Below are 115,343 nucleotides of genomic sequence, written 5' to 3'. Positions count from 1 at the left end.
GATGGCTGTTCTCTTGCCAAAACCTTTCTCGCTTACTACGAGTATGGTTCTGCTGGTATCTTCCTTATTTACACAGATCATGCCAATCACTTCATCTTTCTCATCTTCTACCTCAATACCTGCTACTCCGATGGCACCTCTTCCGGTAGCCCTTACTTTCTCTTCTTCAAAACGAATGGCCCTTCCGCTCTTCACTGCCAGCATAATTTCCGATTTACCATCGGTCATACGTGCTTCCAGTAATTCATCGCCTTCAATAATAGTAATGGCATTTACACCATTGGCCCTTGGGCGGCTGAAATCTTCCAGGGATGTTTTCTTGATGATTCCTTTCTTGGTACAAAGTACAATATAATGTTGCTGTACAAAATCTTTATCGGCCAGGTTCTTCACATCAATAATGGCTTTCACCTTATCATCACCGGGTAATTGTATCAGGTTCTGTATGGCCCTTCCCTTACTTTGTTTTTCACCTTCCGGTATTTCGTATACACGCATCCAGTAACAACGCCCTTTTTCGGTAAAGAACATCATGGTATCATGTGTAGAAGCTACAAAGAGGTGTTCCACATAATCTTCGTCTCTTGTTTTGGAACCTACAGCACCTCTTCCGCCTCTTCGCTGCTGGCGGTATTCTGTTGCTGAAGTACGTTTGATATAACCTAAGTGAGAAATGGTGATGACCACATCTTCTTCTTCAATCAGGTCTTCAATACGCATTTCATCTGCCAGGTATTGTATTTCACTTTTACGTGCATCGCCGAACAGTTCTTTTACTTCGAGCAGTTCTGAACGAATGAGTGCATAACGCAGTTCTTCGCTGGCCAATAAAGCTTTCAGGTCTTTGATGGTATTGATCAGGCCATTGAATTCTTCAATGATCTTATCACGCTCCATTCCTGTTAAACGTTGTAAACGCAGTTCCAGGATGGCTTTGGCCTGTGCCTCTGATAAACCTTCGACCTGTGTATACAATTCATTGGTAAGATCGCTGAACAGTTCCTGTTTGAGTAACCATTTGCCTTCTTTACTTTTCTGTATCAGGCTTTCTTTGGCTTCATCGGGTGTTCTGCTGGCACGGATGAGTCTGATTACTTCATCGAGGTGATCCAGTGCTTTTAAGTAGCCTTCTAAAATATGGGCCCGTTCTTCTGCTTTTCTGAGTTCAAATTTTGCGCGGCGAATCACCACTTCCATCCTGAAATCAATAAACTCCACGATCAGGTCGCGAAGGTTCATGATTTTTGGCTTACCCTTGGTCAGTGCCACATTATTGATACCATAACTGGTTTGCAATTCTGTGTATTTGTACAACTGGTTAATCACCACCTGTGCCACTGCATCACGTTTCAGGTCGAGAACAATACGGGTACCTTCACGTTTATTACTTTCATTGTTTACATGGGCAATGCCTTCAATGGTTTTATCTACCACGAGCTGACCAATACGGTCTGTTAACTGATCCCTGTTTACCTGGTAAGGTACTTCGGTAATCACAATCTGCTCACGTCCGCTGGCTTTGGTATCAACATGACATTTACCTCTTACCACTACTCTTCCGCGACCGGTTAATAATGCCTGTTTTACCCCTTCCATGCCATAGATAACACCTCCGGTAGGGAAATCGGGTGCTTTTACATAGGCAATCAGTTCTTCGCCGGTAATTTCTTTATTGTCGATATAGGCCACACATCCGTCTACCACTTCACTCAGGTTATGGGGCATCATATTGGTGGCCATACCTACGGCAATACCTGATGAGCCATTGATGAGCAATTGTGGGATACGGGATGGGAGTACCGTGGGTTCTTTGAGTGAGTCATCGAAATTGAGCTGAAAGTCTACTGTTTCTTTCTCAATATCATCCAGCATGGCTTCTGCTACTTTCTGTAAACGGGCTTCCGTATAACGCATGGCAGCGGGTGGATCTCCATCCTGGTTACCAAAGTTACCCTGGCCATCTACCAGTGTATAGCGCATCGTCCAGTCCTGCGCCATACGAACAAGGGTATCATAAATGGATGAATCACCATGCGGGTGGTATTTACCCATTACTTCCCCAACAATACGGGCCGATTTTTTATACGGTTTATTGCTGTTATTGCCCAGTTCATTCATGGCATACAGCACCCTGCGGTGTACAGGTTTAAAACCATCTCGTGCATCGGGTAAAGCTCGTCCAACGATTACCGACATCGAATAATCGATGTAAGCCGTTTTCATTTGTTCCTCGATATTGACCTGTATAATCCGATCGTTATCGCTAGTTTGTTCCGGTAACAGATTTTCTTCCATATTCGCTGATCTCGTACTGATTTTTTGAGTTCTTTCCGGCAGGTATAATGATCAAAATTTGCCGGTTGGCGAAGATAGTTTTTTTACGGGTGAAAAGGGGGTTAAAATGCTTGTTTTTTAAGGGGTTTTATCCACAAAACTGCATAAAAAAAGAACCCCGGAATCTATTGCTTTTTTGGCATTCGATCCGGGGCCGCTTCTATACCTAAAACGGTCTGTTTACAGTACTTTTCTTATATCGGAGCTACCACTTTTACTGGTTTTTGTTTCGGGGGGAGCACCTTTATAATGAATATCGCTTCCGCCACTGGCATGCGCATCAATCGACTTACTCACATTTACGTTTACGTCGCTTCCGCCAGACGAATGAACCTGACAGGTTTCACTGCTTAATTCATACGCATCTACATCACTTCCACCCGATGCATTGATCTTTAAATTGGTGGCCTTTCCTTTTAAGTCAGCATCGCTGCCACCACTGGCACTAATAGACAGGAGATTACAGGAGAAATTGCCTTTCAGGTCGGAACCTCCTGAAATATGCACTTTTAGCTCATTGGCCTTGATCATATCCTCACAAAACACATCTGAACCACCTGATGCATGCAGTTTATCCAGTGTTTTAACAGATACATAGGCTTTCAGTTTTTTATTACCCCAATTGTTTCCCCAGCTCCAGTTATTATTTTCTTTTTCATAGTAAATCTTCAACACACCATCTTCCACTTCCGTAATAATTTTATCCCTGTACTCCTCTTTTTCTGCACTAACAGCCACGGCTTCTTCGGCAGACTGGGTGAGGTAGAGGTCAATTCCATGCGATACCTGTATGGCATGGAAATTTTTCAGGTTTCTTTTCTGCGCATTGGCATCCCGGATGGTCTTTTGCGACCAGGCCTGTCCGCAGAGCAGGGAACAAGCCATCAATAAAGTGAATAGTTTTTTCATGCTGGTTTTTTCTTTTAAACGTAGATGACCGGGGAATGTTACAGTTGGGGGGAAAGTCCGAAAGACGGGGAGTCCGAAAGACCGGAAGACAGTTTGCTTCAACCATATCTACTTTCGGACTTTCCGACTTCCGGACTTCCCTGACTTTCTTTAGCTTGCGCCCATGTTAACTACCCAACATTTGCTGGTTTTTGGTGCAGGGAAATCTGCTACGGTATTGATTGATTACCTGAAAAAAATAGTAGCTGAGAAGCAATGGAAACTTACTGTAGCAGACGGTCATCTGGAGACGGTGCAGCAAAAATTAGGCAATGCTCCGGGTACAGCAGCGGTACAACTGGATATTCTGGATGCTGAAAAAAGAACGGCCCTTATAAAGCAATCTGATGTGGTCATTTCTTTAATGCCACCTTCACTGCACCTGCCCATTGCAGCAGATTGTCTCTCACTCGGAAAACATTTACTCACTGCCTCCTATGTGGATCCGAAAATCAGTGCCATGGCTGATGCCATTAAGGAAAAAGGCATTTTGTTTTTGTGTGAAATGGGATTGGATCCGGGTATCGATCATATGAGTGCCATGCAACTGATTCACCGGATTAAAAATGCAGGTGGACATATTCAATCCTTTCATTCTCATTGTGGTGGTCTGGTGGCACCCGAGAGTGACGATAATCCCTGGCATTATAAAATAAGCTGGAACCCGAGAAATGTAGTTTTGGCGGGTAAAGCCGGAGCTGTTTATCGGGAGAATGGAGCCGAGAAAAAAATTACGTATAGCCATTTATTTCAACAGGGTACAACAGTAGCTATTCCTTCATTGGGGTTGCTCTCCTATTACGCCAACCGCGACTCTTTGAGTTATATTGATGTATATGATTTACCCGATACAAAAGATTTTCTCAGAACCACAGTCAGACATCCTGATTTTTGTAAAGGATGGGCAGCGATTGTTGCCTTGCAATTAACGGATGAAACGGTGGTATATGATACGGATGGATTAACGGTACATGATTTTCTGCTGCAACATATACAGCATCATCAGCTTCAAGATTCTTTTAATGAACTGATGAATGATCAACTGATCCATACACAGTTTACCTTTCTGGGTTTGTTTAGCGATACACTTATCAATAAGGGACGATGCAGCGCCGCCGATATCCTGCAATGGCGGATGGAACAAAGCTGGGTATTAAAAAAAGAGGATAAGGATATGATTGTGATGTTGCATGAAATTACCTATTCTCAAAACGGGCAACAGCATGAAATAAAAAGCAGCCTGGTCGTAAAAGGCGAAGACCATCTTCGAACTGCTATGGCTAAAACGGTTGGCTTACCATTGGCGATGGCTGCGGTATTAATTGCCGAAGGGAAATTAAAAGAAAGAGGTCTCCATATTCCCATCATCCCTTCTATTTATGAACCTGTTCTGGCTATTTTAGGAAAAGAAGGAATTATTTTTCATGAAGGTTGATTTTTTGATCTTTGATTTTTTGAAGTATGATTGATCAACCCAAATCAAAAAATCAAAGATCAAAAAATCAAAAATCACTTCTTCCCCTTTTGACTTTTCACTTTTCCCTTTTCACTTTTCTCCTCCCCCAATACCCACTCATAATCCAATTGTCTTTTTTCAAGATTAGCCGCTATTACTTTGATGGTTACTTTATCGCCCATGCGGAATGTTCTGCCGCTTCTGCTGCCTACTAAACTGTAATCGCTTTCAACCAGTCTGAAATCATCGTAATCCGATAAACTCACCAGGCTTACGAGTCCTTCGCATTTATGCGCCACTGTTTCTACCCAAAAACCAAAACTGGAAACGCCGCTTACCACTCCTTCAAACATTTCACCGAGGTAATCGCGCATATATTCTACCTGTTTGTATTTATTGCCTGCTCTTTCACATTCCATCGCGGCTCGTTCCCTATCGCTGCTGTGTTTACATTTCTCTTCCATTTTTTTATCGATTGCAGGCTTTCCCTGTAAAACCGATTCGAGTACCCGGTGTACCAGCACATCAGGATACCTTCTGATGGGTGAAGTAAAATGACAATAATGTTCAAAAGCCAGACCATAGTGCCCAATATTTTCTGTCGTGTATACAGCTTTGGCCATGGTGCGTATACCTAATTGTTCCAGCACATGCTGCTCCGGTTTTCCCCTTACGGCTTCGAGCATACTGTTAAAACTGCGCGCGATGGATTCGGGTGAACCCAGGTCGAATTTGTGGCCATATTTTTTTGCAAAATCCATGAATGGTGCCAGTTTTTCTGCATCCGGCTGGTCGTGTACGCGGTATGGAAATGGAATGCCTTTTTTGTTGATCTGAATTTTAGCAATATTCTCGGCTACTGTTCTGTTGGCTAATAACATGAACTCTTCAATCAACTGGTGTGCTTCTTTGCTTTCTTTTACTACGATGCCAATTGGCTTTCCTTTTTCATCGAGTTTAAAGCGTACTTCCTGTGAAGAAAAATTAATGGCGCCTTTGCTGAAGCGTTTTTTGCGCATTCGTTGCGCAAGGTCATTCAGGAGGAGAATTTCATCTGCATATTTACCTTCTTTCTTTTCTATCACTTCCTGCACATCTTCATAGGTATAGCGATGATTTGAGTGAATGGCTGTTCTGCCCAGCCAGTATTGTTTAATCTCACCCTTTGTATTCATCTGGAAAATGGCGGAGAAGGTAAACTTATCTTCATGTGGACGTAAGGAACAAAGTTCATTGGAGATGCGTTCGGGTAACATGGGGTTTACACGATCGGGCAGGTACACAGAAGTTGCCCTTTTATAGGCTTCTTCGTCCAGTTCTGTATCGGGCTCAACATAATAACTTACATCTGCAATATGCACGCCAATCTCATATATACCATTGGAGAGTAAACGGATAGACAAGGCGTCGTCAAAATCTTTGGCATCAACCGGGTCGATGGTAAAGGTGAGGATATCGCGGCAGTCTTTTCTTTTTTTCAATTCTTCCTGATCGAGCACATCGGGTAACCGTTCTGCTTCTTCGAGCACATCTTCCGAAAAGAAAAGCGGGAACCCTGCCTGTGCCAGTAATTCTTTCATGGCTGCATCGTTCTCGTCTTCGGGTTGCATGATGTTTATAATTTCACCCACTGGTTTTTTATCATCCTTGTCCCATTTAACGAGTCGGGCTACTACCCTGTCTTTGTGTTTGGCTCCATTTAGTGATGACAATGGAATAAACAGATCGGGCATGGGTTTATCGGTATCGGGTACAAAAAAAGCGAAATTGGTAGAGAGTTGTACATAGCCGATGAATTCTGTTTGTCGTCTTGTAACCACTTCTGTAATCTTGCCTTCTTTTTTTCCGGTTCTTCCATTTTCTTTCACCACTTTTACACGAACAATATCGCCATTGAGTGCATTCATAAAATCGCCCGGACGTACCAGTACATCACCGGTTCCGTTATCAATCACCACATATCCCATACCTGAACGGGTTACTTCAAGTTTGCCTTTCAGTACCTGTACCTGTGAGGATTTATTTTTCTGTTTTTGCTTTTGTTTTTGTTTGGATGGTTTTTTGCTCATGTCATTGACTTGAAGCTAAAGTTCCTGATAAAATCAGTAACCATGGTATTAAATTGTTCACCTTCTCCGAACAAAAATTCGTGACGGATGGGCAATACATACATGGGCAGGTTAGCCAGTTCATCACGAAATTTCATGAGTCTGACCGCATCTTTCTCAGTAGTGAGTATGATTTTATCTTTAGCGTGTATCTGATTAAATTTTTCGCGGATTTCATTCAGGTCATCGATGGAAAAAATATGATGATCCGAATAATCCTGCTGGTAATAAGTATGTGTTGTTTCGTGCAGGTAATCTTTCAGGGGTTTAGGGTTGGCAATACCACATACCAGTAATACTTCATCGCGTGGCGTGAGCATCCATTCATCGTCGTAATTGAAAATATGGTAAGGTACTCCGTATGCAATACGGGTAAAAAATACCTGCTGGTCGGCCCTCGGCTTCAGGCTGCGTATAATTTGTTGTTTTTTTTCATTGCCCAGGTCTTGCGGACATTTTGTTACGATAATAACGGATGCCCTTTTAGCCGATGCTTTTTCATCGCGCAGGTCGCCGGTGGGCAGGTAAAAATCCTGTACATAAATATTGCTGTATTCTGTAAGGAGGATATTAAACCCTGCATTGATAGACCTGTGTTGGAAGGCATCATCCAGTATAATGGCCTGCAGATCGGGAATATCCTGTAATAATTGTGGAATAGCCACCAGTCTTTCTTCCCCCACGGCAACAGGCACCATTGGAAATTTCATGTGAAATAACATGGGCTCATCGCCTATTTCAAGCGCAGTGGTATTAACATTGGCCAATGCATAACCTTTGGTTTTTCTTTTATAACCCCTGCTTAATGTACCCACTTTGAACTGCGGGTTGAGCAGGTGCAGGAGGTATTCTACCATGGGCGATTTACCTGTACCCCCAACAGCCAGGTTACCCACACAAATAAGCGGGAAATTAAAACTGGCCGATTTTAAATAATGCTTATCAAACATCCAGTTCCTGATGCGGATTACCAGTGCATAGATAAATGCAACAGGTAAAAGCAACACACGAAATGATTTGAGAAAAAGGGTATTAAAATTCATAGATATCCTTCGGTGTGATACAGTAGTTCAAAGGTACATCAAATTCGTGGGTGTCTGTGATGGCAGCAACAGGTTCAAAATAGCTGAATCCTATTTTAACAGTATCAGGTCTGCATTGCGGAAGAAAACGATCATAAAATCCCTTTCCATACCCAACCCTATACCCTTTTTCATCACAGATAAGCATGGGTACAAAAACAAGATCAATCTGAACAGGATCGAGTACCGGTTCGTACAGGGGTTCTTCTATACCCCATTCATTTTTTTGAAATATAGTAGCTGCGTTTACGAGATGAGCCGTTATGGTATGTTGCTGTAAATCGCTTACGGGGTAAGCAAATTGTACCTGAGGGATAAAATGTTCAAGATAGGCTTCAAAAAGTGAGATATTCGGTTCTCCGTTTTGCTCCATCGGCGCATAACTCAATACTGTTTGCCAGTAACCCAGGGGCAAACGCTGAAACTGAATCAGCATCAGGTCATCCATCACCAACCTGTCCCTTGCGGAAAACTGTTGCCGTTCAGCTTTTAATTGTTGTCTTAACTCCTGTTTGGTCATATCACCCTGCTATCATTTTTTGTAATGATTCCCTTAACCGATCCGCATATACGCGAATCGTTTCAGGATCTTTCCTTTCAAGATACGCAATTGTTCCAAGTGAAGGATAACCCGTCCATTCCACGATTTCTTTTTCATAGTCGAGGTACTGGTCATTGAATATCCATCCGCTTATATTGAGTCGGGCCTGCTGGCAATAAGCGGCAGTGAGTCTGGAATGGTTGATACTGCCCAGGTAGTTCCTGCTTACTAAAATTACACGCGCCTCAATGGCTTTGGCGAGATCGGCTACTGTTTCTTTTTTATTCAATGGCACCAGTAAACCGCCGGCTCCTTCTACCACCAATGGTTTATGGCCGATACTGTCTACAATATTTTTACAATCTTTCTTTAGTTTCAACAAGTCAATCTCCACTCCTTCTTTCTCAGCAGCTATATGTGGTGATGCGGGCATCGAGAGACAATATGATTCTTTATGAATAACCGTATCGGGATTACTGATTAATGAAGCCACTGTCTGAGCATCGGTACCTGTTTCATAACCGGCCTGTACCGGTTTCCAATAATCGGCCCCCAATGCTTCTGTTACAATGGCGGCAACCAGTGTTTTACCGATATCGGTACCTATTCCGGTGATGAGGATTGGGTGGGGCATGATGTGAATGGTGAATCGGGAATGGTGAATGGTGAATGGGAAACGTTTTATTCACCATTCACCATTGACCATTGACCATTCACCTCGCATTATTCGTTTATAAAAAAAGAAAATAAGGTTGTTCCATAATTTCGTTGAAAGCTGAACCCTTCAAATTTTTCATAGTTATTTCTTGGGGTATGTTCCAATACAAAAAAGCCGGCTTTGCGGATCATTTTCTTCGCTACTATGATTTTGGGAATTTCATCGATGGGGCCCAATGCATAAGGAGGACCGGCAAAGATAAAATCAAAATCTTCGGTACAGGTATTCAGGTAAGCAAATACATCCATCTTCAGAATCTTATGGTTTTGCATACCCAGCATTTCAGCATTCTTTTTTATAAAGCCATGCATAACGGTATCTTTTTCCACAATAGTAAGATCGGCTGCACCTCTTGATGCCAGTTCATAACTGATACATCCTGTTCCCCCAAAAAGGTCTAGTGTTTTGCTGTTCTCAAAATTCATCCTGTTCTGGAGAATATTGAATAGTCCCTCTTTGGCTATATCAGTGGTTGGCCTTGTATGTGGCATATTGGCTGGCGGACTCACCCTCCTGCCTCCCCATTTTCCTGAAATAATCCTCATGCTACCGTATTAAAAAATGGGGTGAATGTATGTGGATGGTATTCTTCCAGCATACCCGGTAATAATGATTCTTCGGGTAGATTATGAAAATGTCTGTTGGTAAATAATTGTTGGAGCCTTCTATGCAGATCGCCATGTGGTTCAATAAAGCCACTCATTTCTATTTGCGTTTCTGCTGGTGTAATACCATGTTCTTTTAACATCGATAAAAGATAAAAACAGACATCTTCTGTTGTTTTAAATGCGAAAGTCTGAATCATCTGTAGTTGCTGATTTATCATGAGCACTGCAATGAATGAGTATGGGTATACCTGTACTTTGAGAAAATTAACCGGCAAATCGGTTCTTGCAGTTAGACGTTTTATAATACTGGTATAAAGATGTTGTGCCTGGAACAAATGAAAATGACGTACTGCCTGGTCTATAATGCTGGTTTTTACCCGGTATATCATGATGATGCCTAATGGATCAGCAAGTTTATCATGTTTAATTTCATACTTAGGTGAATCACCATAAATGAGGGTAAGATAATCTGATGCAGCAGCACTGCTCAATTTCTCCATAGGAACCAATAGCACTTCCTGAAAATTGTACAAAATATCAACGCTGCCTGTGTATTTATTTAATATCTGTGAATTGCTTTTTATTTCAAAAAAAACATCGCTCCAGTCATTGATATCATTCTCCAACTCAAAAAATTCAAATGCCAGTGATTGGTCTTTATCGGTAATGGAACAGGCAACATACAGCGAACCTATTTCCACACGAAGCTTACGCCCCTGTTCCTGGAGCAGTGGTGTGGGTGGATAGAATGCCATTGTTTTTCTTGCCATTGGGTCGATATTGTTTGCAATGATATAAAAAAAGCCACTGAGTTGCACAAGAGTTTAAGTAGTAGATTTGCGCCCGTTGATGGCAGCCAATAGTTCAAATATCAATTTACAAGTTTCTATTACCAACAGGCAGATATTAAGTATTGCCCTGCCTATTACCGCTTCCATTGTAGTGCCACAGATTAATTTCATTACGAATAATATTTTTCTGGGTGGACTTGGTCAGAAAGAACTGGGGGTGGCGGGTATTACTGGTGTTTACTACCTGATTTTTGCGGTGATTGGTCATGGACTGAACAATGGCTTACAGGCGCTTATTTCGCGAAGAGCAGGTGAAAACCGGGTGGATCAGATCGGTAACCTTTTTTCACAGGGTATCAGGATTTCGCTGGTTTTTGCCATAGTGGGTATTTTACTTACCTGGTTCCTGGCCCCTGTTTTATTTCGTTTTGCCCTGCACGATACAGAAAGGGTAAATATGGCCGTAGATTTTTTAAATATCCGGATACTGGGTCTGCCCTTTTTATATGTGTACCAGATGCGTAATGCCTTACTGGTAGGCACCAACCAAAGCCGATACCTGATTATAGGTACTGCGGTAGAAGCCATCGCCAATGTTTATTTTGATTATGGAATGATTTATGGCAAACTGGGCATGCCTAAACTCGGTTTTAATGGTGCAGCCTATGCATCCATTATTGCAGAATTTGCCGGTCTGGTTGTTATTTTTCTGGTGATACATATACAGGGCATCGGCAAAAGACTTGAACTGTTCAGGAATATTGGATATGACTGGAAGAATATTAAACTGATATTACGCATCTCCTCCCCTGTTATTTTGCAACTGGCCATCAGTATCATCAGCTGGGAATTTTTTTATATCCTGATTGAGCACCATGGCGAGCAGGACCTCGCCGTATCGAATACCATGCGGAATATTTTTGGTTTTTTTGGTTGTTTTACCTGGGCTTTTGGCGCCACTACCAATAGTATGGTGAGTAATATAATTGGTCAGGGGTTACAACACCGTGTTACAGAACTGGTAAATAAAATTATGACCTGGAGTGTTGGATTTGCGATATTGGTTTGTTTGTTACTGAACCTGTTTCCTCATGCATTTTTATCGGTGTATGGACAAGGGGATGCATTTATTGAAGCGGCCATACCGGTTATGCGTATCGTTTCGCTGGCGCTGGTACTGATGTCTGTTTCTGTGATCTGGCTGAACGCAGTTACCGGAACCGGTAATACACAGGTTAACCTCTATAGTGAGTTCGCTGCTATTTTTCTTTACTGTATCTATGTTTATATTGTTCTCGAAAAACTGCAATTACCTATTGAATGGGGCTGGGCCAGTGAAGGAATTTACTGGATTACTCTTTTAGTTCCCTCATTTTGGTATATGAAAAGCGGAAGATGGAAAACTTATAAAATGTAAAGAGCGGATTTCTTTATTTTTAATCATCCTTCTTCATTTTAACAGCCTTTTTTATCAGCTTTGTTAAACTAAGTTGAAGCCACGCAGCTATTTTATTCACTCATTTATCTATGCAAAAAACTATATGATGAAAACAACACTCCTGATTGGTGGTATGCTTATGTCAACTATTACATTTGCTCAGTTTAGTAAAGGCGATCATTTAGTAAGTGGTAGTTTTGGATTAAACTCAAGTGCTTACAAAGCTACTACGGGCAGTCCGGCAGACAGATCAAAAGGGTCTGGAATTTTACTGAGTATTGCCGGCTCAACATTTAGCTCAAACCTGGTACGAAATACTGTTAGCTTTTATGTTTCACATAATGTTTCAAAAACCAATCTGAATAATCCTTCCAATGCCTATGTAAGTACAGGGCTGAATTACGGATTAGCTTTCAGCCGTGCGAAATTATTACCCCTTGCCAAATCTTTGTACCTCAATTTTCCGTTTAATCTGAGTACGGGATTTACTTCTTCTTCTGTTGAACAATCTGGAGCAACGATAGAAAACCGATCGAAAGGATTTACGGTATCCGCAGGAGTTAGCGCAGGATTATTATATCAACTCAATAAACGTTGGGTATTAACTTTATCCTTACCTGATTTGGCCAGTGTGGGATATAGTACCACCAAGTTTGATGGTTATGTGAATGGGGTATTGCAGAATCCCTCTTTTCGTTCCAATTCATTCAATCTTACTTCAGGAATCGGCGCAAGAGCATTGGGAGATTTATCGGTAGGTTTCGGCTACATTATTCCAAGAAAAAAATAACTTACTCTCTGTGTAAACTCCTTCCCTCTCGTTCTCTGCGGTGAAGTTACATTGACCATTCACCGCAGAGAACGAGAGACAACAGAGATTTCGCGGGGTATTTTTAAGCTCCCTTTAGTTTGTTCACAAGGTCTATGTATTGCTGCATGGCATCTTCTTTACTCACCCCCTTTAACTTCTCCCATGCTTCATGTTTAAATTTGGCTACAAAATCGAACATATTTTCCGGTGCAGCACCGGTATTGTCACCTTCTGTTGCCTGTTTATAAAGCGAGTATAGTTTCAGTAAAGTTTCATTATCGGGTTTCTCTGTTAATGTTTTGCTGTTGGCAACAGCTGTGGTAAATATTTCCTGTAATGACATGGTTTTATTTTTATTGAAGGCTCCAACGGAGTTTCATTCGCTATTAAAGATATTTCGTTTCTTGATTCCTTCTTTTTATAAATCGAAAAATCAAAGGTCTCCAAAGGAGTTCTACGAACACCCAATCAAAGATTACAACATCGACTCTAACAATTTAGCCCCCTCTGCTTTCAGTGCAATATCATCTCCTGTACGCGTGGGTAATTTCACGAGCTTATTCAACACTTCTATGGCTTTGGCAGGCTGACGGCTTTCCTTGTATGCTTTTGCCAGATCAAGATAATTGGCTACAAAATAAGGATCCAGTGTTCTGCATTTCTCCATGTATTGAATGGCTTTATCCAGATCGCTGGGAGGTAGTCCGCCGTACAATAATTTCACGGCTGCTTTCTTTAATCCCGATAAAGTGACCATTTCATAATGCCATTTACCCATGGTATAATTGGCGCGGGCATGATCGGGGTTTATTGATAAAGCTTTATCGGAATAGTGTTTGATGTCTTTTACATAAGCCACAATCTGTTTGTTTTCCGTTTCCACATCCGTCATTTTACCCGATGCCATAGCCATGGCATAAGGTGCATCAGCCTGATTACTGTCGGCCTGCCAGGCTCTTTTTGCATACGCAAGTGCGGTTTCATAATACAGCCGTTTGCTGTTTTTATCGTTCAGTTTTCCACCGATGGAGGCGCTTAGTTCTGCAGAACGTACCAGTGCTTTGAGGTGGGTTGGTTCCAGGGCCAGCACCTGTTTGTATTTTTCCAGCGCCTCATTGTCTTTCTGTACCCTTTCCAGGTTACTGGCTTCTTTAAGGAGAATATTGATATCCTGAGCAGAAGACAGGTTATGGCAAAACAAAAAACAAACAAAGAGACTGTATTGCAAGATTCTTTTCATGACTATAGGTCTTTTCGGTTCAGGGAAATTGATACGCCGGTAGCACCTGTAAATTGTGCAATCGGAGGATGCATTTTCCGGATAGAAATATGTACCTCTTCAGACAGAGAAAATTGTGCCAGAATATCCATGGCCATATTTGAGACCACTGTTTCCAGTAATGGAGTGGCTATCGCCATATGTTTTTTTACCAGTTCGTAGAGGGTAACATAGTTGATGGTTTCTTCTATCTGTTCTATGGGTAAAGAGGCAGGCTGGTACTGAACAGTAAGGTCAATGAGGAAATCATTCCCCAACACTTTCTCTTCCGCATACAACCCATGGTATGCGTGTATTTGTAACTGATGGAGATGAACTGAAAGCATGGGGAAAATATGAAATAAGGAATAAGAAATAAGGAATGAGAAAGTAAGGAGAAATATTATAATGAAAAAACGCCTATCACCACTTCCAGATTCCTCTGTTCCTTATTCGATATTTCTCTGTTTCGCTGTTTCTCAAGCCAGTCCTTTCGAAGTAAGGTAGCGTTCTGCATCGAGTGCGGCCATACAGCCACTGCCGGCGGCGGTTACGGCCTGGCGGTAGTTTTTATCCTGTACATCGCCTGCTGCAAATACGCCTTCTACATTGGTTTTAGTAGTACCGGGTACCGTTTTTATATAGCCTGTTTCATCCATATCAATCCAACCTTTGAAAATATCGCTGTTGGGCTGGTGACCAATGGCTACAAAGAAACCGCTGATGGGTATTTCCTGTGTTTCATTGGTCTGGTTGTTTTTTATACGTACCGCTTCTACTTTTTTCTCACCCAGTATTTCATCTGTATCGGTATTCCAGTACACTTTTATATTGGGTGCATTCATTACGCGATCCTGCATTACTTTACTGGCGCGCATCTGATCGCGGCGGATGAACATGTGTACGTTTGTACAGAGTTTTGATAAATACAAGGCTTCTTCAGCAGCCGTATCTCCTGCTCCTACGATGGCCACTTCTTTTCCTTTAAAGAAAAAGCCATCGCAAACGGCGCAGGCACTTACGCCAAAACCATTCAAACGCTGCTCGCTTTCCAGTCCCAGCCATTTGGCTGATGCACCGGTACTGATGATCACTGAATCGGCTTCAATCCATTTTTCTTCATCAATTTCCACACGATAGGGTTGTTTGCTGAAATCTACTTTGGTAGCCAATCCATACCTGATATCTGCGCCCATACGGGCCGCCTGTTTTTCAAAATGCACCATCATTTCAGGACCCTGAATTCCTTCCGGATAACCGGGGTAATTTTCTACCTCTGTGGTGATGGTGAGCTGACCTCCGGGTTGGATACCCTGGTATAAAACTGGTTTCATATTTGCACGGGCAGCATAAATGGCTGCGGTATAACCAGCCGGACCCGAACCGATAATCAATACATGTACTTTTTCTGTTGCTTCACTTGCCATACTTGTTGTTTTACTATTTAGACGAACAAATTTATATAACCCTTGCAGTTAATACTTTTCCGTTTTACACAATAAGGGTTTATTTGGGGATAATCAGGCTGCGGTACTGTGCGGCATAACCACAAAACGCACCCAATGCTCCATTGCTGATATTACCAATGACTTTACCCGGTGATGAAAAGGGGTTTCCGATGGATTGAAAATTGAATTCCCAGGTGCGCCAGAAATCATAAGTAGGCTTTGTAATATTACAGAGTTTTACTGTGGCCGTGTCTCCTCTTTTAAAAAAGCCATATTCTTCAAATTCAATTTCTTCATTCCTGTTTACGCCTTTATCAATCTGTATCTCATAGGTTTTACCATCAATTATATTATCATCAAACACGCTGTTTCCGCCAGGCAGAAAAGGCTGGTTATTTACACTGGTAAAATACCGGATATAATTACCCAGGCCCGGTGGGTCGGTTACACGACCCATTAAAACCACTTTGGTCGTATCCTCATTATTTGGTGCTTTTTTCCACCAGAGTGAGTCCATGGTTTTGGTGAGCAGGGGTATTTCTGTTTCGCTGGTGTACAGTTTCCCGTCTACTGTAATCGTGAGTTTGTATTTTCTGCCCTGTTGCCCAAACAGTTGTTGCGGATATAACGGGTCGTTACTATAATAAAAGATGCGGTTACCATTGGCTCCCCGCAGTTCAAATTCTTTCATCGGATAAACAGTATTACCTTCCTGTATGCTTACTGTAGCATTGTGTACAAAAGAATTGGCCAGTTCTGCAGAATCGATGCTGGAGAAAAAATTAAGAGAGCGGCTCAACAGAATAAAGGGTGGACGATTGTTTTCTATTTCAGCATCCACCACTAATTTAGGTGCAGAAGCGGTGGGAACTATTGAAATATCTCTTTCACAGGCTGTCAATAAAATAATGATCATCAAAAATCCTGTCCATCGTTTCATGGTGCAAATTTATCCCAAATTGGGTGATCAAAATGTTATAAAAAAGCCCCCCGGTTTTACGGGAGGCTTTTGTGAGTTTTGGGTTGAATTAACCGAGGTACGCTTTCAGTGCGTTGCTGTAACGCGCTTTCTGTAAACGTTTGATGGCCCTTTCTTTGATCTGGCGGATACGTTCTTTGGTAAGATCGTATTTCATGCCAATCTGCTCAATGGTTACTCCATTTTCACCGTCGAGACCAAAATACGCATTTACGATTTCGGCTTCACGTGGGCTGAGTGATTTGAGTACGCGGCGAATTTCTTCACGCAGTGAATCTTTCATCACATCATCATCGGTATCATCGCTACCTTCCAACAGGTCGCCCATGGCCACGTCTTCTGCTTCGTGCACAGGTGCATCGAGTGAAGTGTGACGGGTGTTGCTCTGGAAAATGTTGTTGATCTCGGTTTCGCTCATTTCCAGGATTTCAGCCAGCTCTTCTGTTGAAGGCTCGCGCTCATGTTCCTGTTCAAAAGCCATATAGGCTTTATTAGCTTTGTTATAAGTGCCAATTTTGTTTTGAGGCAGGCGGACTAATCTGCCCTGCTCTGCCAACGCTTGTAAGATAGACTGGCGAATCCACCATACGGCGTATGAGATGAACTTAAAACCCTTGGTTTCATCGAAACGCTGGGCTGCTTTTATCAAACCGAGGTTACCCTCGTTGATCAGATCGCTAAGAGATAGGCCCTGGTGTTGGTACTGCTTAGCAACAGATACCACGAAACGTAAGTTGGCCTGCACCAGTTTGTCGAGTGCTCGCTGATCACCCATTTTGATTCTTTGAGCCAGTGTTGTTTCCTCTTCAGGTGTGATCATCGGAATTTTAGAGATCTCCTGTAAGTACTTCTCAACGGCCTGAGAATCGCGATTGGTAATCTGTGTTGCAATTTTGAGCTGCCTCATGTTGTGCTGTTATCTATTTATATAAACGAATATTAGACCCTGAATGTTGCATAAAAGCTGTCAACTGTTTCGTTAAAATTTAGCAGCAAACCGGCTTTCAGAAGCGTGCAAAAGTACGACTCAGCCTCGGAATATGCCAGTTTTTGTGGAAAAACTTACATAAATGGGCAAAATTTCCTGCACTTTAACTGATTCTACCCTCTGCAATCGATTGATCAACAGCCTCTTCTGTTTTATGCTCTTCTCTTAACCTTCTCAGTTTGCGGCCATAGGCTATTTTGGTAAACAGCACAAAAAGCACCGGTACCACAAAAATGGCCAGTGTGGTGGCTGCCAGCATACCCCCAAATACTGTCCACCCAATCGTTTTCCTCGACTCCGCCGCCGCCCCGCTTGCAAATACCAGGGGCAGCACCCCAAGAATAAAGGCAAAAGAAGTCATGATAATGGGTCTCAAACGCAGTTCTACGGCCTGTAAAGTAGCTTGCACCACTTCTACCCCTTTATCAACCCTTTCTTTGGCAAATTCCACAATGAGGATGGCATTTTTGGCCGCCAGCCCTATCAGTGTTATCAAACCTATCTGGGCATAAATATTATTACTGATAGATGGCAGGAAAGTGAGCGTCAGTATCGACCCGAAAGCGCCAATGGGTACAGCAAACAATACTGAGAATGGAATGGACCAGCTTTCGTAGAGCGCCGCGAGGAAAAGAAACACAAATACAATTGAAATAGCAAAAATATAAGTGCTGCTTCCGCCGGCTTTTATCTCTTCGCGACTCATACCGGTAAACTCATATCCATAACCGGCAGGTAATTCTTTCTCCGCTACCTGTTTGATGGCTTCAATTGCTTGTCCGCTGCTGAAACCGGGTTTGGGCGTGCCGTTGATGTCTACAGATCTGTATAAATTGAAATGGGTAATCAAAGCAGGGTTCTCGATAACCGTTGTTGTAACCAATGAGGAAACAGGTATCATACTACCCTGACTGTTGCGTACATAGTAATTAGATAATTGTGCAACGGATGACCTGAAATTACTATCTGCCTGTGCCACTACCCTGAAGTTGCGGCCATATAAATTAAAATCATTCACATAAGTGCTACCCAATAAGGTTGAGATGGTTGTATAGACTTCTGCAATGGAGACTCCTAATTTTTTTGCTTTTTCCTTATCAACATCGACCCTGTACCCGGGGGTTTTGGTGGAGAAAAAAGTATAGGCTGATCCGATCTCGGGTCTTTGATTCAACGCACCTATAAATTTCCGCGCCACAGCTTCAAATTGCTGAATACTATCGGTACTGGTAGTCTGCTGTAACACAAAACTAAATCCGGATGTTTGTCCCAGACCCGGAATAGCAGGTGGTGAAATGGGCAATATCCTGGCTTCTTTAATATCTGCTACTTTTTTCTGGATGGATGCTATTACGCCTTGTACCTGTAATTCTTTTGATTTACGCTGATCCCAGGGTTTGAGACTGATAAATATGGTGCCCGTATTTGATTTGTTAGAAAAACTGATGAAATTCAATCCTGCCAGTCCGCCTGCTACTTTTACCGCGGGTATCGATACAATACGCGCCTGTAGTTCTTTCATCATGGCAATATTCCTGGTGGTGGATGTACCTTCGGGCATTTCATACGTTACAAATAAACGGCCCTCATCTTCGGTGGGTATAAAACCTGATGGTTTGTTTTTGAACAGCAGGTACAAGCCCGCAAATAAACAAACCATCATCACCAATACATAGGGTGTTGCTTTGATCCATTTGCCTACACTTCTTCCATAACCTCTGGTAACCCGTTCAAAACCTTTATTAAAACTGATAAAGAAACGTTCTAACCAGTTTTTCTTTGCATCTGCCTCTTTAGAGGGTTTTAACATGATACTGCAAAGTGCCGGAGTTAGCGAAAGTGCTACGAATGCAGAAATTAAAACCGATACCGCAATGGTAATGGCAAACTGCTGGTATAATCTTCCTACGATGCCGGGAATAAATCCAACAGGAATAAATACAGCCGCCAATATCAATGCAATAGCAATAACAGGACCTGAAATTTCTTTCATGGCTTTTTTAGTGGCTTCTTTCGGCGACATTTTCCCATGATCAATATTGTGCTGAACTGCTTCCACTACTACAATGGCATCATCTACCACAATACCGATTGCGAGTACAAAAGCAAACAGCGTAAGCGTGTTGATGGTAAACCCAAATGGGATAAAGAAAATAAAAGTACCAATCAATGAAACGGGAATAGCCAACACAGGAATCAATGTGGCGCGCCAGTTCTGAAGAAACAGAAAGACCACAAATACCACTAACAGCAATGCTTCCATCAATGTATCCAGTACTTCACTGATCGATACTTTTACTACCGATGCAGTCTCGAGCGGCATCAGGTAATCGATATCTTTGGGAAATGTTTTCCGCATGTTTTCCAATGCAGCTACCACTCCATTATAAGTATCGAGTGCATTGGCACCCGGTGCCTGATAAATCAAAATAAAGGCACAGGGTTTACCATTAACGAATGCATTGGTGGCATAATCAAATTTTCCCAATTCAACACGTGCCACATCTTTCAGGTAGACTATACTACCGCTGGCGGGTTGTGTGCGGACTATTATTTTTTCAAACTGTTCCTTGGTATTGATCCGGCTGTTGGTGAGTACACTGTATTCAAATACCTGTACGCCGGGTTGTGGATTACCCCCCACGGTTCCCGCAGCAATCTGTAGGTTCTGTTCTGTGAGTGCAGCATTAATATCGGCCGGGGTAAGTGATAGTGCGGCGAGTTTCTGAGGGTCGAGCCAGATACGCATACCAAAATCATCGGCACGCGCTACAATATCTCCCACACCTTTTACACGAAGCAACGCATCTTTCAAATAAATATTGGCATAGTTACCCAGGAACAATGCATCATGCGTGCCATTGGGCGAATACAGGGCCAGCGCAATCATGATACTCGGATTTCTTTTCCTGGTGGTTAAACCAAGTCGTTTTACTGCATCCGGTAAACTGGGTTCTGCCACAGCCACCCGGTTCTGTACATCAAGCGTAGCCAGGTCAATATTGGTACCTACTTCAAAAGAAACAGTAATACTGCTTTGCCCACTTCCAGTACTGTTACTGTTGATGAATGTCATACCCGGTGTTCCATTCACCTGCGATTCAATAGCCGTTGTTGTGGTTTGCTCTACTGTTTGTGCATCGGCACCAAAATAGTTACCGCTGATGGCAAAAGTAGGTGGTGTAATATCCGGGTACTGGGCCACGGGTAATGTACTGAGTGAGATAAGTCCCACCAATACAATCACAATCGAAACCACGATGGCAGTAACCGGTCTTTTTATAAATATATCTGCAATCATTCTTTCTGTTTTAAGGGATGCTTTTATTGTTTGGCGGGTATGGTAACTTTTGCTCCTTCGCGCAGGCTTTGTACACCTTCTACAGCAATCTTCTCTCCTGCTGTGAGACCTTCTGTAACAATAATATTTTTGCCAATCTGTTTACTGAGTTTCAATTTTCGCTGGTTCACCGTACTGCTGTCGGTTACCACATACACAAAGAACTCACCCAGTTGCTCGGTAATGGCTTTATATGGAATGATGACAGCAGTTTTATTTTGTTTATTCAATACCCTTACAAGTGTGGTCATACCCGGTTTCAACATATCTTTTGCATTGTTAAAACTTAGCCTGGTTTTGATGGTACCTGTCTGCGGATTTACCGCCCTGTCGATCAGGCTTATTTTCCCTGTATACGGATAGATCTCATTTCCAAAAGCAAGGGTGAATGTTGAATCGGTCTGCTTTTGTTGTTGTAATTGTGTAAAGCGATACAGGTCCTGCTGGTTCACTTCGAAATCAACAGCAATCGGATCGTTGGTGGAGATGGTATTTAAAATGGTTTGTCCAGCCACAACAGCCGTTCCTTCTTTCACTTGTGAAATACCGATGGTTCCTGAAAAAGGCGCATAGATGGTAGCAAAATTCACGCTGCTTTTTACACTGTTCAATGCCGCTCTGGCTGCTTCTACCTGTTTTTTGGCTGCGGCCAGTGCTGCATCTGCATAATCAACCTGCTGTTTGGCAATGGCGTCATTTTTATCCAGTTCATGATAACGGTCTGCATCTTTCTGGGCCTTTAAAAGATTGGTTTCCTGTACCTGTAAATTGGCCTGTGCCTGTTGGTAATTGGCATTATACACCTGTGCATCGATCGCATATAATTTCTGCCCTTTCTGCACGCGATCTCCATCCCTGAAAAAAACACCTGTAATATAACCGCTTACCTGTGCCCTGAGATCGGTTTGGTTTAAAGCTACTACCGTACCCGGATATTCATCATGGTAAACCGCAGTTGTTTCTTCCACTGTATCAACCGTTATAGCTACAGCAGGCGGCGCAGTTGGCTGTGTAACAGTGGGCTGATTGGTACAGGCTGTTACCAAGAGCAGTGCAGGTATGAGAATGCAGTATGATTTGTAATTGGAAAACATAGTATGTAATTAAATGAAATGAATTAATAGTTGATTTGTCCCAATGCCCGTTTTACATCTACTTTGCTGGCGAGTACCAGATAGAGTGCATTGTAATAATTGATTTGGGAAGTCCTTAAATCGGTTTCTGCTGTAATTACTTCGAGATAAGTTTTTACACCGGCTTTATACTGCAGGTCAATGATCGTGTACACTTCTCTGGCCAGATCGAGGTTTTCTTTCAGTGCCAGGTAATTGCTGTAGCTGCTTTTATAGGCGGCCAATGCCTGAGCATATTGCGTATTCACTGTTTGTTTAAACTGCAGTATATCGAGTGCATTTCTTTTGATCTGCCAGTTCACCTGGTCAATATTGGCTTTTCGTTTTCCACCCTGCACAATCGGAAAAGAAAGAGTAAGTGCGGCAAAAGAGTTGGGGAAATTATTACTGTACAATTTTCCAAACTGGTTATTCTGGTAATTGAGGTTATAGGCCCCGTTCAGGTTTACCTGTGGCAGAAATGCCCATTTCTCATATTGCAGACTCGCATTTAATAATTTCTGTTGTGTTTGTAGAAACCCAAACTCAGGTCTTTTGGTTATATCGGGTTGCTGAATGGTATCAAGAATTATTTCTCTTTCCAGCAACAGGCTATCGTAACTGATATTTAATGCAGTACTGTCAGGGTAACCCATCAGGTTTTTCAGGTAGCTCATTTTAGCATCAAGTACCGATTGATTAGCGGCCCTTGTAGCTTTGGTGTTGTTTAGTAAAATAGTGGCTCTTTTATAATCGGTTTTATCGGCAATACCTGCTTTATATTGGTTTGTAGCCACTTTCAGGCTGTTCTGTATACGGATGATATTTTCATCTGCTACTTTTATCTGTTGCAAAGTAGCCAGTACATCATAAAAAGCTTTTGATACACCGGTTACTACTTCCACTTTATTGATGCCTGTATTTTGCCGGGCCTGTGTTCTTACATCTTCTTTGCTCCTGTTGGCCAGTAATACATCGCGGTTGAAAATATGCTGCGATAAGGTAAACTGTGCGTTTGATGTATTATTTACGCCCAGACGAATAGGATTACCACCGATAATATTGGTAGGTACCTGAAAATTGTGCTGGAGGCTGTAATTAAAATTCAATTGCGGATACCAGGCAGAGAGTTTATTACGCAGGGTTGTTTCCACGATCTGTTCATCAATAACAGACTGTTTCAATACAGGCTGGTGCTTTAGCGCATATTGAATAACCTGATCGAGAGAGGCATTATGTAAGGAGCTGCTGTCGGGATCAGACTGTGCAGCACAGAAAAAGCTCAACAACATACAGGCATGTAATAAGTATATCCTGTAAGAGGAACGGATTGATAACATCATAATTTTTTCTTTTCGCTTTCTGGAATGGCTATACGCAACCGGCAGTTATATCAGCAGCACAAGGAGTTCAACAGTATACAAAAGATAGTAATTTGTACAATGAGGCTGTAAAGTTAAACAGGAAAAAATCACAGTTGCAACATTATTTTGTCATTTATGTTATAATTTGGATGAACGGGCAATCATTTTTAGCCCACACTTTTGAAGACCTTATATTTGAAACCTTATGATTGATTTTCGGAGCGACACTGTTACAAGACCTACCCCGGGTATGTTAGAAGCCATGTTTTCGGCACCTGTTGGTGATGATGTTTTTAGCGAAGACCCAACGGTTAACCAACTGGAAAAATTATCTGCTTCGCTTTTTGGTAAAGAAGCTGCACTGTTTTGTCCAAGCGGTACCATGACCAACCAGATTGCCATTAAATGCCATACCCAACCCGGTGATGAAGTGATCTGCGATCACCTCTCGCATGTGTACCAGTATGAAGGTGGTGGTATTGCTTTTAATTCAGGTTGTTCTGTTCGCCTCCTGCATGGCGATCGTGGGAGAATAACTGCGGAGCAGGTTTTGTCAGCCATCAACCCGGATGATGTTCACAAACCAGTAAGTACATTGGTATCACTGGAAAATACGGCTAACAGAGGTGGTGGCAGTTGTTATCATTTCAGTGATATTGAATCTATTAAAGAAGTTTGCTTAAAAAATAATTTGAAACTCCACCTCGACGGTGCGCGTTTATTCAATGCCCTGGTGGCAAAAAATGAAACCTGTAAGCAATATGGAGAAGTGTTTGATACCATTTCCATTTGTTTAAGCAAGGGTTTGGGCGCGCCGGTGGGAAGTGTATTGATTGGTCCGGGAGATTTTATCCGAAAAGCAAGGCGTTACCGTAAGGTATTTGGTGGTGGTATGCGACAGGCGGGATTTATTGCTGCAGCAGGTTTATATGCATTGGAGCACCAGGTAGCCAGATTGAAAGAAGACCATGAGCACGCGCAAATACTGGCCGATGCACTAAAAGAAAAAGATTTTGTGGGAGAAATCCTCCCTGTTGAAACCAATATCATTATTTTTGAGGTCAAGGGACGCTTTACAGCCCCCGATCTGGTTACCATTCTCCAACGATCCAATATTCTTGCCATAGCCATATCTCCTATCCAGATCAGGCTGGTGGTGCATTTGGATATTACTCCTGCCAAAATTCAGGACACCCTAAATGTTTTGAAAGCCCTTTAGAACGGTTGTAGTAGAAGCCAGGATTAAATGAAATAAAAAGAGCAAGCAAGCACATGTTACCGAAGATTAACCCTACGAATACCCAGGCATGGTTCCTGTTACAGAAACATTATGAGGAAGAAATGAACCGCCGGCATATGCGGGATCTGTTTGCCGCAGAACCTGACCGGTTTAAAAAATTCTCCATCCGCTTAGGTGATATTCTGTTTGACTATTCTAAAAATATCATCAACCAGAAAACCCTGCAGCTCTTATTACAGTTAGCAGAAGACTGTAAATTAAAAGAAGCCATTCATGAAATGTTTGCAGGTATTAAAATCAACGAAACAGAACAACGTTCTGTATTACATACAGCCCTGCGTAATTTTTCTGATACCCCGATCCTGGTAGATGGCAAAGACATTATGCCCCATGTGCAGCGTGTGCAGGCACATATGAAAGCATTTTGTGAAGAAGTACATTCCGGAAAACACAAAGGATACACCGGGAAAAAAATCCGCTTTATCGTCAATATTGGTATTGGTGGCAGCGATCTTGGTCCCGTAATGGTTACCGAAGCCCTCAGACCTTTCTGGAAAAAAGGGATCGACACTTTTTTTGTGAGCAATATTGATGGTACACATATCAGTGAGGTATTAAAGCTGGTTCGGCCGGAGGAAACTTTATTCCTGGTTGCATCCAAAACCTTTACCACACAGGAAACCATGACCAATGCCCATACGGCCCGTGAATGGTTTCTTGAAAAAGCAGTGGATGAAAAACATATTGCCAAACATTTTGTGGCACTCAGTACCAACGAAAAAGAAGTAACGGCATTTGGTATTGATAAGAAAAATATGTTTGAATTCTGGGATTGGGTGGGCGGTCGTTATTCGTTGTGGAGTGCTATTGGCTTGTCGATTGCCTTAACCATTGGCTACGATCATTTTGAACAATTATTAAAGGGAGCATCTGCTTCGGATGAACATTTCAGGAAAGAAAAATTTGATAAGAATATTCCTGTACTGATGGCATTGCTTGGTATCTGGTACACCAACTTTTTTGGTGCACAAAGCGAAGCCATTCTTCCCTACGACCAATACCTGCACCGTTTTGCAGCTTATTTTCAGCAAGGAAATATGGAGAGTAATGGTAAAAGCATCGACAGAAGCGGAAACCCTGTGAATTACAGTACCGGCCCTGTTATATGGGGTGAGCCGGGTACAAACGGGCAACATGCTTTTTACCAGTTATTACACCAGGGTACCCCATTGGTACCCAGCGATTTTATTGCACCCGCTATCAGTCATAACCCCATCGGCGACCATCACCAGAAATTATTGTCTAATTTCTTTGCACAAACAGAAGCGCTGATGAATGGCAAGTCGGAGAATGAAGTGAAAATTGAACTGATGAAGGAAGATAAAAGTCAGGAGGATATTAAGAAGCTATCGCCCTTTAAAATATTTGATGGTAATAAACCAACCAATTCTATCCTGGTTAAAGAAATCAATCCCTTTAACCTGGGAAAACTCATTGCTTTGTATGAGCATAAAATATTTGTACAGGGTGTTATCTGGAATATATTCAGTTTTGATCAGTGGGGTGTTGAACTGGGTAAACAATTAGCCAATCGGGTATTACCTGAATTGTCTTCTGAAGCCGATATCAGTTCACACGACAGTTCTACCAACGGATTGATCAATGCCTATAAACAATTCAGAAAAGGATAAGATGGAAGGGATTATTGTGCGACATATTGAACCCCGTGATAATGCGGCAATGGCCCTGATTATCAGAAATGCACTTTCAGAATTTGGTGCCAATAAACCGGGTACTGTTTATTACGACGATAGTACCGATCATTTGTATGAATTATTCCTCGCAGCGCCACTGAGTGAATATTTTGTAGCAGAAAAAGACGGTGTTTTAATTGGCGGAGCAGGTATTTACCCTACCGACGCTTTGCCTGCAGGTACTTGTGAACTGGTAAAAATGTACCTCTCTCCTGCTGCCCGTGGTTTAGGACTTGGAAGGTCTATGATTAACAGGTGTATGGAAGCTGCGAAAGCAAAAGGCTTTCAGCAGATTTACCTCGAAACCATGCCTGAGTTAAAGAAGGCAGTCAGTGTCTATGAAAAATTTGGCTTTACCTATCTCCCCGGCCCCATGGGCAACAGCGGGCATAATGGATGTGATATCTGGATGATTAGAAAATTATAAAGAAGGAATAAGAAATCAGAAAGTGAAGACAGGATACATACTTTCTGATTTCCTATTTCATGTTCCTTATTACTTATTAAAAAAGCCGGTCAAAAGACCGGCTTTTACAGTTGGTTTTGGTTGTTACCATTTGTCTACTTCTTCTGAAGCAGTGGTTGATGCAGCAGCAGCATCGGTTATTGGAGTTGGCGCAACAGCTACCGGAGCAGCAATTACTTCTTCTTCTACCGTTTCGGTTTCAGTTTCAGCGGCAGCTACAAAGCTGTCGGTCTGACCTTCACCACCCTCTGCATCATCGTATTCATGGTTGAATGCGTCGAAATCGAAATCGGGCATTAAATCTGTCTTCACATAATCAATCGCTTCTCCCAATGCCTTGATAAACTTATTAAAATCTTCTTTGTACAGGAAAATTTTGTGTCTGTCGTAGCCATTGTTATCAAAACGCTTACGGCTCTCTGTAATAGTGAGGTAATAATCATTACCACGAGTAGCTCTTACATCAAAAAAATAGGTTCTTCTTTTCCCAGCCCTGATTCGCTTGCTGTAAACACTTTCCATTTTCTTGTCGTTGTTCTCGTACGCCACAGTTGTTGTTTTTTGGTTTTCTGATTTTATGCCTGACAAATATAGGGATGTTTCGGAATTACCAAAATTTTCTGAAAACTAAATGAAAGAAGGGAGTATCAGGCTACAAGCTGCAAGGCACAAGACTTTGGCAGGTTATGATATTTAGAGGTATTCCTCAGATTTTTAAAAACGTTGAATAATAAAGGAATCCTTTGTTTATTGGTCGGTCAGTAGCTGTTCTTTCTGAGCGTCTTCCTTTATATCTGTTAACTGAAGTCTGTACAGTTCTGCATAATACCCATTCTTTATCATCAGTTCATCATGGGTACCTGTTTCACTTAGTTTACCATTATCGAGTACAATAATCTTATCGAATTTGAAGCTGGAAAAAATTCGGTGTGTAATGATGATGGCTGTTTTATCGTGCAGGAACCGATAAAGATTACTGATGATTTCGAATTCAGTTTTGGCATCCACTGCACTCAAACAGTCGTCGAACACTATGATCTCCGGGTTTTTAATGAGGGCCCTTGCAATCGATATCCTTTGTTTTTGTCCGCCACTTAAAGTAACACCCCTCTCACCTATCATCGTGTCGTAGCCTTTGCTGAATTTAAGTATTTCCTTGTGAACACTTGCAAAACCGGCAGCTTCTTCCACCATAGCTGTTGTGGCGGGCTCTGGTAATCCAAAGCCAATATTGTCTTTTACACTATCGCTGAACAGGAATACATCCTGCTGTACATAACTGATCTGCGATCTTAGTATATGTAAGGGCATTTGCTGTATGGGCATTCCGCCGATTGCTATAGTACCATCGGTAGGATTATAGAAACGAAGCAGTAATTGCGCCAATGTACTTTTCCCGCTTCCTGTTTTTCCCAATACCAATACCTTCTCTCCTTTCCGGATAGTTAAATCAAGATCGCGGATGGCCTGTATGCCTGTATGCGGGTAGGTAAAGGAAACTTTATTAAAGACGATATCTCCGCTCACTTTTTCTTCCTTAATCCCCTCTTCGTCTCTGATAACAGGTTGAGTCTGTAAAAACTCATTCAGCCTTTTCTGTGAAGCGGCAGCACGTTGAATCATACTGGCTGTCCAGCCAATGGCACTCACAGGAAAAGTGAGCATGTTAATATAAATCACAAATTCAACCACCAAACCCACCCTTGTAGGGTCTGCTAAGGCTTGCATACCCCCTACAAAAATGGTAACCAGTGTACTCAGTCCAATCATGAGTGCCATGCTGGGAAAGTAAATAGCTTCCACTTTGGCCAAACTAATAGCATTTTTCTTATAGGATTCGCTATTTTTCTCAAAAAAGCCCATCATTGCCTTCTCCTGTACAAAAGATTTGATCACCCTGATACCGGAATATGATTCCTGGGCATTGGTGGTAAGGTTGGAGAGTAAAGCCTGTATTCGCTCGCTTTTTCTGTTGATAATACTATTCACCCAGTAAATAGTAATGGCCAATATGGGCAGAGGAGCCAATACATATAAAGTAAGCATGGCATCTTTCCGTAACATATTAACCACACAAAAACCAATCAGACTGATGAGGTTAATGAGGTACATGACTGCGGGTCCGGTATACATTCTTACACGGCTTACATCTTCTGTCATCCTGCTCATCAGATCGCCGGTACTATGTGTTTTATAAAAACCGGTATCGAGTAACTGATAATGATTAAAAATTTCATTTTTCTGATCGTATTCAATATGCCTGCTCATGACGATAATGGTCTGTCGCATAAAAAACATAAGAATACCTCTCAGAACGGCTAATACTAATATGGTGATGCTGCAAACAGCTACCAGCCAGGTAAAACTGAATTGTGCATGACTTACCCATTGTATAAATGCGGTAACCAGTCCGTCATTAACCGGTCTGCCACTGGCTGCTTTTGCACCCGGTAGTTGTTGCTGTACAGCGTTCACCACATAGCCAGTGATCTGCGGGGCCAGTACGGCAATATAGTTGGAGAGTAATACAAAAAAAATACCCAGGAAGAACCGATGCCTGTATTTCCAGAAATATTTATTGACTGAGGAAAGTTGCTTCACTAATATGGCCGATTTAGCCACGAAATTAAAGCCCTGTTTCCATGTATCGCCCGATTTGTTATAAATGGATGTTAGCGCTATCATAAAACGCAAAAGATAAAGACTGCTTATTGGGGAATAGTTACCTTTTATCCAAACAGCATTCATGTAATATTTACATAGCTCACTTACATTTGCGGCATGTTAACCAAGGAAGAAGAAGCTTTTATTCAGTTCTGGGAAAAAAACAGTGTACAGCAAAAGCACAGTACCCGACCCTTTATGATCGGTTTATCGGCCGGTTTTGTACTGGGCATCAGTCTGATTGCCGTGGTTTTTTCAGGCTGGTATGAAAGGGCCAATATGGTGGCCAATTCCAGACTCAGTTCTGTGGTCTTTTTACTGGCCATACTGGGTATTTCCTTTTTTATGGCTTTTATGTACCGTAAGTTTCGCTGGGAAACCAATGAACAGCGTTACCGGGAATTGCTGGCCAGAAAAAAATCACATGAAAAAAATAACAGATAAGCAGCCCCACGGGCTAAAAAATGGTCTAATACGCAAACAGATGAATTTATCCATGAAATGAGCCAAGACAAATGTTGAAATAATGAACAATATTTATCGGCGAATTCCATGTGGCCAAAATCAATGAAAATAAACACATGAAAAGAACCTTGTTATTAGTGAGTGTTGTAGTTTCTTCCCTTTTCCTTTCCTGTGGCAAACAGGAATCAGGTTGTCAGCCCAAAACTCCGGCATCGGAGAAAGTTGATATGATAGCGTATTGTACGGCTAATGGTATTAATTATACGGAACACTCCAGTGGTATTCTCTACCAGATTATCACCCAGGGTTCTGGCATGACTCCAACAGTGAATAATACAGTATCTACTGTTTATACAGGTAAATTATTAAATGGTACAACTTTCGATGCTACAGCCAACCCCATCAGTTTTTCGCTTGGTGGCGTAATTGAAGGCTGGAAGATTGGCATCCCCCTGATCCAGAAAGGTGGTCGTATATTAATGGTCATCCCGTCTGCTTTGGCATATAGCTGTACGGGATCGGGTTCCATCCCGCCCAATAGCCCCTTGTTTTTTGATGTAACACTGACAGATGTTAAATAAACCGGTTCCGTATCAATGCCGGGGCTTTTTTATAACATCTGTGCATAAGACAGGGTAAACAGGCTATTACAACTTGCGCCAAAGCTTGTCTGACAAGTGTTTACCCCTTTTTTCAATCCCCAAAAGCCAAACTTGGCGGAACTGGTAAATTTCATTACCATTCCCCTATCTTTGCCGCTCTAAAATTTTTTGTAAACCCTTACTAATATGCAACTGAAAGGTTTAGTGCGATTTTTTGCGATTGCCCTGATTTTAATCTGCCTCTACCAGTTATCTTTTACCTGGTTTGTTCGCAGCCATGAGAAAGCCATGGATGAAAAGGCCCAGGCCTGGATCTTACGCTTCCCTAAACCGGAAGAGAAATATCCAGGTAACAAAGAACTCCAGGCCATTTATGCCGATAGTCTTGCCGAAGTAAAGAAAGACCGTCTACAGCGTTTACTGGATAGTACCAAGGAAACCAAACTGGCTTTTGGATTAACTACTTACCGCAGCGCTAAAGAAAAAGAGCTGATGCTGGGTCTTGACCTGCAGGGCGGTATGAGTGTAACCATGGAAGTAGGACTCGATGGTCTGATCAAATCACTGGCCAATTATAGTAAGGATGCTGTATTCAACAAAGCACTTGAAGCTGCCGTGGCCCGTAAAGCCAACAGTGGTGCCGATCTGATTACACTTTTCCGTGAAGAATACAAGAAACTGAATCCATCCGGTAACCTGGCTCCATTCTTTGCCACCCGTAGTGGCGGTAAAGTAAAGTTTGATGCCTCCGATGATGCAGTAGGTAATTACCTGAAAGAACAGGCTACTGCTGCTTTCAACAATACTTTCCGTATTCTCCGTACACGTATCGACCGTTTTGGTGTTGCTTCTCCTACCATCAACCCTGATCCTGCCAAAGGCATTATCAATATTGAACTGGCAGGTGTAAACGATAAAGAACGCGTAAGATCTTATTTGCAGTCAACCGCCAACCTCCAGTTCTTTGAAGTGTATACTTTCGAGAGCCGCGATTTACAGGAAGGATTGGTAGCTGCCGACAAAGCTGTTCAGGATTACCTGAATGGTACACAGCCAACAGATACAAGTGCTGCTGCAGCTTCAGTAACTACTGCTGCAACAGATGCAACAGATACTACTAAAACAGCGACTCTTTCAGGTATCAATAAAAGCGGTACCACAGCGGCTAAAACCACTGTTCCGAAAGACAGTCTGAACCAGAATCCGATTGCACGACTGATTCAGTTTTCACAGCCTTATGCCGATCAGGCTTCAGGAAGAACCATCTTCCCTGCTGCACTGGGTTATATACAATCTAAAGACACTGGTACTTTAAACGATTACCTGAAACTTGATTTTGTAAAAGCTAAATTCCCTTCTAACCTCGCATTCATGTATGGCAAAACAGAATCTTCTGATGCCAGTATGAAAGAGATACTTGCTTTTTATGCCATCAAGACCCTCGATAATGGTCAGGCTGAACTGGAAGGTGATCATATTTCAAGTGCTTCACAGGATTTTGATGAGCGTGGTCGTATTGCCATCAAAATGAATATGGATAAAGTAGGTAGCAATATCTGGGCTAAGATGACCACCCGTAATGTGGGCAAACCCATTGCTATTGTACTGGATAATTTTGTGTATTCCGCTCCCAATGTAAACGATCCGATTACAACCGGTAATTCACAAATCAGCGGTAGCTATACCCTCAAAGAAGCACAGGATCTTTCTGAGATTCTTGAAAGCGGTAAACTGCCTGCTCCTGCCAAGATTGTACAGGAACAGCAGGTAGGTCCTACCCTGGGTAGTGAGTCTGTAAAAGGCGGTGCTTTATCATTTGGTATTTCATTCCTTGTCATATTCATCCTGATGCTGGTATACTTCAATACCGGTGGTTGGGTGGCCAATATTGCCCTTATCCTTAACCTGTTGTTCACCATCGGTATCCTGAGTGCATTAGGTTTTACTTTAACTGCACCCGGTATTGCCGGTCTGGTATTAACGATTGGTATGGCGGTAGATACCAACGTAATCATCTTTGAACGTATCAAGGAAGAGCTCACAAAAGGTAAAGGCTACCAGGCAGCCGTGAATGATGGATATAAGCGTTCATTGGCACCTGTACTGGATGGTCACATCACGACCTTGCTTACAGCCATTATCCTGGCCTATTTTGGTCTTGGCCCTGTATTAGGTTTTGCTACCACACAGATCATTGGTATTTTATTATCATTGTTCTGCGGTATCCTTGTATCTCGTCTGATTACCGACTGGTACACCAATAAAAACCGTCACTTCGATTACTTTACGGATCTTTCTAAGAAAATATTCCAGAAAGCTGCATTCAGATTTATTGAATACAGAAAAGTGGCTTATGTAATTTCTGCCATCATTTTTTTACTGGGTATCTCTACTTTCTTTAACGGATTTGATCAGGGTGTTGAATTCTCAGGTGGTCGCAGTTATACCATCAAGTTCGACAAACCGGTAAATGTAGAAGAAGTACGTGACCAGCTGAAAGTAACATTTGGCGAATCTCCGATCATCAAAACCGTAAACAGCAATAGCCAGTTAAATATTACCACTTCATATAAAATTAAAGAAACAGGTAATACGGTTGATGCAGAAGTAGAGCAGAAATTGTTTTCGGGTTTACAGAAACAATTACCTGCCGGACTTTCTTTCCGTGATTTTGAAACCAAATACAAACAGAGTTCACAAACGGTATTGCCCACGATCTCTGATGACCTGAAAGCGGGTGCTACGAAAGCTACCATCCTTGCAGTGCTGGTGATCTGTTTATATATCTTCATCCGTTTCCGCGACTGGAGATATTCACTGGGTACGATTTTCTCGCTGATGCACGACGTTTTTGTAACCTTGATCGTGTTTAGCTATGCCCGTAATTTTGTTCCGTTCCCGCTTGAAATTGACCAGCACTTTATTGCTGCGATACTTACGGTAATTGGTTTCTCCATGAACGATACGGTGATTGTGTATGACCGTATTCGTGAAGACAGTACATTGCTCAGAGGTCAAAGCAATAGTTTCATTATCAATAAAGCGATCAATGAAACATTGAGCCGTACCATCATGACATCAGTAACCGTATTCCTCACCTTATTGATCCTCTTCTTTTTTGGCGGTGAAGTAACAAGAGGTTTTGCTTTTGCAATGTTAATTGGTGTATTCACCGGTTCTTACTCATCGATCTTTGTAGCTGCACCCATCCTGGTAGATTTTGCAAAAAATAAACCATTGGGGAAATCAGCTGACGATAAAAAATAAATAGTCACAATCCGACATAAAAAAACTCCTGAATTTATTCAGGAGTTTTTTTTATGCAAAAGTTTAAAAAATTAAACGGCAAAAGAAGTACCGCAACCACAGGTTTTACTGGCATTGGGATTACTAAATGTAAAACCCCTGCTATTGAGTCCGCCCTGCCAGTCTACTTCCATTCCGTAGAGGTATAATTGGTGACTCTTGTTCATGATACAGGGTATTCCTTCAATATTAAAACGTTCATCTTCTTCTGTTGGCTGATCAAACCCTAAAATATAGGTCATACCGCTGCAGCCACCGCCTTTAACACCTACACGGAGCAACTGCGACTGATCGAATCCTTCTTCAGCCATCAGTCTGCGGATTTCATTGATGGCCCCTTCTGTTAAACTCACGGGGGTACTGGTAATTGTACTCATACATCTGTTTTATCCATACAAATCTACGAATGATTTGAATATTGACTCTTTACCCGGGTTTCGATACCCGGAAAACAACTGCACCCTATTTTTTCTGCCTGAAAATTAATACGACTCTGTTATATGAATCAATGGCGTCATCTCTCTCTCTGCCGGGTTTGCTGGCAATATGACTTGTTTCATAAAACTTAAGCTCCCATCCCAATTGATAAAAATAATTAATGGCTCTGATTGGGGTTAATAATTGTACAAAATTTCCCGAACTATCAACAAGTTGATCATGGTATACATTATCTACCTCAATTTTAAAGTTTAAATAAAAGCTTGCACCATAGATGCCCCCTCTTGCTTCATCGTAGGATACTATTATATGGTTGTAAGTGGATAATTTGCCTATAGACATAGGTATTTTTGACTTTTCCTGGCCATAAGAACTGCTTATCAAACAGCATCCGTATAAAAAGATTTGTAAAAGATATTTCATGGTATTTTTTCGAAATAGCTGCAAACTTTCAACCAAAACAATCGGTTTGATTAACTGGCTGGTTAAATACTTGTTAAACACAGCAGTATATCCTGGGGTATGAGAAAGTATTTCTGCATTACATTTGTCAAAATATAGTTTAATGTTAGATACAACGATGTTGTTAACAGTGGTTATTGGTTTGATGATTGCGGGATTTGCAGGCTATCTTTTCTACCTGCAAAGAAAAAACCAGCGGGAAGAAAACCAGGATCAAAAGGGTTCTGTACAACTCAGGTTACAGGCTTATGAGCGACTTGCCCTGCTCACCGACCGTATTGCTTTACCCAACCTGATCAGCCGTTTAGGGAATCCGGATGTATCGGCCAGTGAAATGCAATTTTTACTGAGCAAGCACATTAAAGATGAGTTTGACTATAATATTTCACAGCAGATTTATGTTTCACCTGAAGTATGGAACGCCATCCGTAACCTGAAAGAACACAATTTGTCAATTATACACCAGGTAGGTTCAACTGTTTCCAGTCTGGCCCCTGCTTCCACCCTCAATCGCGCCATACTGGAATACCTTATGCAGGATCCTAAATCGGGCCTCCATGAAATAGTGAGTGAAGCATTAAGTTATGAAGCTAAAAAAATATTGTAATGAATGAGTGGTTAGTAGTGAGTAGTCAGTAGTGAGCAGTGAGTAATAAAAACTCACTATTCACTATTCACTGCTCACTACTCACTGCTATAAATTTCCTTGCCATGAAAAAAATAACCACCGACAGCGGAATAGAAATAAAACAGGTATATCATCCTTCCGATTATACTGTTTCATCTACAGAGAACCCCGGAGAATTTCCTTATACAAGGGGTGTACAGCCAGATATGTATCGGGGCAAATTATGGACGATGAGACAGTATGCCGGTTTCTCTACGGCAGAAGAAAGTAATAAACGGTATCATTATTTATTGTCGCAGGGGGTAATGGGTTTGAGTGTGGCATTTGACCTGCCCACACAAATTGGTTACGATAGTGATCATGCTTTGGCGGAAGGTGAAGTAGGAAAAGTAGGCGTTGCTATTGACAGCCTGGAAGACATGGAAACCCTGTTTAAGGGTATTCAGTTAGAACAGGTAAGTACATCGATGACCATCAATGCAACTGGTTTTATTTTGCTGGCTTTTTATGTGGCTTTGGCCAAAAAGCAGGGTGCTGATCTGAAAAAAATCAGTGGCACCATTCAGAATGATATTTTAAAAGAGTATGCTGCAAGGGGTACTTATATCTATCCCCCAAAACCTTCGATGCGGATTATTACTGATATTTTTGAATGGTGCAGTAAAGAACTACCCAAATGGAATACGATTTCTATTTCGGGTTATCATATCCGTGAAGCGGGCAGTACAGCGGTTCAGGAAATTGCATTTACACTCAGTAATGGCAAAGCCTATGTAAAGGCCGCCATGGAAAAGGGACTTGATATTAATGTATTCGGTAAGCGACTTTCTTTTTTCTTCAATGCACATAATAACCTGTTTGAAGAAGTGGCCAAGTTTCGTGCAGCCCGTCGAATGTGGGCGCAGATGATGAAGGAACTGGGTGCTACTGATGAAAAAGCCATGATGTTGCGCTTTCATACACAAACTGGTGGTGCTACACTAACCGCTCAGCAACCCCTGAATAATATTTGTCGTGTTACCATTCAAACATTATCCGCTGTATTGGGTGGCACACAAAGTCTGCATACAAACGGATACGATGAAGCATTAAGTCTGCCTACAGAAGAAGCCGCACGTATTGCATTGAGAACACAACAGATTGTGGCATTTGAAAGTGGTGTACCCGATACGGTGGATCCGCTGGCAGGAAGTTATTTTATTGAGAACCTGACCAATGAAGTAGAACAAAAAGCATTGCAACTGGTACAAAAAATAGATGCCATGGGTGGCAGTGTAAGTGCCATTGAAGAAGGATTTATGCAGGATGAAATTGCCAGAAGTGCTTATGAATACCAGCGTAATATTGAAAGTGGCGAAAAAATTATTGTAGGTGTTAACAAATTTCAGGTAACTGAACCCAATACTACACCTGTATTTAAAATTGATGACAGCATACGACAGATACAGTCAGATAAACTGAAAGTACTCAAGGAAAAAAGGAACAAGGAACAAGTAGATACCGCTCTTGCGGCCATCAGTAAAGCAGCAACTACAGGAGAGAACCTGATGCCCTTGGTGATTGATGCCGTTGAGCAATATGCTACATTAGGAGAAATTGCAGATACTTTAAGGGAAGTGTTTGGAGAATATCAATAGCCATAAGATGTATAGTATAGAACTTGTCAGTACCCCGGTACAGCTTCAGCAAATAGCAAAGCTCTCTTCTGTTAATTTACGATCAGTGGTTAATGAAGAGACAAAACTTGACCAGGGTTTTCTCACCTGGGAATATACACCTGAGTTATTGGAAGCAATGCATGCATTTGCGCCAAGTATAATTGCAATGTATAAGAATGAAGTTGTTGGTTATGCACTTGTTGCCACCCATGCCATGTCGGAAGTACATAAAGAGATGAAAGTGATGCTTGATAACCTTTCGGCGCTCTCCTATCTCGGTCGCCCGATAAATGATTACCGGTATTACATGATGGGACAAATCTGCATCGCCAAAGAACACCGGGGTAAGGGTTTATTTGAAAAATTATACCAGCATCACAGAAGCAGCTACGGTCGTCAATACGATATTCTCCTGACAGAAGTCTCCACATCCAATCACCGTTCTATGCGGGCACATGAAAAAGCAGGTTTCAAAACCATACATACATATCATGATCATATGGATGAATGGAATGTAGTGGTTTGGGATTGGAGATAATTTGGAAATGAAGACAGGAGCTTTTGCTACGCAAAAGAGTGTGCTGATATTTTAAGATTAACTAGTAAATATCAACTCTTTCCATTTCCAAATTTCCAAATTAGCACATTTTCAAATTATCCGAAGACCACAATCAGCGCATAAATGACTCCTGGCAGCCAGAACAAGAGTGTAAGCAGCAGGCTGAGCCAGAATTTACCGTTTATTTCGCCCTGATGAAGTGCTACAGCCAGTGGAGGTAGTATTACACAGAGAATTCCTAATAATACCTGATTGGTACTTACATCGCCGCCGGCTTTTTTGGTGGCTTTGTATTCGCGAAGCATTTTCTTTACTTCTTTCATTTTCGCTTTGCGTTCTGTGCGGGTAAGACTTTTAAATTCACGTAACGCATCTTCCACAATTACATCGTTCAATACAACAGGCGTAACAATGGTGGTTGACGTCTGACCTGAACTAAGATCAGTAACCACGCTGGCCTGAGTTGCGAAGGAAATAGAGACAGCCATCAGGAGGTTTATGATTTTTTTCATATGCAGTTTGGATTTAGTATTGAATATAAGCCTTTTTCTTTACATGATTAAAGGTCATTAAGTCTGTGTATATTGCTGTTACCAAAATATTAATTGATCACCTTAACCTTAAGGATTACATGAGAACCATTTTATTCAGTGCAACATTAGCTATCAGCAGCTTAGCAACAGCACAGGATCTTCCTGTTGCCTACCCTCAACTTGTAAAAGATATCACACCCAAACTGGTTGAATGGCGCAGACATTTTCACCAAAATCCTGAGCTGTCTAACCGCGAATTCAAAACGGGTGCCTATATCGCAGACTATTTAAGGTCTATTGGTTACGAAGTAAAAGCCAATGTGGCCAAAACAGGTGTTGTAGCCATCTTGAAAGGTGGCAAACCAGGCCCTGTGGTGGCATTACGCGCCGATATTGATGCTTTACCTGTTACTGAACGGGTGAATATTCCTTTTGCCTCTAAAGTTACAACTGACTTTAATGGTCAAAAAGTAGGTGTAATGCATGCCTGTGGACACGATTCGCATACATCGATCCTTATGGGTACGGCAACTATACTGAAGAAAATGCAGCAGGATGTACCGGGTACTGTTGTTTTCCTTTTTCAACCGGCAGAAGAAGGAGCACCTAATAATGAAGAAGGCGGTGCCTCAATGATGGTGAAAGAAGGTGTATTGGATAATCCCAAAGTAGAAGCTGTGTTTGGGTTACACATTAATTCAACTATTCCTGTTGGTGAAATTCAATATAAAACCGGTGCCTTTATGGCTTCCTCAGATTGGTTTAAAATTGTAGTAAAAGGTCAGGGCGGTCACGGCTCTAAACCCTGGAAAGCAATTGATCCTATTGCATCAGCTTCACAAATTATTGAGGGGTTACAGCATATTGTAAGCAGACAAATGGAATTAACCAAAGCACCGGTAGTAATTACAGTTGGTGCCATTCAGGCCGGCGTAAGAAATAATATTATTCCTGAAACCTGTGAAATGCTGGGAACCATCAGAACCTTAGACAGTAAAATGCAGAAAGAAGTACATGAGAGAATTCGTAATACAGCAAAACATATTGCAGCAAGTAACGGAACTGAAGCGGAAGTAACGATTGATACCAAAACACTGGTTACTTATAATGATCCTGAACTGGTGAAACTTACATTACCCTTTCTGGAAAAAGCAGCCGGTAAAGGGAAAGTAGTGGTACGCGACTGGGATACAGGCGCTGAAGATTTCTCTTTTTACGGTGAAAAAGCACCTTCCTTTTTCTTTTATCTTGGCGGGATGCCCAAAAATCAGGATGTAAACAAAGCACCTCAACACCACACAGCTGATTTTTATATCGATGAAAGCGGATTTGATTTAGGTGTGAAAGCTTTTTGTCAGCTCGTGTTTGATTATGCAAAAGCTAAGAAATAACTTCTGTGAAACTCGGTATAACTCTGTGGTTTAAAAAGTCGTAAGAATTAAACCACAGAGTTACACAGTGTTTTGCACAGAGTAGCACGGAGTTTTTTTAAATATCGAATGCTAAACGATTTCTACAAAGTGTAAGGATATTATTGATAAACCCTTGCCCCAAATAACAAGCTCCCGATCCTCACCATCGTACTCCCCTCTTCGATGGCTATTTTATAATCACCACTCATACCCATACTCAGGATGGCTGATGGTTGATGGCTGATAGCCGATTCATTAAGAAGATCACGAAGTATTTTGAACTCACCCCTTACTTTGCTTTCATCATCACTGAAAGAAGCCATTCCCATTAAACCACAAACCTTCACATTCGGAAATGAATCAAGTTGCGCCATGGCATCCTTCAATTCATTTTCATCCATACCGAACTTGGTTTCTTCGCTGGCAATATGTATTTGTAACAGACAATTGATAACCCTATTGTGCCTGGCAGCCTGTTTATCTATTTCTTTTAGGAGTTTAAAACTGTCAACCCCATGTATCAGGTGTACAAAGGGAGCAATATATTTCACTTTATTGGTTTGCAGGTGACCAATAAAATGCCAATCTATATCAGCAGGAAGCAAAGCCTGTTTATCAACAAGCTCCTGCACATAGTTTTCTCCAAACGCTCTCTGTCCTAATGCGTATAAGGCCTCAATATCTGCTACTGGTTTTGTTTTGCTAACAGCCACGAGTGTTACCTGCTTAGCTCTAAGCTCCAGGTTTATCTGTTCATACATTTCACGATTGATACCCATCTGGAAAATTTAAAGCGAAATTACATGCTATCGCTGAGTTGTGGTAAGGTATTCAAGTAAGAGCAAATTATTATAGGCCGGACAGAAATAATAAAACTTGCCAAGTCCGGCTGCACCAACTATTTTCTTCCATCCATCTGGGAGCATAGAAGCCATATTCGCAATAAAAAAGGAAAAAGATTCATCTTCAATCAAGTCCTGCAAAGAACCAGTTTCTTTTGGTGCTATTTCCGGTGGCTGTATCCCCCATTTCAGTAAAGCAGTTGACAAAATAACCTGCTCCATAAACGAATCTGATGAACGGAATAACTGCAATGCATCATCAACAAGTTTGGTTTTAAGTGCTTCGAGGGCTGGTATTTTTTTTACAGCCATCAGTCTGGATATATGATACAGAATAATGGATGGCTTACTGTAATGCGGAGATATATAGGCGGCATCTGTTAAATGTCTGTTTGCCTGAATAGATTTTACGATGAGCTCAAGGCTGGCAGAATCGGCGTTGGTCCAATCCAGTTGATACCGTTGTACCATCAGCAATACATTGCTTAATACAGACACATCAAAATCAACCGGCATCTTCACACCAAACCAGGTAGAATAAGCACCTATTTTCCTGTATTCAGGATAGGTATTGGTAATAGGATTTTGGGCATTGTTTGTATAGCCCTGCATAAGCTTATGCACATTCTTAACCACAGTATCTTCTGCAGCCATCGCCAGCAGCATGATTGCCGTATCGTCCATATCGTCGGGTAATGACTGACTTTTATTAAACCAGTTCAGCCATCCCGCATTTGGAAATATCTGCGGGTCATCGGTTCGCCAGAAATGGTAGGTATTTCTTCCTTTTGTATTTTTAAATTTATCAGAAACAGGTAAACTTTTATCGATAATCCGTTGAGCGATTAGTTGTTGATAAGGAGTTAATGTGGTTACTATATCGCGCAGGGTAAATGCAATTAATCCTGTAAAAAAAATATTAACATCCGCTTTCTGCCGGTACTGATTCAAAGCATAAATGCGGTAGGATGGAAATAATCCGCCAGGAAAAACACCATCTTCCTTTGGTTGTAACTGCTCAATTCGTTGCAGCAGTTTGTAAGTAATGAGTGTATCCCTGTTTTTTGCAGCACCAAATATCGGGGCTATCAGCAATATGAGATAAAAAAAACGGGTTCGAAACATGGATCAAAGATAGTGAGTAGTGAGTAGTCAGTGGTGAGTGAGGGTAGAAAATACTCACTATTCACTACTGACTACTCACTACTCCCCATCTCCATCACCTGCTTGTAAACATGGCTTTCACAAAATCAGTTACCAGATAACTGATCATTTTTCCGGTTGTATGTCCGCTGCGGCCATCGGATAACTGGATGGCACCTTCACAAATATGGAGATAAGCTACTTTACTGTCTGTAGCTGAAAAATTGATGAATTGCCGTGCATGGGCGAGTGAAATACCAACTGGGCTCGATGCACTGCTGATACTGTTTTCAATCACATCGAGGTCTACTTCAATTCCACAATAAGTGTCTTCGGTAAAACCTGTTGCGTGGGCCACTGCCTGAAGAAATGTTCTTTTTTCATGAAGAAAAATATCTTCATAACTGATACAATCAATAAAAGGATTGTTCACCATATCCATCCACACATTCTGTGGCAAATAATTTTCATGGTACCCAAGTACACAATATTTCTCCAGGTATCCGTCGGCTTCAGCATAAGAAAATCCATTGCCACTGTGCCTGCCTTCCATGGGTCTGAAATCGGCATGTGCATCAAGGTTAATGGCATTAATCTGTGCAATAGGTATTTGTCCTGATTTATACAAACCTTTTGCAGCTCCTTTAATGCAGGGGTAAGCGTTATTATGTCCGCCACCGATGACCACAGGTATTTTCTGGTTCTGTGTAATCATGTGAATCAACTGCTCTACTTCATCATCAATCATATTTACTGCGTGACGATAGGCGGCAATTTTTTCGTCGTAGCTCTGAGCATTGCCTTCAATCAGTTGCTTGGCATCATTAAAATCGAAATGACCGATCAACAGGATGCTGCTTCCTTCAAAAAAGTCATTACTCTGTGTATTCAGAAAAGCCTGTAAAAAAGCAATCCAGGCCGAATCGCATCCACCAACACCCTGGTTGGCCAAAACCCCGATATCTTCAGGTATACCTACCAGAACAAAAGGCGCACTGGATTGGCGAATAGATGATTCCAGATCACCATTATGTTGCAGCACCTGTACACGCTCCCCTATTTTGGTTTCAAAACGACGGATTCGGGTTACAGACAGGATATCCTGCTTATTGTATATTTTCAGATGTGGCAGTTGCAAGGCGTTCGGTTTTGTTGATTGAATATACGGAATAGTTGATAGTTTATAGTCGATAGACCATAGTTAATAGTTAAGGCCAGTAAAACCAGATTATTCTATCCATTGACTATGGCCATGGACTATCGACTATCTGCTATCTGCTGCCCATTAATCAACACTTTGTCAATCAAATTCGTTCCAAATGCATAGGGTATATAGGCTATCGACGGGATGGGTCTTGTAATGATCAGGTTGGCTCTTTTACCGATGGTGATGCTGCCGGCTTCCTTTTCAACGCCCATGGCAAATGCACCATTTAAAGTGGCTGCGTTGATGGCTTCTTCGGGTAGCATTTTCATTTGTATGCAGCTCATGGACACAACCGTGTTCATATTTCCGCTCGGACTTGAACCGGGGTTAAAATCAGAAGCCAGCGCAATGGCGGCACCTGCATCAATCAAACTCCGTGCAGGCTGAAAAGGCATTCTCAGAAAATAAGCGGCGGTGGGTAATAGCGTACCGATTGTATCAGATGCTGCGAGTGACTCAATAGCTGAGGTATCCATCGTCTCCAGGTGGTCTACCGATAAAGCATTGAGCTCAATACCTGCCTGCACACCCCCGGAAAGGTGTAACTGGTTGGCATGAATTTTTGCTTTTAACCCATACTGCTTTCCGGCTTCACAGATACGTATGGTTTCTGCCACGCTGAAAAAACCTTCTTCGCAAAACACATCTATATAGTCTGCCAGTTGCTCAGCATCAATAGCTGATAACATATCGTTGATGATCAGATCAATGTAGGCTTCATGGTCTTCTTTGAATAAAGCCGGATAGGTATGCGCTCCTAAAAAAGTAGCTTTAACAGGTATGGGCAACTGTTCTTTCAATCGTTTTATAACACGCAGCATTTTCAGTTCAGCATCCAACGACAATCCATAACCACTTTTAATTTCAATGGCGCCTGTGCCTAATGCCATCAGTTCATGAATTCTTTTTCTGGCCTGTTCAAACAATATATCTTCTGTTGTGAGGGCCAGTTTTTGCGCAGAGTTTAAAATACCGCCGCCTTTTGCAGCTATTTCTGCGTAACTGAGTCCCTTTAGCTTATCTACAAATTCATCTTCCCGGCTCGCAGCAAATACAGTGTGGGTATGACTATCGCACCAACAGGGTAAAACACTTGCACCATTCAGGTTCAATATATCAGTGGCGTCGGGACAAATATCCATCGTGCCATAATCAGCAATACGCCCATTGATAATTTGTAACCATGCATTATTTAATACCGGCAATTCTTTTAATGCTTCTCCCCTTAATAATTCCGGATGTTTGCGAACATTAATGAGTTGATGAATGTTGGTGAGTAACAGATGGGTCATAACAGCAAATTAAGGAAAAACGTTAATCTCCTCAGCGAAACCTCAGTGCTATCTCGTTCTCTGCAGTGAACTTACTCGGATATTCACCGCAGAGAACAAGAGGTAACGGAGGTTTCGCAGGGTTAGTAGTATATTAGATGGATTTCTAACTTTTATTATCATTAATGATTGCAAGGTTAACAATTGTACGATACCCGGGATGGATGGGATGGGCAGGTTTTTTATCCATGGCTTTATTTCGTTTGCCCTTATGGTTACAAAAAAAATCAGGCTTCTGGAAACTGATGGGTTGCGGACGTAACGGAAGCTTTGACAAAACACCCGACTGGCGGCAATGGGCCATACTGCAAATATGGGAGGATGAATTACAATACAACCAGCACCCCACCCAGATAGAAAACTGGTGGCGTTTCTTTGGTTGTGAAAAATGGACCCTTCTGCTTAAACCACTCGAAGGCCATGGTTTATGGGATGGAAAAGAAGTATTTGGTTCATTACCGAAACAGAGTGATTATAATGGAAGGATCGCGATACTTACAAGGGCTACTATTCGGATGAGTCGTTTATCTCATTTCTGGAAACAGGTTGACAGCGTTGCTGAAAAAATGAGTACCGCTCCGGGTTTTATCAGTTCTGTGGGTATTGGTGAAGTACCCTGGATTAAACAGGCCACTTTCAGCATCTGGGAATCAAAAGAAGCCATGAAAAACTTCGCTTACCGTATGCATGAACATGCTGAAGTGGTGCGTAAAACACGCCAGGAAAACTGGTATAGTGAAGAAATGTTTGTACGTTTCCAAATCATTGAAAATGAGGGTAGTTTGAAGGGAGAAGACCCGTTACAAAGAAATCCTTAGTTTTGCTGATCAAATGCATCATTGCTCGACCATATCTTTTCTTACTGCTCATTTTGCATGGATGTACCGTGGTCTGAACTCCATGCCCGATCACTGAGTGCTGATTATCCCCGTTTAAGACGAAGATCACTTTATTCATTTAATACAAATCTTGTATGGAACATACATTGCATGTTACCTCTGAAATAGGTACTTTAAAACGATTATTGGTACATAGTCCAGACAGCGGACTCGGAAAAGTAGTGCCTTCAAAAGCACAGGACTGGTTATTCGAAGACATTGTTCATCTGGATACCATCAGAAAAGACGAGTACGACTATTATACCAAGCTCCTGCTTTACTTTTTAGATCCGGAAAAAATAAAGGGTAAACTGTTGGAGATAGATCAGAATGACCGTCAGTTTTTCAAGCCCGATTCTCCTGATTTTTACAGGTCAGATAAAGTGGTGGAACTCCAATGGCTGCTCGCAGAATTGCTGGACGATGCCGCGATCCGTTCTCAACTCATTGCATCGGTAGCTGCCATTGAAGGCTGTACCTTCGAAATACAGCAGCAGTTAGCTGATTATTCTGCCAATGAGTTATCAAAAACTTTTATCTCGGGTACTTCAATCGATAAACAATTATTGTTTGCACCTATTCCCAATTTTATTTTCACCAGAGATATTGGCATCACCATCAAAGATCATGTACTGCTTAATAAACCTGCGAAAAAAGCACGTACCAGAGAAGCATTGCTCTCTAAGTACATTTTCTTTTATCATCCCATGTTTGCGCAATGGAAAAAGCATATCATAGAATTAAACGATTCGAACCAGAGTTTCCTGATGCCTGAAGAGGAAGAAGATGATCGTAAAACAACATTGGAAGGCGGCGATATTATGGTGGTGAGTGCTAATCACCTGCTCGTGGGTGTAAGTGAAAGAACCTCGGCCGAAGCTGCCGCCATGATTACCAATGTAATGTTTGAGAAGGGTTTGATGGATAAAGTGACCATTGTCCGTATCCCTAAAAAACGCGATTACATGCATATTGATACGGTATTTACCCAGGTAAAAAGAGATGTATGGGTAATGCTGGGTAATTTTTCGCGCAAGGCAGTGAAACATGAAGACGATAATGCCGTAGAACGCATTTTACAGGTAAAAAAAGAAGAGAAGATCAAGATTACACAGTTTCATAAAAAATGTCCGGATAATCCTGTCTTTTTCGACAGCCTGGAAGATTTATTGGTAGACATCAGTATCAATGACCTGCATTGTGAAAACGAGGTTCGTTTTATTTTTTCCGGGAACAATGAATTCCCTTACAATGCACGTGAGCAATGGACAGACTCCTGTAACCTGCTTGCTTTGAAAGAAGGAGTGGTACTGGGTTACGACAGAAATGATAAAACAACAGAAGCTTTCCGTAAAGCCGGATTTACCATTATACATGTAAAAGATTTATTGCCACAACTGGAAGCTGGCACCATTTCCCCACAAACCATGACAGATACTTTGATACTCATGCCATCTGCCGAATTATCGCGTGCCCGTGGCGGGTTTCATTGTATGAGTATGCCTTTGTGGAGGGAGGAAATTTAGTCAGTAGTGAATAGTGAGTAAAGAAATGTTTTGTTACTCACTGCTCACCACTGACTACTGACTACTCACTCCTCCCATTCATACACTCAAAAAATACTTATGCAAACCACTTCTCACCTGCTCATGATAAAACCTGTTCGTTTCGATTTTAATGCGGAAACGGCAGTGAACAATAGTTTTCAGCAGGCTTCCGATGATAAAGCTGTTGCAGAGAAAGCTACCCTTGAATTTGAGCAGTTTGTTACCATACTAACCCATGCAGGTATTGATGTGACTGTTGTAAATGACACAGCAGAGCCTCATACACCCGATTCTGTATTTCCCAATAACTGGATTTCTTTTCATAGTGATGGGTCTGTTTTTCTTTATCCCATGTTTGCCACCAATAGAAGACAGGAAAGAAAACCACATGTATTGGCGGCCATCAGGGAAAAATTTGCTGTAAACAATACGATTGATCTTACCGGCTATGAAGAACAGCAATTGTTTCTGGAAGGCACGGGCAGTATGGTACTGGATCGTACCAATAAAATTGCCTATGCCTGTTTATCGCCCAGAACCGCTATTGAAGTATTGAACGAATGGGCAACAAAAGCAGGATACGATACTGTTGCTTTTGTTTCTGTTGACAGCAGCGGCTCTCCTATTTATCATACCAATGTAATGATGTGTGTGGCAGACCGGTATGCCGTTATTTGTCTTGATTCGATACCCGATCAATCAGAACGTAATCTGGTGGAACAGCAGCTCTCAGGTACGGGTAAAGATATTATTACGATCAGTTTTGAGCAGATGAATCAGTTTGCCGGTAATATGTTGCAGGTTCAGAATAAAGAGGGTAAACCCTATCTGGTTATGTCGAGTCAGGCATTTCAGAGTCTGACTGCAGATCAGGTATCCCGTATAGAAGCCTATAACCCGATATTACGTTCCGATATAAAAACCATTGAAACCAATGGTGGTGGAAGTGCCCGATGTATGATGGCGGAGGTTTTTCTGCCATTGAAATAGGGCATACAGCGTTTTTATATTCCTAAGTGTCTGCTAAATAAACGATATGTCAAACGCATCATTGAACGGATTGATTTATGAAAAACTGGAAGAACAGGTAACAGCTATTCAGGAGCAACTGACAAGACCAGTTTTCCAGCAATACGCCGAACTACTGAAGATGCACCATGAAGGGCAGGTTATGTTTTCCGACTCAGAAGGAATTGAAGAACTGCTTATTGAGAAAGCCAATGATATAAGTGCAGCCAATGAATATGCTGCGTTTATGGAATCGAATATAATCGATGAAGCAAAAGCAGTTAGTTATCTCACCTCTGAACTCCGCTCTTGTTTTACAGTGGAAGCCGCCATTCAGCAATTTTCCAAATCAGGTGCCATATCGTTTTCCTACGACTGGTATTTTCACTACGATTCAGGTATCAATTTTTTCAAGGAACAGTTTAGCTACCCTATTATACTGGAACCCCGCTATCTCAACCATGAACTACCTCCCGATCACTATGATGGTTTTGGCAAGGGTCCCGATTTCTCTGCCGTATGGCCCGATTGCGCTGAGCTGATTGAAAAAGAAGAAGAAGATAACGACCTGCTGAACCTGGGCAGTCATTTAATGATGTTTTATCAATACCAGTCGAGATTGTTCCTGCACAAAGCCATACGCGAAATAGACGAAGCAGGCGAGCTATCATTCATTAAAAAAGAGCCTTTCATCTTTTATATAGCCGAACATGATTGCGAAGAGATGACTTTGTATGTAAAATAACTTGTACCACATTTTTGTCTTACTATCACTTCCTCAGTTATAGCTCCTCAAACTCAGGAGGCAATCTACCTGATCGGTAGCCATATGCATCAGCAATCCTATGGCGATGATTCTGCACCTGGGAATAAATAATAGTAACGCGTAGATGAGGATAGCCGGATAGCTGTGTAAGGGGTGAAAATTGATGCTACACCTGCATGCATCGAATAAAGGTGTGGCAAGCAGGTGATCAAGATCTACCAGCATGGTGAGCCAGAAAACAAGGGATACTTTTTTCCAGTTGTTTTTAAAAAACCAGCCCGCTATCAGTACAGGTAAACCGAAATGAAGAAAATAATGAAGTATTGCCTGAAAATGCATATTCTAAAGTTAACAGTTTTGTTAACTTTCAAATGGCCGGAGTTTTGGAAAGCTTACACAAGCATATCACAACACCCAACGAAATGTCAGTTTCAATTTGCTGCTATTTGCTTTTCCCCCCAACTTCGCATTTGGCTAATAAAAGGAATTAATTCTTTTCCTGTTTCGGTAAGTGAATATTCAACTTTGGGTGGAACCTCAGAATAAACTTTTCTCGTAATTAGTTCATCAGCTTCCAGTTCTTTTAGTGTTTGGGTAAGCATTTTTGGTGTAATACCCACTATTGCCCTATTTAATTCACCGTATCTCAATAAGCCATCCCTCAATACCCATAAAATCCGCCCTTTATATTTTCCGCCAATTCTTTGAAATGCGTAATCAACAGCGCAATGTGCCTTTTGAATATTTTTTTTCATTTTTTTTAAAACTTAAACCATTGGTAATCAGATTTACTATGTTTTTAGTATGTACCATACTTTATTGTATGTACTTGCTGTAAAGGTATCGAATACTTTTATTTGCATAAACTTTAAATAGTGTTAATTATGAATGTAACTATCAAAAGAGTGCTGCATTTTCCAATAACAAAAATTATCATCGGAATTGTCGTTCCTTTTTCTCTATTTGTCGTAATTCAAAACTTTGTATTAAAACCATTTTTTTATAACATTATTCAAGATAAAAGTATTGCCGACCCAATTATTCACTGTGTTTCTTTTATAGTTTTATTAGCCGCTTATTACTATTTATTCCGTGTATACGATAAAAGAAAAATAACAGAGTTATCCATAAAATATTTACCGAAAGAAATGTTTGGAGGATTTTTCTTCGGCTTTTTTACAATATCATTAATTATTTTCATTTTATACTTATTAGGTTATTATCAAGCTATTAGTATTACAACAGCTCACTACCCCATAAAGTTTTTCACGGTACTAATGTTTGCGGCCATAGTTGAAGACCTATTTCATAGAGGGTTAATAGTTCGTGTCTGTGAAAATTGGTTAGGTACTCATCTAACCCTTGTCATTGCAATGTTAGTAGAATTGCAACAACACTTTTATAATCCAAATTTCAACCTATTTAGTCATTTTTTAACTTTGATTTGGGGGTTTACTATGGCAATGATGTTTGTCTATACTAAAAGAATTTGGCTGCCATTTTTCTTCCATTTAGGCTGGAATTTTTCTCAGCCTTTTTATGGCTCAAATCTCTCTGGGCTAAATGATATGGGCAGTATCATTCAATCAAAATTCAATGGTCCTGAACTATTAACAGGTGGGGCTGTTGGAATTGAAGATTCAATTATCACTCAATCTTTTTTATTATTTATCGGAATAGCACTTTATTATCTTGCAAAAAAAGAAGGCAAAATTGTAAAAGGCAACCTGTTTAAAAGATGAATTTGAAAGATGCTTTTTTAAGTCTTGACAACTATTTTTCACCAAGGATTATAGGTGAAGTAAATGACCAATATATTAAAGTTGTAAAAATAAAAGGGCAAGAAGTGCCTTGGCATATTCACGAAAATGAAGATGAATTATTCTACATTGCAAAAGGGGTACTTTTAATGGAAATTGAAAATCAACCAGACGTAAAATTAAAAAAAGGTGACCTGTTTGTTGTAAATAAAGGAAGAAATCACAGAGTTTCCTCAGAAGAGGAATGTTTACTTATGCTTATTGAATCTAAAACCACTGAACATACAGGTAAAATAAAATCGGCAATAACAAAATCAGTAGACCAACAATTTTATTGAAATTCCAAATATTTGGATATATGCGGCTTAACAATTTTATATTTTAGATTATTATTTTTAATAAAAAATTCATACGCTCAACAAAATGCCTGCCACCAACATGGGGTACTTACATATTATCCGACAAACTTTTTAATATATAAGTATAATAAAGCATGGGTTGGGAAATAAAAAAAGCCTAAGTATTTATAATACTTAAGCCTTTCTGCGGAGAGAGAGGGATTCGAACCCCCGGACCTTTGACAGTCAACGGTTTTTCCAAAGGATCCTGCGGGCAAGACCGCCGCATTCGACGCTATATAATTTTTTTCAACCTCAAGTAAATCTTACCCTCCGCCGATTTAAAAAATATTTCCTGACGATAAGCTTCAGATTTAGTATCAAATGTTTCAAAATAATGAAGCACCAATGGTATCCTTGATTTTGTGCTTCTTACTTTTTTATTGTTATGCATCTTAAGTCTGTTTTCAATATCCGATGTATGGCCATAGTAGTAGCCATTATCCGACAAACTTTTTAATATATAAGTATAATAAAGCATGGGTTTGGAAATAAAAAAAGCCTAAGTATTTGTAATACTTAAGCCTTTCCGCGGAGAGAGAGGGATTCGAACCCCCGGACCTTTGACAGTCAACGGTTTTCAAGACCGCCGCATTCGACCGCTCTGCCATCTCTCCGCGGCAAAAGTAAGGTTTGAAATATTTCTACCAAAAAATATTCAAAAGGATGACCAAAATAATCAGATTTACAAGGAGTTATCTGGCAATTCCCCATAACCGCCGTTTATCCGAAAACTGTTATTGATGATTAAAATGAATATGTTATTGCCTATTTTTATAAAAAACTGAGCACTATGAATCGTAAACTATTCCTTTTTACCGCCGCGCTGATGAGCGTGACATTATTATTCTCCTTTACCTACAAAGCCGCCAATTTTTCGGGCACCTGGACACTTGATGAAAGTGCCAGTGAATTAGGACAATTTGGCGCAAGAGGTGCTTATAGTAAAATCGTGATTGACCAGTCGGCCGAGTCATTTAAAATGACCTATACAGGTACCGGCTTCGATGGAAGTGCTTTTGAAACAGTAGAAACACATGCCATTGGGAAAGAGTCGCAAAATACGGGTATCATGAACAGCAAGAAATCTTCTACCCTTACCTGGGATGGCGAACAGCGTTTTAAAGTGGATATAAAACTCTCACTCGAATTTCAGGGACAAAGTCTTGATTTGACAGGTATTGAAAAATGGGAAATCAGTGCAGATGGGAAAACCATGACACTTTCTTCCACTATTACAACTCCTCAGGGAGAAATGAGCACGAAAGCTGTTTATAAAAAGGGATAAATGATAGAGTGAGTAGTCGGTAGTGAGTCTGGGAGAATTTACTCACTACTGACTACTCACTATTTCGATATTGGTTCGGGGAGCTTTTCTACTACCACCAGATCAACCAGATCAACATTCATGGGCAGGATACCAATTTGAACAATGGCCCTCTTCCCTCTTATTTCTTTTACTTCGCCTACCTGGTAATTTTTTTTGAGTTTTACCAATGAACCTACTTCAATGTGCTGGTTCATTTCCTTGTATTTCAGGTCTACTTTTTTTGCGAGTTTATTTACCACAATGGCTTCTTTCTGTTTGAACAGGAGGTTTTGCAGGTTTTTAATGACATCCTGTTTATTCTCTGCTTTTTTCCAATCAAGCACAATCTGTTTCAGTTTTCTCTCCATGTCTTTCAGGTAAACCAGTCTTTCTTCAGTAACCTTGTTCTGGTTTTTTAACAGTTCTATCTGCTGACGGTGTCTTTCCTTGTCCATTACCGTTTCCATCTCTTTTTTGAGACGATCATTTTCGCGCAGCAGTTTATGTAACTGTTTTTTCTCCTGTTCCAGTTGTTGCAGGTCCTGTTCGGTGCGGTTCAATAAACGATCCAGTTTGAAATGATCCTCATCTACCAGTTTTCTGGCACGGTTAATCAGGTGTTGTGGCAAACCAATTCTTTCTGCAATGGCAAATGTGTAGGAACTACCGGGCTTACCCACGATGAGTTTATACATAGGTTGCAGGTTTACTTCATCAAACTGCATGGCGCCGTTGATGATGCCCTGGGTACGGTTGGCCATTACTTTAAGGTTGAGGTAATGCGTGGTTACCACACCAAAAGAATGCCGCCTGGCCAGTTCTTCCATGATCACTTCTGCAAAAGCACCACCCAGATTGGGATCACTACCACTACCCAGTTCATCAATAAAGAACATGGTTTTACCATTGGCCGATTCGATAAAATATTTCATGTGCAGCAGGTGGCTGCTATAGGTACTTAATTCAAATTCCAGGTTTTGGGTATCACCGATATGAATAAATAATTGTTTAAAAATACCCATCTGCGAATCGGGACTTACCGGTACCAACAAACCGCTTTGCAGCAAGAGCTGGTTCAATCCGATGGTTTTCATGGTAACGGTTTTACCACCGGCGTTGGGGCCACTGATTACCAGAATCCTGTTTTTATCATCCAGTGTAAGGGTAACGGGTATGGTATTTTTGCCCGCCGTTTTATTATAGAGGTATAATAAAGGATGATATGCATTTACGAGATGAATATGGGCTTTGTCTGATAATTCCGGTAACTGACCATTCATCTCAACAGCCAGTTTTGCCTTGGCCCTTATAAAATCGAATTCACCTGCTATTATAAGGTATTGTTCCAGTAAAGAGGCATACACAGCTATACGAGCCGTAAGCTGGCGTAAGACCCTCTGTACTTCTTTTGTTTCTTCATTCTCCAGTGTGAATACCTGGTTATTCAGGTCGATGGTTTCTTCGGGTTCTATAAAAGCTGTTTTACGGCTGTCGCTTTCACCATGTAAAATGCCTTTAACCTGGCGTTTGTGTTCTGAAAAAACAGCTACTACCCTTCTGCCGTTACTAAAGCTTTCATCAATATCGGCTGTATATCCTGCTTTAGCGAGTTTGCTGATTACTTTTTCAAACATGCGTCGCAGTTCATTCCGTTTACGGAACAAACTCATCCTTATTCTTTGCAAATCGGCTGATGCATTGTCTTTTACAGTACCCTGCTCATCTATTACTTCATCAATCATTTCAATGACTGCTTTTTCATAATAGCTTCCTTCGATCACTTTTGTCAGCCCTGGAAATGCCAGCCGGCGTTCCTGATCAAACCAGCGAAAAATACTGGATGTATTTTCTGCAAGCTTACGGATGAGCAACCATTGTTCACCGGTAATTAATGCACCCGGAATACTGAGTAATTTGATCTCTTTATGAAGTGGTTGTGTAAAATCGTTGGGGAAATACTGCGATTGTTCTAAGATCGATTTAAATTCAAAACTTTGTTTCAGCTCCAGTTCAATATATTCCTTTTTGGTATGTATGCGCAGTTCTTCTGCCTTTTGTTTGGCATAAAGGGTTTTACAATGCCCTTCCAGTAAAGCACGCACTTTATCAAATTCAAGCTGTGTAAGGGCCGTTTCGGGGTACAAACGCATAAGTGGCAAAGGTAAGGGAGAGAATCTTTGTCTGAAGAACCCCTTCGGGGATTTTTTGATCTTTGATTTTTTGATTTACCGGAAGAGGATCAAATCAGAAAATCAAAGATGAAGAATTCAAAAGATTTAAACATTAACAGCTCTTTTGTAAGTACAGAACATCTGAGCAGTCTAAACTGTTGTACAATCAATTACGTAATTTTATCAAAACAGGAACTATGCGAATGGTAATGAGTTTACTGGTACTGGGGTTAAGCCTGGCATCATGCGCACAACAACCCGCTACAAAATCAAAGAAAATGAACACAAAGACGAATTATGCAGGTATTCAGACCGATACCGCCACTTTTGGAGAAGGCTGTTTCTGGTGTACAGAAGCTTTTTTTCAGCGCCTGGATGGTGTTCTGGAAGTTATTAGCGGGTATGGGGGCGGATTTGTAGAAAACCCTACTTACGAACAGGTATGTGATAAAAATACCGGTCATGTGGAACTGGCAAGGATTGTATTTGATCCTAAAAAGATCAGTTATGATGAACTATTAGAAGTTTTCTGGAAAACACATGACCCTACCACACCCAATCAACAGGGAAATGATATCGGCCCTCAGTACCGCAGTGTGGTCTATTATCATAATGATGTACAAAAAGAAAAAGCAGAAAAGTATAAGGCATTGCTTGATAAAAGCGGAGCCTGGGATGCGCCCATTGTAACGACAGTAGAGCCCTTCAAGAATTTTTATCCGGCTGAAAACTATCACCAGAATTATTACAACGCTAATCCCAATCAGGGCTATTGCCGCTTTGTCATCAGACCCAAACTGGAAAAATTTGAAAAAGTCTTTAAAGACAAATTGAAGAAAAAGGAGTAGCAGGGTGAATGGTTAATGGTCCATGGTTAATAGTCCATAGTCCATGGTCAATGGTGAATAGCTATAAAACTATATGCCTTTTCTAACAGCTATTAGCTAATACCTGAAGTCATAGCACGCTATTTCATCTTCACATTGCGAAGTTCAAGCAGGTTCAAAGCATTTGCCTTAAAGCCAATGATATTGGGTTGTACAAAATGGATGGCCATATCGTACCAGATAGGAATAACCGGTGCATCATTGATTACTATCTGATCCATTTTACGGTAGAGATCGTATCGAAGAGAATCATTTATTTCGAGTAAAGCCCGTTCATACAGTTCATCGAAATCGGGGTTTTTATACCTTGTGTAATTAGGTGGCGCGGGATTTTTACTGTAAAACATAGCCATATAATTTTCAGCATCCGGATAATCGGCGATCCAGCTACCCCTGAAAAACAGGGCCTGCGATTTGGCGGTTTGTTCGAGGAGTAAGCTTTTCTGCACCACTTCTACCTGCACCGGTATTCCTACTTCCTCTAACTGTCTGGCCACAAAACTGGCAATATCTGCATAGATAGGTATGGTGAGTAACCTGATCTCCGGCATATTTTTACCGTTACCAAAGCCAGCCTGCTTCAATAATTGCGCTGCCTTTGCCGGATCGTAATGATAGCCCTTCACTAACTCTACGTTTCTGGAAGGAAGTCCACCCGGCACAAACCCTGCTTCGGCCGGTATACCGATCGAGTTGCGCATATACATCATGAGTTGCGGGCGGTTAATGGCATAGTTCATTGCCTGTCGAACCAGTTTTAGTTTTGCAGGTGATGATTTTACAATCGGATTGTTTTCGTCAACCAGTATTCCAAAATATTCCGTGTTGAGGTAAGCCGCTTTATTGAGTTGTAATTTTCCCTCCCACTCTTTTCTTAATTCTCCTTTTTTGGTCAGGAGTTCATCTTTAAAAGAAGGATCAATATCATTCACAAAACTCAGCTTACCCTGTCTGAACTGTAAGAATTCCGTTGCTTTATTATCAAAAAAACTCACCTGTATTGCATCCAGGTATGGCAATGCGTTACCATGCGCATCTTTCTCCCAATACTGGTCATTTTTATGCAGTACCAGTGCCTCTCCCTCCTCCCATGAAATAAATCGGAAAGGACCGGTACCGCAGGGCGAACGGCGAAAATCCTTCCCATATCTTTCAACAGCTTCTTTTGGAACAATACTGCAATACTGCATACTCAGGATACCCATGATGGGATGAAACGGTCGCAGCAGTTTTAATTGAACAGTAGAATCATTAATGGCAGTAAAGGGTTGCAGACTATCGACCCGGTTATTAAATATCCATGCCCCGCTGCTGGCTGTATTTTTATCGATGATGCGGTTCAGGCTGAATACAACATCTTGTGCCAGCATTTTTCTTCCTTTCCCACCGGGAAATATTTCGCTGTTATGAAAATATACATCGGTTCGTAAGTGAAAAGTATAAGTGGTTCTTGCTGCGTCTATATCCCATCTTTTGGCCAGTGAAGGAACAATATTCAGGTTACTGTCTATTTCCACCAGCGTATTGTACACCTGGTGAATGGCCCACATGATGGATTGATTTTTGGCAAATGCCGGGTCGAGTGTGGCAATACCGGTTGATTCATTGTAATAAAAAACCGATTTTCCGGATTCTGTTTTCTGCCTGCAACCGGTAAGGCAAAAAAAGCAAAGCCAGAGCATTGTACAGAACAGGCCTGTTTTATTTTTTATGATTTTCAATTCTTTCATCCTGCCCCGAATATCCTATTTTTAACCGATCAATACAAAGGCCACTAAAAACTATTAACCAGGCATGGGAAGTATCAGGAAGCAAACAATTATATCCAGTGTGCTGATTTATATTGGCTTTCTGATTGGTTTTGTGAACCAGTATTTATATACGCTGAATGGTTCTTTTACAGTAGAACAGTATGCACTCACGCGTATTTTTTTTGATTTTGCCCAAAACATGGTGGCTTTTGGTGCGTTGGGTGTTATTCCTGTTATTTATAAATTCTATCCCTACTACAAAGACAATCTTGAACAGGAAAAAATCGACCTGATGATTTGGGCTATGATAGCTGCAGTCATTGGTTTTATCATTGTTCTTGCAAGTGGGCTGATTTTTCAACCCTATTTTGTAAAAAAGTTTATTGAAAGGTCTCCTTTAATCGTACAGTATTATTACTGGATGTTTCCATTTGCGATGGGAATGCTGTTTTTTTCGGTGATTGAAGGATTTTGCTGGGCGTTACAATTATCTGTTATATCCAATTTTTTAAAAGAAACAGTATTCAGGATTATCACCTGCATTTTGATCCTGTTGTTTTATTTCAAACTCATCAGCTTTCAGGTTTTTATTTATCTGTTCGCCTTTCAATTCCTAGCTATCTTTTTGTTTTTATTTATTTATCTGATCAAAACAAATAATCTGCATTTCAATTTTTCGATCAGCAGGGTAACAAAGAAATTCTGGAAAAAAATGTTATCCATGCAGGTACTATTGTATGGAGGAACCCTGATTGCCTCCATTGCTGCAACGATCGACAGTTTTATTATAGCCAGCATCCTGGGACTTAAAGCTGTGGGTATTTTTGTATTTGCACAATATATAGCGAATGTTTTACAAGTGCCTCAGAGAAGTATTCAGGCTGTATCTTCCAGTTTCCTGTCAAGGGCATGGAAAGATAAAAACTACCCTGAAATCAACCGGATTTATTCCCGGTCATGTATCAATTTGCTGATCATGAGTTTGTTTCTTTTTGGCAATATCTGGCTGAATGTAAAAGAAGGGATTACTGTACTGAATATACAGAACGATTATCTTGATGGTATGAAAGTGCTTTTTATATTAAGCATGGTACGTGTAATTGATGCTGGTACCGGATTGAATGCAATGGTCATTAACACCTCTACTTTCTGGCGATTTGATTTTATAAGTGGTGTTGTTCTTATCGGACTTCGTTTTCCGCTCACGTATTATCTTATTAAACAGTATGGCATTGTGGGCTCAGCCATTGCAGAACTCGTAGCTTATGGCATTTATAACTTTATACGGTATGAATTTCTGCGCCGTAAGTTTAATATGCAACCCTTCAACCTGAAAACAGTGTATGTTATCCTGTTAAGCCTGACAGCTTATGGTGTTTGCTATTTTGCATTCAGTCAATTCTCTGGCTGGACTTCCATTTTCCTCAATGGTATTGTTTTCTCTGTTATTATGATTGGTGGTGTATTCTACCTCAAGCTAACACCCGATGCCATGCAGTTGTATCATGTGGTGAGGAACAAATGGAAAAAAGATGTATGATGTCTGATCTCAGATGTCGGATTTGTAGAAGAAGGGCACACTCAAATCAGACATCCGCCATTCTACATCATAAAATAATGTATTCTCCTTTTTTATTCACTGAAATCAGCGGTAGTTTTTTGTTTTCTTCGAAGAAATCGTACACTTCTTTGAGGCGGGTGGAAAATTTCTGGTAGTCGCTGTCTTCCTTGCTGTTACGGGAGAGGTATTCCTGACTGCGGTTATTACTAAAACGTACAGGGTAAATATGAACGGGAATAAAATCCTGTCCCTGGTTGCGTGCATGAGATGCCAATACATAGAGTTCTTCAATCTGGTCGTTCTGTATGGGTATACAGCCTACCGTAATACAACTGCCATGAATATAAATATCGCTACCGGGCTTAATGGAATCACTTAATAAACGATCGGATGCATTTGGATAATTCAGCCCCAGCGACAAATGATACATACTCTTGGGATTGAATTCATTGATATAATAAAAACCTTCAGGTACCTGGTAATCGCCCTCAATACGTTTTGGGCCAAGTGTGCCAGATAAAGCACATATCTTATAGGTTTTGAATAACTTGTATGGTTCTGTTGAATTATTTCTTACCCACACTTCTAACTGACTATCGTATTTGAAACTGCGGAGATACATATCTTTTGCAGGCCATTGAAGTTTGGCGTTTGCAAACTGTTTCTTGAGCGTATCTTCTTTCGATTTTATGGCGCCGGCCACCCTTGGAAATACCCGCTGATTATCAATAAAGCCAGTCTGTGCCATCAGATTGGCAGACAGTATACTGATGAGAAAAATTAGCAGGGGGCGCTTCATGGTTGCAAAATAAGGAATGGTACAATATAATGAATTGAATATACTGTTAAAGAAACGATCCAGCTATGAAAATATTGCGGACTCTGGGATGCAGTTTGATAGTATAGGCTATGAGCTGTGAGCCATGGGTTGAGGCATTAAATAAAAAAGCTCAAAACTCATGGCTCGCAGCTCATAGCTCACCGCTAAAGATTACCGCGGCTTTCCTGCTCACGCTCAATGGCTTCGAAAAGGGCTTTGAAATTACCTTTGCCAAAACTTTTTGCACCCTTGCGCTGTATAATTTCAAAGAAAAGTGTGGGTCTGTCTTCTACAGGCTTGGTGAAAATCTGCAAAAGATAACCTTCATCATCACGATCTACCAAAATACCCAGTTCCCGTAGGGGGCTTAAATCCTCATCAATATGTCCTACCCTGTCTAACAGATCATCATAATAAGAATTGGGTACTTTCAGGAATTCCACGCCCCTGTTTTGGAGGGCTGTAACGGTTTGTACAATATCGCTGGTGGCCAATGCTACGTGCTGACAACCTTCTCCGTTATAAAAATCCAGGTATTCTTCTACCTGCGATTTTTTCTTTCCTTCTGCGGGTTCATTGATCGGGAACTTTACAAATCCGTTTCCGTTACTCATCACTTTACTCATCAATGCCGAGTATTCAGTGGAAATATCATTGTCATCGAAACTGAGGATATTTTTAAACCCCATTACTTCTTCATAAAACTTAACCCAGGGGTTCATCTGGTTCCAGCCTACATTACCCACACAATGGTCTACGTACAACAAACCCGTTTCAGATGGATTATAATGACTTTCCCATTTCCTGTAACCGGGTAAAAAAACACCTTCATAGTTTTTTCTTTCTATAAACAGGTGTACTGTATCTCCATAAGTATGAATACCACTGATTACCACTTCACCAGCATCATCTGTAAATCTTTGAGGTTCCATATAACTCTTGCCTCCCCGCTGGGTGGTCTGTTTCCAGGCATCGGTTGCATCTTCTACTTTTAAGGCCAGCATTTTAACACCATCACCATGTTTGTACACATGGTCTGCAATTGAATTATCGGTACGTAATGCTGTGGTAAATACAAAAGTGAGTTTGTTTTGTCTGACTGCATAACTGGCCCTGTCTTTTACACCTGTTTCCGGTCCGGCATAAGCCAGGCTCTGGAAGCCAAAAGCAGTTTTATAAAAATGAGCGGCCTGTTTGGCATTACCCACATAAAATTCAACATAATCTGTTCCCTGTAAAGGAAGAAAATCAGTTGTTGTGTTCGATGGTACCACGGTATTGGTAATCGTTTCCATACAATATGTTTAATGAGAGAAATAAAGAAATAAACCCTGTTTTCAATAATTACAGGGCCGCATCCATGGCCAGTGCTTCCATCAGCAGGCAGTAGCAGAAACGCTTGTCGCCAAATACTTTATGTGGATAATCGGGAAGCATACAACAAAATTAAGGGTTTCTGTCAGTAATAGAACGGAGAAACAGAGGAACAGAGAAATATCGAATTTCGAAGTTGAAAGTTGGAAATTCCTCTGTTTCTCTGTTCCCCTCTTATCTTTGCGGGCATGAAAGCAGGAATACTCGGTGGTGGCCAGTTGGGTCGCATGTTATTACAGGCGGCAGCCAATTATACTGTTGAAACTTATGTGCTGGAAAATGATCCGCATTGCCCGTCGGCACATCTTTGCCATCATTTTGTACAGGGTAATATCAATGATTTCGATACGGTATACCAGTTTGGCAAAGGGTTGGATGTATTAACCATTGAAATTGAATCGGTAAATGTAGATGCCCTTGAAAAACTGGAAGCAGAAGGTGTAAAAGTATTCCCAACACCATCGGCCATACGAACGATTAAAAATAAAATACTACAGAAACAGTTTTATCTCGATAACGATATACCCACTTCTTCTTTTGTTGTTACTCAAACACAGGCAGATGTAGAAGAACATCTTGCATTGCTGCCGGCAGTGCATAAGATAGGGCAAGGTGGTTATGATGGAAAAGGTGTTCAGGTAATTCAGGATGAGAAAGATATCAGTAAAGCTTTTGATGCCCCTGCAGTACTTGAGAAAATGGTTCCGATTGATAAAGAAATCGCCATGATCGTTGCCATGAATGAAAAAGGAGAAACCATTTTTTACCCTCCCGCCGAAATGGTATTTGATCCAATGCTTAACTTACTCGATTACCAGGTAAGTCCGGCACAACTTCCCGAACAGGTATTATGGAAAGCAGAAGCCATTGCCTTGCGGGTGGTGAAAGCGCTGAAAAGCCCCGGCCTTTTTGCTGTTGAATTATTTGTAGACAAAAATGAGGAAGTACTGGTAAATGAAACAGCTCCAAGGGTTCACAACAGCGGGCACCATACCATTGAAGCCAACTATTCAAGTCAGTACGATATGCTCTGGCGTATTATGCTTGGTTATCCGCTGGGTAATCCTGATGCCATCCTTCCATCTGCCATCGTAAACCTGTTGGGTGCCGATGGATATTCAGGCGATGCCGTTTATGAAAACCTGGAAGAGGTTTTAAAGATGGATAATGTATTTGTTCATCTCTATGGAAAGTTACAAACCAAACCCGGTCGTAAAATGGGCCATGTTACCATCATGCACAAAGACTATCAAGATCTTACACATAAAGCGAATAAGATAAAACACCTGCTGAAAGTAAAAACCGGAGGGTAATTTTTTGATGTCAGATGTCAGATCGCAGATCGCAGATTTGTTTTATATCTGACATCTGAAATCTGCCATCTAACATCCTGCTCCTATCCTTTCTTCACATTCAGCGGCTTTAAAAAACCTATACCAATCAGGCTTTTCGTCTGCAGACCGGGAGATGTTTTGTTGGGGCCGAACAAACGTACATCATCATCATAAATAAGGTCAAGGCTGTAAGTGGCGGAGAAAAATTTATTGATTTTGAAAGAAAAAAGATTCGTCATAAAGAAGTCAATGTTCTGCGCTTTATTGTTGTAGTTAGAGAACATATCGAGCCTTCCTTTATAAGTTACATTTTTAGCCACCACATTATTATAGTTCACAGTGGCAAAAGTACCAATCTCGTTAATTGAAGTTTTTCCCGCAGGTACACCGTATTTGGCTTGTGCTGATAATTTATTATTCGCTACCACTGTCCACCTTGATGTTAATGGTGAAACGAATACAGAGAGTTTATCATTGGGTTTATAATCAAAACCTACAGAGAGAATAATGTATGCGGGCGATAAGAAAGAGGATGCAAATGAAGGAACACCACCAGAAAAAGTATAACCATCAAACCACTGCGAACGGAAGTTGAAGAGGCTGGAAAGAAAAACCTTACCGGTGCTGTCCATTTTATAACCATACTTACTCAGGAAATCAAAGCGGTCATCGTTCTTACGGCCACCCAGACTGGTGGTTTGAACATAACCCAGGTTCATATCGAAATTATTATCCCAGTTATGCCTGTCTTTTTTAAAAAAGTAGAAGAAATTAAAATAGGAGCTTACTGCCAGTGAAAAATTATCACCCCCTGCTGCCCAGTTACTCAATGAGCCCTGCGATAAATTAGCGCTTAAAAGCCCCCCTCTTTTCCAGGTCCATCTGCTGGTATCTGCTTCTTTTTTGATGGTACGGGATGTTTCGCTTCTGAGCTTATTTACAACTATATCCTGGGAGAAAGCTGCTGAGTTCAATAAAAGGAATAGCAGCCAATAGAACCATTTCTTCATGTGTAGGGGGCATTTTCGATGCAAAACTAATTGATTAACAGAATTTTCAAACCTTAAAGCCTGCCAAACTGACACAAAAGCCGGACAATTTTGTTAATTTTGCCAATTCTAAATTGTATTGTTCATGGATCTAATGGCTATTGGAGATAAAGTACACGATGAAACCCGTCAGGGGGAAGCGTTTAGCCCATTTGCGAACGACCCTAACCGTTATGCTAAACATTTCTATATAGAGAGTTATGGCTGTGCTATGAATTTTGCTGACAGTGAAGTAATTGCCTCTATACTGAATAATGCCGGATTTGGTGCCACACGCAACCTGGAAGAAGCCAGCCTGATTTTATTGAACACCTGTTCCATCCGTGAAAAAGCAGAACAAACTGTTCGCAAGCGATTGACTGAATTTCGAAAAATAAAAGAAAAAACCCCCGGTCTGCTCATCGGTATGCTGGGCTGTATGGCCGAACGCTTAAAAGCACAGTTACTGGAAGAAGAAAAGCTGGTTGACCTGGTAGTAGGTCCCGATGCATACCGCAGCCTGCCCGCCCTGATTGAAGAAGCAGGTTCCGGACAAAAAGCTGTGAATGTATTATTGAGTCGTGATGAAACTTATGGCGATATTGCTCCGATTCGTATCGACAGTAATGGCATCAGTGCCTTTGTATCGATTATGCGGGGTTGCAATAATATGTGCAGTTTCTGTGTAGTGCCATTTACCAGAGGCCGTGAAAGAAGCCGTGATGCCAATTCCATCTTGCATGAAGTAAGCAACCTGGTAGAAAATGGTTATAAAGAAGTAACCTTATTGGGTCAGAATGTAGACAGTTATTACTGGATAGATGAACAGAAAGATGAAACCATCACATTTGCCTTATTGCTCGAAAAAGTTGCATTGGTAAGTCCCGATCTGCGCGTTCGTTTCAGCACTTCACATCCGAAAGACATTACAGATGAAGTATTGCATACGATAGCCAAATACGAGAATATCTGTAAATACATCCACTTACCCGTACAAAGTGGAAGTAACCGTGTATTACAGTTGATGAACAGAACCTATACCCGCGAATGGTATATGGCTAAAGTAGACCGTATCAGGGAACTATTGCCCGGATGTGGTATCAGTTCAGATATCATTACCGGTTTTTGTACAGAAACAGAAGATGACCATCGAGATACATTAGATATCATGCGTTACAGTGGTTACGACATGAGTTATATGTACTTCTATAGCGAAAGACCAGGCACGCTGGCTGCCAGAAGATATACAGATGATATTCCCGAAGAAGTAAAGAAAAGAAGATTGCAGGAAGTGGTAGATCTCCAGGGTATATTATCTACACAAAGCAATCAAAACGATCTAGGTAAAACATTTAAGGTTCTTGTAGAAGGCAACAGTAGAAAAAATGAGCAGGAATGGATGGGCAGAACCAGTCAGAATAAAGTGCTGGTTTTCCCTAAGAAAAATATAGACGAGCAGTTAAAAGGCAGTTATGTAATGGTAAAAGTTACCGGACATACAAGAACCACTTTGCTGGGAGAAAGAAATAAGGAATAAGGAACAGGGAATAAGAATTCAGGAAGGACAAGGAGCAAGAAACAAGAGACAAGGAATAAAAAATCTGACATCTGCGATCTGACATCCCCGAAGGGGTCCTTCGGACAGAAAATCAAATCAGACATCAGAGATCAGCGATCAACAAATCTAATCTATGGATCTTCAAAGTATAAAAAACAGGTTTGGCATCATCGGTAATTCACCGTCGCTGAATCATGCACTGAATACGGCCGTTCAGGTGGCAGCTACCGATCTTACGGTTTTAATTGTGGGAGAAAGTGGTGTAGGTAAAGAAGTTTTTTCGCAGATTATTCATGCATTATCGGCCCGAAAACACAATCCTTTTATTGCCGTCAACTGTGGCGCAATACCAGAAGGAACAATCGACTCAGAACTATTTGGTCATGAGAAAGGGGCTTTCACCGGTGCAGTCGATAGCCGTAAAGGGTATTTCGAAACCGTAAGTGGAGGAACCATTTTTCTGGATGAAATTGGTGAAATGCCGCTGGGAACACAGGCACGCCTGCTGCGGGTACTGGAAACGGGAGAATTTATCCGTGTAGGTTCATCAAAAGTGCAGAAAACAGATGTACGTGTTATTGCTGCCACCAACCGTGAGTTACTGGAGTTTACACAAAAAGGGCGTTTCAGAGAAGACCTCTATTATCGTTTGAGTACTGTACCCATTCGTGTTCCTTCGCTGCGCGATCGTAAAGAAGATGTGTTATTACTATTCCGCAAGTTTGTGGTTGATTTTGCAGAACGTTATAAAACAACACCTGTTCAGTTGGAAGAAGACGCAAAATCCATGTTAATTAACCATCCATGGCAGGGTAACGTTCGCGAATTAAAGAATATTGCAGAACAGATATCGGTGTTGAGTCCAACCAACCAGATCTCAGCCACCACTTTAAGTCAGTTTCTGCCCGACCAGTCTAAATACTCACGTATGCCTGTACTGGCGGCACATGCAGCCAATAGTGGTAGTGAGTTTGCCAATGAACGCGAGATACTGTACAAGTTGTTCTTCGATATGAAGAAAGATGTTACGGAGCTGAAAAAAATGTTTCTGGAAATTTTACAAAACCCTTCCCTTGCAGGATCGGCGGCTAATTTTACCAGGGATTCTCTCTTACAGGATTTTCAGGGTAATGGTGAACTGCAGCCTGTTGTAAATTCGCAGGTATCGGTACCACATCACCAGATTATGCCGGCAAACGGACAACCGGTATTATTGCATGAAGATGCGATTCATCACCATGAAGAAGTAGAGGAATCGCTGAATATTATGGACAAGGAAAAAGAACTGATCCTGAAAGCACTGAAAAAACATAAAGGCAAACGCAGAGATGCTTCTCTTGATCTGGGTATCAGTGAAAGAACACTGTACCGTAAACTGAAAGAATACGATATTGAAGAATAAAATGGGTATGAAAAAAACGATCGGCACATATGGTATTTACGGCCTGAGTATCAGCATACTCATGGCCCTTGTATTTACGGCCTGTAAAGTGACGTATAAATTCAACGATGCCAGTATCGATCCAAAAGTAAAAACCATTAAACTTGGTTTTATAGACAACAAGGCCCAATACGTCAATCCGCAGCTGAGTCCAAAACTGAATGATAAACTTCAGCAAAAGATTACCAATCAAACCAAACTCACCAGGGTTACCAGTGATGATGCACATTATGTAATCAACGGCAGCATTGTAACCTATAATGGTACACAAACCGTTGGGGTAAGTAACAGACAGGCCAGTACCAACCGTTTAACGGTAACCATTCGTATTAGTTTCAGAAAGAACCTTGATAATGTTACCGAAGAATTTGATGTAAGCCGGAGTTTCGATTACAGTGCCAATCTTTCTTTTAATACTGCCGAAGCACAGTTGCTGGATGAAGTGGTAAGAAATATGGTTGATGAAATATTCAACCGACTTTTTTCAAACTGGTAATCAATTAGTACATTTATCGTTACGAAATAAGCCATAAGAAATGTGGACGTCGGCTAAAAGGTTTATTGTGAGCCTGCTGGCGACAGAAAGGTTTCATGTGGCCAACTTCAATTAAAATAAACACATGAATTCCATCCGGGAGAGCGCTTTGTTGCATTTAACGGGTCAGTCATCGGCCGAACTGGTGCCGGTTGACCAGTTAGAGTCATTGATCAAATCTTATCCTTATTTCTCCCCTGCTCATGTATTGTATAGTGCCAAGCTCAAAGAAATGGGTAAGACAGATGCTTATCAGCAATCGGTAGGCAAGTCTTTATTGCATATAACCAACCCGCTTTGGATGCAATACCTGGTAGAAATAGATATTGCCCCCGAACCTGTGGGTATGCCTGAAACACCGGTAACAGATAAACAGGCGAATAAGCAGATAGCCATTCCATCGATGGATGATGTTCGTGATATAATTCGTTCCATAGACCCCAGAAAAATACCAGATAACCCGCCTGATGTTGATGATACTGAGGAAGTAGCACTGGATGAAGCCGAAACCCTTCTCCTGCCCGACACCAAATTATCGGGTCTACTGTCTGAACAGCTGGCCGATTTTAAAAAGCCCCTGGAAGCAGGTGATAAACTGGAAATTGAGACCGAACGACTCCATACCATCGATTATTTTGCTTCGCAGGGTATACGGGTAGACCTGAATAAGATGCCCCAGGACAAGCTTACTTCGCAGTTGCGTAAATTTACAGACTGGCTGAAGCAGATGAAGCATGTAAACCAGCAGACATCTGATCTGGGAACGGGTTCTGCCCTCGAGCAGGCAGTGGCTTTAATAGCTGAAAACTCAAACGAATCGAGGGAAGTAGTTACCGAAACCATGGCTGAAGTGCTCGAAAAACAGGGGCAGATGGAAAAAGCCATTCAGCTCTACATTAAATTAAGTTTCATAAATCCTGAAAAATCCGCTTATTTTGCGGCCAAGATTCAACATTTAAAAGGTATATAAAATGATCATTCTGTTTCTTGTTCTGATTGTGTTAGCCTGTGTGGCACTGGGTTTTGTTGTGCTGATTCAGAACCCCAAAGGCGGAGGTCTTTCTGCCAATGTGGGTGGTTTAAGTAACAATTTCATGGGTGTTAAACAAACCACCGATGTATTGGAAAAAGGCACCTGGATCTTTGCCAGCATCATTGCCATACTGGCGCTGGTATCGAGCCTTTTCCTGAAAGGTGGTTCAGGCGTTGATAATTCAGTATTACAAAAAGTAAATACTACTACCAGTCAGCCTGCCCCAACGCCTGCTGTACCGGCCAATACCACAACTGCTACGCCCGACACCGGCAAGAAATAAAGATAAAAAATACGTTTACAAAACCCTGCCTGTGCTACAGACAGGGTTTTTTATTTAATTTGATGACATGAAACGAATCATGGGCTGGCTTTTATTCCTGGTTATTGCTGGCGGGGCTTTAACTGCCTGGCTCCTCTTTGGTGCTACTACCGCCTTTGATGAGAAAAGCCGCTATTTTATTGTCAGAGAGGGTCAAACAAATAAAGAAGCCGTGCTGGCTATCTTAAAAGAAGAAAAAATTGTTTCGGGCACCACAGGTTTACAATTAATTGGCTCACTCACGACCGTATGGCCCAAACTCAAAGTGGGTAAATATGAAGTGAAGAAAGGACAATCCGCATTCGAAATTGCCCGTATGCTACGTAACGGCAAACAGGCTGAGCTAAGACTGGTCATTAATAAACTCCGCACCAAAGCAGATCTGGCCCGCCTTATCGGGAAACAGTTTGCTACCGATTCGGCAGCAGCCATGGTTTTTCTTTCTTCCAACGACTCACTGAAACAACTGCAAACAGATACCACGCTTCTATTTACACAGATCATTCCCGACACTTATATCTTTTATTGGAACACCCCATTGATAAAAATCATGCGCAAGCTGAAAGAAAATGCAGCCCTGTTCTGGCAAAAGAATAACCGTCTGGCAAAAGCAACAGCAAAAGGACTTTCGCCAACAGATGCTTATACCCTTGCTTCGATTGTAGAAGAGGAAACCAATTTCGATAGCGATAAATATAAAATTGCCAGTGTATACCTGAACAGGCTCAAAAAAGAAATGCCATTGCAGGCCTGTCCAACCATCAAATATGCCATGCAGGATTTTACCATTACGCGTATCTATGAGAAATATTTACTGAACCCTTCCCCTTACAATACCTATCGCAGAAAAGGGTTGCCTCCTGGCCCTATCTGTACACCATCACCTAAAACCATCGATATTATACTGGAAGCACCTATAACCGATTACCTGTTCTTTGTAGCAAAAAGTGATTTCAGCGGTTATCATCATTTCAGTTCCAGTTACCAGGAACACGATCAATATGCGAAAGAATACCAGCATCAATTAGATATTTACATGGCCAATAAAAAATAAAAGACACTTTGATCAAGCTCCAACGCATCATTATTTCCTGGAAACCCATTGCCTTTATCATCCGTAAAAGCAAGACACTTCTGATACCGGGCTTCCAGGGTCTGCCCTTATTTGATGTGGTGGTTTTCTTTTTTAAACAAATCAATAAAGTAGGACTGAATGAAAGAGCGGCTGCCATTTCATTCAACCTTATCATGGCATTGCCCGCTGCATTGTTGTTTTTGTTCTCATTGATCCCCTATTTTCCAGACTCATTTGATGTTGATAAACAGATACTGAGCTTATTTAAGGACATCACCCCCAATTCGGAAACCTATGTGTTTATCAGGGATATCATGATTGACCTGCTGGAAAAGCATGTCGGTATTTTTTCTTTCGGTTTTCTGCTACTCATTTTTTATGCGTCGAATGCCATGATTGGCATTATCCGCACATTCGACAGATCGATACAGGAACAAAAAGGTTTTTTATTTCACCAGCGCTGGAGGGCCATTCAATTAACCGCCATCCTTATACTACTGGTTATAGGCTCCTCACTTGTATTGATTGGTCAGGAACAATTATCGGGGCTGCTGAAAAGCCTTTTTAATATCAAATCAAAAACATCACTGCCACTCTGGAACACTTTGCGCTGGCTCGTTATAGTAGGACTTGTTTTTTGCGGTATTGCATTTACGTACAAATATGCTCCCTCGGTTACCAAACGTTGGAAACTGGTATCGCCCGGTTCCCTATTGGCTACTTTTTTGACCCTGGGCACCACCCTTGCTTTTTCATATTGGGTGAGTTTATTTGCGAGCTCCAGTTATAACCGTATTTACGGGTCGATCGGCACTGTGCTGATCCTGATGCTGCTGATGTATATCAATTCGTTAATTTTATTGATCGGCTTTGAATTGAATGTAAGTATTACTTATCTTACCAGAGAGGCTGAGCTTCGTAAGCAAAAAGAAGCCGGACTGAAAGCCTGATTATCTACTGCACCTGTTGAAAAAGCCCACTGGTTAAACCAGATGGTATTTAGTTTTGTCTTATTGGTAAAACATACACTTATGAAAAAACTTCTTTTTTCAGCACTATTCCTGAGCTTAATGGTTTGTGCCCAGTCACAATCACTCACCATTGGTTCCGATCTGCCAATGGGTGATGTTAAAATGAAGGATATTTCAGGGAAAGAAATTTCCATTAAAGATGCCATTCAACAGAATGGTGTATTGGTTATGTTCTCCTGCAATACCTGTCCTTATGTAGTCAAGAACCAGCAGCGAACGCTTGATGTGGCTGCTTATGCAAAGCAAAACAATATCGGTATCATCCTGCTTAATTCAAATGAAGCTACCCGTGACAGTGATGATTCTTATGAAGACATGAAAGCTTATGCCAGGAACCAGCGATATAATTTTTACTATACAGTTGATAAAGATTCTAAAATAGCCAATGCTTTTGGCGCTACACGCACACCTGAACTATTTCTTTTTGATGCCAATGGTAAATTACAATACAAAGGAGCCATCGATGATAATCCCAACGATGCGGGTAATGTAAAACGTGTTCATGCACGCGAAGCCATTAGTGAACTGGTGGCGGGCAAATCCATTTCGGTGAGAGAGAGCCGTTCACTGGGCTGTAGTATTAAGCGGAACTAATTCATTTTCAATGATAAAAAAGGGTGTTGATCTTTTTAAAAAAGATTAGCACCCTTTTTTATGGAAATTATTCAGACGGGCATCTTTTTAATAACCAAACTACTGTCACATGAGACCTATTTTTATCATCATCATGCTGGTACTCATCGCTTATGCCATTGCACAGGGTATTAATTATGGCAGCGTTACCGGCATTATTTTAGCCACCTGCAGCCTGATTGCATTGGTATACGCTATTTACCTGACCCATCAGTTAGACAAACAACAGGTTGAAGAAGCAGAAAATGAATACCAGTAAATTATTGTGCGGTTAAGGCTTTGAGTTCGAGGAGCAATCTTTGCTCAGGTAATTGCTGTGCAAAGAATTTGCGGTAGCCTTTCTTTTTATTTACCATTAAGGTAACTGGTATGGCACCATCCCATTGCTGGTCTATTTTCGGACAGAATACATCGGCATTGGTTTCATCGAGCCATACAATAGTAGAAGTATATTTATTCTTTTTGGCAAAATCGGCTATACCTTTTGGATAGTCTTCTGCAAAATCGAGGCTTACGAGCAAGAGTTTTACTTTCTGTTCGCTGAACTCAGCTACCGATTTTTCAAACCATGGTATTTCTTTGATACAGGGTCCGCACCAGCTCGCCCAAAAATTAACGACGAGTGGAACAGAACTGGTATCGATGATCTTCATCAGATCATTGATTTTCACTTTTCGGATATGCTGATTTTGGGCCTGTAGTTGTGTGAATACAATAAAACAAATAAAAACTGCGACTATTTTTTTCATGCTTCCTAATATTTGTGACGATTTGCAGCTACAGATTTTAATTTTATAATCTGTGAATCTGTGGCTTTATTTCCTTCAAAATCATTCTATCTCTTTTAATCCCCAATCCCTTAATAACTGTTCCTTTCTACCTGTAAGTATAGACTCACTTTCATAATGGCCCGCTATTTTCTTCTGACGATATGCTTCATAAATACTTACAGCGCAGGCTACAGAAATATTGAGGCTTTGGATGATACCCATCTGAGGAATAATAAAATTACCATCTGCCAGAGCCCTTATTTCATCACTTACACCTGCATGTTCATTACCAAAGACCAATGCAATACTTTCTGTAAAATCTATATCATATAAACTTACGGCATCCGCTGAAAGGTGGGTTGTTAAAATCTTCCGGTAATTTTTACGTAGTGCCTGGAAACAGGATTCAGCATCTTCATACTGGTGTACCGTTAACCATTTAGCAGCACTACTGCTGCTTTTGACACCAAATTTCTCATGGCGCGGTATTTTAGTATTGAGGATATAAATATCCTGAATGCCAACAGCATCGCAGGTACGCATGACTGCTGAAATATTATGCGGATCATGTACATTTTCCATTACCACGGCAAGATCGGACTGGCGGTTATGTAATACGCGCAATAGTTTTTCTCTTCTCTCGGGTGTCATAACCCGAAAATCGGTACTTAATCAGAACTAAACAAAGAAATATTGAACAGAGGAATAAGGAATAGCCAACGCCCAAATAGCAGGTATTTGGACATTGGATATTCGACATTCAATATTCTTCGGTTTACCACCTTCTCCGGTCTCTACGGTCTCTGCGGTCGTCATCACGGTCATAACCACGTCTTTTATCCACTATTACTACGGGTGGTCTGTAGGCCATATGCTGGCGCCCATATCTTTCTCGGTAATAATGTGGGCGTACAAATGGGTTTGGATCATTAATCACAATTTTCTGTCCGCGATAAAGATCAAATCCGCGATAGGCCCGGGGTAATTCACTTACATAGATCCAACGGCCACGATCGGCGTATACAAACCTGCGTTGTGGAATATTGTAATACACATCTATTTCAGGAAAATAATAAAAATCGCCTGCATAATTACCGGGCAATCCCCAGGCTGGTCGCTGACCAATATTCACGTTGAGATTCACCCTCACCTGAGCATCTGTAGTGTTGATCAGGAAGACTGATAATACAATTGCAATGGGTAAAATTTTCTTTTTCATATGTTTATTTTTATTGATTTTGGCCATATGGAATTCGCCAATAAACATTCCGAATTATATCAGACTTTGTTATGGCTCATTTCATGGTTCATGGTTTTATACATTGTATAAGCCAAACGCAATGCCAGAAAAAGAAAGAACTGTTATAGAAAAGTGAATTTGGAAAGAGGTAAAAGGTCTTCCGTTAATAATCTCTTTTCTTCTGGGCGAATATTCACCGCAGGGAAATGAGGCAACGGAGGTTACGCGGAGTCATTTACAAAATACGACTAGCGTAATTGTATGCCTAAGCCTGGCTTGCCTGATAGTGTTACTTGACCTTGTTCATACTGTAGACCCGTAGCAATATCTTCAGCTAATAACAGTGGCCCATCCATATCAACATGATCGAGTTGAGGTAAGAATTGTGCGATGGCTGCTGAACCTATGGTTGATTCATTCATACTACCCATCATCACTTTCAAACCCAGTGTTCTGGCCTCCTGTATCATTCTGATAGCGGGTGTAAGACCACTACATTTCGTTAGTTTGATATTGATGCCATGAAAATGACCGGCACATTTTTTTACATCCTGTTCCGATACGCATGATTCATCTGCATACAAAGGCAGGGATGATTTTTCATACAATATTTTCATTCCCTCCCAGTCATCTTTTGCCAGCGGCTGTTCAATAAATTCCACGCCCAATGTAGCCAGTTGCGGAATTTTACTTAATGCTTCAGCCACGGTCCATCCGGCATTGGCATCTATTCTGAAAGTAGCATCGGTATATTGACGCAGTGCTTCAATGATGGCAATATCCTGAGGTGTTCCCAGTTTTATTTTATATATGGGCCAGGGATGGGCTTTCATTTTATTGATCATTATATCAATGGTATCTATACCAATGGTATAATCGGTAACAGGTATTTTATCCCAAGTGGTATTCCAAAGCTGGTAAACAGGTTGGCCTTTCATTTTTCCAAACAGGTCCCAACAGGCCATATCAAGTGCGCAAACCAAAAAGGGGTTATTCGGAATAAGATGGTGGAGGTAATGCCAGTAACGTTCCGGTTCAGTCAGTGCAAACTTCTCTATCATCTTACGATGCTTCTCCAGGTCTGCAATCATATCCTCCACCGTAACATTATAATACGTGATGGCTGGTGCTTCACCAAAACCCATAAAGGGCCCCAGTTCTAATGCAACGATGAGCGATGGCTGATGTGTTTTGGTTCTGCCATGAGAAATAGTAAAAGGATATTGAAATGGCAGGTTAATAGCCCGGTAACTCAGTTTCAAATGGATTGATTTTGGAGCCGTAAAGATAACAGATAGATGTCTGATCTCTGATTTTTAGATCGCTGATATTTTACTTAAGCCTCTAAATCATCTATCCCTTCTAATTCCTTATTCCTTATTTTTCATTTCTCAACCTCTTCCACTGGCTTCAATATATCCTTTTAACTCTTTCGTAAACATTTCCTCTTTTAATAATTCCTCCATACTCAGGTGCATACGGTAACGCCAGTAATGTTTGGGATTGGCTGGAATATTGATTCGTTCAGTATTGGGGTCTTCTCTTCGTAAGGAGGCATCCATACCTAATAAATCCTGTAACTGAAACACAGACCACATAGCAGGTGAATACAGGTGTTGTAATACAATGGCCTGGTTAATCCATGCTTCACAATAAGCTGGTGCTTCTCCCCACTGACCCAGTTCATGGTTATAAAACTGCTGGATACGGGTTCTGTCCTCTTCCCACCAACCTCGTATGGTACTCATATCGTGCGTAGAAGGTGTTACCACACTTAAATAAGGCGCATCCTTAGGATGAAAGAAATCTTTCTTCGGATCCTTTGGCATCCTTTGTATTTCAAGACTTAACAATCCTAATTGTTTCATTACATCCGGCACACAGTCCGGAACCATACCCAGGTCTTCACCACAGATAAGCATATTCGTTACACGCTTGAGTGCAGGCAATTTCTGCATGGCTTCTTCCATCCAGAAGTCATCCTGGCGGCGATAGAAATAATCTATATACAGGTCTTTCAGCAAACTTTGCAGATGTGTATCGAGATAACGGAAAGAAGATATATTCTCGATGCCAATACGGAAATGAAAATGTTCATTGTCATCTTCTGCTGCAACAAAAAGTATAACGTTACTGATGAGATCATACAACCCCTTCTTTACTTTTTCATGCTGGTCGTCCTGCTCTAATGTGTTGAAATAAGCTTCTACCTGTTTTTGTGAGGCAAAAGCAGGTTTCAATGTATAATTACCGAAGCCGTCATAATCAAGAAATTCTTTTTTTACCAGTTCATTGTCGTAGCCAAACAATTCCCACAATACATTTTCATTGATAAAGGGTTGGGTAAAACGATGATGATCGAATGAAATGCCCCTTTGCTGGAATTCATTGATGTGAACGGGAATAGCAGGTACAAAACGTCCGAGAATGCCTTCTACTGCATCCATGGGTATGCTCCAGATACGGAAGAAACCGAGGATATGGTCAATACGAAAAGCATCAAAATAATAGCTCATCTGCTCAAACCTTTGCTTCCACCACGCAAAACCATCGGCCTGCATCTGTTTCCAGTTATAAGTAGGGAAACCCCAGTTTTGTCCGGATACCGCAAAATCGTCTGGTGGTGCACCTGCCTGTGCATCCATATGATACAATTCAGGATGTTGCCATGCATCCGCACCATGACGGTATACACCAATAGCAATATCACCTTTTACAATAATCCCATTGGCATGCGCATAAGCAGTGGCTTCTTTTAACTGAACATGTAACTGGTACTGTATAAAATAATGTAAAGCTATTTCAGGGTATGCCGGTGCCTCTTTTGCGGTGAGTGCATCAACCTCTTTCTGGTTATAATGTCTGTAAGCAGGCCATTGATTAAAGTCAACCGTACCATACTGATCACGCAAATAACAGAATGCAGCATATGACTGTAACCAGTGTTTATTCTGCTCAAAATAGTCATTGAAACTTTGGGTTGACAATACTTCCTTCCCTTTCGCGCTATAGACTTTCTCAATCAGTTTTGTTTTAAACCTGATCACTGCTTCATAATCTATCTCCGGTAAGGCATTCAGTTTTGCCTTTTCTACATTAATCTGTTTCTGCAGTTTAGCATCTCCTGTAACCAGCAAATCGAGATTCAGGTAAACAGGATGTAATGCAAATGCTGAGATAGCCGCATAAGGATAAGAATCTGTCCAGCTATGCGTTGCCGTTGTATCATTGATGGGCAACAACTGTATCATTTTCAATCCAGCTTTTACTGTCCAGTCAACCATTCTTTTCAGATCAGTAAACTCTCCTATCCCCAAACCGTGTGCTGTTCTGATACTGAAAACCGGAATGGCCACACCTGCTCCCTTCCATCCTGTATTGGGTAAAACCATAAACCCATCATGAACAATCGTTTGCTTATCTTTTACAACAGCTTCATGCAGTATACGGTTATTTCCTTCTTCATACCTTACAAAACGCTCTTGAATAGTATCGTACACACCGTATTTATAAGCAATCGGAAAATTTTCTTTGCTGAGATTTAATTCAAGTGTATAAAAATCTGATCCCTCCTTTTTCGATAATAACAAAGGCTCGCTACTGTCCCAGAAACCAAATGCATTACTACTACCCAATACACAAACCGTTTCACCTTTCTGTAAAAGAGGTGCTTTTACGCTGATGATATGTGTAACGGTTTTAGGTTTATTTGTTTTTACGAGCGTAAGATTGTTTTTCAACAACACTTTTTTAAATGGCTCGGTGTAAAACGCATTTTCAAAATACCCGGCATAGTTCCAGGTGTCGATAATATGGAGTTCTGTTGCTTTTACAGCAAGCGGATCGAAAGTTTTATCATTGCCCCAATCCTGTTGTATGGTTCCATCAGCGTATTTTAATACATAATGATAAGTAACCGGTCCTGTACAATCCTCAATCTCAAAAGGAACTGTCAATACCCAATACTCTTCATTAAAATATTGCATAGGCACAGCCTGTTCAATCTGGTCATTACCGAGTAATGGATGATTCCCAACGATAAACAGATCCTGTCCGTATTCTGTATGAAAACGTAGTTGAAATGTAATATGCTTTACCGCAGATTTATTCTTTGTAACCGACGATTTGGATACGGTTTTTGATGTAGTTTTATTTTTCAGCGAAGTTTTACTACTTGTTTTTTTCTTTGACCCCGTCTCAGGTACAGACATAGGTTTCCCTTCAGATGGAGCAATCGTTTTTTTAGTGGTAGCCACTTGAGCAGTTTTAGAAGTCACAAAGTAGTCATTTAATGTGTAAATACAACACAATAGTTCAGTGTCAGGCAGGCAAAACTAAGTTAGTTGGATGATTTTATGAGGTCTGCAGCTTTTTCAGCGATCATAATGCTGGCGGCATTGGTATTACCTGAAACAATCACGGGCATAACAGAAGCATCAACGACCCTTAATGCTTTGATTCCATGTACCCTAAGCTGATCGTCTACCACAGCTAAACTGTCGTTCCCCATTTTACAGGTACCAACAGGATGATAGAGTGTTTCGAGACTGCGATTGATATGTTGCTGAAGTGAGGCTTCGTCATCAGGTTGTTTGGGTAACTGAATTCCATCTACAAAATAGGCATCCAGCGCAGATGTACGCATGAGTTCAACTGCTTTTCGAACACCTGCCAACAGCGTAGTACGATCTGTTGCTTCTGATAAAACATTAGGATTGATGACAGGATGATCTTTCGGATTAGCCGTTTTCAAACTGATGACTCCCCTGCTTTTGGGTTTTAATAAAATGGCCATAATACCGATACCACTTTGTTTCGGAAAAGTTTTCAGGTTATAAATATCCGTACTATAGTCATCAGCAATACCTACCGGTGCAAAATGAAACTGTATATCGGGACGGGATGATTGTTCTTCCAGCGCTATAAAAGCATTGGCTTCTATCGGACTATTCGATAAAGGGCCTTTTTTCATCAGCAGGTGTTGCAATATTGCCATACCCATATTCCATGGCGACAATAAATCATTGGCTGTTGGAATGATGGTATGCGCCCCTACACCAGACCACACATGGTCTTGCAGGTTCTTACCCACACCCTGTAAAGGATGGATAATATTTACACCGGCTTTACCCAGTTCAACCGGATCGCCAATACCTGATAACATTAAAATATGAGGAGATTGAATGGCTCCTGCCGATAAGATTACTTCTTTGTTACAATTGATCCGTTCCGATCCTGTATTGCCTACCATTACTTCTACGCCTACTGCTTTACCGTTTTCAACTAAAACAGATTTTACCTGGCTGTTTGTACGAACAGTGAGGTTAGAACGTTTCATGGCCGGTTTGAGAAAAGCGGTGGCGGCACTATGGCGCTGGTTTTGTTTAATGGTGAATTGTAATAAGGAAGCACCCAATTGTTCCGCTCCGTTATAATCATCATTACGGGGTATACCTGCTTCTCCGCAGGCCTGAATAAATACTTCCGCTAAAGGATGTGGTTGATAAGATTGTGTAACATTCATTTCGCCATCCCAGCCATGGTATTCGCCGCCAAACTGCTCGTTGTGTTCCGATTTTTTGAAATAAGGTAATACTTCTTCAAATGACCATCCCTTATTACCCAATGCAGCCCATTCGTCGTAATCAGCTTTGTTTCCTCGTACATAAGCCATGGCATTGGTAGAACTACTGCCTCCTAATGTTTTGCCGCGGGGAATAAAAAGTTTTCGGTTATCAATCGATTTTTGTGGGGTGCTCCAGAAGGCCCAGTCAACTTCAGAACGATGGAGTTTACCATAACCACCAGGTATATGTATTTCCATTTTCTTATCACGGTCACCTGCTTCCAGTAAAAGCACTTTACAATTGCGGTCCTCCGATAAGCGATTGGCCAGTACACAACCTGCAGAGCCGGCACCGATAATGATGTAGTCGAACGACATGATAAAAGCGCTTTACAGTTAGTTTTATGGAATGCAGCTACCCGGTTAATTCGTATAATGCAGTAGCATCGCTTTAAAAATAAAGTAAATTATCAGTTAATTCATTTTTGGTAATGATATGATGATATGAAAACAGAGAAATAAGAAATAAGGAACAGAGAAAGTACAGAAAGCAATAACTTACTTTCATATTCCTCTGTTCCTTATTTCTTATTTCTTATTTCTTATTCCCCTCTGCATCTTATCTTTACAAAACTAACAAACGTTCGCATGACAGATATGGCATTTAACCGCAATGAAGATTGGATGAAACTTGGCCTTACCCGGGTACAGCAACATATGGATAAGATAAAACTCGGTGGGGGTAAAAAAGCAATAGAAAAACAGAAAGAAAGAAAGAAACTCACTGCCCGTGAACGCATTGCCTATTTATGCGACCGGGAACATCCCTTTATTGAAATTGGTGCTTTTGCCGGTTTTGAAATGTATGAGGCTGAAGGTGGCTGTCCGGCAGGAGGTACTGTGGCCGGTATTGGATATATCAGTGGCAGACAGGCTGTAATTGTGGCGAATGATCAGACTGTAAAAGCAGGTGCCTGGTTTCCTATCACTGGAAAGAAAAACCTACGCATGCAGGAGATTGCAATGGAGAACAAACTGCCTGTTATTTATCTGGTTGACAGTGCGGGTGTTTTTCTTCCGATGCAGGATGAGATTTTCCCCGACAAAGAACATTTCGGGCGCATCTTCCGTAATAATGCGAGGATGAGTGCCATGGGTATCACACAGATTGCTGCGGTAATGGGAGCCTGTGTGGCAGGTGGTGCTTACTTACCCATCATGAGCGATGAAACCCTGATGGTGGAAGGAAACGGAAGTATCTTCCTTGCGGGAGCCTATTTGGTAAAAGCCGCTATTGGTGAAGATATTGATAACGAAACATTAGGTGGTGCTGTAACACATACTGAGATCAGTGGTATTGCAGATTATAAATTTAAAACAGAAGAAGCCTGTCTTGATCATATTAAAAAACTCATGTCGAAACTGGGCACACAAGCCAAAGCCGGTTTTGACAGGATTGCTTCACTGCCTCCTAAAAAAAATCCCGAAGAATTATACGGTATCATTCCCGAAGGCAACCTCAAGCCTTACGATATGCTGGAGATCATTGAACGAATTGTAGATAACAGCGAATTTGAACAGTTTAAACAAGACTATGGTAAAACCATACTCTGTGGTTATGCCCGTATTGATGGATGGGCTGTAGGTATTGTGGCCAATCAGCGCCTTATCTGTAAAAATAAAAAAGGTGAAATGCAGATTGGTGGTGTGATTTATAATGACAGTGCCGATAAAGCAGCCCGTTTTATCATGAACTGTAACCAGAAAAAAATACCGCTGGTATTTTTACAGGATGTAACAGGTTTTATGGTGGGCAGCAGAAGCGAACACAGTGGCATTATAAAAGACGGTGCCAAACTGGTAAATGCAGTGGCTAACTCTGTTGTACCAAAAATTACCATCATTGTAGGTAACAGTTATGGCGCAGGTAATTATGCCATGTGTGGCAAAGCTTATGACCCACGTTTTATATATGCATGGCCTTCTGCAAAAATTGCCGTAATGGGTGGCGAACAGGCTGCAAAAACACTGGCACAGATTCAGGTAGCCAGTATGAAGGCTCAGGGAAAAGAAGTAGACAAGGTACTGGAGCAGGAATTGTTCAATGAAATTAAAGGCCGTTATGAAAAACAGACTACCCCTTATTATGCAGCTGCCAGGCTTTGGGTAGACAGCATCATTGATCCTGCTGAGACCAGGCAGGTTATCTCAGAAGGTATTCATGCTGCCAATCACCAGCCAGAAACAGACACATTTAAAACCGGTGTTTTTCAGGTATAAGCACAATGTGTATAAGAGGTTAAACGAATTGTGATTAAAGGCATTTATTGTTTGCTTGAATCAATTTACTTTGTCGTTCAATTTTTTATATGCGCAGCTATCCTATTTATACCGTAGACGCTTTTACTGATCATGTATTTGGCGGAAATCCTGCGGCTGTATGTCCGTTAGATGAATGGTTATCTACCGAGACCATGCAACAATTAGCCAACGAAAATAATTTATCAGAAACGGCGTTTTTTGTGCAAAGACCTGACGGCGATTATGATATCCGTTGGTTTACACCTGAATTGGAAATCGATCTGGCTGGGCACCCTACCCTTGCCACTGCTTATGTTTCATTTACTGAATTAGGATATACCAAAGAAGAAATTCGTTTTCACAGCAAGAGTGGTTTACTAACGGTAAGTAAAAAGGATGAGCTGATGGAAATGAATTTCCCTGCCCGCATGCCTGTGAGCACCGAAATACCGGCACATTTATTAGAAGGCTTCAGTATAAAACCCAGCAAAGTATTACGTTCACGCGATTATTTTCTGGTGTATGAAAATGAGGAAGAAGTATTAAATGCTGTTCCCGATTTTGTTCAGCTCAATCAGGTAGAAACACTGGGTATCATCATCACCGCCAAAGGGAAACAGGCAGATTTTGTATCCCGTTTCTTTGTACCCAATTCTGTAATTGGGGAAGACCCGGTAACGGGTTCTGCTCACGCCACACTCATTCCCTACTGGGCCAAAGAATTAAACATGACTTCCATGAAAGCCGTTCAGCTTTCAAAACGCAGAGGCGATTTATGGTGTGGCCTTAACGGCGATCGTGTAACCATTGCCGGCAAAGCCGTTTTATACATGAAAGGAACATACAGGATCGCATGAGTGAACAGCAGGCACATCAACTGATTATTTATACCGATGGCTCATCAAGGGGCAATCCGGGTCCGGGTGGTTATGGTATTGTTTTGCTTTGGGGAAACCAACGTAAAGAAATATCTGCCGGCTACCGACTCACCACCAATAACCGCATGGAACTTTTGGGCGTGATTGTAGCATTGGAATCATTAACTAAAAAAAATATTGCTGTCACCATCTATACCGACAGCCAGTATATCGTAAATTCTGTAGAGAAGAAATGGCTGGATAACTGGATCAGAACAGATTTCAAAGGGGGCAAAAAAAACAAAGACCTCTGGTTAAGGTATAAAGCCATTGCCCAACATTTTAAAGTAAGGTTTCATTGGGTAAAAGGACATGCCGATAACCCCTGGAATAACCGATGCGATGAGTTGGCAACGGAAGCAGCGGATGGAAATAACTTGTTGATAGATGTTGAATTTGAAAATTTGAAAATTTGAAAATGAATTCAATGCTTAAGTTTCTAATAAATAATTTAACTGTTGATAGCAGTATGCTCTTAACGGTCTTTCATTTCCAAATTTCCAAATTCACCAATTAATGAATTGTCTCTCTTCCTGGAGTGGTGGCAAAGACAGTTGCTTTGCGTTAATGAAAGCTGTAGCGGCTGGCATGACCCCTTCTGTCTTATTCAATGTAATGAATGAATCTGGCAAGATTTCAAGAAGCCATGGTATTCCTGAGCATATTTTAAGGGCACAGGCTGCTGCTGCGAAATTACCCATACACCTGATCAGCAGCAGTTGGCAGGAATATGAAAAGAATTTTGTACAAGCACTTATAAGCCTGAAAGAAAAATACCTGTTAACCGATGCTGTCTTTGGCGATATCGATTTACAGGCGCATCGCGACTGGGAAGAAAAGGTATGTACAAGTGCCGGCCTGAATGCATATTTACCACTTTGGCTTCAGAACAGAAAAAAATTGGTATTTGAAATGCTCGAATCGGGTATTGAAACCATGATAGTGAGTTGCAATAGTACCATGGGCCCCAGCTTTCTTGGGAGAACCATAACAGTATCACTGGTAGATGAACTCGAAGCACTCGGGGTAGATGCCTGTGGTGAAAATGGAGAATTTCATACATTGGTATATAACTGTCCCCTGTTTACACAAGCGCTCCCCATCACTGTTACCCAAACAATGGAACATGAAAATTATTGGTTCTCAGAACTGGTACTACACTAAAAAAGGAAGCCCTATGGCTTCCTTTTTTAGTCGTTGCGTTAACAACTGTATCTTATTTAACTAATGCTTTTTTGGCACTGTATTGGTTCAGCAAATAATATCCACCAAACAAAATAGCCGAGAATACAACGGTAGCGATTAAGCTGTTTCCATAAAAAGGAATGGCATCTGCATAACACTGAATCAGACCTTCAACAGTTTTAGGACGATTTAATCCACCTCCGCCTGACCAAACCATGAAGTTGGATACAAGAAAGAAAGTAGTTGGTGTTGCCAGTGAAGCAGCCAAAACCTGAAATGGTTTTCCTTTTTTAAGCAGGAAGCCAAACATGGTTAATGAAGTAAAGAGCAGGTAGTTTTTCCACTGACCTGTGTAAAAACCCTGAATTTCAGTCAAACCATTTACATATAATGCCTGGTATAATAAATCAGACAGGAACATGGAAACCAATGGTATGATAAAAGCCCATTTTTTATCTTTTACAAACAAAGCCCCGGCAAATAAGGCAATGGCAAACTGTGGAGCAAACCCCCAGGGTCTGTTAGGCATGGCACGATAGATGGCACTTAAAAAAACGGTGAGTACCAGAGAAATAATAAGTGAACGGTTCAATTTCATTGTGATCAATTTCAGGCACAAAAATAGGCCTTCTGCTCAAAGTTCGGGTTTCAATTTTCCTCATATTGTGAATAAGCATTATCTGCAGGAACAAATGCTTTACAGAGTTGTGTTTTACCGGATGTTCTGAACTGATAGTCATTATCAGGAAATACAATAAAAGATTCCCCTTTTTTCACAACCATACTGTTATTAATGATCACCCCTCCTTCCAAAACCATCCATATTTCCGGGCCTGTTGCTTTGTCTTCAAATAATGCAGCTTCATTCAATTGTACATAACCCAGCGCGAAATCCGGAACTGGAAAATAGAACACTGTTTCCCCATCTTTTATAGTTCTTCCTGTAAGAATCTTTGGGGTGATCGATTCGAAACGGGTATTGGCCAATAATTCCGGCACATCAATATGTTTAGAGGTAAGTCCGCCACGTAATACATTATCGCTGTTCGACATCAATTCAATATTTTGTCCCTCCAGGTATGCATGCGGAACGCCGACACCCTGAAAAATGGCTTCTCCGGGTTGTAACTGAGTTATATTGAAAAGATAAATAGAGAACACGCCTCTGTCGATGTCGCCTACCGGATTTTCTTCCTGGTAATATTTGGCTACCCACCACCCGGGGTCTTTTTTTGTCAGCAAACCTTCTCTTTTATTCCTGATTTCTCTTTTCACCAATGGCAATAAAAGATTATTCACAGACTGCTGATCCATTTCCATGATAAAACTGTACAATGATGCCAATCCTTCCTTTTTAAACAAGGGTAACAGAATCTGAAACTCATGTATTTCTGAGAGGGCTTCCTCCAGCTGAGCCTGCGGTTTAAATCCATGTAACAGCCAGAATTCACTGATTGCCAGCATTACTTCTGGTTTATGATTCTGGTCCTTATAATTACGATTGTATGCATTTCTGGCAATCCCCATTCGATCCTCTCTGTCAAATCCCTCTATGGCTACCTCTTTTTTTGGATGTACCTGAATAGATAGCATCTGGTTTACATCAAGAATTTTCAAGAGGTAAGGTAGACCACCAAACTTATGATTGACTGTAGCTGAAAGTGCTTTATCAGGGTTGGCACTGATAAAATCCGACAATAAAACAGCGCCATTTTCATGTAAAATCTGCGATATACCCAATGGATGAACTCCCAGCCAATATTCAGCAAAAGGGCGTTTTTTTTCATTATTTATCCCCAATAATGCAGGAATAAAGCTTAAGCCGCCCCATTCGTAGTGTTGCACTTTACCTTGTATCGGCAAAATCGTATATGATGGATTCATTATTGTGTGATTAGTATTTAAATAACGTTGAAATCCGTCAAAATCATATTCCACTAATCAAGTTTTAACGAAACCATGCAACAAACAAACATCGCAACCGGTCAGCAGGGGGAAGATATTGCTGCAGCTTTCCTTACAGATAAAGGGTATACAATTATTGAACGTAACTGGCGTTTTAAACACTGGGAAGTAGATATTATTGCCTTCAAAAACAAAAAACTTCATTTTGTAGAAGTAAAAACCCGTAACTCCATGCGATTTGGCAAACCTGAAGAAAGTATTACCAGAGAAAAAATGACCCACTTGAAGAATGCCGCTGAAGAATACCAGTATCGTTTCCCTGAATGGAAATACCTTCAGTTTGATGTTATCGCTATTACGCTTGTTAATGGCATCTCCAAAGAAATTTACCTGATTGAAGACGTTTATTTCTGAGAAAATATTTCGACTACTTTATCCTTTAATTTTTCTATATATTCAAAATAAACTAATTTTAATGTCTAAACATTAAATATTGACTTTTTCATCCCTCACAGATATTATCAAGAAATCAGGTTCATCAGACCGCATGCCAGCTCTCTTTGTTGGGCATGGCAGTCCGATGAATGCCATTGAGTTAAATGAATTTGTGACCGGATGGAAAAACATAGCCGCTTATATACCAACCCCATCAGCCATTCTCTGTATTTCGGCTCATTGGGAAACCAGGGGAACTTTTGTTACGGCTATGGAAAGACCCAGAACCATCCATGATTTTTATGGGTTTCCGAAACCACTTTTTGATGTAGACTACCCTGCACCCGGCAGCCCTGCGCTGGCTGAAATGACAAGGAAAGCGATACAGTCAGCAGATGTACAGGAAGATCATCAATGGGGACTTGATCATGGATGCTGGAGCATATTGAATCACATGTATCCGGAGGCATCAGTACCGGTGGTACAACTCAGCATGAATCAATTACAAAAACCAGAATGGCATTATGCGCTGGCAAAAGAGCTATCTGTATTGCGTAATAAAGGGGTATTGATTGTTGGCAGTGGCAATATGGTTCATAACCTTGGGGTGATGAACTGGCGCACGCCAGAAACAGGCTATGACTGGGCTGTGGAAGCGAATGACTATTTTAAAGATTTGATTAGAAAAGGCGATCATCAACAATTAACTGGCTATCAGTCATTGGGTAAAGCCGTTCAACAGTCGATACCCACTCCGGAACATTTTCTACCCCTGCTTTATTTGCTGGGTTTGAAAGATGATAATGACAGCCTTCAGTTCTTTAATGACAAAACCATTTATGGTTCCATCTCTATGACTTCAGTAATGATTGGTTAGTTCAGGATACCCGTTCCATCATTTTTTCTACCATCTTAAATGTGGCAGGACAATATGAAATATTCTGCTGGTGCACGTGAATATATTCTGTCATTTTCTTTTTCTTCAGGTGCGGAAAACCTGCGCAGTCAGTGGGTCTTACTTCATAGATTGCGCACATATTGGTGCCGAGGTTTAAAAACTGGCAGGGTTGTTTGGTATTCATCCAGTCGCCATCTTCTTCATCAAAATACAACCATTTTTCCTTGAATTCTTTCGGCGTCATGCTGAAATGATTCGCAATTCTTTTGATATCGCTATTGGTAAAAGTGGGGCTCATGGTTTTGCAGCAGTTGGCACAGCTAAGGCAATCAATTTCCTTCCACACTTCAGCATCAATTGTTTCCGCCATTTTATCTAAATGTCTGGGCGGATTTTTCTCAATCTTTCCTAAAAATTTTTTGAATGCTTTCTGGTGATGTCTTACTTTTTGTTTGAACGAACGAAGGTTTATCGGCTGCATGTAGAACTTGAATAATTATTTATGCTTGCAATATCGGTGAGCCACTGCGTTATGCCAAATCATTTTATACAAACCCACAGATTTATTGACTTATCCCCTGTTTCTCTTAAAGCCCTTATTAATCTCTATTTTTACGCAAAACAAAAATCTCTCGAATCGTCTCATTTCCAAATTTCCAAATTCTCAAATTTTCAAATTACCATGTGGGACGCATATAAAAAAGGATTCAAAGCTTTCCTCCGACTCGAGAAATCCTTGAGTGACCTGTCGGTTGAAGCCTACTTGCGTGATGTTGACAAACTCACCCTCTTCCTCACCAAGGAAGAAAACATACCACCTCCTTCTTCCATTACATTGAAAGACTTGCAGGGATTTGTAAAATGGATTGGTGAATTGGGCATGACAGCCACTTCGCAGGCAAGAATTATTTCAGGTATCAGGAGTTTTTATAAATACCTGCTTACAGAACAGGTTGTTTCTGTTGACCCTACTGCCCTGCTCGAAACACCTAAAACAAAAAGAGCTTTACCCGATGTACTGAGTTTTGAAGAGATAGAACTGATTATTGGTCAGATTGATCAAAGTAAACCCGAAGGAGGGCGCAACAAAGCTATTCTTGAAACCATGTACAGCTGCGGCTTACGGGTGAGTGAAGTGGTAGGTTTAAAAATATCATGTCTCTATCTTGATGTAGGTTTTATCAGGGTAATTGGTAAAGGCGATAAAGAAAGACTGGTACCCATTGGTTCAGATGCGGTGAAATACATCAAACTCTATAAGGACAATATCAGGGTTCATCAGCCATTGGTAAAAGGGGCTGAAGACATACTGTTTCTCAATTCAAGGGGCAAGGGATTATCGAGGGTAATGATTTTTTATATTATCCGGGATCTGGTTAAAAAAGCAGGTATCAGTAAAACCATATCACCACACACTTTCAGGCATTCTTTTGCTACACACCTGGTAGAAGGTGGTGCCGATTTACGGGCCGTTCAGGAAATGCTGGGGCATGAAAGCATTACCACAACAGAAATTTACACCCATCTTGATCGTGATTTTCTCAGGAATACTTTACAACAGTTTCATCCGGCGTTTAAAAAATAATCTGCCTCTTTCAGTATAAATGGTTCATTTCTTGGATGAAATTCAGGTAGCTTTACATTTCTAAAACGATCATCAATATGAAAAAACTCTTATTGCTTGCTGCCACCATTTGCAGCATCAATGCATTCGCGCAAATTAATATGCCACAGCCCAGTACCACCCAGCGCATTACACAGGCTTTTGGTATGGGTTCCATAGAACTCACTTATTCACGCCCCAATATCAATGGCCGCAGTTTACTGAAAGAAGGCAGCGATCTGGCTCCACTAAACACATTATGGCGCACAGGTGCCAATGCCGCTACCCGTTTGAAGTTTACAGATAATGTTACCATCGGCGGTAAAAGACTTGATACAGGTTCTTATGTACTGTATACCATCCCCGGAAAAGACAACTGGGAAGTAATCCTGAACAAAGGTTTAACCAACTGGGGTACCGACGGATATAAAGAAGCTGAAGATGTGGTTCGTTTTAAAGTAAAAGCCGATAAAGCCGCCGGTAATACCGAATCTTTTACCATGCAGTTTTCCAACATCGGTTTTGAAAGTTGCGACCTCAATATTATGTGGGGTGGCACTTCGGTTCGCATACCTATCAGCACCAATGTTAAAGACCGTTTACGTGCCCAGGTAGAAAAAGCATTAAGCGCCGAAAAAGTAAATCCGAATGCTTATTGGCCTGCTGCCAATTTTTACTACGAGTGGGATAAAGACTATACTAAAGCATTAAGCGCTGCCACAAAAGCAACAGAAGCAAATCCAAATGGTTTCTGGATCTATCTTTTAAAAGCTAAAATTCAGCGCGACTTAGGTGATAAAGTAAGTGCCAAAGCCAGCGCAGAAAAGTGTATAGAACTTGCCAAGTCGGCTCCTGCACCCAATGCTGAATACGTGAAACTGGGTACAGAACTGATCAAAAAATTATAACAAAACCCACCCACAAAAAAGCCGTCATGCCTTAGGCGTGACGGCTTTTTATTTCCACTATCTAATCTTCATAACTTCATCATTCAAAATTCAATATTCTTTCGTTCTTTTATTTCGCTTCCGCCATATCCGGTATTGCTTCGGCTTTATAGGCTCCTGCATCCAGCTTGGCTTTTGTTTCACTGAACGCTTTCAGTGTTTCTTCAATATCCTGATCGGTATGTGAAGCAGTAGGAATTAAGCGATAAATGATATGTCCTTTTGGAATTACCGGATATACTACAATTGAACAGAAAACATGGTAGTTCTCACGCAGGTCCATCACCATTGCAGTTGCTTCTTCTACACCACCCTTCATATAAACTGGCGTAACAGGTGTATCGGTTTTCCCGATATCAAATCCTCTTTCTTTCAAACCATTCTGCAATTTCATGGCATTACTCCAGAGTTTTTCTTTTAACTCAGGCATGGTTCTCAGCATATCCAGTCGCTTGAGGTTACCTACTACAATGGGCATTGGTAAGCTCTTCGCAAAAATCTGTGACCGGATATTATAACGGATAAAATCAATAATGATTTTTGGTCCGGCCATAAAAGCACCAATTGATGCCATTGATTTTGCAAAAGTGGAGAAATAGAGATCTATGGCATCCTGACATCCTTGTGCTTCTCCTGCACCTGCACCTGTAGTGCCCAGTGTACCAAAGCCATGTGCGTCATCAACCATCAGACGAAACTCATATTTATCTTTCAACGCAGCAATCTCTTTTAATTTACCCTGATCGCCCGCCATACCAAATACACCTTCTGTAATAACCAGTATACCCCCAGTCTTTTGTTTTTCGATGAGTGCAGAGGCACGTTGTAATTGTTTTTCACAATCTTCCACATCATTATGTTTGAACACATAACGATGTCCGGGATGTAAACGCAAACCATCGATGATACAGGCATGACTTTCTGCATCATACACAATTACATCATGACGGCCGCAAATAGCATCAATGGCACTCATGATACCCTGGTAACCAAAGTTCATGAGTATGGCATCTTCTTTTGATTCAAACGCAGCCAGTTCTCTTTCCAGTTGTTCATGGTAATTACTGTTACCACTCATCATACGCGCCCCCATGGGCAGTGCCAGACCAAATTGCTGAGAAGCTTCTGCATCGGTTTTACGTACTTCAGGGTGATTGGCCAGTCCCAAATAGTTATTCAGACTCCAAACAATCATTTCCTTACCACGAAATACCATACGGCTGCCAATATCACCTTCCAGTTTAGGGAAAGCAAAATAACCATGTGCACGTTCGCGGTGCTGACCAAGAGGGCCAGAGTTCTTAACCAGTTTCTCAAAAATGTCTGCCATATTATTAAATTATTACTTTGATGCTAAATTGCCGCAAAACTAATCTTTTCAGCGCTAAAGGGCAAGCGCATTTATTCACGCTGTCTTATCTTCACCACCATTTTTATAGCTTCAACTCAGGAAAAATGCTTCACATGAAAAAAATACTGTTGATAACAGGTCTTACCCTGCTCACTGCCACAGGATTTACCCAGAAAGCCATAACCCCCACCCCAGCGGCTGTTGCACGCCCAAAACTGGTAGTGGGTTTGATGGTAGACCAGATGCGCTGGGATTATCTCTACCGCTACCAAAACCGTTACGGAAAAGGTGGTTTTAACCGCTTACTGAACCAGGGTTTTAGTTGTGAAAATACTTTTATCCCTTACACCCCTACTGCAACCGGCTGTGGTCATGCCTGTGTATACTCAGGAACTGTTCCGGCCATTAATGGTATTACAGGAAATAATTGGTGGGACAGTAAACTACAGAGATCTGTTTATTGTGCGGAAGATAAATCAGTAAAAACGGTGGGGTCAGACAGTCGAGATGGTGAGATGAGTCCGGTAAATATGGTGAGCAATACAGTTACCGATGAATTACGCCTGGCCACCAATTTCAGGAGTAAAGTGATCGGCATTTCCATTAAAGACCGCGGTGCTATTCTTCCTGCCGGACATTCGGCCAATGCAGCTTACTGGTATGATGAATCGAAAGGTATCTTTATCAGCAGTACCTACTATATGAACGACCTACCGCAGTGGGTGAAAGATTTCAATGCTAGAAAATTACCCGATACTTATTATAAAGAAGGATGGAAAACTTTATATCCGGTTGATACCTACACACAGAGCTCTGCAGATGCAAAAGAGTATGAACGTACTGAGATTGGTCCGAAAAACAGTTTCCCTTATGATATGAATGCTTATGTAGGGAAAGATTATTACAAACTTCCTTTTCTGCCACAAGCAGCTACTTATACATTCGAAATGGCAAAAGCTGCTGCTATTAATGAGCAAATGGGAAAAAATAAGGAAACTGATTTTCTGGCTGTGAGTATTTCATCGCCAGATTATTCTGGTCATAGTTTTGGTCCGAACGCAGTTGAACTGGAAGATACTTACCTGCGACTTGATAAAGACATTGAACAATTCCTGAATTTTCTTGACACACAGGTTGGCAAGGGTAATTATTTATTATTTCTCACCGCCGATCATGGCGCTGCACATGTACCCGCATTTTTAAAAGAGCATAACCTACCCGGAGGTTCTATTCCATTGGGTAATGTGGTGAGAAAAGTAAACAGCGAATTACAGTCGAAATACAAACTTAAAAACGGCATTATCAATTCGACCTATTATAACCTCGCATTAAACCATAAAGAAATCGATTCGCTTGGTTTGGATACGGATGAAATCAAATCTTTTATTATAAAAATGATGGAAAAAGAAGAGGGCATTTATCGTGTGATAGACAAAGAAGAATTGGGTGAATCAAACCTGCAACAAACCATACGCGAACGTTTGATCAATGGTTACTATCCTTACAGAAGTGCCGATTTACAGGTACTTCCCAAACCCAACTGGTTTAAAGATAATCCGAAAGGTACCGACCATAGTGTATGGAACCCTTATGATGCCCATATTCCGCTTGTATGGTATGGATGGAAAGTAGCGCCCGGAAAGAGTTACAAAGAACAATACATGACAGATATTGCCGTAACCCTTGCAGCCATGCTCAGCATACAAATGCCAAATGGCGCTGTTGGAAAAGTAATTGAGGAAGTAGCGGGAGGAAAATAGCTAGATAGTGTATAGTTTATAGTCCATGGTCCATGGTAAGGAAGGTTATCCTGTTTTACTATGGTCTATGGACCATCGACTATAATCTATCCCTTACCTACCAACACACTAAACACTGTACCCTCATTTTTTTTGCTGCTTACTTCTATATGTGCATGCATGGCTTCGGCAAATTCCTTGGCGAGTATGAGACCCAGGCCACTCCCTTTTTCCTTGTTGGTGCCTTCCCTGCTCTGACGCTTGGCTGGATTAAAAAGTTGTTGCAGGATTTCTACTGTCATACCACAACCAGAATCAGACACCGATATTTTTACCCTGCCCTCATCAGCAGGTTCCGATGTAATGATGATTTTACCATTACTGGTAAATTTATTGGCATTGCTGATGATATTCCGAAGAATAAAACGCAATGTATTTTCATCTGCCAGCACCCTGCAATCATTACTTACCTGATTAATGAGTTCATTGTTTTTAATACTTGCAAAAGGCTGAAGGTTATTGATGATTTTCTTTGCAATAGCTCCAGGCGCAACGGATTGAATATCGAGCTGTTCCTTTTTCAATAACATGCTCCCCCATTCTACCAGATTGGTTAACATATCCAACGTGCCATCCAATTGTTTATCCAGCAAAGCCAAAAGTTCTGAAGACTCCACTTCAGACAATGCTTTTTCTTTGGTAAGTTCTATCATTGCTTTTACAGAAGCTACCGGCCCTCTTACATCGTGGGCAATAATAGAAATGATCTTATTCTGAGTTCGTTTAGATTCTTCCAGTTTTTCCTTTTGTTCTTCAATAACCTGGTTCCTTGCCAGTGCTTCTTTGTTTTTCAGCCGCAGTTCAAATAATTTCATCACCTGATTGCCCAGTATACGCAAGGTGAGCCGCTGTTCTTCCGTGAGCGATCTTGGCACATTGTCTATTACGCAAAGAGTTCCTAAAGTATACCCGTTTGGACTTACTAATGGATAGCCTGCATAAAACCTTATTTTGGGTTCATCGAGTACCAGGGGATTATCGTGAAATCTTTCATCAAGTAATGCATCTGTTACTTCCATAACATCGGTTTGATGAATGGCATGTCCACAAAAAGAAGTATCCCTGTCACCGTCGGTATGCTCAACCCCAATCTTGGCCTTAAACCATTGTTTGTGCATATCCAGAAGTGTAATGGTAGATATAGGTGTCTTGCAAATAGATGAAGCTAGTTTAACAATCTGGTCAAAATCTTCTTCATACTGGGTATGAAGAACTTCATAACGCAAAAGTTCCATTAAGCGCTCCTGTTCATTGGCAGCCACGGGGGAAAGAATCATATTCAGTCAGGGGGGTTATTGCTGATCATCGTTTCTTTCGAAACCATAATCCCGTTCAACTTTACAAATTCTTGTTTTATAGTTTTTGTACCAAATATCTCTTCCTTGTTGCTGTGCCTCGAGATGCTCAGTATTGGCCTTCCAGCTTTTAATGGCTTCAAGACTCTCCCAGTAAGAAATAGTTATACCCAGCCCGTTCCTAACCGATTCAAAACCCAGGCAGCCTGGTTCTTTAAGGGCCATTTCACACATTTTTTCAGCCATCGCTTCATACCCTTCCGTATGTACGGTTAATTCGTTGGTAAAGATTACCGCATAATAAGGAGGGTTAGGGGTATTTGCAATCATATGCTGTCAAGTTGATGTTTTGTGAATTCATTTTCTACATTACCGGTATTAAGCGTTGATGCAGGTTCAAATAACATAACCCATACTTCTTCGGCTGCATTGGGTCTGTGCTCTACTCCTTTGGGTACAACAAGGAAATCTCCTTCAGTAAGGGTAATATGCTTATCCCTGAGTTCCATCACAAAAGATCCTTTTACCACATAAAACAACTCGTCTTCATTTTCATGATGATGCCATGTAAAAGGTCCTTTAAATTTTACCAGTTTTACTTCCTGTCCGTTCAATGCACCAGCCACAGTTGGATTCCAATAGCCTTTCACTTTTTCAAAAGCCTGCAATACATTTACCTTATCCATGATTTATTTCTTTTGCTTCGTCTAAAAATTTTTCATGTAATTGTAATACCTGTGGAATAACGAGGTGCTGGTCATCATTTAAAATGACAAAATCACATAAACGCATTTTTATTTCTTCCTGTATCTGTTTGTTCATCCGGCTCAGCACTTCTTCCCGCGAAACACCGTCTCTTTTCATTACCCGGTTAATTCTGAGATGCTGAGGAGCATATACCCCAATAATATAATCCATCCCTTCACTTGATCCGGCTTCAAAAAACAATGCAGCTTCTTTAATTACATAAGATGCCGTTTGCCTGTCGGCCCAGCTTTCTGCGGCAGCAATGGTTGCGGGATGTACCAGTGCATTTAGTTTTTCCAGTTGAAAAGGATCATTAAAAACAATATCAGCTATCCATTTACGGTTTAGTTTACCGTCTTCATATGCTTTATCACCAAATAAGGAAAGAATGCCTGTCTGTAATTCGGAATCTGTTTCCATTAAGCTTCTGGTATTGGCATCAGCATCAAAAACAGGTATGCCCAATACCCGGAAGATACCAGCCACAGTAGATTTTCCACTGCCTATTCCACCTGTAAGGCCAATTTTTAGCATGAACTAAAGATAAAACAAGAAGGTTCGGAAACCGAGTTCCCGAACCTTTATTTTCATCCAGAAAATGGTTGATTATTTTTTATCAGCTGCCTTATTAAGGGCCGCGCTCCACTCCATGCTCACTGAAGATTTTTCAATCTTGAGGTAGCTACCCGGACTTACTTCCAGTTGGATGGTATTGTCTTCGTTGATTTTATTGATTACTCCGTGAATACCGGCGATCGTAACTATTTTGTCGCCTTTCTGCATATTCTCCACGAATTTTTTCTGCTCTTTGGCTTTTTTAGCCTGTGGGCGAATCATGAACAACCAAAATACGAGGATGATGGCACCCATCATTACCAACTGAACCATTCCTCCACCTTGTTGTCCACCCGCTGCAAGCAATACTGAATTAAGATAAAACATTGTTATTTGTTTAAATGATAAATGACTAATTAACTTTTACTTCTTTAACATGGCCGGTAAAGATAAGGCTGTGTTCACTTCCATTGCGTGTATTTGTGTGAACTACTACTGTTTTTCTTGTATCGCCCGCCGCTGACCTGTTGGTATCGAAAGCTGCTGTTACCTCCCCTTCTGCACCCGGCGCCACCGCTTCTTTGGTATAACTGGGCACCGTACAACCACAACCCGCTCTCACATTGGTAATAAACAAAGGCTTATTACCCGTATTCTTAAGCCTGAATTTCAACTGTATTTTTTCCCCCTGGGTAATGGTTCCAAAGTCAACCAGAGAATCCAGCCACTGAATAGTTGTATAATTAGCCGTATCTGCCAGATGAGAATCCGCAGCCGGCGCCGTCTTATCGGGCCCCGCACAAGCCATGATCCAGCAACTGATAATAGATACAATAACAACTATTCTTTTCATAAATAAAAAATCTTGTCTCTTGCTTCCTGTTCCTTGTTTCTTATTCCTGACTTCTTATTTCTTATACCCGATTTTCTGAATCTTCCCCGCTTCCGTCAATTCCTTATGAATATTATCCAGAATACCATTCACAAACTGACCACTCTGCTGTGTACTGTATTCTTTAGCCAGGTCAATATATTCGTTGATCGTTACTTTGGTTGGAATGGTTTCAAAATACAGCAATTCACACACACCCATTCGCATAAGGATCATATCCAATTGTGCAATCCTTTCCGCATCCCAGTTCTTCAGCTTTGGTTTGATTAATTCTGTTGCCTGTTCCTTTTTTTCAATACTGGTAACCAGTAATGATTTGGCGAACTGCCATTTCTCCTGGCTCACCATTTCCTGCAGGTTATAACTGTTTGGTTTTTGAATATAATTAAGCATTAACTGCTCCATCATTTCAGCGTCATCATCCCAGTTATTGTAATGCTCCTCTATATGACTGATGAATGAATCGTTGGGTAGCATCAGGTGCGTGAAAATGAGTTTGATGATTTCTTTTTCCTTTACCTTATCTCTCCCTTCTACAACAATATATTCCTGGTATTGCGGCATTGCCGTTAGCTCATTGTAAATTTTCTGAACCAGGGCAGTATCCAGTGTCTTTTCGGGTAGAAAAGTTTCCTGTGCTTTTTTAAAAGTGGCACTTTCAAGGATGATCCACAGGAGTTCGTTACCGGCAATCTTGGTATTTACATTCAGATCGGCACTGGAAGGCAGGTTACGGGATGCACGTTTAACGGCATTGGTTTCCGCATAACGAGCCACTTCTGTCATAAAATACAGAAGGTAAACAAACAGGGATGTTGTTTGATCGAATTGTTTTTTAAGCTCAATTTCCGGTCGCTGACGGGTCACACTGGTATCTGCAGCCTCTATCATATAAAGTAACTGCATCACTTTCACACGAATATTTCTTCTACTGATCATCTGGTAAGAACTTGTTTGGAAGCGGCAAAGGTATTGTTTTCAACTACCCCATCAAAATGAAAAAACCCGTCCGGGAACGGACAGGTTTAACCTTGATACAACCTATGAATAACCCACTCTTGGATTAAGGTTCAACAATATCACCCTTCAACGGAACCAATGCTCCGCCAATGGTGTTCACATCTGCATCGCTCACATTGTTCTTTTTAAGTGCCGCTACCAGGTCGTTCACCAGTGCATTAAAATGAACATCTTTAATCCCCAAACCCACATGGGCCGCTTTCATCGACAGACCCGTGTATTTTTCAGGACCGCCCACTGCCTGTCCAATCTGGTTTACCAGGTGCATTTTCAGGTCGTCTACACGCTCCTGCGATTTAGCGGTATTCGCAAAAAAACCATTGATTACATTATCGGCCACTACAATTCCGATAAAATCATCCACTACTTTCTTGATACCGGCATTACTTCCCAGTCTCTTGTACAGGTCGCTTCCTGTATTAACTGGTGCTGCATCGTCTTTTTTACATGCCGTAAACAGCATTGCGGCAGAAAGTGCTACAGCCGACATACGTAACAGACTCTTTTTCATTGTTTATTGATTTTTGGTTAGTGATGAAATGATGAATTATTTACGAACATTCAGCGCATAGGTAATTTTCCTGAACGCATTCAGGTTTACCGGGCATTCAGCTTTCGCACTCAATGGCTCCCTTTCTACAATAGAAGCATTGAATTTTTGAGCTGAAGCCAGTATTGTTGAACGGTCGGTTTCACGGGGATCTATAGTTACACAGAGGGTCTGGCTTTTAAGGCTCACTATATTGGAATAAACCCCTTTTTGCGAAAGGAAATAGTTATCGATGGCCGCAGAATCCTTGTTTGTAAAAGAGTCAGGAAAACTCATTACCACAATCTGGGTAGGGTTTTCCATATAAACACGCTCCCCGAGGCTGGGTTTGTTCCAGTTGGCGTAGATAAAAAGGCTGGCAAACAGTACCAAAACAAGGATCAATATTCCTTTTGCAATGCGTTTGATCAGTTTCATTTTATGACGTTTTGATGACATATACGGCGAATGGAAAGCTTTGGATTGAACCCGGGCCGAGATTTTTGGAAAAGACCGGAAATGAAAAATTGACACCGGAACCGTAAACTTCCTGCATCTTTGCCGCCCGTTCTGACAGTGTAGGGAAGGATTTTGACCAAAACAGGTAAGAAAACTGAAATTTTGACCTGTTAACCACCGATGGCACAATTCTCGCTGACTGCCTAACAGATTTTAAACCTTATAAATTAAAACCAATAACGTATGGCTAAGAAACTCAACGTTACTCCTCTGCACGACAGAGTAATTGTTAAGCCGGCCGCTGCTGAAGAAAAAACTGCCGGCGGAATTATCATCCCAGACACTGCAAAAGAAAAACCACAACGTGGAACCATCCTGGCTGCCGGTACCGGTAAAAAAGATGAGCCCATGACCGTAAAAGTGGGCGATACGGTATTGTATGGCAAATATGCCGGTACAGAAATCCAGATCGAAGGACAAGACCTCCTGATCATGCGCGAAAGCGATCTGCTGGCAATAGTATAATTTGAAAATGTGGCAATTTGAAAATTTGAAAATGACAACATTTCACTTTCAAATTTTCAAATAAATACAAACCCCACCATTTTCAAATTTTCTCCGAAGGAGCCCTTCGGCAAATTTTCAAATTTTCAAATTAAACAAAATGGCAAAACAAATATTCTTCGATATCGAAGCAAGAAATAAAATGAAAAAGGGTGTTGATACCCTTGCTAATGCAGTGAAAGTTACACTGGGTCCAAAAGGACGTAATGTAGTGATCGAGAAAAAATTCGGTGCTCCTGCTGTTACCAAAGATGGTGTTACCGTAGCTAAAGAAATTGAACTGGAAGACGCTATTGAGAACATGGGTGCTCAAATGGTGAAAGAAGTAGCTTCTAAAACTGCAGATATTGCAGGTGATGGTACTACTACCGCAACCGTTCTGGCTCAGGCTATCATCAGCGAAGGTTTGAAAAATGTTGCAGCAGGTGCCAACCCCATGGACCTGAAACGTGGTATCGACAAAGCCGTTGCTAAAGTAATCGAAAACCTGAAAGCACAATCTCAGGCCGTTGGTAACGATTCTAAAAAAATTGAGCAGGTGGCTACCATTTCAGCCAACAGCGATAGTGAAATTGGTAAACTCATTGCTACTGCTATGGGTAAAGTAGGTAAAGAAGGTGTTATTACTGTTGAAGAAGCAAAAGGTACCGATACCACTGTTGATGTGGTAGAAGGTATGCAATTCGATCGTGGATATATCTCTCCCTACTTTGTAACCAACAGCGAGAAAATGGAAGCTGAATTACAGAATCCATATATCCTGATCTACGACAAAAAAATCAGTGCTATGAAAGACATTCTCCATATCCTGGAGAAAGTAGCACAGAGTGGTCGTCCATTGGTTATCATTGCTGAAGACCTTGAAGGTGAAGCACTGGCTACACTGGTGGTAAACAAGTTACGTGGTACACTGAAAGTAGCTGCTGTAAAAGCACCTGGCTTCGGCGACCGCAGAAAAGAAATGCTCACAGATATCGCCATCCTTACTGCAGGTACTGTAGTAAGTGAAGAGCAGGGCTTTAAACTGGAGAATGCCGATCTTTCTTATTTAGGTCAGGCTGCATCTGTAACCATCGACAAAGACAATACCATTGTTGTTGGAGGTAAAGGTAAAAAAGCTGATATCGTTGCCCGTGTAAACCAGATCAAAGCACAGATTGAAAATACTACTTCTGATTACGATCGCGAGAAACTCCAGGAGCGTCTGGCTAAATTAAGCGGTGGTGTAGCTGTATTGTATGTAGGTGCAGCAACTGAAGTTGAGATGAAAGAGAAGAAAGACCGTGTAGACGATGCACTGCATGCTACCCGTGCTGCTGTTGAAGAAGGTATTGTACCTGGTGGTGGTGTAGCTTATATCCGCGCTGTTGAATCTTTAGAGAAACTGAAAGGTGCCAATGAAGATGAAGCAACCGGTATACAGATCGTGAAAAGAGCCATTGAAGAGCCGCTGCGTCAAATCGTTATCAATAGCGGCATTGAAGGTTCTATTGTGGTACAGAAAATCAAAGAAGGCAAAGGCGACTTTGGTTTCAATGCCCGTACCGAAGTATATGAGAACCTGTTCAAAGCCGGTGTAATTGATCCAACCAAAGTAAGCCGTGTTGCATTAGAGAACGCTGCTTCTATTGCTGCTATGTTACTCACTACAGAGTGTGTAATTGCAGACAAACCAAAACCAGAAGCACCACATAGTCATGCAGGTGCACCTGATATGGGTGGTATGGGTTACTAAAATAAAACGAATCGGCCTTAAGCTGATTTACATAATAAAAATCCCCGTTCATATTTGAATGGGGATTTTTATTTGATCAAACATTATCAGATCTGGTGCATTTACAACTATTAGGTAAGTACTATACCAAAGACCCTTGAATTACATCCAACTTATCCGTTTTTTCAAAGCCTTTTGTCAAAAAGAATTGAGCAAATCCATAAGTCAACATTACAGCTATTTCCAAACCCTTTTCATGAAAACGAAACAGGTTCAGTGCAAGAATAGCATCACTGATAACAAATAAAACAGCACCGGGTATAAAATATTTAACTGCTATGGATTTTAATGGCTTATGCGTAAACGTATGAATGGCCAGTGAAGCCATCAGGCTGATAAAGAGCATATAAAATAAAACAGGTACCTGGTAACTACCAAGATAACCATCAAGAAAATAGTAAACAGCAGAACTAAATAGTAGCATCAGTATTAGCGACATAACAAAGACCTGTTTCGTTTCTTTTTTAACCGGATGCAGTTGCAGAAAAAAATAGCTGTAATTCAGGTGAGCTAATACAAAAGCAATCATACCGGAAAGAAAAAAACTGGCACCCTCTCCTATCAGTAAAGCATCGCCAAGAAATGAAAAGAACAAACCATATACCGGTCTTATTCTCCAGTTGAACACTTTCTGCTGACTTAACAAATAGGTTATCAGCACCGGCACCAGCAATAATTTGGTAACAGAACGCCATATATCAAGCGCTGCATAGATGCAAATACAGTGTACAAAAAGTATGATAAGAAAACCCGGCAGTAGAATTTGTTTAATCTTCATAAGCTTATTTGATCTAAAATTAAAACAATCTATTTGTAACAACTCTGCGAAAACTCCGCGTTCTCTCGTTCTCTGCGGTGCGTATTCGAGTAGATTCACCACAGAGAACGAGAGATAGCAGCGTTTTCGCAGAGAAAATTATAGTAAACTTAAACGAACTGCTTCTTCAAAACCATGAGGAGCATAATCAAGTTCGGCCATTGCTTTATCAATTCTGAGGCCTGATTTTTTTGCTCTTTGCACAGGCTCCGGAAATTCTGCTGATGTAACGGGAATGATGAGTTTAGCATCGAGACCAACAAGTTTCGCAACAGTAACAGCCATCTCATAAGGTGAGAGAATATTTTTTCCTGCCAGATGATAGACACCTTCTTTTTTAAACATCAATATCTGTTCAATTCCATTACAAAGATCATACACATAAGTAGGTGTTCGTTGCTGATCGGTTACTACTTTAATGGATTCACCCGCAGTCAGTTTATTTTTCACCCAGTGAATAAAACTTGGGCGCTGACCTTCCCAAACAGGTCCATAAATAAATACTGGTCTTACAATGGTGTTAACCACCCCTGCTTCCTGCACCAGTTTTTCTGCCATCAGTTTACTTTCACCATAAAAATTCAATGGCTCTGGTTCATCATATTCGCTATGTGGTCCGTTTTCACCAAAAATAAAATCGGTCGATAAGTGAATAAAATGTACCGGAAAATAACGGCTGGCTTCCAGCAAATACCTGGTTACTTCTACATTGTTTTGTAAACAGGCATCACGGTTTCGATCACATTCATCCGGTTTACTCATGGCAGCTGTATGGATCACCACATCCGGCGCTACCGAGTCAAACACACGCAAAACAGAACGAACACTTGTTAGTTCAACATTATGATAAGTAAGCTGATTATGAACAGCAATCCTTTGCGGGCCACGTCCAAGTGCATGTACTTCAAATCCTTTATTGGCAAGTGTTATACATAAATGCTGGCCTGTAAAGCCGTTAGCACCTGTTACGATAATTTTCATGCAGCAAGTTTACTAAAATGTAATCAGATGACACTATTGGCAATTGAACCCAATTGCTTATTTTTGAAACTCCGTGTAGTTGATACACATACTGTTATACCTAAATACCTATTGCATAAAGAAAGAAGAACTGCCAAAAGAAATGTCTGAAAAAAAAGTAACTAAAATAGGCGTACTCACATCCGGTGGAGATTCTCCGGGTATGAATGCCGCCGTAAGAGCTGTTGTAAGAACGGGAATTTATCATGGTTTGGAAGTATATGGTATCATGCGTGGATATAGCGGCATGATAGAGGACGATATTTTCAGAATGGACTCACGTTCTGTTGCCAATATTATTCAAAGGGGTGGAACCATCCTTAAAACAGCCCGGAGCAAAGAATTTTTCGAACCCGAAGGCCGGGCCAAAGCTTACCAAAACCTTAGTAAAAGAGGTATTGATGGACTGGTTATCATTGGTGGTGATGGCAGCTTCAGGGGTGCCCAGAAATTCAGTAATGAATTCGATATACCCTGTATCGGCTTACCAGGTACCATCGATAAAGACATTGCAGGAAGCGATTTCACCATTGGTTTTGATACCGCTGTGAATACTGCGGTAGAAGCCATTGATAAAATTCGTGATACTGCCGATGCGCATGATCGTTTATTTATTGTAGAGGTAATGGGCCGCGATGCAGGTTATATTGCTTTGCACAGTGGTATCGCTACCGGTGCAGAAAATATACTGATACCGGAAACCAAAACCGATATAGAAGAACTCATCGCTTCTCTTACTGAAAAAGAAAAAAGAAGAAAACTCGTAAACCTGATCGTTGTGGCAGAAGGTGATGAATTCGGCGGTGGTAATGAAATAGCTGCCATCATCAAAAAAAGATTACCCAATGCCGATACCAGGGTTTGTATACTTGGCCATATTCAAAGAGGCGGCTCTCCTACCTGTCTTGACCGTTTAATCGCCAGCAGAATGGGTTATCATGCTGTTGAATGCCTGTTAACCGGCCGTTATAACGTTATGGTGGGTATACTGAATAATAAAATGAATTATATACCACTCAATAATGCCATCAAGGCCAAACAGAAAATTTCAGAAGACTGGTTCAAAATCGTCAAAATATTAGCAAGTTGATATGTGTAAACACACATTCAGCTACCGGATCATAAACCAATAAACATACCCTTCACAATGTCAAAGAACTTAGACAAGTACCTTCACAAGAACATGGACAAGCAAGCGGGCCTGGAACATGTGAATCATAAAACCAAAATTGTTGCTACAGTAGGTCCAGCCTGCGACAGCTATGAGCAATTATTGGCATTGGTGAAAGCCGGTGTAAATGTATTCAGGCTCAATTTTTCTCATGGAAGCCATGAAGACAAGCAACGTATTATTGAGCATATCCGCAATATCAATAAAACACAGCCTTATAATATTTCCATCCTCGGCGACCTGCAAGGACCTAAACTGAGGGTAGGTGAAATTGAGAACAATGCACTTGATGTAAAAGTGGGTGATATCCTCACATTTACCAATGAAAAATGTATTGGAACCCTTGAAAAAATTTATGTTTCCTATCCCAATCTTGCGGGCGATGTTACCATTGGAAACATCATCATGATTGATGATGGTAAGATAGAAGTAAAAGTAGTGAGCATTGAAAAGAATGGTGATGTAAAAGTAGTAGTAACACTGGGTGGTATATTATCATCAAAGAAAGGCATCAACTTACCTGATACCAAAATATCCTTACCCGCATTAACCGAAAAAGACCTGATTGATCTTGAATTTATTATCGAGCAACAGCTCGATTGGGTAGCATTAAGTTTTGTGCGTAGTGTAAAAGATATTGTGATACTCAGAAGCAAACTCACAGAAAAGAAAAGCAAGACCAAAATCATTGCAAAAATCGAAAAACCTGAGGCACTGGTTAATATTCGTGACATCATCATTGAAAGTGATGCGATCATGGTAGCACGTGGCGACCTGGGCGTTGAATTACCGGTTGAACAGATACCACTGATTCAGAAAGAACTCATCCGTAAATGTATCCACCGCGCCAAGCCCGTTATTGTGGCAACGCAGATGATGGAAAGCATGATCGACAGGGTTAAACCAAACAGAAGCGAAATTACGGATGTAGCCAATGCTGTATTGGAAGGCGCCGATGCTGTAATGCTGAGTGGTGAAACCGCTGCAGGCAACCATCCGGCTTTGGTAGTGGAAACCATGCGTAAAATAATCCTCGAAGTAGAGAAAAAAGAATATCGTTACAACCGTTCCGAAGACCTGAAACCACAACCACACTCTCCATCTTTTCATAGCGATGCCATCTGTTATAATGCCTGTAAAATATCGGAAGATGTATCGGCACAGGCGCTTGTTGGAATGACACAAAGTGGTTATACGGCATTTATGCTCAGTAGTTACCGCCCTTCTTCCCCACTCTATATTTTTACCAAAGAAAAATCGCTGGTAAACCAGTTAAGCCTGAGTTGGGGTGTGCGTGCCTTTCATTATGCAGAAGAAGATAGTCTCGATGATATCATTTTCGACCAGATTAATATTCTGAAAGAAAGAGGCTTTCTTCAGCCTGGCGATGTAGTAGTAAATACAGGGTCAACTCCGGTTGATCAGCATTTACCTACCAATATTATCAAGCTGACCAAAGTAGTATAGTTTAAAACATAATTTACCTTGTTGAAAAGATTCCCGCTTGGGAATCTTTTTTTATATTGTTTATTGATTCAACTGTTTCGTTTACAGGTGGATCAGCACCAAATTGTTCACTTGAAATACATGCGGAATATTGCAATATTCACTGATAAAATAGCTCATAATAGTTATTTTAAGGTTATATACTGCAGGTTTTTGCGTTTTTTGAAATAATCGCTGTATTTTCGTAAAACCTAAATCAATGTCAAATATGGTCGATTCTTTTGAGAAGATTCCGGTTAAAATTTATCCTAGTTCAAAGGATGGATCAAAATATGTGGCACAGGAAATTGCTGCATTAATCCGTGAAAAACAACAAAGGGGCGAACAATGCATATTGGGTCTGGCTACCGGCTCTACACCTATTAGTATGTATGCCGAACTGGTGCGTTTACACCGGGAAGAGGGATTGAGTTTTTCGAATGTTATCAGCTTTAACCTCGACGAATATTACCCCATTGAAAAAGAGGCATTTCAGAGTTACTGGAGCTTTATGCATCGTCACCTGTTTGACCATGTAGATATTGATCCAAAAAATATCCATATCCCAAGCGGACAATGGTCAAAAGAAGACATCAAAAAACATTGTGCAGCTTATGATGAGTTAATTGAGGAGCTGGGTGGTATTGATTTGCAGGTACTCGGTATAGGTAAAAACGGACATATTGGTTTTAATGAACCCGGTTCCAGCATTCATTCAAAAACAAGGCTGGTGAATCTCGATAATACAACGAGAATTGCAAATGCCTATGAGTTTCAGAATATATCCAAAGTACCGCGTTTGGCCGTAACCATGGGTATCAGCGTTATCCTGAAAGCCAGACGTATCCTGTTAATGGGTTGGGGCATGAAAGGAAAAATCATTGCAAGATCTGTTGAAGGCGATGTAACCGAACAGGTACCTGCAAGCATCCTTCAACAGCATAACGATTGTACTTTCATCATTGATGAAGCCGCTTCTTCAGAACTCACACGCATCAAATCACCATGGCTTACCGGAGAATGCGAATGGACTCCGAAAATGATTAAACGAGCGGTGATCAACCTTGCATTGAAGCTCAATAAATCTATTTTAAGTTTAACAGAACTCGATTATAACGAGAACGGTCTTTCCGACCTGATAGTTGAAAAAGGTGAAGTATATGAAATTAATCTCCAGGTATTTTATATGCTGAGAGACAGTCTCACGGGCTGGCCGGGTGGTAAAGCCAATGCCGTAATACCGGCACACCCTGAAAGAAGTAGTCCATACCCAAAAAAATGCCTGATCTTCTCTCCTCACCCCGATGATGATATCATCAGCATGGGTGGTACATTCATGCGTTTACACGATCAGGGACATGAAGTACATGTGGCCTACCAAACCAGTGGTAATATTGCTGTTACCGATGAATTTGTAACACGCTTTATTGATTTCGCCGTGGGTTTTGAAGACATGTTTGGTATTGACAATAAAAAGAGTCAGGATATTCTTCAGGCTGCCCGTAGTTTTATCTCGGGCAAACAGAAGAACCAGCGCGATACCGGCGAAATCAGGGCCATTAAAGGACTGATCCGTCGATGCGAAGCAAAAGCTACCTGCAGGTATGTAGGCCTCACTGAAGATCGTTGTCATTTTATGAACCTGCCCTTTTATGAAACAGGTACCGTTGAAAAAAATCCGATGAGTGAGAAAGATATCGAAATCACCATGGCCCTGTTACGTAAACTGCAGCCACAGCAGATTTACTGTGCGGGTGACCTGGCCGATCCTCATGGTACACATAAAGTATGTCTGGATATTATTTTTGAAAGCCTTCGCCGCATTAAAGCTGCGGGCGACAGTTGGATCAAGGATTGCTGGGTTTGGTTGTACAAAGGCGCATGGCAGGAATGGGATATTGCTGAAATTGAAATGGCAATACCCATGAGTCCGGACCAGGTAATGAAAAAACGTTTTGGCATTTTTATCCATCAGTCACAAAAAGATATGGTACCCTTTCAGGGTAGCGACAGTCGTGAGTTCTGGCAGCGGGCAGAAGACCGGAATGCCAATACAGCCAATCTTTATGCGGCTTTGGGCATGACCAAATATGCGGCCATGGAAGCGTTTGTTCGCTGGCATTATTAATAACAGATTACCGTTGTTATAAAACCTCCGTTTCTAAATAAAACGGAGGTTTTATATTTGCCGGATGCAGGAAAAAGCGCGGAAGCAGCTAACATATCAATCAGACTGGCAGGAAGCATGGGGAAACCTTGTTTTCAGAAGAAAAATCATCACCAGTGCTGTTGTATTGATTATCCTCGTTTTTTCATTACCCTCATTTTTTCATTACATCGAAAAAAGAGAAGGCGCATACCTGCACGACCTTATTTTGCAAGCCATTCCGGCAGTGGATGTTTCCCTTCCCACCTTCCTGATCATCTGGACGATCAGCGGTCTGGTAATCGTTCGCATGATCCAGAACCCGGGTTTTGCCCTGCTTATGCTATCCTCCTTTACACTTTTATGTATAGCCAGAATGGTAAGCATTACCATGGTACCACTTGATCCACCAGATGGACTGATCAGGTTAAATGACCCGCTGACCAGTATGGTTTATGGAGGCAAGGATAAGTTTATGACCAAAGACCTGTTTTTTTCAGGCCATACCTCCAATATGTTCCTGATGTGTCTTTGTTTGACCAAAAAAACGGATAAATACCTTGCATTCATCGCCACCATTGCGGTAGGTATTCTGGTATTGGTACAACATGTACATTATACGATTGATGTACTCGCGGCCTTCTTTTTTACTTATATTATTTATCGCGTCAGCAAAAAAAGCAGCACCTATTAAAAAGCCTCTGCCAGTTGAAAATAAAGACCACTATTTTGCCCTTTGCCAATACCATAATCGATACGAAGGTTTAATTTTTCTGATGCATTCAGCGCATACCTTATACCACCCCCAAAGGAATATTTGAGTTGTTTCAGGTTCAAGCCATTAAGCTCATGGGCCACATTTCCAATGCCGGCAAAGGCAACAAGTCCTATCCTGTTAAAGAGGTATCGCCTGTATTCGCCCTGAAGGGCAAACTGTTGCAAATCGCGGAACCTGCCATGGTAATAACCACGCATTACATTATCACCTCCAAATGCAGCCTGGCTGCGCAATGGCACGGCTTTACCGATATTGCCAAATAACCAGGCCTGTGCGGCAAATACAGCATCTGTTCCTGCCGGCATATACTTTCTTATGTCAACAACAATATTTGTAAACGGAAACTGCGATCCGGTAACCGGGCTGAAATGATTAAAATAAGCCTGTGCAAAAAAACCTTTATCAGGATAAAATGCATGGTTACGGCTGTCGTAAGTAAGACTCAGCCCCAAACCCGAAACATGATAATTATTCCTGCCCACTACCTGCTGCTGATCAAATAATCCGCCGGGTTGGTAACTAATATTCCATACACGCTGGTATTCATATAAAAGCCCTGCAAATAAACGGGGGGCTATTTTTTTCATGAAATGCAGGTACACATACATCTGTTTAAAAGAATAATCTTCTTCACTGTCATCTGTGGTGTTTTTGCCGAGTCCCCAGAATTTATCCGGAAAAGAACTAAAAGAAACCTGTTCATTCAATATCCAGTTCTCATTTTTCAGGTACTGGGTACCGCGTACCGAAGTCACCAATTGTTTACGTAAGGAATAAAGTGCCCCCAACTGGACGCTGGAAGTTCGGGAACTGGTATCTTTAAGGGAAGCCCTGAAAGTATAGGATGCGGCGCCTCCAAAAGCCCAGCTTGTTTCAATGGAGCGGGTCATGGCAGGAAATACAACCAGTTTCGAAGTCTTAGAAGAAGAATCCTGGGCCATTACTGTGGAAAAACCGGGCAAAAGCAATGTAGAAAGCCATAAACGCCTGATGCAATGTGTCATATAAATGCAAAATAAGCCGTTGGTACCATTATATGTGGTAAATCTGGTCATAATTTGCTTACTTTTGCTTGTTTTGTAAGGCTGATACTTTACAATTTTGTAATAAATAATTAACATTACAGTTATATACTAAACGAACCGGATCAGAATGAAAAAATGGGACAGTCATTTTAAGCTTGGCGATACGGTAACCCCCGAGCAACTGGATTTTTTTGATAAACATGGTGTGATCGTGTTCCGCAATTTTCTTGATCAAGAAAAAGTGGCCACTTACATCAATGAACTCAAGCAACTGGAAAAACAGTGGCTGGATGAGAAGAAGGACAAGATTAATGGTATTCCCCTCAAATTCGGAAAAGACGATCAGGGCAATACCACTATTCAGCGTCTCTGTTTTAGTTCATTGTATAGCAACCCACTCCATGACCTTTTAAGTGATGAACGTCTGAAAGCATTAACAGCTTTTTTACAGCCTTATGAAGGACGTATTGCTGAGAATGAAAAAGACGGGCTGGTTATCAATAACTATATCAATACCCCAAACAGCACATTTACACAAATGGGCTGGCATACCGATAGTCCCCGCGATTTATTCATGGGACAGAAAATTATGCCCATGCTAAACGTAGGTATACACCTGGATACATGTATGTTTGAAAATGGAGGTTTGCGTGTATTACCTGGCACTCACAAACAGGGTATGTTTAAACTCTTATTCGGGAAGAAATATTTTATCGACAATAACGACGATCCGAGAGAAGTAGGATTTGATATTTTTTCAGGTGATTTATCTGTACATGATGGCCGTTTATGGCATCGTGTAAAACAGTCACCAAAATTTGGTGAAGAGAGCCGCCGAAGGGTCATGTATGTACCCATTGTTACCGGCAAATACAAACCTAAGGACGAAAACAGTAAAACACCCTTCTACCACAGGTTTACTGGAAAAGTTCATCATTAAAAGACAGAGAAAACATTATTTTTAAAAGGTCAACCTACACAGTTGACCTTTTTCATTCAAACCTATTTTCGCATGACATATGCTTTGATTACAGGTGCCAGTAAGGGAATCGGCAAAGCCATTGCAGAAGAACTGGCCTCCCGAAGGATCCATCTTTTGCTGGTGGCAAGAGATGCCGCTTTATTGCAGGAACTTTCACAAACACTACATCAGCAATACCAGATAGAAGCAAATTTTCTCGCGCTCGATCTTGCAACACCTAACGCTGTACAGGAACTGAATAATTGGATTGAAACACATCATTACCGTATACATATACTGGTGAATAATGCAGGGTATGGATTAAGTGGCCCGTTTACCGATTATACCATTGATGAACACAAAGCCATGATGCAGGTAAATATGACGGTACCGGTTGAGTTAACAGCTACGCTCCTGCCCCAGTTAAAAGCCAATCAACCTTCATATGTATTAAATATCGTTAGTTCGGCGGCTTATCAGTCTGTACCCGGATTAACCACTTATGCAGCCAGTAAATCCTTTATGCTGAGTTTTAGCCGGGGACTGAGGTATGAACTCAGGAACAAAGGGGTGTCTGTAACAGCCGTAAGTCCGGGGTCAACAGATACGGGCTTTGCCGCAAGGGCTAAAGTAGGCACAAAGGGTTTAAAAGCAGCAGAAAAAGTGAATATGACACCCAAAGCTGTAGCAGCTATTGCCGTAAAAGCAATGTTTGCAAAAAAGGCAGAAGTCATCACCGGATTTATCAATCAGTTAGGTGCCTTTCTTGTATGGCTTTTTCCTAAAAAACTGGCAGAAAAAACGGCTGCGGGTATTTATGAATTAGACTGATTTTTTAAAAAAGCGGTATAGCTTTTTGAAAATAATCTGACAAGGCTTATATTTGCACCCCGATTGAGGAATCAACCTTAATCATACAATCGGCTGCGTAGCTCAACTGAATAGAGCATCTGACTACGGATCAGAAGGTTTCAGGTTTGAATCCTGACGCGGTCACAAGGAAGAAAGGGTTAACTATAAATAGTTAACCCTTTTTTTTGTCCATGCTTAAAGCGAATCAGAAGATTTAAGATTTTACAACATAATCATATCAAAATGAAAAAGGGCTCGCCATAACTGACGAACCCTTTTCTTTCTCATTTGAGGGGTTACAAATGATTATCTTTTGATCTTGAGTAGCTGTACTACTTTTCTTCTATTACCTTGAATAAACTCTGCAAAGTAAGTTCCTGATTGGTAGTTGTGACCTACTTCAACAGTTGCGTTTGAACCTAGTTTAGCTCTGTTGTCTACTACTCTTCCAAGCGCATCTATCACTCTTAAATTAACTGGCGCATCGTACTTACTTTCCAGTTTAATTGTAAAGTAAGTGGTAGTTGGGTTTGGCATTACCGTTACTTTTAGTTCTTCATCACTGCTGATTTTCTTAGCAGATTGATTCACAACTGCATCTGAAGTAACTGATGCTGTGCTAATGGTTGATGTTAAAGTATTGACAAGTAATACTGGTGCTGAACAATTGAAGTTATTCCAGTTTACATATTTTCCTTCACTTTCAATTTCTTCAGCGATGAATAATCCTGTCATATACACTTCATCTCTGCAATCCTTACTTCCATGAGCACGGTGATCACAATCATGATGGTGATGGCCTTTATGCTTACAATCCTTAGAACTATGTGCACGATGGTCACAACGGTTTCGATCATCATCATCATCATCATCATTGTCGTCACGACCGAATTTTCCATAATACTTCTTATCATCATCATCATGGTCATGTCCATAATTTCCACCGGTCACCTTAATCTTGCCCTTAGGTATGTAGATATTGGCAGTAACACGTGTATCATCCCCCTTCACATGGAAGTTTTCACCATCCTTGCATTGGTCGCCCATAAAGAATGTAACATTGTAAGCATCTGGGTTAATAATCACATCGTTTCCGATACTCACTTTATCATTTACACGTACACTGGTAGCTTGTGCAAATCTAACGTAAGAATAGCCTCCGGATTTAGGTCCACGATCTACACGCAGCTCTTCCATATCAACAACAGCTGAAGTGAATTTAACACTGGCTCCTTCTTCCAATTTGATTCTACCGAAAATTGAACCTGTCAATGTCACATTAGCACCTTTCTTCAATGTTACATCATCATAATTACCACTCAGTGTAGTTGTCTGGTTTTGATTAACAGTAATGTCACGCAGATTTTTGGTGGAAGATGTATTATACTGCATAACAGGTAATGTAACTGTAGCGACTCCATTGATCTTAGTCGTAATTACTACACCTCTGTCTGTTTTGATTTTCGGTGCTTTTACGAAAGAGCCTGGTCCATCTACAGTGCTGTAATGTTTAAATTCAGCTTCCCCTTTACTTGTTAAGATACCGACACTTCCTGTTTCTACTTTATTGTATTTACCCAGTTTCACCTCTTTTGTTGCTAACATGGTGTAACTACTGCTTAAGTTTTGTTTCTGATAGTTATAGGTAGCTCCTACTTCACTTCTGCAGCCTTTTCCATCAGTTACAAACAGCGTATAAATACCATCAGCATCTGTTATTCCAAGACTCAGTTGCTGAGTAGATGCTTTCGGACTGTTGTTATATAACCACTGGTATCCGAATGAACCATTCAATGTTGATGTTCCTGTTAAGGTGAACTGGTTACAAAGAACATTGGGTGATTGAACATTGATGCCTGCTACCGGTAACGGATTGATTGTTACTGTGAAGCTACAAGTACTAACATTACCATGAATATCAGTTACGGTGTAAGTTACTGTAGAAGTTCCTATTGCAAAGCTTCCGCTTGCATTGGTACCACTACCATTTCTATTGGTTACACCTGTTACTGCGTAAGTAGTGCTTGCGATACCACAGTTATCTGATTGATTGAGTACCGGTATCAGATATTGTGTATTACCACCTGTATTCGCACAGAATACTTGATTAACTCCACAAGTAATAACGGGTTTTTCATTATCGGCAACTACAATGGTTTGAGTTGTTGCGGCATCATTACCATGTAAGTCAGTAACTGTCCAAGTAATGGTTGTTGTACCTACCGGGTAATCTGCGCTCAGTGCTGCATTATCACTACGTACACCTGCAACAGAAGCTACTCCACAATTATCGGCAGTTTCCGGTTGTGCGATGGTAACACTTGCACCACACTTACCTGCATCATTGTTAACGTTTACATTCGTTATACTGATGGTTGGTTTTTCATTGTCTGTAACTACAATCGTTTGAGTTGTTGATTCTGTATTACCATTCACATCTCTAACCGTCCATGTTATGGTTGTAGTACCTACAGGATAATCTGCTGTCAGCAATTGATTATCGCTACGTACACCTGCAACAGTAGCTACTCCACAATTATCAGCAGTTTCCGGTTGTGCGATGGTTATACTTGCAACACACTTACCTGCATCATTGTTAACGTTTACGTTTGTTACACTGATGGTTGGTTTTTCATTATCGACGATTACTACAGTTTGTGTTGCAGTAGTCTTATTTCCATGAATATCTGTTACTGTCCATGTTACCGTAGTAGAACCTACCGGGAATATACCTGTTGTTGGCGCATCATTTGTAACAGATGCTACACCACAATTATCTGTCGTTACAGGTATACCTAGTGTTACAGTTCCTGTACAAAGTCCAGTTGTATTGTTTCCTTGAACATTGGCCGGTGCTGTAATGGTTGGGTTTTGAGTATCCACAACTGTTACTGTAAATGAACAGCTTGAAGATCCCACTGCATTGGTAGCAGTAGCCACAACAGTTGTTGTTCCAACCGGGAAGCTTACACCGGATACTATTGGATTTCCATTGATTGTATAAGTAATCGTAGATGCCGGGATACCTGCTGTTTCTGTTGCAGCGAAATTCACATTAGCTGCACATGAACCAGCGGCTGCGTTCACGGTGATATTAGCCGGACAAGTAATCACCGGTGCCACACCAACTACCGTTACGGTAAATGAACACTGTGTTGATAATCCTGCTGCATCCGTAACACGATAAGTAATTGTTGTAGTACCAATTGGGAAGGTTGATCCACTAGCCAGACCTGCGATTCTTGTAGTTGTTGCACCACTACAATTATCTGTACCTACAGGTGTCGTATAATTTACCACTGCACCGTCTGCACTGGTAGCAGTAACATTAATATTTGCAGGACAACTAATTACAGGTGGCTGTATATCACGTACGGTGACTGTAAAGCTACAAGTGTGTTCATTACCTGATTCATCCCTCGCAACAAATGTATTGGTAGTAACACCCACTGGGAATACAGAACCTGATGGTAATCCGGCTGTTTGCGTGATGGTGATTTGACCAGCACCCAACTGAGTACCATCTACCCATTTCCAACCCAGATAGTTTTGACTGGCATTTCCGGGCTCCTGGAATCCGGGCACTGTTTTGTCCTGATATCCACCAACCCATGTATTGCCACCATAAGGTGCCAGGAATGTACTTTCTGCTAATGTATTGATGGAAGCAAGATCTCCTCCAATTGATTGAGCAGCAGCACGGGCATTAGTCCAAGTTGCTGTAGCATCTGAATAATAGTAAGTGTGTCCGCCATGTGTCCCTATCAATGTATAACCTGAGTATACATTCGAACGAATATCATTGAACTCAACAATCCATCTATTCAATGAAGAGTTTGGCAAATCATTCCAAGTTCCATTATTATATAATTGTACGTAATCTTCATTTAAGCCAAGATAGTTATTTGGCTCACTTACACTCCAGAAGTTAAATGCACCACCGGTACAATTATCTGTTGCAGTTGGATTGATGAAGTTTACGACTGCACCGCATGTATTAGCGGTATTATTCACAGTAATTGGAGCAGGGCAACTAATCACAGGAGCCGTAACATCCTTCTTATCCACCGTAATGGTACAAGTACTTTCATTACCTGCTGCGTCCGTAACTGTAAAGGCAACGACCATTGCACCTTTATCATTCACGACTGTTCCTGCTGCCGGACTTTGTGTGATCACCAAAGAACCGGTTGCTGTACAATTATCACTAACTGTCAACAAACTTCTGTAATCTGGTAAAGTTGCTTTACAGGTTGCATCCAGGTTCAATGTTTGATTAGTAGGACATGTAATGCTTGGTTTAACAGCATCAGCAATGGTTACTGTTACAGGACTTGATTGAGGTGAAAAACATGGAATACTAGTTCTGGCGACAGTATAGATACCAGAAACTGTTGCAGCATAATTGCTAGATGTTGCACCAGGAATTGCCACCCCATCTTTATACCATTGGTAACTTAGACCAAAGCCAGATGGAGCACTCAAAGTAACTGTATTACCCGGACAAACATTGGTACCCCCTACTGGTGCAGTAATGGAAGGTGTAGGCAAATTAGGAGTAGAAACATTAGTCGTAGAAATACCACCACATTCATTTTTGTAAGTGATCGTAGTTACTCCCGGACTAATTGATGTAACCAATCCTGTATTGGCATTAATGGTCGCTACACTAGGATTACTGCTGCTCCATAAACCACCAGGTATAGCATTATATAAAGTACTTGTAGATCCAAGACAGATATAAGTTGTACCGGTAATGGGTGCGGTAGGTGGACTGAAACTGGTACAAGTACCTGTATTCGTAGAACCGGATGCCGTCCAATTCGAATTGGCACCTGTTAGAGCAAAATCATTGAGTTGCCCGTCTCTTCCATTTCCACTCGCATCTACAAGTGTAGTTACCGAACTATTATTGGCATCAACAAATCCTTGGTTAAAACGATAGTATTGCTGTAAACCGATTAAACCTGATGGATTCAATTCACAATTCATGCTATTGTTGATTTCTCCTTCACATAACACTCTACTCCATATACGCACTTCATCAATAGTTATGTTACCGAAACGACCCGTATTATGTCTTACATCTTTTCCGATATGAATCACTGAGTTCGCATTGTTGACAATACCGGTTGAGATGGCAGGTCCTGTAGCTTCCAATTGTCCATCAACATAGAACTTAGTTCCAAACTCACTGGCTACACCTACATAATGATGCCATCCACCGGCTTTGATGGGTACGGTAGCACCTCTCCAGGTACCGGCATCATTTACTAAAAAGTCAATTCCACCTGTTGTATTCGGATGCATGAGCCATACATTGGTAGACATATTATCAACACCTGATGTAGCCTGTCCCATCACAGAGCCATACGGCATAATAGCATTAGGTGTATTCATCCAGAATTCAACCGTTATTTCTTTGTTGAAAGCTCTGAATGGGTTATTAATAGCAACATAATCATTCACACCATCTGTATTCAATGCAGTAGCAGGTTTTGCCTGAACAGTCACATTTACAGTTGCTGTATTGCTACAACCGGAAGCATTGGTACCGGTAACGGTATACACACCACTGGCTGCAGTAGTAGCACCTGTTATTACAGGATTCTGAACCGAACTGGTAAAACCATTCGGTCCTGTCCAGCTATACGTAGTTGCTCCGTTGGAAGATAATTGCAAATTACCCCCTGCTGTTATCGGACTGTTTGAACCAGCCGTTACTGATGGTTTTTGAATCACAGTTACTGTTCGGTCAGCTGTAGAGATACAACCCGCCGCACTAGTCACTGTAACACTGTAAGTGGTTGTAGCAGTAGGAGATACATTAATAGCTGCTGTAGTTGCACCTGTATTCCATAAATAGGTAGTACCACCTGATGCAGTAAGTACTGTTGAACCTCCCGAACAAATCGTATTGGTACCAGCAATGCTTGCAATCGGTAACGCATTCACTGTTAAGGTAGCCGTAGATACACCGCCACACTCTGTGGTATAAGTGATCGTAGTCGTACCGACACTAACGGTAGTCACCTGACCTGTAGTAATATTTATAGTTGCTACTCCCGTGTTACTACTTGTC

The 115,343-nt window shown here is 41.1% G+C and carries 106 protein-coding genes and 2 tRNA genes (1 of these 108 running past the window's edge); 50 read left to right on the top strand and 58 right to left on the bottom strand.

Translation table 11 applies throughout. The annotated features are described in order from the left end of the window. Both gyrA and KXJ59_RS10120 read right to left on the bottom strand, forming a co-directional pair. Nucleotides 1-2,295, bottom strand: the 5' portion of a protein-coding gene (gyrA, locus tag KXJ59_RS10125; RefSeq protein ID WP_295204108.1) for a DNA gyrase subunit A. It extends 363 nt beyond the left edge of the window; only the first 2,295 of its 2,658 coding nucleotides appear in the window; it begins with the start codon at nucleotides 2,293-2,295; the stop codon falls past the left edge of the window. A gap of 219 nt (nucleotides 2,296-2,514) precedes the next feature. Next, a complete protein-coding gene (locus KXJ59_RS10120; RefSeq protein ID WP_295204105.1) occupies nucleotides 2,515-3,243 on the bottom strand; it encodes a head GIN domain-containing protein in 729 nt (242 codons plus the stop codon). Between the two features lie 163 nt (nucleotides 3,244-3,406). Between KXJ59_RS10120 and KXJ59_RS10115 the strand changes: the two genes are divergently transcribed. After that, nucleotides 3,407-4,717 carry a saccharopine dehydrogenase C-terminal domain-containing protein gene (locus KXJ59_RS10115; protein WP_295204102.1) on the top strand — a complete coding sequence of 437 codons (1,311 nt, stop codon included), beginning with the start codon at nucleotides 3,407-3,409 and terminating at the stop codon, nucleotides 4,715-4,717. A gap of 74 nt (nucleotides 4,718-4,791) precedes the next feature. Here KXJ59_RS10115 and rnr read toward each other — a convergent pair whose 3' ends face one another. The 6 genes from rnr to KXJ59_RS10085 form a co-directional block, all read right to left on the bottom strand. Next, a complete protein-coding gene (gene rnr, locus KXJ59_RS10110) occupies nucleotides 4,792-6,807 on the bottom strand; it encodes a ribonuclease R (protein WP_295204099.1) in 2,016 nt (671 codons plus the stop codon). Continuing rightward, complete coding sequence (lpxK, locus tag KXJ59_RS10105) at nucleotides 6,804-7,889, bottom strand: tetraacyldisaccharide 4'-kinase (RefSeq protein ID WP_295204098.1); 1,086 nt, start codon at nucleotides 7,887-7,889, stop codon at nucleotides 6,804-6,806. The genes rnr and lpxK overlap by 4 nt, the downstream gene beginning before the upstream one ends. Next, on the bottom strand, nucleotides 7,879-8,448 hold the full coding sequence (locus tag KXJ59_RS10100) for a 5-formyltetrahydrofolate cyclo-ligase (RefSeq protein WP_295204096.1): 570 nt from the start codon (nucleotides 8,446-8,448) through the stop codon (nucleotides 7,879-7,881). Before KXJ59_RS10100 ends, lpxK begins: the two co-directional genes overlap by 11 nt. A gap of 1 nt (nucleotide 8,449) precedes the next feature. Beyond that, the gene (gene bioD, locus KXJ59_RS10095) at nucleotides 8,450-9,103 is read right to left on the bottom strand and encodes a dethiobiotin synthase (RefSeq protein WP_295204093.1); all 654 of its coding nucleotides are present in this window, start codon (nucleotides 9,101-9,103) and stop codon (nucleotides 8,450-8,452) included. Between the two features lie 89 nt (nucleotides 9,104-9,192). After that, nucleotides 9,193-9,732 (bottom strand): RsmD family RNA methyltransferase, encoded by a 540-nt coding sequence (locus tag KXJ59_RS10090; RefSeq protein ID WP_295204090.1) that lies wholly within the window; start codon nucleotides 9,730-9,732, stop codon nucleotides 9,193-9,195. Further along, on the bottom strand, nucleotides 9,729-10,565 hold the full coding sequence (locus KXJ59_RS10085) for a DUF3822 family protein (RefSeq protein ID WP_295204087.1): 837 nt from the start codon (nucleotides 10,563-10,565) through the stop codon (nucleotides 9,729-9,731). Before KXJ59_RS10085 ends, KXJ59_RS10090 begins: the two co-directional genes overlap by 4 nt. A 67-nt stretch (nucleotides 10,566-10,632) precedes the next feature. Here KXJ59_RS10085 and KXJ59_RS10080 point away from each other — a divergent pair, with 67 nt between their 5' ends. Both KXJ59_RS10080 and KXJ59_RS10075 read left to right on the top strand, forming a co-directional pair. Then, nucleotides 10,633-12,003, top strand: coding sequence for an MATE family efflux transporter (locus KXJ59_RS10080; RefSeq protein WP_295204084.1), 1,371 nt, complete (start codon nucleotides 10,633-10,635; stop codon nucleotides 12,001-12,003). Nucleotides 12,004-12,130: 127 nt separating this feature from the next. Then, nucleotides 12,131-12,814, top strand: a complete 684-nt coding sequence (locus tag KXJ59_RS10075) for a hypothetical protein (RefSeq protein ID WP_295204082.1) — start codon at nucleotides 12,131-12,133, stop codon at nucleotides 12,812-12,814. 103 nt (nucleotides 12,815-12,917) lie between these two features. Here the strand turns inward: KXJ59_RS10075 and KXJ59_RS10070 are convergent, their stop codons facing one another. From KXJ59_RS10070 to KXJ59_RS10030, 9 genes are all read right to left on the bottom strand, one after another. Beyond that, nucleotides 12,918-13,178 carry an acyl-CoA-binding protein gene (locus tag KXJ59_RS10070; RefSeq protein WP_295204079.1) on the bottom strand — a complete coding sequence of 87 codons (261 nt, stop codon included), beginning with the start codon at nucleotides 13,176-13,178 and terminating at the stop codon, nucleotides 12,918-12,920. 132 nt (nucleotides 13,179-13,310) lie between these two features. After that, nucleotides 13,311-14,075 carry a tetratricopeptide repeat protein gene (locus KXJ59_RS10065; RefSeq protein WP_295204076.1) on the bottom strand — a complete coding sequence of 255 codons (765 nt, stop codon included), beginning with the start codon at nucleotides 14,073-14,075 and terminating at the stop codon, nucleotides 13,311-13,313. A gap of 2 nt (nucleotides 14,076-14,077) precedes the next feature. Continuing rightward, entirely contained in the window at nucleotides 14,078-14,440 is a 363-nt protein-coding gene (gene folB / locus KXJ59_RS10060) for a dihydroneopterin aldolase (RefSeq protein ID WP_295204073.1), read from the bottom strand. A gap of 132 nt (nucleotides 14,441-14,572) precedes the next feature. Next, entirely contained in the window at nucleotides 14,573-15,520 is a 948-nt protein-coding gene (gene trxB / locus KXJ59_RS10055; protein WP_295204070.1) for a thioredoxin-disulfide reductase, read from the bottom strand. Between the two features lie 79 nt (nucleotides 15,521-15,599). Then, complete coding sequence (locus tag KXJ59_RS10050; protein WP_295204068.1) at nucleotides 15,600-16,481, bottom strand: DUF4249 domain-containing protein; 882 nt, start codon at nucleotides 16,479-16,481, stop codon at nucleotides 15,600-15,602. 88 nt (nucleotides 16,482-16,569) lie between these two features. Beyond that, complete coding sequence (locus tag KXJ59_RS10045) at nucleotides 16,570-17,427, bottom strand: RNA polymerase sigma factor RpoD/SigA (RefSeq protein ID WP_026770093.1); 858 nt, start codon at nucleotides 17,425-17,427, stop codon at nucleotides 16,570-16,572. A gap of 184 nt (nucleotides 17,428-17,611) precedes the next feature. Continuing rightward, a complete protein-coding gene (locus KXJ59_RS10040; protein ID WP_295204065.1) occupies nucleotides 17,612-20,809 on the bottom strand; it encodes a multidrug efflux RND transporter permease subunit in 3,198 nt (1,065 codons plus the stop codon). 23 nt (nucleotides 20,810-20,832) lie between these two features. Continuing rightward, a complete protein-coding gene (locus KXJ59_RS10035) occupies nucleotides 20,833-21,942 on the bottom strand; it encodes an efflux RND transporter periplasmic adaptor subunit (protein WP_295204063.1) in 1,110 nt (369 codons plus the stop codon). Between the two features lie 23 nt (nucleotides 21,943-21,965). Next, nucleotides 21,966-23,303, bottom strand: a complete 1,338-nt coding sequence (locus KXJ59_RS10030; protein WP_295204060.1) for a TolC family protein — start codon at nucleotides 23,301-23,303, stop codon at nucleotides 21,966-21,968. 226 nt (nucleotides 23,304-23,529) lie between these two features. Here KXJ59_RS10030 and ltaE point away from each other — a divergent pair, with 226 nt between their 5' ends. From ltaE to KXJ59_RS10015, 3 genes are read left to right on the top strand one after another with little or no spacing between them, the layout of a single operon-like run. Continuing rightward, complete coding sequence (ltaE, locus tag KXJ59_RS10025; protein WP_295204058.1) at nucleotides 23,530-24,543, top strand: low-specificity L-threonine aldolase; 1,014 nt, start codon at nucleotides 23,530-23,532, stop codon at nucleotides 24,541-24,543. A gap of 53 nt (nucleotides 24,544-24,596) precedes the next feature. Continuing rightward, nucleotides 24,597-26,255: a glucose-6-phosphate isomerase gene (gene pgi / locus KXJ59_RS10020; protein ID WP_295204056.1), complete on the top strand. Its 1,659-nt coding sequence runs from the start codon at nucleotides 24,597-24,599 to the stop codon at nucleotides 26,253-26,255. Nucleotide 26,256: 1 nt separating this feature from the next. Beyond that, the gene (locus KXJ59_RS10015) at nucleotides 26,257-26,745 is read left to right on the top strand and encodes a GNAT family N-acetyltransferase (RefSeq protein WP_295204054.1); all 489 of its coding nucleotides are present in this window, start codon (nucleotides 26,257-26,259) and stop codon (nucleotides 26,743-26,745) included. Nucleotides 26,746-26,868: 123 nt separating this feature from the next. On the opposite strand, the gene KXJ59_RS10010 is transcribed toward KXJ59_RS10015, so the two are convergent. Next, nucleotides 26,869-27,333: a DUF3276 family protein gene (locus KXJ59_RS10010; RefSeq protein ID WP_295204052.1), complete on the bottom strand. Its 465-nt coding sequence runs from the start codon at nucleotides 27,331-27,333 to the stop codon at nucleotides 26,869-26,871. Nucleotides 27,334-27,531: 198 nt separating this feature from the next. Beyond that, nucleotides 27,532-29,469, bottom strand: a complete 1,938-nt coding sequence (locus KXJ59_RS10005) for an ABC transporter ATP-binding protein (protein ID WP_295204049.1) — start codon at nucleotides 29,467-29,469, stop codon at nucleotides 27,532-27,534. A 96-nt stretch (nucleotides 29,470-29,565) separates the two neighbouring features. Here KXJ59_RS10005 and KXJ59_RS10000 point away from each other — a divergent pair, with 96 nt between their 5' ends. The 3 genes from KXJ59_RS10000 (at nucleotide 29,566) to secDF (ending at nucleotide 33,782) form a co-directional block, all read left to right on the top strand. After that, entirely contained in the window at nucleotides 29,566-29,892 is a 327-nt protein-coding gene (locus KXJ59_RS10000) for a hypothetical protein (protein ID WP_295204047.1), read from the top strand. A gap of 137 nt (nucleotides 29,893-30,029) precedes the next feature. Further along, on the top strand, nucleotides 30,030-30,494 hold the full coding sequence (locus tag KXJ59_RS09995) for an FKBP-type peptidyl-prolyl cis-trans isomerase (RefSeq protein ID WP_295204045.1): 465 nt from the start codon (nucleotides 30,030-30,032) through the stop codon (nucleotides 30,492-30,494). A gap of 207 nt (nucleotides 30,495-30,701) precedes the next feature. Further along, nucleotides 30,702-33,782: a protein translocase subunit SecDF gene (secDF, locus tag KXJ59_RS09990; RefSeq protein WP_295204043.1), complete on the top strand. Its 3,081-nt coding sequence runs from the start codon at nucleotides 30,702-30,704 to the stop codon at nucleotides 33,780-33,782. 71 nt (nucleotides 33,783-33,853) lie between these two features. On the opposite strand, the gene KXJ59_RS09985 is transcribed toward secDF, so the two are convergent. Then, nucleotides 33,854-34,198 (bottom strand): iron-sulfur cluster assembly accessory protein, encoded by a 345-nt coding sequence (locus KXJ59_RS09985; protein ID WP_295204041.1) that lies wholly within the window; start codon nucleotides 34,196-34,198, stop codon nucleotides 33,854-33,856. A gap of 85 nt (nucleotides 34,199-34,283) precedes the next feature. Then, a complete protein-coding gene (locus tag KXJ59_RS09980; RefSeq protein ID WP_295204039.1) occupies nucleotides 34,284-34,601 on the bottom strand; it encodes a hypothetical protein in 318 nt (105 codons plus the stop codon). 223 nt (nucleotides 34,602-34,824) lie between these two features. On the opposite strand from KXJ59_RS09980, the gene KXJ59_RS09975 reads away from it, so the two are divergent. The 3 genes from KXJ59_RS09975 (at nucleotide 34,825) to KXJ59_RS09965 (ending at nucleotide 37,545) form a co-directional block, all read left to right on the top strand. Then, nucleotides 34,825-35,328, top strand: a complete 504-nt coding sequence (locus tag KXJ59_RS09975) for a hypothetical protein (protein ID WP_295204037.1) — start codon at nucleotides 34,825-34,827, stop codon at nucleotides 35,326-35,328. A 104-nt stretch (nucleotides 35,329-35,432) separates the two neighbouring features. Then, nucleotides 35,433-36,986, top strand: a complete 1,554-nt coding sequence (locus KXJ59_RS09970; RefSeq protein ID WP_295204035.1) for a methylmalonyl-CoA mutase family protein — start codon at nucleotides 35,433-35,435, stop codon at nucleotides 36,984-36,986. A gap of 7 nt (nucleotides 36,987-36,993) precedes the next feature. Further along, nucleotides 36,994-37,545 carry a GNAT family N-acetyltransferase gene (locus tag KXJ59_RS09965; protein ID WP_295204033.1) on the top strand — a complete coding sequence of 184 codons (552 nt, stop codon included), beginning with the start codon at nucleotides 36,994-36,996 and terminating at the stop codon, nucleotides 37,543-37,545. Nucleotides 37,546-37,661: 116 nt separating this feature from the next. Here the strand turns inward: KXJ59_RS09965 and KXJ59_RS09960 are convergent, their stop codons facing one another. Continuing rightward, nucleotides 37,662-38,078, bottom strand: coding sequence for a YqaE/Pmp3 family membrane protein (locus KXJ59_RS09960; protein ID WP_295204031.1), 417 nt, complete (start codon nucleotides 38,076-38,078; stop codon nucleotides 37,662-37,664). Nucleotides 38,079-38,197: 119 nt separating this feature from the next. Here KXJ59_RS09960 and KXJ59_RS09955 point away from each other — a divergent pair, with 119 nt between their 5' ends. Beyond that, the gene (locus tag KXJ59_RS09955; protein WP_295204029.1) at nucleotides 38,198-39,490 is read left to right on the top strand and encodes an amidohydrolase; all 1,293 of its coding nucleotides are present in this window, start codon (nucleotides 38,198-38,200) and stop codon (nucleotides 39,488-39,490) included. A 140-nt stretch (nucleotides 39,491-39,630) separates the two neighbouring features. Here KXJ59_RS09955 and KXJ59_RS09950 read toward each other — a convergent pair whose 3' ends face one another. The 4 genes from KXJ59_RS09950 to hutI all read right to left on the bottom strand — a co-directional run bounded on the left by KXJ59_RS09950 (nucleotide 39,631) and on the right by hutI (nucleotide 43,995). Continuing rightward, complete coding sequence (locus tag KXJ59_RS09950; RefSeq protein ID WP_295204027.1) at nucleotides 39,631-40,290, bottom strand: YggS family pyridoxal phosphate-dependent enzyme; 660 nt, start codon at nucleotides 40,288-40,290, stop codon at nucleotides 39,631-39,633. Nucleotides 40,291-40,317: 27 nt separating this feature from the next. After that, nucleotides 40,318-41,478: a hypothetical protein gene (locus KXJ59_RS09945; RefSeq protein WP_295204017.1), complete on the bottom strand. Its 1,161-nt coding sequence runs from the start codon at nucleotides 41,476-41,478 to the stop codon at nucleotides 40,318-40,320. Between the two features lie 94 nt (nucleotides 41,479-41,572). Beyond that, nucleotides 41,573-42,634 carry a formimidoylglutamase gene (locus tag KXJ59_RS09940; RefSeq protein ID WP_295204015.1) on the bottom strand — a complete coding sequence of 354 codons (1,062 nt, stop codon included), beginning with the start codon at nucleotides 42,632-42,634 and terminating at the stop codon, nucleotides 41,573-41,575. 119 nt (nucleotides 42,635-42,753) lie between these two features. Continuing rightward, entirely contained in the window at nucleotides 42,754-43,995 is a 1,242-nt protein-coding gene (gene hutI / locus KXJ59_RS09935) for an imidazolonepropionase (RefSeq protein ID WP_295204013.1), read from the bottom strand. Between the two features lie 164 nt (nucleotides 43,996-44,159). On the opposite strand from hutI, the gene KXJ59_RS09930 reads away from it, so the two are divergent. From KXJ59_RS09930 to KXJ59_RS09915, 4 genes are all read left to right on the top strand, one after another. Then, nucleotides 44,160-44,852 (top strand): DUF3291 domain-containing protein, encoded by a 693-nt coding sequence (locus KXJ59_RS09930; RefSeq protein WP_295204010.1) that lies wholly within the window; start codon nucleotides 44,160-44,162, stop codon nucleotides 44,850-44,852. A gap of 155 nt (nucleotides 44,853-45,007) precedes the next feature. Next, on the top strand, nucleotides 45,008-46,438 hold the full coding sequence (locus KXJ59_RS09925; RefSeq protein WP_295204007.1) for an arginine deiminase family protein: 1,431 nt from the start codon (nucleotides 45,008-45,010) through the stop codon (nucleotides 46,436-46,438). Nucleotides 46,439-46,537: 99 nt separating this feature from the next. Continuing rightward, on the top strand, nucleotides 46,538-47,449 hold the full coding sequence (ctlX, locus tag KXJ59_RS09920; RefSeq protein WP_295204004.1) for a citrulline utilization hydrolase CtlX: 912 nt from the start codon (nucleotides 46,538-46,540) through the stop codon (nucleotides 47,447-47,449). 46 nt (nucleotides 47,450-47,495) lie between these two features. Next, nucleotides 47,496-48,212: a hypothetical protein gene (locus KXJ59_RS09915; protein ID WP_295204001.1), complete on the top strand. Its 717-nt coding sequence runs from the start codon at nucleotides 47,496-47,498 to the stop codon at nucleotides 48,210-48,212. A 33-nt stretch (nucleotides 48,213-48,245) separates the two neighbouring features. On the opposite strand, the gene KXJ59_RS09910 is transcribed toward KXJ59_RS09915, so the two are convergent. After that, nucleotides 48,246-48,572, bottom strand: coding sequence for a DUF6122 family protein (locus KXJ59_RS09910; protein ID WP_295203998.1), 327 nt, complete (start codon nucleotides 48,570-48,572; stop codon nucleotides 48,246-48,248). A gap of 92 nt (nucleotides 48,573-48,664) precedes the next feature. After that, nucleotides 48,665-48,988 (bottom strand): helix-turn-helix domain-containing protein, encoded by a 324-nt coding sequence (locus tag KXJ59_RS09905; RefSeq protein ID WP_295203994.1) that lies wholly within the window; start codon nucleotides 48,986-48,988, stop codon nucleotides 48,665-48,667. A gap of 129 nt (nucleotides 48,989-49,117) precedes the next feature. Here KXJ59_RS09905 and KXJ59_RS09900 point away from each other — a divergent pair, with 129 nt between their 5' ends. Beyond that, nucleotides 49,118-49,975, top strand: a complete 858-nt coding sequence (locus KXJ59_RS09900; RefSeq protein ID WP_295203992.1) for a CPBP family intramembrane glutamic endopeptidase — start codon at nucleotides 49,118-49,120, stop codon at nucleotides 49,973-49,975. Then, nucleotides 49,972-50,331: a cupin domain-containing protein gene (locus KXJ59_RS09895; RefSeq protein WP_295203989.1), complete on the top strand. Its 360-nt coding sequence runs from the start codon at nucleotides 49,972-49,974 to the stop codon at nucleotides 50,329-50,331. Before KXJ59_RS09900 ends, KXJ59_RS09895 begins: the two co-directional genes overlap by 4 nt. 295 nt (nucleotides 50,332-50,626) lie before the next feature. Here the strand turns inward: KXJ59_RS09895 and KXJ59_RS16010 are convergent, their stop codons facing one another. Continuing rightward, nucleotides 50,627-50,872 carry a GIY-YIG nuclease family protein gene (locus tag KXJ59_RS16010; RefSeq protein ID WP_363265951.1) on the bottom strand — a complete coding sequence of 82 codons (246 nt, stop codon included), beginning with the start codon at nucleotides 50,870-50,872 and terminating at the stop codon, nucleotides 50,627-50,629. A gap of 51 nt (nucleotides 50,873-50,923) precedes the next feature. Next, nucleotides 50,924-51,008: transfer RNA gene (locus KXJ59_RS09890), tRNA-Ser, on the bottom strand. Nucleotides 51,009-51,184: 176 nt separating this feature from the next. On the opposite strand from KXJ59_RS09890, the gene KXJ59_RS09885 reads away from it, so the two are divergent. After that, a complete protein-coding gene (locus KXJ59_RS09885; protein WP_295203986.1) occupies nucleotides 51,185-51,679 on the top strand; it encodes a hypothetical protein in 495 nt (164 codons plus the stop codon). 59 nt (nucleotides 51,680-51,738) lie between these two features. Here the strand turns inward: KXJ59_RS09885 and KXJ59_RS09880 are convergent, their stop codons facing one another. Beyond that, nucleotides 51,739-53,850 (bottom strand): MutS2/Smr-associated SH3 domain-containing protein, encoded by a 2,112-nt coding sequence (locus KXJ59_RS09880; RefSeq protein WP_295203982.1) that lies wholly within the window; start codon nucleotides 53,848-53,850, stop codon nucleotides 51,739-51,741. A gap of 299 nt (nucleotides 53,851-54,149) precedes the next feature. On the opposite strand from KXJ59_RS09880, the gene msrA reads away from it, so the two are divergent. Continuing rightward, the gene (msrA, locus tag KXJ59_RS09875; RefSeq protein ID WP_363266008.1) at nucleotides 54,150-54,719 is read left to right on the top strand and encodes a peptide-methionine (S)-S-oxide reductase MsrA; all 570 of its coding nucleotides are present in this window, start codon (nucleotides 54,150-54,152) and stop codon (nucleotides 54,717-54,719) included. Nucleotides 54,720-54,838: 119 nt separating this feature from the next. On the opposite strand, the gene KXJ59_RS09870 is transcribed toward msrA, so the two are convergent. After that, nucleotides 54,839-56,488, bottom strand: coding sequence for an ABC transporter substrate-binding protein (locus KXJ59_RS09870; RefSeq protein WP_295203976.1), 1,650 nt, complete (start codon nucleotides 56,486-56,488; stop codon nucleotides 54,839-54,841). Nucleotides 56,489-56,552: 64 nt separating this feature from the next. Here KXJ59_RS09870 and KXJ59_RS09865 point away from each other — a divergent pair, with 64 nt between their 5' ends. Further along, nucleotides 56,553-58,049 carry an oligosaccharide flippase family protein gene (locus tag KXJ59_RS09865; protein WP_295203973.1) on the top strand — a complete coding sequence of 499 codons (1,497 nt, stop codon included), beginning with the start codon at nucleotides 56,553-56,555 and terminating at the stop codon, nucleotides 58,047-58,049. Between the two features lie 67 nt (nucleotides 58,050-58,116). Here KXJ59_RS09865 and KXJ59_RS09860 read toward each other — a convergent pair whose 3' ends face one another. Both KXJ59_RS09860 and hppD read right to left on the bottom strand, forming a co-directional pair. Next, complete coding sequence (locus tag KXJ59_RS09860) at nucleotides 58,117-58,869, bottom strand: L,D-transpeptidase family protein (RefSeq protein WP_295203971.1); 753 nt, start codon at nucleotides 58,867-58,869, stop codon at nucleotides 58,117-58,119. Nucleotides 58,870-59,054: 185 nt separating this feature from the next. Next, complete coding sequence (gene hppD / locus KXJ59_RS09855; RefSeq protein ID WP_295203969.1) at nucleotides 59,055-60,185, bottom strand: 4-hydroxyphenylpyruvate dioxygenase; 1,131 nt, start codon at nucleotides 60,183-60,185, stop codon at nucleotides 59,055-59,057. A gap of 267 nt (nucleotides 60,186-60,452) precedes the next feature. On the opposite strand from hppD, the gene KXJ59_RS09850 reads away from it, so the two are divergent. Beyond that, the gene (locus KXJ59_RS09850) at nucleotides 60,453-61,577 is read left to right on the top strand and encodes a 5-(carboxyamino)imidazole ribonucleotide synthase (RefSeq protein ID WP_295203966.1); all 1,125 of its coding nucleotides are present in this window, start codon (nucleotides 60,453-60,455) and stop codon (nucleotides 61,575-61,577) included. An 83-nt stretch (nucleotides 61,578-61,660) separates the two neighbouring features. Here KXJ59_RS09850 and KXJ59_RS09845 read toward each other — a convergent pair whose 3' ends face one another. Beyond that, nucleotides 61,661-62,608: a DUF3078 domain-containing protein gene (locus tag KXJ59_RS09845; RefSeq protein ID WP_295203964.1), complete on the bottom strand. Its 948-nt coding sequence runs from the start codon at nucleotides 62,606-62,608 to the stop codon at nucleotides 61,661-61,663. A gap of 124 nt (nucleotides 62,609-62,732) precedes the next feature. Here KXJ59_RS09845 and miaB point away from each other — a divergent pair, with 124 nt between their 5' ends. From miaB to KXJ59_RS09800, 9 genes are all read left to right on the top strand, one after another. Then, a complete protein-coding gene (gene miaB, locus KXJ59_RS09840; RefSeq protein WP_295203961.1) occupies nucleotides 62,733-64,163 on the top strand; it encodes a tRNA (N6-isopentenyl adenosine(37)-C2)-methylthiotransferase MiaB in 1,431 nt (476 codons plus the stop codon). A gap of 154 nt (nucleotides 64,164-64,317) precedes the next feature. Next, the gene (locus KXJ59_RS09835; RefSeq protein WP_295203959.1) at nucleotides 64,318-65,586 is read left to right on the top strand and encodes a sigma-54 dependent transcriptional regulator; all 1,269 of its coding nucleotides are present in this window, start codon (nucleotides 64,318-64,320) and stop codon (nucleotides 65,584-65,586) included. Nucleotides 65,587-65,593: 7 nt separating this feature from the next. Then, nucleotides 65,594-66,121: an LptE family protein gene (locus KXJ59_RS09830; protein WP_295203956.1), complete on the top strand. Its 528-nt coding sequence runs from the start codon at nucleotides 65,594-65,596 to the stop codon at nucleotides 66,119-66,121. Nucleotides 66,122-66,245: 124 nt separating this feature from the next. Further along, nucleotides 66,246-67,130: a hypothetical protein gene (locus KXJ59_RS09825; protein WP_295203953.1), complete on the top strand. Its 885-nt coding sequence runs from the start codon at nucleotides 66,246-66,248 to the stop codon at nucleotides 67,128-67,130. A gap of 1 nt (nucleotide 67,131) precedes the next feature. After that, on the top strand, nucleotides 67,132-67,476 hold the full coding sequence (secG, locus tag KXJ59_RS09820) for a preprotein translocase subunit SecG (protein ID WP_295203950.1): 345 nt from the start codon (nucleotides 67,132-67,134) through the stop codon (nucleotides 67,474-67,476). A gap of 67 nt (nucleotides 67,477-67,543) precedes the next feature. Then, nucleotides 67,544-68,569: an endolytic transglycosylase MltG gene (gene mltG, locus KXJ59_RS09815; RefSeq protein ID WP_295203946.1), complete on the top strand. Its 1,026-nt coding sequence runs from the start codon at nucleotides 67,544-67,546 to the stop codon at nucleotides 68,567-68,569. An 8-nt stretch (nucleotides 68,570-68,577) separates the two neighbouring features. After that, nucleotides 68,578-69,540, top strand: a complete 963-nt coding sequence (locus KXJ59_RS09810; protein ID WP_295203943.1) for a YihY/virulence factor BrkB family protein — start codon at nucleotides 68,578-68,580, stop codon at nucleotides 69,538-69,540. Between the two features lie 81 nt (nucleotides 69,541-69,621). After that, nucleotides 69,622-70,215, top strand: coding sequence for a thioredoxin family protein (locus KXJ59_RS09805; protein WP_295203941.1), 594 nt, complete (start codon nucleotides 69,622-69,624; stop codon nucleotides 70,213-70,215). Between the two features lie 109 nt (nucleotides 70,216-70,324). After that, nucleotides 70,325-70,513 carry a hypothetical protein gene (locus tag KXJ59_RS09800; RefSeq protein WP_295203939.1) on the top strand — a complete coding sequence of 63 codons (189 nt, stop codon included), beginning with the start codon at nucleotides 70,325-70,327 and terminating at the stop codon, nucleotides 70,511-70,513. 1 nt (nucleotide 70,514) lies between these two features. On the opposite strand, the gene KXJ59_RS09795 is transcribed toward KXJ59_RS09800, so the two are convergent. The 6 genes from KXJ59_RS09795 to KXJ59_RS09770 all read right to left on the bottom strand — a co-directional run bounded on the left by KXJ59_RS09795 (nucleotide 70,515) and on the right by KXJ59_RS09770 (nucleotide 78,208). Then, nucleotides 70,515-71,003 carry a TlpA disulfide reductase family protein gene (locus tag KXJ59_RS09795; RefSeq protein ID WP_295203936.1) on the bottom strand — a complete coding sequence of 163 codons (489 nt, stop codon included), beginning with the start codon at nucleotides 71,001-71,003 and terminating at the stop codon, nucleotides 70,515-70,517. 81 nt (nucleotides 71,004-71,084) lie between these two features. Next, complete coding sequence (locus KXJ59_RS09790) at nucleotides 71,085-71,675, bottom strand: RNA methyltransferase (protein ID WP_295203933.1); 591 nt, start codon at nucleotides 71,673-71,675, stop codon at nucleotides 71,085-71,087. A 124-nt stretch (nucleotides 71,676-71,799) separates the two neighbouring features. Beyond that, complete coding sequence (locus tag KXJ59_RS09785) at nucleotides 71,800-72,243, bottom strand: hypothetical protein (RefSeq protein WP_295203929.1); 444 nt, start codon at nucleotides 72,241-72,243, stop codon at nucleotides 71,800-71,802. 269 nt (nucleotides 72,244-72,512) lie between these two features. Further along, nucleotides 72,513-73,526, bottom strand: coding sequence for a dipeptide epimerase (locus KXJ59_RS09780; protein WP_295203926.1), 1,014 nt, complete (start codon nucleotides 73,524-73,526; stop codon nucleotides 72,513-72,515). Nucleotides 73,527-73,655: 129 nt separating this feature from the next. Continuing rightward, the gene (locus KXJ59_RS09775) at nucleotides 73,656-76,520 is read right to left on the bottom strand and encodes a 4-alpha-glucanotransferase (RefSeq protein ID WP_295203922.1); all 2,865 of its coding nucleotides are present in this window, start codon (nucleotides 76,518-76,520) and stop codon (nucleotides 73,656-73,658) included. Nucleotides 76,521-76,603: 83 nt separating this feature from the next. Beyond that, entirely contained in the window at nucleotides 76,604-78,208 is a 1,605-nt protein-coding gene (locus KXJ59_RS09770) for a GMC family oxidoreductase N-terminal domain-containing protein (protein ID WP_295203917.1), read from the bottom strand. A 270-nt stretch (nucleotides 78,209-78,478) separates the two neighbouring features. On the opposite strand from KXJ59_RS09770, the gene KXJ59_RS09765 reads away from it, so the two are divergent. From KXJ59_RS09765 to KXJ59_RS09750, 4 genes are all read left to right on the top strand, one after another. Further along, nucleotides 78,479-80,110 (top strand): carboxyl transferase domain-containing protein, encoded by a 1,632-nt coding sequence (locus KXJ59_RS09765; protein WP_295203915.1) that lies wholly within the window; start codon nucleotides 78,479-78,481, stop codon nucleotides 80,108-80,110. Nucleotides 80,111-80,199: 89 nt separating this feature from the next. Continuing rightward, nucleotides 80,200-80,988, top strand: coding sequence for a PhzF family phenazine biosynthesis protein (locus KXJ59_RS09760; RefSeq protein ID WP_295203911.1), 789 nt, complete (start codon nucleotides 80,200-80,202; stop codon nucleotides 80,986-80,988). After that, the gene (rnhA, locus tag KXJ59_RS09755; protein ID WP_295203908.1) at nucleotides 80,985-81,464 is read left to right on the top strand and encodes a ribonuclease HI; all 480 of its coding nucleotides are present in this window, start codon (nucleotides 80,985-80,987) and stop codon (nucleotides 81,462-81,464) included. Before KXJ59_RS09760 ends, rnhA begins: the two co-directional genes overlap by 4 nt. Nucleotides 81,465-81,564: 100 nt before the next feature. Continuing rightward, a complete protein-coding gene (locus KXJ59_RS09750) occupies nucleotides 81,565-82,212 on the top strand; it encodes a diphthine--ammonia ligase (RefSeq protein ID WP_295203906.1) in 648 nt (215 codons plus the stop codon). Between the two features lie 52 nt (nucleotides 82,213-82,264). Here the strand turns inward: KXJ59_RS09750 and KXJ59_RS09745 are convergent, their stop codons facing one another. Both KXJ59_RS09745 and manA read right to left on the bottom strand, forming a co-directional pair. After that, nucleotides 82,265-82,831 (bottom strand): DUF6580 family putative transport protein, encoded by a 567-nt coding sequence (locus KXJ59_RS09745; protein ID WP_295203904.1) that lies wholly within the window; start codon nucleotides 82,829-82,831, stop codon nucleotides 82,265-82,267. Nucleotides 82,832-82,881: 50 nt separating this feature from the next. Beyond that, nucleotides 82,882-84,117 (bottom strand): mannose-6-phosphate isomerase, class I, encoded by a 1,236-nt coding sequence (gene manA / locus KXJ59_RS09740; RefSeq protein ID WP_295203902.1) that lies wholly within the window; start codon nucleotides 84,115-84,117, stop codon nucleotides 82,882-82,884. A 75-nt stretch (nucleotides 84,118-84,192) separates the two neighbouring features. Here manA and KXJ59_RS09735 point away from each other — a divergent pair, with 75 nt between their 5' ends. Beyond that, nucleotides 84,193-84,552: a YraN family protein gene (locus tag KXJ59_RS09735; RefSeq protein ID WP_295203901.1), complete on the top strand. Its 360-nt coding sequence runs from the start codon at nucleotides 84,193-84,195 to the stop codon at nucleotides 84,550-84,552. Between the two features lie 133 nt (nucleotides 84,553-84,685). Further along, nucleotides 84,686-85,450, top strand: a complete 765-nt coding sequence (gene ygiD / locus KXJ59_RS09730; protein WP_295203899.1) for a 4,5-DOPA dioxygenase extradiol — start codon at nucleotides 84,686-84,688, stop codon at nucleotides 85,448-85,450. A 1-nt stretch (nucleotide 85,451) separates the two neighbouring features. Here ygiD and KXJ59_RS09725 read toward each other — a convergent pair whose 3' ends face one another. Then, the gene (locus KXJ59_RS09725; protein ID WP_295203896.1) at nucleotides 85,452-85,952 is read right to left on the bottom strand and encodes a YkgJ family cysteine cluster protein; all 501 of its coding nucleotides are present in this window, start codon (nucleotides 85,950-85,952) and stop codon (nucleotides 85,452-85,454) included. Between the two features lie 201 nt (nucleotides 85,953-86,153). On the opposite strand from KXJ59_RS09725, the gene KXJ59_RS09720 reads away from it, so the two are divergent. Next, a complete protein-coding gene (locus KXJ59_RS09720) occupies nucleotides 86,154-87,056 on the top strand; it encodes a site-specific tyrosine recombinase (protein WP_295203893.1) in 903 nt (300 codons plus the stop codon). 77 nt (nucleotides 87,057-87,133) lie between these two features. Then, nucleotides 87,134-87,982, top strand: coding sequence for a DUF2911 domain-containing protein (locus tag KXJ59_RS09715; protein WP_295203890.1), 849 nt, complete (start codon nucleotides 87,134-87,136; stop codon nucleotides 87,980-87,982). A gap of 109 nt (nucleotides 87,983-88,091) precedes the next feature. Here the strand turns inward: KXJ59_RS09715 and KXJ59_RS09710 are convergent, their stop codons facing one another. Then, nucleotides 88,092-89,351 (bottom strand): pyridoxal phosphate-dependent aminotransferase family protein, encoded by a 1,260-nt coding sequence (locus KXJ59_RS09710; RefSeq protein WP_295203888.1) that lies wholly within the window; start codon nucleotides 89,349-89,351, stop codon nucleotides 88,092-88,094. A gap of 134 nt (nucleotides 89,352-89,485) precedes the next feature. On the opposite strand from KXJ59_RS09710, the gene pafA reads away from it, so the two are divergent. Then, on the top strand, nucleotides 89,486-91,132 hold the full coding sequence (pafA, locus tag KXJ59_RS09705; protein WP_295203886.1) for an alkaline phosphatase PafA: 1,647 nt from the start codon (nucleotides 89,486-89,488) through the stop codon (nucleotides 91,130-91,132). Between the two features lie 86 nt (nucleotides 91,133-91,218). On the opposite strand, the gene KXJ59_RS09700 is transcribed toward pafA, so the two are convergent. From KXJ59_RS09700 to KXJ59_RS09660, 9 genes are all read right to left on the bottom strand, one after another. Further along, on the bottom strand, nucleotides 91,219-92,448 hold the full coding sequence (locus KXJ59_RS09700; protein ID WP_295203884.1) for a GAF domain-containing sensor histidine kinase: 1,230 nt from the start codon (nucleotides 92,446-92,448) through the stop codon (nucleotides 91,219-91,221). A gap of 15 nt (nucleotides 92,449-92,463) precedes the next feature. Next, nucleotides 92,464-92,796: an antibiotic biosynthesis monooxygenase gene (locus tag KXJ59_RS09695; protein WP_295203882.1), complete on the bottom strand. Its 333-nt coding sequence runs from the start codon at nucleotides 92,794-92,796 to the stop codon at nucleotides 92,464-92,466. Then, nucleotides 92,793-93,152, bottom strand: coding sequence for a cupin domain-containing protein (locus KXJ59_RS09690; protein ID WP_295203881.1), 360 nt, complete (start codon nucleotides 93,150-93,152; stop codon nucleotides 92,793-92,795). The genes KXJ59_RS09695 and KXJ59_RS09690 overlap by 4 nt, the downstream gene beginning before the upstream one ends. After that, nucleotides 93,145-93,747 carry a dephospho-CoA kinase gene (coaE, locus tag KXJ59_RS09685; RefSeq protein WP_295203878.1) on the bottom strand — a complete coding sequence of 201 codons (603 nt, stop codon included), beginning with the start codon at nucleotides 93,745-93,747 and terminating at the stop codon, nucleotides 93,145-93,147. Before coaE ends, KXJ59_RS09690 begins: the two co-directional genes overlap by 8 nt. Nucleotides 93,748-93,819: 72 nt before the next feature. Beyond that, a complete protein-coding gene (gene yajC / locus KXJ59_RS09680; RefSeq protein WP_295203876.1) occupies nucleotides 93,820-94,155 on the bottom strand; it encodes a preprotein translocase subunit YajC in 336 nt (111 codons plus the stop codon). 25 nt (nucleotides 94,156-94,180) lie between these two features. Next, on the bottom strand, nucleotides 94,181-94,621 hold the full coding sequence (locus KXJ59_RS09675; protein WP_295203875.1) for a DUF1573 domain-containing protein: 441 nt from the start codon (nucleotides 94,619-94,621) through the stop codon (nucleotides 94,181-94,183). 54 nt (nucleotides 94,622-94,675) lie between these two features. Beyond that, nucleotides 94,676-95,599, bottom strand: coding sequence for a transcription antitermination factor NusB (gene nusB / locus KXJ59_RS09670; protein ID WP_295203873.1), 924 nt, complete (start codon nucleotides 95,597-95,599; stop codon nucleotides 94,676-94,678). A 124-nt stretch (nucleotides 95,600-95,723) separates the two neighbouring features. Continuing rightward, on the bottom strand, nucleotides 95,724-96,191 hold the full coding sequence (locus KXJ59_RS09665; protein ID WP_295203871.1) for a group 1 truncated hemoglobin: 468 nt from the start codon (nucleotides 96,189-96,191) through the stop codon (nucleotides 95,724-95,726). Nucleotides 96,192-96,227: 36 nt separating this feature from the next. Continuing rightward, nucleotides 96,228-96,647 (bottom strand): hypothetical protein, encoded by a 420-nt coding sequence (locus KXJ59_RS09660; RefSeq protein WP_295203868.1) that lies wholly within the window; start codon nucleotides 96,645-96,647, stop codon nucleotides 96,228-96,230. Nucleotides 96,648-96,911: 264 nt separating this feature from the next. Between KXJ59_RS09660 and KXJ59_RS09655 the strand changes: the two genes are divergently transcribed. Together KXJ59_RS09655 and groL are read left to right on the top strand one after the other, a co-directional pair. After that, the gene (locus KXJ59_RS09655) at nucleotides 96,912-97,193 is read left to right on the top strand and encodes a co-chaperone GroES (protein WP_295203866.1); all 282 of its coding nucleotides are present in this window, start codon (nucleotides 96,912-96,914) and stop codon (nucleotides 97,191-97,193) included. Between the two features lie 139 nt (nucleotides 97,194-97,332). Further along, on the top strand, nucleotides 97,333-98,967 hold the full coding sequence (gene groL / locus KXJ59_RS09650) for a chaperonin GroEL (RefSeq protein ID WP_295203863.1): 1,635 nt from the start codon (nucleotides 97,333-97,335) through the stop codon (nucleotides 98,965-98,967). Nucleotides 98,968-99,088: 121 nt separating this feature from the next. On the opposite strand, the gene KXJ59_RS09645 is transcribed toward groL, so the two are convergent. Next, nucleotides 99,089-99,784 (bottom strand): lysoplasmalogenase, encoded by a 696-nt coding sequence (locus tag KXJ59_RS09645; protein WP_295203861.1) that lies wholly within the window; start codon nucleotides 99,782-99,784, stop codon nucleotides 99,089-99,091. Nucleotides 99,785-99,922: 138 nt separating this feature from the next. After that, nucleotides 99,923-100,804 (bottom strand): SDR family oxidoreductase, encoded by an 882-nt coding sequence (locus tag KXJ59_RS09640; protein ID WP_295203858.1) that lies wholly within the window; start codon nucleotides 100,802-100,804, stop codon nucleotides 99,923-99,925. 79 nt (nucleotides 100,805-100,883) lie between these two features. Between KXJ59_RS09640 and pfkA the strand changes: the two genes are divergently transcribed. The 4 genes from pfkA (at nucleotide 100,884) to KXJ59_RS09620 (ending at nucleotide 106,339) form a co-directional block, all read left to right on the top strand. Continuing rightward, a complete protein-coding gene (gene pfkA, locus KXJ59_RS09635) occupies nucleotides 100,884-101,933 on the top strand; it encodes a 6-phosphofructokinase (protein WP_295203856.1) in 1,050 nt (349 codons plus the stop codon). 57 nt (nucleotides 101,934-101,990) lie between these two features. Beyond that, on the top strand, nucleotides 101,991-103,481 hold the full coding sequence (pyk, locus tag KXJ59_RS09630; protein WP_295203854.1) for a pyruvate kinase: 1,491 nt from the start codon (nucleotides 101,991-101,993) through the stop codon (nucleotides 103,479-103,481). 238 nt (nucleotides 103,482-103,719) lie between these two features. Further along, a complete protein-coding gene (gene nagB / locus KXJ59_RS09625) occupies nucleotides 103,720-105,627 on the top strand; it encodes a glucosamine-6-phosphate deaminase (protein WP_295203851.1) in 1,908 nt (635 codons plus the stop codon). Nucleotides 105,628-105,691: 64 nt separating this feature from the next. Next, nucleotides 105,692-106,339, top strand: coding sequence for a phosphatase PAP2-related protein (locus KXJ59_RS09620; protein ID WP_295203849.1), 648 nt, complete (start codon nucleotides 105,692-105,694; stop codon nucleotides 106,337-106,339). Here the strand turns inward: KXJ59_RS09620 and KXJ59_RS09615 are convergent. Continuing rightward, nucleotides 106,336-107,478 carry a BamA/TamA family outer membrane protein gene (locus tag KXJ59_RS09615; protein ID WP_295203847.1) on the bottom strand — a complete coding sequence of 381 codons (1,143 nt, stop codon included), beginning with the start codon at nucleotides 107,476-107,478 and terminating at the stop codon, nucleotides 106,336-106,338. The two genes, KXJ59_RS09620 and KXJ59_RS09615, sit on opposite strands and share 4 nt — an antisense overlap. 97 nt (nucleotides 107,479-107,575) lie before the next feature. Here KXJ59_RS09615 and KXJ59_RS09610 point away from each other — a divergent pair, with 97 nt between their 5' ends. From KXJ59_RS09610 to KXJ59_RS09600, 3 genes are all read left to right on the top strand, one after another. Further along, on the top strand, nucleotides 107,576-108,388 hold the full coding sequence (locus KXJ59_RS09610) for a phytanoyl-CoA dioxygenase family protein (protein ID WP_295203845.1): 813 nt from the start codon (nucleotides 107,576-107,578) through the stop codon (nucleotides 108,386-108,388). A 72-nt stretch (nucleotides 108,389-108,460) separates the two neighbouring features. Then, nucleotides 108,461-109,240, top strand: a complete 780-nt coding sequence (locus KXJ59_RS09605; protein WP_295203843.1) for an SDR family oxidoreductase — start codon at nucleotides 108,461-108,463, stop codon at nucleotides 109,238-109,240. Between the two features lie 91 nt (nucleotides 109,241-109,331). Next, nucleotides 109,332-109,405: transfer RNA gene (locus KXJ59_RS09600), tRNA-Arg, on the top strand. 162 nt (nucleotides 109,406-109,567) lie between these two features. Here KXJ59_RS09600 and KXJ59_RS09595 read toward each other — a convergent pair. Further along, the gene (locus tag KXJ59_RS09595; RefSeq protein ID WP_295203840.1) at nucleotides 109,568-115,294 is read right to left on the bottom strand and encodes an HYR domain-containing protein; all 5,727 of its coding nucleotides are present in this window, start codon (nucleotides 115,292-115,294) and stop codon (nucleotides 109,568-109,570) included. Nucleotides 115,295-115,343 lie beyond the last annotated feature (49 nt).

Origin of the sequence: Sediminibacterium sp. (assembly GCF_019264485.1) — a bacterium.
Classification (GTDB): Bacteria; Bacteroidota; Bacteroidia; order Chitinophagales; family Chitinophagaceae; genus Sediminibacterium.
This window is presented reverse-complemented; position numbering and strand designations above follow the sequence as displayed.

What these genes read in the sequence shown, in the direction of transcription:
- KXJ59_RS09905 (WP_295203994.1), bottom strand. Translation starts at nt 48,988, where the DNA reads ATGAAAAAAAATATTCAAAAGGCACATTGCGCTGTTGATTACGCATTT.
- KXJ59_RS09865 (WP_295203973.1), top strand. Translation starts at nt 56,553, where the DNA reads ATGGGAAGTATCAGGAAGCAAACAATTATATCCAGTGTGCTGATTTAT.
- yajC (WP_295203876.1), bottom strand. Translation starts at nt 94,155, where the DNA reads ATGTTTTATCTTAATTCAGTATTGCTTGCAGCGGGTGGACAACAAGGT.
- KXJ59_RS10045 (WP_026770093.1), bottom strand. Translation starts at nt 17,427, where the DNA reads ATGAGGCAGCTCAAAATTGCAACACAGATTACCAATCGCGATTCTCAG.
- KXJ59_RS10050 (WP_295204068.1), bottom strand. Translation starts at nt 16,481, where the DNA reads ATGAAACGATGGACAGGATTTTTGATGATCATTATTTTATTGACAGCC.
- KXJ59_RS09720 (WP_295203893.1), top strand. Translation starts at nt 86,154, where the DNA reads ATGTGGGACGCATATAAAAAAGGATTCAAAGCTTTCCTCCGACTCGAG.
- KXJ59_RS09995 (WP_295204045.1), top strand. Translation starts at nt 30,030, where the DNA reads ATGAAAAGAACCTTGTTATTAGTGAGTGTTGTAGTTTCTTCCCTTTTC.
- KXJ59_RS09930 (WP_295204010.1), top strand. Translation starts at nt 44,160, where the DNA reads ATGATTGCAAGGTTAACAATTGTACGATACCCGGGATGGATGGGATGG.
- KXJ59_RS09910 (WP_295203998.1), bottom strand. Translation starts at nt 48,572, where the DNA reads ATGCATTTTCAGGCAATACTTCATTATTTTCTTCATTTCGGTTTACCT.
- KXJ59_RS10040 (WP_295204065.1), bottom strand. Translation starts at nt 20,809, where the DNA reads ATGATTGCAGATATATTTATAAAAAGACCGGTTACTGCCATCGTGGTT.
- hppD (WP_295203969.1), bottom strand. Translation starts at nt 60,185, where the DNA reads ATGGAAACGATTACCAATACCGTGGTACCATCGAACACAACAACTGAT.
- KXJ59_RS10100 (WP_295204096.1), bottom strand. Translation starts at nt 8,448, where the DNA reads ATGACCAAACAGGAGTTAAGACAACAATTAAAAGCTGAACGGCAACAG.
- ctlX (WP_295204004.1), top strand. Translation starts at nt 46,538, where the DNA reads ATGCAAACCACTTCTCACCTGCTCATGATAAAACCTGTTCGTTTCGAT.
- KXJ59_RS10070 (WP_295204079.1), bottom strand. Translation starts at nt 13,178, where the DNA reads ATGTCATTACAGGAAATATTTACCACAGCTGTTGCCAACAGCAAAACA.
- KXJ59_RS09885 (WP_295203986.1), top strand. Translation starts at nt 51,185, where the DNA reads ATGAATCGTAAACTATTCCTTTTTACCGCCGCGCTGATGAGCGTGACA.
- rnhA (WP_295203908.1), top strand. Translation starts at nt 80,985, where the DNA reads ATGAGTGAACAGCAGGCACATCAACTGATTATTTATACCGATGGCTCA.
- KXJ59_RS09950 (WP_295204027.1), bottom strand. Translation starts at nt 40,290, where the DNA reads ATGGGTATCAATCGTGAAATGTATGAACAGATAAACCTGGAGCTTAGA.
- KXJ59_RS09800 (WP_295203939.1), top strand. Translation starts at nt 70,325, where the DNA reads ATGAGACCTATTTTTATCATCATCATGCTGGTACTCATCGCTTATGCC.
- secG (WP_295203950.1), top strand. Translation starts at nt 67,132, where the DNA reads ATGATCATTCTGTTTCTTGTTCTGATTGTGTTAGCCTGTGTGGCACTG.
- KXJ59_RS10000 (WP_295204047.1), top strand. Translation starts at nt 29,566, where the DNA reads ATGTTAACCAAGGAAGAAGAAGCTTTTATTCAGTTCTGGGAAAAAAAC.
- KXJ59_RS10065 (WP_295204076.1), bottom strand. Translation starts at nt 14,075, where the DNA reads ATGAAAAGAATCTTGCAATACAGTCTCTTTGTTTGTTTTTTGTTTTGC.
- KXJ59_RS09850 (WP_295203966.1), top strand. Translation starts at nt 60,453, where the DNA reads ATGAAAGCAGGAATACTCGGTGGTGGCCAGTTGGGTCGCATGTTATTA.
- KXJ59_RS09725 (WP_295203896.1), bottom strand. Translation starts at nt 85,952, where the DNA reads ATGCAGCCGATAAACCTTCGTTCGTTCAAACAAAAAGTAAGACATCAC.
- KXJ59_RS09765 (WP_295203915.1), top strand. Translation starts at nt 78,479, where the DNA reads ATGACAGATATGGCATTTAACCGCAATGAAGATTGGATGAAACTTGGC.
- KXJ59_RS09695 (WP_295203882.1), bottom strand. Translation starts at nt 92,796, where the DNA reads ATGATTGCAAATACCCCTAACCCTCCTTATTATGCGGTAATCTTTACC.
- KXJ59_RS09965 (WP_295204033.1), top strand. Translation starts at nt 36,994, where the DNA reads ATGTATAGTATAGAACTTGTCAGTACCCCGGTACAGCTTCAGCAAATA.
- KXJ59_RS09845 (WP_295203964.1), bottom strand. Translation starts at nt 62,608, where the DNA reads ATGAAGAAATGGTTCTATTGGCTGCTATTCCTTTTATTGAACTCAGCA.
- KXJ59_RS09700 (WP_295203884.1), bottom strand. Translation starts at nt 92,448, where the DNA reads ATGATTCTTTCCCCCGTGGCTGCCAATGAACAGGAGCGCTTAATGGAA.
- manA (WP_295203902.1), bottom strand. Translation starts at nt 84,117, where the DNA reads ATGAATCCATCATATACGATTTTGCCGATACAAGGTAAAGTGCAACAC.
- KXJ59_RS09960 (WP_295204031.1), bottom strand. Translation starts at nt 38,078, where the DNA reads ATGAAAAAAATCATAAACCTCCTGATGGCTGTCTCTATTTCCTTCGCA.
- KXJ59_RS09735 (WP_295203901.1), top strand. Translation starts at nt 84,193, where the DNA reads ATGCAACAAACAAACATCGCAACCGGTCAGCAGGGGGAAGATATTGCT.
- secDF (WP_295204043.1), top strand. Translation starts at nt 30,702, where the DNA reads ATGCAACTGAAAGGTTTAGTGCGATTTTTTGCGATTGCCCTGATTTTA.
- lpxK (WP_295204098.1), bottom strand. Translation starts at nt 7,889, where the DNA reads ATGAATTTTAATACCCTTTTTCTCAAATCATTTCGTGTGTTGCTTTTA.
- KXJ59_RS09975 (WP_295204037.1), top strand. Translation starts at nt 34,825, where the DNA reads ATGTTAGATACAACGATGTTGTTAACAGTGGTTATTGGTTTGATGATT.
- KXJ59_RS09830 (WP_295203956.1), top strand. Translation starts at nt 65,594, where the DNA reads ATGAAAAAAACGATCGGCACATATGGTATTTACGGCCTGAGTATCAGC.
- KXJ59_RS09785 (WP_295203929.1), bottom strand. Translation starts at nt 72,243, where the DNA reads ATGAAAAAGAAAATTTTACCCATTGCAATTGTATTATCAGTCTTCCTG.
- KXJ59_RS09760 (WP_295203911.1), top strand. Translation starts at nt 80,200, where the DNA reads ATGCGCAGCTATCCTATTTATACCGTAGACGCTTTTACTGATCATGTA.
- hutI (WP_295204013.1), bottom strand. Translation starts at nt 43,995, where the DNA reads ATGACCCATCTGTTACTCACCAACATTCATCAACTCATTAATGTTCGC.
- nusB (WP_295203873.1), bottom strand. Translation starts at nt 95,599, where the DNA reads ATGATCAGTAGAAGAAATATTCGTGTGAAAGTGATGCAGTTACTTTAT.
- KXJ59_RS09690 (WP_295203881.1), bottom strand. Translation starts at nt 93,152, where the DNA reads ATGGATAAGGTAAATGTATTGCAGGCTTTTGAAAAAGTGAAAGGCTAT.
- KXJ59_RS09640 (WP_295203858.1), bottom strand. Translation starts at nt 100,804, where the DNA reads ATGAAAATTATCGTAACAGGTGCTAACGGCTTTACAGGCCAGCATTTA.
- KXJ59_RS10035 (WP_295204063.1), bottom strand. Translation starts at nt 21,942, where the DNA reads ATGTTTTCCAATTACAAATCATACTGCATTCTCATACCTGCACTGCTC.
- KXJ59_RS10005 (WP_295204049.1), bottom strand. Translation starts at nt 29,469, where the DNA reads ATGATAGCGCTAACATCCATTTATAACAAATCGGGCGATACATGGAAA.
- KXJ59_RS09880 (WP_295203982.1), bottom strand. Translation starts at nt 53,850, where the DNA reads ATGCGTTTGTACCCCGAAACGGCCCTTACACAGCTTGAATTTGATAAA.
- trxB (WP_295204070.1), bottom strand. Translation starts at nt 15,520, where the DNA reads ATGGCAAGTGAAGCAACAGAAAAAGTACATGTATTGATTATCGGTTCG.
- KXJ59_RS09715 (WP_295203890.1), top strand. Translation starts at nt 87,134, where the DNA reads ATGAAAAAACTCTTATTGCTTGCTGCCACCATTTGCAGCATCAATGCA.
- rnr (WP_295204099.1), bottom strand. Translation starts at nt 6,807, where the DNA reads ATGAGCAAAAAACCATCCAAACAAAAACAAAAGCAAAAACAGAAAAAT.
- KXJ59_RS09710 (WP_295203888.1), bottom strand. Translation starts at nt 89,351, where the DNA reads ATGGCAGACATTTTTGAGAAACTGGTTAAGAACTCTGGCCCTCTTGGT.
- KXJ59_RS09745 (WP_295203904.1), bottom strand. Translation starts at nt 82,831, where the DNA reads ATGAAATTGAACCGTTCACTTATTATTTCTCTGGTACTCACCGTTTTT.
- KXJ59_RS09750 (WP_295203906.1), top strand. Translation starts at nt 81,565, where the DNA reads ATGAATTGTCTCTCTTCCTGGAGTGGTGGCAAAGACAGTTGCTTTGCG.
- KXJ59_RS09860 (WP_295203971.1), bottom strand. Translation starts at nt 58,869, where the DNA reads ATGAAGCGCCCCCTGCTAATTTTTCTCATCAGTATACTGTCTGCCAAT.
- pgi (WP_295204056.1), top strand. Translation starts at nt 24,597, where the DNA reads ATGTTACCGAAGATTAACCCTACGAATACCCAGGCATGGTTCCTGTTA.
- KXJ59_RS09900 (WP_295203992.1), top strand. Translation starts at nt 49,118, where the DNA reads ATGAATGTAACTATCAAAAGAGTGCTGCATTTTCCAATAACAAAAATT.
- msrA (WP_363266008.1), top strand. Translation starts at nt 54,150, where the DNA reads ATGAACACAAAGACGAATTATGCAGGTATTCAGACCGATACCGCCACT.
- ltaE (WP_295204058.1), top strand. Translation starts at nt 23,530, where the DNA reads ATGATTGATTTTCGGAGCGACACTGTTACAAGACCTACCCCGGGTATG.
- pafA (WP_295203886.1), top strand. Translation starts at nt 89,486, where the DNA reads ATGAAAAAAATACTGTTGATAACAGGTCTTACCCTGCTCACTGCCACA.
- ygiD (WP_295203899.1), top strand. Translation starts at nt 84,686, where the DNA reads ATGCCAGCTCTCTTTGTTGGGCATGGCAGTCCGATGAATGCCATTGAG.
- KXJ59_RS09620 (WP_295203849.1), top strand. Translation starts at nt 105,692, where the DNA reads ATGCAGGAAAAAGCGCGGAAGCAGCTAACATATCAATCAGACTGGCAG.
- KXJ59_RS10090 (WP_295204090.1), bottom strand. Translation starts at nt 9,732, where the DNA reads ATGAGGATTATTTCAGGAAAATGGGGAGGCAGGAGGGTGAGTCCGCCA.
- folB (WP_295204073.1), bottom strand. Translation starts at nt 14,440, where the DNA reads ATGCTTTCAGTTCATCTCCATCAGTTACAAATACACGCATACCATGGG.
- KXJ59_RS09665 (WP_295203871.1), bottom strand. Translation starts at nt 96,191, where the DNA reads ATGAAAAAGAGTCTGTTACGTATGTCGGCTGTAGCACTTTCTGCCGCA.
- KXJ59_RS16010 (WP_363265951.1), bottom strand. Translation starts at nt 50,872, where the DNA reads ATGCTTTATTATACTTATATATTAAAAAGTTTGTCGGATAATGGCTAC.
- KXJ59_RS10115 (WP_295204102.1), top strand. Translation starts at nt 3,407, where the DNA reads ATGTTAACTACCCAACATTTGCTGGTTTTTGGTGCAGGGAAATCTGCT.
- miaB (WP_295203961.1), top strand. Translation starts at nt 62,733, where the DNA reads ATGGATCTAATGGCTATTGGAGATAAAGTACACGATGAAACCCGTCAG.
- KXJ59_RS09970 (WP_295204035.1), top strand. Translation starts at nt 35,433, where the DNA reads ATGAAAAAAATAACCACCGACAGCGGAATAGAAATAAAACAGGTATAT.
- KXJ59_RS09655 (WP_295203866.1), top strand. Translation starts at nt 96,912, where the DNA reads ATGGCTAAGAAACTCAACGTTACTCCTCTGCACGACAGAGTAATTGTT.
- KXJ59_RS09645 (WP_295203861.1), bottom strand. Translation starts at nt 99,784, where the DNA reads ATGAAGATTAAACAAATTCTACTGCCGGGTTTTCTTATCATACTTTTT.
- KXJ59_RS09955 (WP_295204029.1), top strand. Translation starts at nt 38,198, where the DNA reads ATGAGAACCATTTTATTCAGTGCAACATTAGCTATCAGCAGCTTAGCA.
- nagB (WP_295203851.1), top strand. Translation starts at nt 103,720, where the DNA reads ATGTCAAATATGGTCGATTCTTTTGAGAAGATTCCGGTTAAAATTTAT.
- groL (WP_295203863.1), top strand. Translation starts at nt 97,333, where the DNA reads ATGGCAAAACAAATATTCTTCGATATCGAAGCAAGAAATAAAATGAAA.
- KXJ59_RS09870 (WP_295203976.1), bottom strand. Translation starts at nt 56,488, where the DNA reads ATGAAAGAATTGAAAATCATAAAAAATAAAACAGGCCTGTTCTGTACA.
- KXJ59_RS10085 (WP_295204087.1), bottom strand. Translation starts at nt 10,565, where the DNA reads ATGGCAAGAAAAACAATGGCATTCTATCCACCCACACCACTGCTCCAG.
- mltG (WP_295203946.1), top strand. Translation starts at nt 67,544, where the DNA reads ATGAAACGAATCATGGGCTGGCTTTTATTCCTGGTTATTGCTGGCGGG.
- KXJ59_RS09915 (WP_295204001.1), top strand. Translation starts at nt 47,496, where the DNA reads ATGTCAAACGCATCATTGAACGGATTGATTTATGAAAAACTGGAAGAA.
- KXJ59_RS09985 (WP_295204041.1), bottom strand. Translation starts at nt 34,198, where the DNA reads ATGAGTACAATTACCAGTACCCCCGTGAGTTTAACAGAAGGGGCCATC.
- KXJ59_RS10120 (WP_295204105.1), bottom strand. Translation starts at nt 3,243, where the DNA reads ATGAAAAAACTATTCACTTTATTGATGGCTTGTTCCCTGCTCTGCGGA.
- KXJ59_RS09795 (WP_295203936.1), bottom strand. Translation starts at nt 71,003, where the DNA reads ATGAAAAAAATAGTCGCAGTTTTTATTTGTTTTATTGTATTCACACAA.
- KXJ59_RS10075 (WP_295204082.1), top strand. Translation starts at nt 12,131, where the DNA reads ATGAAAACAACACTCCTGATTGGTGGTATGCTTATGTCAACTATTACA.
- KXJ59_RS09790 (WP_295203933.1), bottom strand. Translation starts at nt 71,675, where the DNA reads ATGACACCCGAGAGAAGAGAAAAACTATTGCGCGTATTACATAACCGC.
- KXJ59_RS09610 (WP_295203845.1), top strand. Translation starts at nt 107,576, where the DNA reads ATGAAAAAATGGGACAGTCATTTTAAGCTTGGCGATACGGTAACCCCC.
- KXJ59_RS09825 (WP_295203953.1), top strand. Translation starts at nt 66,246, where the DNA reads ATGAATTCCATCCGGGAGAGCGCTTTGTTGCATTTAACGGGTCAGTCA.
- KXJ59_RS09605 (WP_295203843.1), top strand. Translation starts at nt 108,461, where the DNA reads ATGACATATGCTTTGATTACAGGTGCCAGTAAGGGAATCGGCAAAGCC.
- KXJ59_RS09925 (WP_295204007.1), top strand. Translation starts at nt 45,008, where the DNA reads ATGGAACATACATTGCATGTTACCTCTGAAATAGGTACTTTAAAACGA.
- KXJ59_RS09770 (WP_295203917.1), bottom strand. Translation starts at nt 78,208, where the DNA reads ATGTCGTTCGACTACATCATTATCGGTGCCGGCTCTGCAGGTTGTGTA.
- KXJ59_RS09945 (WP_295204017.1), bottom strand. Translation starts at nt 41,478, where the DNA reads ATGTTTCGAACCCGTTTTTTTTATCTCATATTGCTGATAGCCCCGATA.
- bioD (WP_295204093.1), bottom strand. Translation starts at nt 9,103, where the DNA reads ATGCCCCACCCAATCCTCATCACCGGAATAGGTACCGATATCGGTAAA.
- pyk (WP_295203854.1), top strand. Translation starts at nt 101,991, where the DNA reads ATGTCAAAGAACTTAGACAAGTACCTTCACAAGAACATGGACAAGCAA.
- KXJ59_RS09660 (WP_295203868.1), bottom strand. Translation starts at nt 96,647, where the DNA reads ATGAAACTGATCAAACGCATTGCAAAAGGAATATTGATCCTTGTTTTG.
- KXJ59_RS09615 (WP_295203847.1), bottom strand. Translation starts at nt 107,478, where the DNA reads ATGACCAGATTTACCACATATAATGGTACCAACGGCTTATTTTGCATT.
- KXJ59_RS09835 (WP_295203959.1), top strand. Translation starts at nt 64,318, where the DNA reads ATGGATCTTCAAAGTATAAAAAACAGGTTTGGCATCATCGGTAATTCA.
- KXJ59_RS09980 (WP_295204039.1), bottom strand. Translation starts at nt 34,601, where the DNA reads ATGTCTATAGGCAAATTATCCACTTACAACCATATAATAGTATCCTAC.
- KXJ59_RS09805 (WP_295203941.1), top strand. Translation starts at nt 69,622, where the DNA reads ATGAAAAAACTTCTTTTTTCAGCACTATTCCTGAGCTTAATGGTTTGT.
- KXJ59_RS10030 (WP_295204060.1), bottom strand. Translation starts at nt 23,303, where the DNA reads ATGATGTTATCAATCCGTTCCTCTTACAGGATATACTTATTACATGCC.
- coaE (WP_295203878.1), bottom strand. Translation starts at nt 93,747, where the DNA reads ATGCTAAAAATTGGCCTTACAGGTGGAATAGGCAGTGGAAAATCTACT.
- KXJ59_RS09895 (WP_295203989.1), top strand. Translation starts at nt 49,972, where the DNA reads ATGAATTTGAAAGATGCTTTTTTAAGTCTTGACAACTATTTTTCACCA.
- KXJ59_RS09675 (WP_295203875.1), bottom strand. Translation starts at nt 94,621, where the DNA reads ATGAAAAGAATAGTTGTTATTGTATCTATTATCAGTTGCTGGATCATG.
- KXJ59_RS10015 (WP_295204054.1), top strand. Translation starts at nt 26,257, where the DNA reads ATGGAAGGGATTATTGTGCGACATATTGAACCCCGTGATAATGCGGCA.